We start from the raw sequence: 113,393 nt of genomic DNA, 5'->3' as shown, positions 1-113,393 counted from the left end.
CGCGGCTGCCCCTCGGGCCCCTTGGCGAGGATCCCGCCGCCGAACGGGGCCGCGTTGATCACCCCGACCCCGGCCTCCCGCGCGGCGTCCAGCAGCGGACCGGCCGAACGGTCGATCAGCGTCCACCGGTTGTGGGTGAGGACCACCTCGAAGGCACCGGTGGCCACATAGCGCTCCAGCAGCCCCACCGGGCCGCCGGCCACCCCGATGTGCTCGGCGAGCCCCTCCTCCCGGATCCGCGTCAGCTCCTCGACCGGGCCGCCGGCGGCCATCCCGGCCTCGAAGGAGATGTGTTCGGGATCGTGCAGATAGAGCAGCGGGAGCCGGTCCAGGCCCAGCCGCTCCAGGCTGCCCTCCAGCGAACGGCGCACCTGGGCCGCCGAGTAGTCGCCCGTCTCCTCGTCCCTGTCCACCTTGGTGGCGAGTACGAAGCCCGGCGGCGGGCCGCCGATCTCGGCGAGCGCGGCGCCGATGATCCGCTCGCTGCGGCCCCCGCCGTAGCCGGCGGCGGTGTCCAGAAAGCCCACCGGGCCGCGCAGCACCGCGCGCACCGTCTCCAACGCGCGCTCCTCCGGCACGTCGTAGCCGAAGATGGACGGCATGCTCGCCAACACGGCGCCGCCGAAGCAGATCTCCGGCACCCGCAGACCGGTGCGGCCCAACTGACGCGTGGGCAGCGGCTCGACGGCGCTCATCGGCCCACCTGCCGCAGCGCCACGCCGTGCGGGTCCACGGACCCGTCGAGCTCGGCGGCCAGACCGATGGCCCGCAGCCCCAGCCGGTCCTCCGTCGGCTCGGGGGCCGGCCTGGTGGTCGCCCCGGTGAAGGTGAAGACCTCCAACACCGCGTCGCCCGCCCGCAGATAGTCGATGACGAAGCCGCGCGGGTCCTGGTCGTGGACCAGCCGGCCGATCACCGGATACCCCAGCCGGTCGCGGTAGTAGGAGAGCGTGCCGTCCAGATCGGCCGAGGTGACCGCGACATGGTCGAACACCGGATCCGCGTCCGGCGCCCGCTCCTCGGCCAGCCGCCGCTCCTCGTCGGCCAGCTCGGGGGTGCCCACCTCGTGATAGGTGAGATGCCCGTCGATGATCTCCAACAGGGCGCCGTCCGGATCGGTGAAGAAGGCCAGGTTGACGCCGCCGACGGCGGCCAGCGGCTCGACCGTGAACGAGACGCCGGCCGAGCGCAGCCGCTCGGCCTGGGCGTACACATCGCCGACCTTCAGGCCGAAGTGCCGCATGCCGCGCTGGAGATCGCCGCCGATCCACCCGCCCAGGGTGCTGCCCGCCGGCTGCTCCACCAGCTTGACCAGCGCACCCCCGCCGGACAGCCAGTGCACCCCGGCGGTGGCCGGCTCGGGCGCCGAGTCGGCGGGACGCAGGCCGAGCAGCCCACGGTAGAAGTCGAGGGACCGTTCGGCGTCGCTGACGCCGATCTCCACATAGGCCATACCTGATGTCTGGGACATGGGCCGTGCTTCCTTTCTGGGAGTCGCACCTCGACGCGCGGGCATGCCCACGGGCCGAGCGGGGCGGCTTCGCGGCAGCGATCACCGCGATATCCACCGCCTCCATGATGGTCGGCGCCGCCGGAGCCGCCGCGTCCGGCATCCCGTAGCGGCTCGCACGGCACCGCGCGACACCATCCTGGGCGTCCGCGCCCCCTTCCCAATCCGCGATGCGTAACTACTGTTTGGGAGCGTGCCGCCCGGCATCGGGCGACGGAGGGAGACAGCTCATGCGCGCGGTGCGATGGCACGGGCGGCACGACGTCCGCCACGAGACGGTGCCCGACGCCCCGCCGCCGGGCCCGAGGCAGGTGCGGCTGGCCGTCGAGTGGTGCGGACTGTGCGGCACTGATCTGCTGGAGTACCGCGCCGGACCGATCGAGATTCCCACCAGCGAACACCCCGTCACCGGCCATGCCGCCCCGGTGATCCTGGGACACGAGGTGTCGGGGCGAATCACCGACGTGGGCGACGGCGTGGGCGAGGGCGTGAACGGCGGGCTCCGCGCCGGCGACCTGGTCGCCCTCAACGCGCTGATCCCGTGCGGCGACTGCGCGATCTGCCGGTCGGGGGCCTACCACCGCTGCCCGGACTTCGGGCATATCGGCATGTCGGCGGACGGCGGGCTGGCCGAACTCCTCACCGTCCCCGTCCAGATGGTCGTCCGGGCGCCGGCCGGCCTTGACCCGGCTCTCGCCGCACTCGCCGAGCCGTTCGCCGTCGCCTGGCATCTGGTGCGCCGCGTCGAACCGCCGCCGGGACGGCGGGTGTCGATCGTCGGCGCCGGCTCCATCGGCCTCGCCTGCGCGCTGATCCTGCGCGCCGAGGGGCACGAGGTGACCGTCGTCGACGTCGGCGACGAGCGGCTCGCCGTCCCCCGCGCCCTCGAACTCCCCACCCGCCGAGCCGATCAGGACCCGCCAACCGGCGTCGCCGACCTCGCCGTGGACGCCACGGGCACCGGGCCCGGCTTCGCCCTGGCCTGCGCGGTGACGCGCCCAGGCGGCACCGTCGGCCTGGCCGGGCTGCCGGGCGAACCGGTGCCGTTCGACGTCGCCGACGCCGCCAAGCGCGAGCTGACCCTGGTCGGCTCGATGTCCCACCGGACCACGGCCGATCTGCGTCCCGCGCTGGACTTCCTGGCCCGACACACCGACCAGGCCGCCGCGTTGATCACCAAACGGGTGCGGCTCGCGGACACGGTCCCCCAGGGCCTCGACATCCTCGCAGGGGCCGAACGCGGCCGGCACATCAAGATCCTCGTCACACCGGGAGGCACCCTATGACCGGGCAACCCAACGGCGCGCGGCGCAGCGCCGCGTGGTTCGGCGCCGAGGGGCGCAACGGCTTCATCCACCGCTCCTGGATGCGGAACCAGGGCTTCGGGCCCGAGGTCTTCGACGGCCGCCCCGTCATCGGCATCGCCAGCAGCTGGTCCGAGCTGACGCCCTGCAACTCCCATCTGCGCGAGGTCGCCGAGTCCGTGAAACGCGGCGTCTGGGAGGCCGGCGGCCTGCCGCTGGAGTTCCCCGTGATGTCGCTCGGCGAGACGCTGATGCGGCCGACCACCATGCTCTTCCGCAACCTGATGGCGATGGAGGTCGAGGAGACCGTCCGGGCCAACCCGCTGGACGGCGTGGTGCTGCTCTCCGGCTGCGACAAGACGACGCCGGCGATGCTGATGGGCGCCGCCAGCGTCGATTTGCCGGCGCTGATGGTCACCGGCGGGCCCATGCTCAACGGCAAGTTCCAGGGCCGGGACATCGGTTCGGGCACCGCCGTCTGGCAGCTCAGCGAGGAGGTGCGGGCCGGCCGTCTCGACCCGGCCGCCCTCACCGAGGCCGAGGGGTGCATGTCCCGCAGCCGGGGCCACTGCATGACGATGGGGACCGCGTCCACCATGGCCTGCCTCGCCGAGGCGCTGGGCATGCAGCTGTCGGGCTCGGCCGCCATCCCGGCCGTGGACGCCCGCCGCTACGCCCTCGCCCAGGAGGCGGGACGGCGCGCGGTCGCCCTGGTCGAGGAGGATCTGCGCCCCTCGGCCGTGCTCACCAGGGACGCGTTCGAGAACGCCATCCGCGCCAACGCGGCGCTCGGCGGCTCGACCAACGCCGTGGTCCATCTGCTGGCCCTGGCCGGCCGGGTGGGCGTGCCGCTGACGCTCGACGACTTCGACGCGCTGACCACCGAGGTACCGGTGCTGGTCGATCTGATGCCGTCCGGGCGCTTCCTGATGGAGGACTTCTACTACGCCGGCGGGCTGCCCGTGGTGCTGCGCGAACTCGACGGCTTGGGGCTGCTGCACCGCGAGACGATCACCGTCAGCGGGCGGGACACCGGCACCGAGACGGCCGGCGCGCGCTGCTGGAACACCGAGGTGATCCACCCCGGAGCGGCGCCGTTCCGGCCGGCGGGCGAGGGCACCGTCGTGCTCAGGGGCAGCCTCGCCCCCGACGGCGCGGTGCTCAAGGTGTCGGCGGCCTCGCCCGAACTCCTCACCCACCGGGGGCGGGCGCTGGTCTGGGACCGGGTCGAGGACTACGTGGTCGCGGCCGACGACCCGGACCTGCCGGTCACCGCCGACTCGGTGATCGTGGTCAGAAACGCCGGACCACGCGGCTACCCGGGCTTCCCCGAGGTGGGCAACGTTCCCGTGCCCAAGGTGCTGCTGGCGGCCGGCGTCACCGATGTGCTGCGGATCAGCGACGGCCGGATGAGCGGCACGGGGTACGGCAGCTGTGTGCTCCATGTCGCCCCGGAGGCGGCGGTCGGCGGCCCGCTGGCGCTGGTCCGCACCGGCGACTGGATCGAGATCGACGTGGCGGCGCGCCGCCTCGACCTGGACGTGGCCCCGGACGAACTCGCCGCCCGCGCCCGCGAGCCACGGGCCGAACCGGTGGACGAACCGCCGCGCAGGGGCTGGGCGAAGCTCTATGTGGACCATGTGACCCAGGCCGACGAGGGCGCCGACCTCGACTTCCTCACCGGCGGCAGCGGCGACGCGGTCCCCCGTCACTCACACTGAGCGCGCGGTGCCCGTGGTGCCCGTGGTGTCCGTGGTGTCCGAGCGGCCGGGCGGGTCAGTGGGGCGTGCGGTAGTTCTCCGCCTTGTCGAGGATGGCCGTGAAACGTTCCCACTGCGCGGCGCCCTCGGCGGTGGGGCCCACGGTGAAGTCCTCGGGGTCGAGGAAATCGAGCCTCTCCCGCGTGGCCGGGTCCAGATCCCGCCACGCGGCCTCATCCTGCGGTGACCGCGCCACAGTCTTCGCACACCCAGTTGCCGTTGTTGAGCCTGCGGCCCTCGCCCGAGCCACAAGAAGGACAGTCCACCGGCGCCCCCTCACGCTTCGCCAGCCGTCACGGGCTCCGACTGTAGCGTGCGGCACGCCTGGTCGGCAGCCCCGAGCCGCCGACCGGACGCGCCGTTGCGCACCCTGTCAACCCACCGCGCCCACCTGCCCGTTCGGGGCGGTGGGCGCGGGCGGGACGCGGCCGGGGGAGGCCGCGCCGCGCGGGGTCAACCGATGCGCGTGAGCCGCGTGCCGAAGCCGGGCTCCGCCAGGTCGTCGGCCAACGCGACCGGCACCTCGACGGCGCCAGCTCCCCCACCGACGGAGAGCGTGCCCACCACCGTTCCGGCCTCGGCCGAACCCGGCACCCCGTCACCCGCCGCGGTCAGGGCCAGCCGGACCTCAAGGCCGGGCCAACCCACCACCGGAACGTCCTCCGTCACCACCACGGGCACGCTGCCGCCGAGCCCGTCGTCGACCTCACCGACCGTGTCGCCTGCGGCGAAGAGCGGCTCGTCCGTCAACTGCCCCTGGGTGAACCGGATCAGCTCGTCACTCGCCGTCAAGGCCCCGGTCAGGATCGAGTTGTCGGACGGGTGCGGAGGTTGAGCCAACACCGCGCCCACGATCAACTGGGTGGTCCCACCGACCTCCTGCTCGGCGGCGAACATCAGATTGCCGCCGGCCGAGGTGGTGGTGCCGGTCTTGATGCCGATCACCCCGTTCACCGACACCAGATGGTTCCAGTTGTAGTGCAGCCGCCCCTCGCTGTCCTCATAGCTGGGCATCCGCGCCACCTCGCGGAAGACCGGGTCCTCCATCACCGCCTTCGCGAGTCTCACCTGGTCGGCGGCGGTGCTGACCGTCTCCGAGCGCAGCCCGCTGGGGTCGGTGTAGGTGGTGTTCTCCATGCCCAACTCGGCCGCGGCCTCGTTCATCTTCGCGACGAACGCCTCCTCGGAACCGGCGTCCCAACGGGCGAGCAAACGGGCCACGTTGTTCGCCGAGGCGATCATGACGGCCTGTAGCGCCTCCCGCTGACTCAGCTCCGTACCGGCCGTCACCTCCACGATGGATTCGTTTTCCTCGCTCAACGCCGCGTCGTCCTCGGCCTGTTGGTCGACCGGGATCATCTCTCCCAGCTCCTCCTCCGCCTCCATCGGGTGGTCGCGGAGGATCACATAGGCGGTCATCACCTTCGCGACCGAGGCGATCGGCACCGGCTCCTCATCGCCGGAGGAACCCAGCGTGCCGAGGCCGACCACGTCCACCCGCGCCTGCCCGGTCGCCGGCCACGGCACCGAGTCCAGCTCACCCGCGAGGGTGTGCGCCTGGGCGCCGGTCAGACGCAGCTCCGGATCCGGCAGCGGGCGCAGCGACTGGGCCACCACGAAGACGACCAGCAGCAACACCACCAGCGGCGTCCAGATCTTCACCCGTCGCAGCGCGGTGCGCAGCGGAGTGGGCGAGGGCGGCGGGCGGTTGGTCAGTGCGGCGAGCAACTCCAACGGGTCGCGCTGTGAATCCGCCGGCGGCGGCGCCTCGGTCGGCGGCGGCGGAACGTCGGGCGCGGCGGCCGGCTTCGCGGGCTCCCTGGGCTCCCTGGGCTCCTTGGGGGGCGTGGGGGGCGCGGGCGGTTTGGGGGGAACGTCGCCGGGGGCGGGCAGCACGGCGGTGACATCCGGCCTCCCGGACGCCTCGCCGGCCTCCGACTCCTCGGATCCCGTGGCGCCGTCGGCCTCCCTGGGCTCGTTTACCTCCTCGGCCTCCTCGGCTTTTCCGGCCTCGCCGGCCTCTCCGGGGGCCTTCGTTTTCCCGGACCCCTCGGTGTCGTCGGCCGACTCGGGGCGCGGTTCGTCTGGTTCGTCCGGCTCACCCGGTTCATCCTTCGCCGAAGCGGGGAGCCGCAACATCGCCGTGGCATCCGCGTCACCGCCCCGGTCACCCTCGCCGCCCCGGTCACCCTCGCCGCCCTCGTCCGACGCGCCGGCGTCGCCATCGCCGTCCGGCTCGGCGCCCGGCGCGGCGGTGACCAAGGTCTCCGCCTCGGCGCCCTCGGCGCCCTCGCGCCGGTCGCCCTCCCCCGCCTTCCCGTCAGGCTTCTCGCCGGGCTTCCCTTCGCCCTCCGGCGGCTCGGCGGGAACCCGCAGCATCGTCGTCGCGTGGTCGCCGCCGTCGGCGGACGTGTCGTCCCCCTCGACTTCCCCGGCTTCCCCGGCGGCCTCCTCCGCCTCGCGGACCTCGGCGGGCGGAACCCGCAGCTCCGTCGTCAGGCGGTCATCGCGGTCCCCAGCGGCCCCGTCCTCATCCTCCGGCGACTCCGGCACCCGGAGCACCGTCGTCGCCTCGCCCGGCGCCTGAGAGGCGCTCTGGGCGTCTTCCGTCTCGTCCTCGGCATCGCCGGGGGAAGCCTCGGCTATCCCCTCGGCCCCGGCATCGGCCGCCCCCTCGCGCCCATCCCCCTCGGCCGGCTTCCCGGCCTTCTCGTTCTCGTCCTCGGGAACCTTCTCGTCCTGCGGAACCCTTCCGGGGTCCTCAGACGTCTTCTCCGATGACACTCGCTCCCGATCCGACTTGTCCGGGGACTCGCCCGACACCCATGCCTCCTCGCAACGCCCTGCACTGAACTGGCTGCTGGTCCCTACCAGTTTGCCGCGTCCTGTGCACCTCGGTACGCCACACCAGTCGTGGCGGTTTCTCTCCGCCTCCCCCTTAGGACGTTAACGACATATCTACGGGTTCCCTGCCAAAGCGACCACGCACTCTCGACAGAACAATGTGAGAGGCGTCACCCTGTCTTTCATCCACGCGGGGAGGCATGGATGGGCAGGAGTCGTCGAACCATTCCAGAGGAGCTGCTGCTTCTCGCTTTGGACCCGACCACGGGTACCACGGCGCAGCCGCAGTCTCTCGACCTCGGCCTGGCCGGGGCCCAGCTCGTCGAGCTGGCCTTGGCGGGCCGGATAGCCCCTGATGGGGACCGAATAGCCGTGGTGTTGCCACGGCCGACCGGAGATCCCACGCTGGACTCCGCTCTGGAGCTGCTGCGCAGGCGTGGCTCTCCGGTGCGCGCTGTCCACTGGATCGGCGGGCCCAGGCTTGGGCTCCGCCAGACGTATCTCTCGCATCTGGAACGCTGCGGCATGGTGCACGCGGTGGAGAACCACATGTGCGGAGTGCTGCCGACGACCAGGTATCAGGCAACCGATACCGCCGTCAGCAGGCAGATCCGGGCTCGGCTGGACACCGCGATCCGCACCGGAACACCACCGGACGCCAGAACGGCCGCCCTCGCGGCCCTGGCGCACTCGGTAGGACTCGGCAAACACCTGTATCCCGGCAACGAGGGGCGGTCGTCGCGCTCCCGGCTCCGGGATCTGATCCGGCACGATCCCATGGGTGGGCTGGTCGCTCACGCTGTCATGGACGTGCAGAACGGGGTGGCGGGGCAGGCCGCCGCCGCACGGCGCTCGCAGCCCGCGAGTCCCGGCGCACGCGCCCCCGTGCGCGCGCCGGCGACTGCGGCAATGAGCGTGGTCGGTCAGTCACCACAGGTTTCCGAGCAGAGCAGGCGGAGAGGAGTGACGCGAGCCGCGGTACGTCCTTCGCTGTCGCACTAGCTCTTCCCATGTGACCGCACCGGGAGCCGCATAGCGAGCACGGGGTGTGGCGGCGGGAGCGCGAAGCTCCTGTCGGCCACACCCCGTGCTCGCGAATGAGCACCCTCTGTCGCGAAACCCCAGCGGACGTACCGCGCTCGGTGGCAATCTGCTTGGCAGCGGCGATCACGGTGATCGCCCCCATCGACGGAGGGACTTCAGTGGCGGGCAACGTCAATCCCACTGTTCGGCGACGCAGGCTGGGTCAGGAGCTGAGAAGGCTCCGCGAGGACCGGGGCATGACGGCCGAGGAGGTCGCCGACCGGCTGCTGGTCTCGCAGTCCAAGATCAGCAGGTTGGAGAACGGGCGGCGCAGCATCAGTCCGCGCGATGTGCGCGACCTCTGCGGGGTCTATGACGTCGAGGACGCGAAGCTGGTCGAGTCGCTGATGCAGATGGCGAAGGAGTCGCGCCAGCAGGGCTGGTGGCACGCGTTCGCCGAGTTGTCGCCGAGCTACAGCGTCTACATCGGTCTGGAGACCGACGCGTCCTCGCTGCGCGTCTACGAACCGCAGGTGGTGCCCGGCCTGTTGCAGACCGCGCCCTACGCCGCCGCCGTCATATCCGGGGCACTGCCCGAGGTCGGGGAGGACGAGGTGCGCAGCCGGGTGCAGGTGCGGATGCGCCGACAGGAACGCATCTGGGAGGACCGCACGCCGTTACGCCTGTGGGCGGTGGTGGACGAGTCGGTGCTGCGCCGGGCGATCGGCGGTGCGGCGACCATGGCGGAGCAGCTGCGGAAGCTGGAGGAGAGTTCCCGGCTCCCCCACGTCACGCTCCAGGTCATGCCCTTCTCCGCCGGCGCGCACCCCGGCGTGAACGGGCAGTACACCATCCTGGAGTTCTCCGAGGCCGCCGATTCCACGGTGGTCTATCTGGAGGGCGGCACCAGCGATCTCTATCTGGAGAAACCGCATGATGTGCAGCACTACAGCATCATGTACGAACATCTCCGCGCCCAGGCGTACAGCCCGGAACAGACCCGGCGCTTCATCCTCCAGCTCGCCCAGGACTTCGACGAGCAGCAGAGGTGACCGCCGACGTGGCGGGGCCAGCCCCATGCCCCGCCCTCTGCCGCCTCCGCCCGGAAAAGCAGACCAGCCTACACCTCAACTGGACTATTCCTGGGGCAAGTTGAGAACAAGTCACTCGGTTGGATGAAACCAGGGGGGTACCCGGCCGGGTGGCCAGTACGGTCACGGCGTTCCCTATCGAACGTCGAGAACCGGAGCGGACATGGCAGCGGACATGGCAGCAGGCATGACGATGGATGACGACAGGACCCGTACCTGGATCAGGTCCTCGCACTCGGCCGGGGAGGGCGCCTGCGTCGAGGTGCGCTGCCGGGACAGAGGACTGCTCGCGGTGCGGGATTCCAAGGTTCCCGCCGGGCCCCGCCTCGGCTTCCCGGTGGCGACCTGGTCGGCCTTTGTGGACGGGGTGCATCGGCCGGGGCCCCGCCTGGACTGACCCGCTCGCCATCACGGGCCGCGGCTCGGGAGAGCGTGGCCTTGGCGTTGGCGTTGGCGGGACTCTGGAGCTGTGGGGCTGCGAGACGTCGTGGGGCCGGTGGGGACGGGGGGCCGTGGGGACGGGGGGCCGTGGGGACGGGGGGCCGTGGGGACGGGGGGACGCCCGCACGCGCGGCGGCTGGCACCGCCGGCGGGTGTCCCGGGCGCCGGGGGAGGCGCCGAGTCCGTGGGACGGCGCGATGGCGGGGCAGCCGGGATGCGCCTACCCTGGCGGGCAGGGAGGTGTTATGCCCCAGTCATCCGAATCACCCGAATCAAGCGAGTCAGGCGGATCGGAGGAGCGACGCCACACGGAGCTCCCCACGCCCGACCGCAAGCTGCACACTGGTGCCGAGGGGCCCGTGGACCCGGAGGACCTGGTGCGACTCAGCGGGCGGGAACCCACGCCCGAGCTGCTCGAAGAGGCCAGGCAGCTGCTGGCGGAAGAGGGCCCCTCCGCCATCGAACGCTATCTGCCCTAGCCCTTCGGCCCTCTGGGCCCCGCCGCCGTCCGCGCGCCGCGGGCGCGGCGCGCGGACGGCGGAATGAACCGTCGCGCGTCCTGGTTGGCGCCTTGGGGAGCGGCGTCTGCCCTCCCCTGTGACCGCCGAGACCGGGAGGCGAACAGCGTGGCCGTGGGCAAGGATTCCGTGGACCAGGGCTCCGTGGACAGGGCCGAGATCAGAGGCGTACGGCGCGGACGGGCGCCCGTCCCCCTGTCCGTGCTCGACCTGGCCACGGTCGGCAGCGGCCACACCGCGACGGAGGCGCTGCGCGCCGGCATCGAGCTGGCGCGGGCGGCCGAGCGGCGCGGCTTCCACCGCTTCTGGGTGGCCGAACACCACTCGATGCCAGGGGTGGCCAGCTCGTCGCCCGCGGTGATCCTGGCACACCTCGCCGCGCACACGGAGCGCATCCGTCTCGGCTCGGGCGGCGTGATGCTGCCCAACCACGCGCCCCTGGTGATCGCCGAACAGTTCGGCACCCTGGAGGCGTTGGCGCCGGGGCGGATCGACCTCGGCCTCGGGCGCGCGCCAGGAAGTGACGGCGCGACGGCTGCGGCGCTGCGCCGGGGGCGCGTGGACGGCGCGGACGAGTTCCCCAGCCAGCTGGCCGAGTTGATCCGTTTCCTGGACGACGACTTCCCCGACGGGCACCCCTACAGTCGGGTGCACGCGGTGCCGGGGCCGGTGCAGAGCCGTGGCCCAGGAGGCGTGCAGTCGGCCGCCAGGCCGCCGGTGTGGCTGTTGGGCTCCTCGGGGTTCAGCGCCGAACTGGCCGGCCGGATGGGGCTGCCGTTCGCCTTCGCCCACCACTTCTCGGCCGCGCACACCATCCCGGCGCTGGAGCTCTACCGCGCTTCGTTCCGGCCGTCCGACGTGCTCGACGAGCCGTACGCGCTGATCGGGGTGTCAGCGCTGGCCGCCGACGACGCGGCCAGCGCCCAGGCGCAGGTCCTCACCAGCGCGCTGTCCATGATCCGGCTGCGCACCGGCCAGGCAGGGCTGGTACCCACCCCGGAGGAGGCCGCGGCCCACACGTTCAGCCCGGTCGAGCGGGACTTCGTCGACGGCTGGCTCGCCAACATCGTCTATGGCACCCCGGAGATGGTGACCAAGGGGTTGGACGAGTTGGCGGAACGCACCGGGGCGCAGGAGCTGATGATCACGGGGAACGCGCACACGGCGGAGGTCAGGGCGCGCAGTTACGAACTGATCGCCGACGCCTACGAGTTGCCCACCTCCTGACCTCCTCCTGACCTCCTGACCGGCGGTCTCGCGGTGCGCGTGCCCCCGGGCTCGGCCGGCGATCGCGCGCGGATCGATGCCCTTACCTGTGGCATATGCCGGGCGGACGGTCTCCGCCGTCGAACGGAGGCGGAGACCGTCCGCCCCGGGGGTCGCCCGCGTTGGCCGCACCGGTCCTGGGTCGGCCCCCCGGGGGCGGGGGCCACCGCCTCGCGGCGCGGAGGGCGCCCCGGTACCGGTGTCATCCCGGTCGGAAGTCGCCAGAAGAGTCGGCCGGCCGGCAGCGACTTCGACCGCTCCGACCAGCGACGACCACCGGCGGGGGTGCGCCGGCGCACGTTCTCCGTCCTGTGCGCACGCAACCGCGCCCCGAGCGCGCGCTCGGGCGGGACGCGGCGGAGACGGAGCGGGCACAAAGCGGGAGAAGGACGGGAACGGGGTGGGAAACGCGCCCGGAAGATGGCGGAGCCGGTGCGGGGCATATGCCGCTGTGTTGAAAGTGTGAGACGCAATTGCATCTGGCATCTCGCTGATTGGATGGTGTTCGTACCAGGGGATTCCCCGCGCTCAACTCCCACCCTCAGGAGAAGCCATGAGCACCAGCAGTACCGAACCCGCGGCGGCACCACAGGAGTCGCCCCCCGCCTCCGAGCCGCCGGACGCCCGACCGTCGCTGAGCGAACGACTGGAAGAGGTGAACCGCCTGTCCGATCTCGACCGGCGGATGAAGGGGTTGGGCCAGCAGCGCTGACGGCCCCGCCGCTCCCGTCGTCAACGCCCCGAGCCCGCCGGGGACCGCAAGCCCTCCAACAACCGCGCCAGGGCGGCCCGCGCGTCCGCGAGGTCCTCGGAGCGCTCCGATGAGGCCAGCCACAGAGCCGTCTCGTTCATGGCCCCGGAGAGCAGACTTGCCAGGGGCGCCACCGGCTGTCGGGGGATCTCCCCCGCTTCGATCGCCTCCGCGAGGGCCTCGGAGAGATGCCGTGCGGATGTCGCCTCGTCCAGCGCGCGCCATTCGTTCCACCCCAGGACCGCCGGGCCGTCCACCAGCATGACGCGCTGCACCTCGGGGTCGGCGCTCGCGTCGAGGAACGCGGCGCAGCCGGCGGTGAGTTGGCCCCAGGCGCCGGACCGCTCCTCAGCGCGCTGGGCCACGCGCTCCGCCACCTCCTGCTGCACCTGTTCCAGCACGGCGCGGAACAGCGCGGCCTTGCCGTCGAAGTGGTGGTAGAGCGCCCCCTTGGTCACCCCGGCCGCGCGCACCACCTCGGAGAGGCCCACCGCGCCATATCCCCGCGCGGCGAAGAGTGCTCGGGCCTCGCGGAGCAGGGCCGTCCTCGTCTCGGCGCGCCGACGCGCGCGCACCCCTTCGCGCGCCCCCGCGTTCGCGCCCTCGTTCGCCACGCTCACCTCCAGTTGGCATACCGGCGGTATGCCAGTAGGCTCATTTCACATACCAACGGTACGTGAAAACCAAGTCGAGGAGCGCTCATGACCACCCCCGAGTCCGCGACCATCCCGCTGACCAGCTTCTATCCAGTGATCTGCACCGAGGATCTGGCCGCTTCCCGTCACTTCTACACCGAACTCCTGGGCTTCGAGGTCACGTTCGCCGCCGACTGGTACGTCAGCCTGCGCCATCCGGGGGCGCGGCCCTGGGAACTGGCCCTGCTCGACCACCAGCACCCCACGCTGCCGGCCGCGTACCGCACGCCGGCGCGCGGGCTGCTTCTCAACCTGGAGGTGCCCGACGTCGACGCGGAGTGGCGGCGACTGGTGCTCGACGGTGGGCTCACCCCCGAACTCACGTTGCGCGACGAGGACTTCGGGCAGCGCCACTTCATCGTGGCCGATCCGGGCGGGGTGCTGATCGACGTGATCACCCCGATTCCGGCCAGCGACGCCTACGCCGAGCAGTACGTCACGGCCCCCTGATCCCAAACGGCCCGCGGCGCCCCCCGCCGCCTACTGCTCGAAGACCACCGTCACGGGGGCGTGATCGCTCCACCGCTCGGGATGGCTGGGGGCACGCTCGACAAGCGCCTTGACGGCCCGCCCGGCCAGCCCCGGCGTCGCCATCTGGTAGTCGATCCGCCAGCCGGTGTCGTTGTCGAAGGCGCGCCCCCGGTAGGACCACCAGCTGTAGGGGCCCTCCTGGTCCGGGTGGAGGGCGCGGACCACGTCGGTGTATCCGCCTTCCTCGCCCAGCACCCGGGAAAGCCATGCCCGCTCCTCGGGCAGGAAGCCGGAGCTCTTCCGGTTGCCCCGCCAGTTCCTGAGGTCCGCCTCCTGGTGCGCGATGTTCCAGTCCCCGCAGACCAGCGCCTCACGGCCACCGGCGGCTGACGTCGAGCGCAGTGCCACCAGGTAGTCGAGAAAGGCCGCCATGAAGCGCTCCTTCTCCTCCTGCCGAGGCGTGTCCACCTCGCCGGACGGCAGATAAAGACTGGCCACCGTCACCCCGGGCAGGTCCACCTCCAGATAGCGGCCGGCGTCGGCGAACTCCGGGGCGCCGAAGCCGACCCGCACCGCCTCCGGCTCGCGGCGGGTCAGCACCGCGACCCCCGCGCGGCCCCGGGCGGCGGCCGGCGCGTAGAAGGCGTACCACCCGGCGGGACGGCAGACCTCCTCCGCCAGCTGGGCCTCCTCCGCCCGCACCTCCTGGAGACAGACCACGTCGGCGGAGCAGCCGGCCAGCCACTCCAGATAGCCCTTCTTGGCTGCGGCCCGCAGTCCGTTGACATTGACGGTCGTCACGGTGAGCACGGATCTCTCGCTTTCTGTGCCCGAGTTCCTCTCCCGGACAACGCCCAGGACGAGGCACCGTAACAAACCTCACCCCCGCTGGCGAAGGACGATCTTCGCTGGTCGAGGCCACAGCCGACGGCGCCGTGCGAGGGCGGCCAGCTCAGGCGCAGGTGTCGAGCAACTGGCCGAGCACCTCCCGCTCGGGAGCCGTGACGGTGAGCTCGTAGTGATGCTTGACCTGGGTCCAGGCCCGGCCGTACACGCAGTGGAACTCCTCGGCGTCCGGCAACCAGGTGTCCGGGCCCTGGTCTCCCTTCGCGCGGTTGCTGCGGGCGGTGACCGCGAGCAACTGCGGGCCGGTGAGATCGTTGGCGAACACCTCGCGTTCCTCGTCGGTCCAGACGTCCGCGCCGGAACGCCAGGCATTGGCCAGCGGGACCATATGGTCGATATCCACCTCACCCGCCTCGCCGACCGTGACATCGTCGTAAGGGCTCAGCCAACTGCCGGCCGTCGGCTGGCAGTCGTCGTCGACCTCGACCCCCTGGCCGTCGCGACGGAGCACCTGCTGGCGGACCGTGCAACCGTCCGTGCTCGTCCAGTGCCGGAAGCGGTCGCGGGAGTATCCGTCCATCGCCGCCGGCTCCGCCTCGACGAGCTCCGCCAGCTGATCCCGTGCCGCCGCCTCGTCCGGCAGGCCGGGCAACTCCAGGGTCGCCTCGGGGGAAGGCGCCGGCTCGTCGTCCAGCGACTCCGGGTCCGAAGCGGTCTCGCAGCCCGCTATGAGGACCAGGGGGCCCAGCGCCGCAACCGCCACCGTGGTCAACCAACTTCGCCGTCCCATGCCCCAAGCCTCCCAGCCGTCGCCCACGCGGAGCTTTCCCCGTTTGGCGCACCGTATCGCCTGTGGGGGAACACACCCGCGGGCAACTGGTGTTCAAACCGGCTCGTGATCGGACGCGGGGGCGCGCCCGCGCCGGGTGAGCGCCCTTCGCGCCGGCGGCAGCCCCCCTCCGGGAGCGCGGGGCCGTGCCCCCTCCCCGCCGAAGAGCCGTAGATAGCCGAGCGCGGCACCGGCCACCAGCAGCGGCCAGAGCAGGTAGTACCCCGTCATCAACAGCAGCGCCACCACGGCCACCAGGGACACCAGGGCCGACCACCAGCCGGCGCCACGGGACGGCAACAGCCGGAGCGCGGCGGCGACCCCCACGGCGTAGACCGTCACGAACATGCCGGTGGTCATCAACACCAGAGGCTTGGGCCCCACATCGGCCCACAGGACCCCGCCCAGGCACAGCAGGGTCAGCGCGGCGACCAGGGTGAGGCTGCGCCGTGGCACCTCGCCGGCTGCCGCGCCCCGGCCCAGGGGCACCGGCAGCGCGCCGTCCCTGGCCAGGGCCGCGCCAAGGTTGGCCGAGCTGGCGAAGTAGGTGTTGATGACGCCGAAGGTGAGCAGCATGGCCACCAACGCGGCCAGGGTCATGGCGGAGCCACCGAGGCCGTGCTCCATCAAGTCCCCCAACGGGGCCCGCGAGGTGGCCGCTTCGGAGCCGAGCACGGTGATCACCGCGAAGGCCAGGGAGAGATAGAGCAGACCGATCAGCACCACCGCGGCGGCGGTCGCGCGGGGGAGGTCCCGCTCCGGTCGCCGGAACTCGCCGGCCAGATGCGTGATCGCCTCCCAGCCGGCGAAGCTCCACACGAGCAGGGTGGCGGCCGAGCCGATGGCCGCCCAGCCGTTCGGCGCGAAGGGGGTGAGATTCTCCAGCCGAGCCTCGGGCAGCGAGAGCAGCACCGAGCCGAGCAACAGGGCGGCGAGCAGAGCCGCGAGCACCAGCTGGATCCGCCCGGTGAGCCGCAGCCCGACCGCGTTGGCCGCGATCACAGCCACCATCAGGCCCATCGCCGCGCCCGCCGTGGCCGCGCGCCCGCCGCCAAGGGCCGCCGAGACATAGTCCCCGAAGAACAGCGCCGCAGCCGTCGCCCCCGGGGGCACCGCGAAGTAGAAGCACCAACCGACGACGGCAGCCGCGCGGTCGCCGAAGGCCACCCTGGCGTAGGTGGAAACGCCGCCCGCGTCCGGATAGCGGGCCCCCAGCGCGGCGAAGGCACCGGCCAGCGGCGCGGAGAGCAGCACCAGCGCCAGCCAGGCCAGCAGCGAGGCGGGACCGGCCGCTTCGGCTGCGAGCGCGGGCAGCGCGATCACCCCCGTGCCCAGCACGGCACCCACACACATCCCCGTGCCCTGGGTCATGCTCAGTCGGCCCGCAGGAGCCCGGACTTCGCTCTGTTCCGCAGTCATGGGGACAGCCTTCTGCCGCACCTCCGGCGCGACCAGTGGCAGAAACGGCGACCAGCGCTAAATTCCTGCCATGGCCGAGTTCTCCGAATTCCAGGGATCCCCCGGACCCCCCGGATCCTCCCCGCTCACGCCCTCCCACCGCGCCCCGGGCCGCCGGCGCCGTCCCCAGCGGCATGTCGTGGCGCTGGCCGTCACGGACGGCACTCCGGACTTCGAACTGGCCGTTCCCTGCGAGGTGTTCGGGCTGGATCGCAGCGATCTGGCGGACCCGTGGTACGAGCTGCGGCTCTGTGCCGGAGAGCCCGGCGAACTGCGCACCGCCAACGGGCTGATCGTGCCCACCTCGCATGGTCTGGAGAGCCTCACCGAGGCCGACACCGTGGTGGTCTCCGCATGCTCCAGAAGCCGTCAGCTCGAACCGCCCGGGGAGCTGGTGGCGGCCGTGCGCGAGGCGCACCGCCTCGGCCGCCGCGTGGTCTCTCTCTGCGCCGGCGCCTACGTGCTGGCCGCCGCCGGCCTGTTGGACGGCCGCAGGGCCACCACGCACTGGATGAACGCCACGGACTTCGCCCACCGCTACCCCGCCGTGGACTTCGACCCGGCGCCGCTCTACATCGACGAGGGCGACATCCTGACCTCGGCGGGCACCGGCTCCGTCATCGACCTCTGTCTGCACCTCGTACGCGGCGACCTGGGCTCGGCGGTGGCCAACGAGGTGGCCCGCCGGATGGTGGTCCCGCCGCACCGGGAGGGCGGGCAGATCCAGTACGCCACGCCCCGGGTGCGCGTCAGGGCCGGCAGCGGTGGGCTCGCCCCGGTCCTGGACTGGGCGAGACAGCGCCTCGACCAGCCGCTCACGGTGTCCCGGCTGGCCCGGGTCGCCGGCCTGAGCGAGCGCACCTTCGCGCGCCGCTTCCGCGACACGCTGGGCACCACCCCGCTGCGCTGGCTGTCTCAGGAACGCGTGCGCCTGGCACAGGAGTTGCTGGAGACGACGGACGCGTCGGTGGAGACGATCGCGCACCGGGCCGGTTTCGGCACCGCGCCCAATCTCAGGCACCACTTCCGGCGCACCACCACCGTCTCCCCCGCCACCTACCGGCATGTCTTCCGGCACCGCGCGGCCCAGCCGCGCCCCCCGGGGCCGCACTGACCACGCCCAGCGGAAGAACCGGCGAACAGCCGACGAACGGGGATCCGACCCTCGGCACCAGCGGAACCGACCTCCCATGACTGACTCCTCTCAGTAGGCCACCCTTAACGCTGCGTAGTCAACCAGCACCCACTGACAATCGCCGCGCCCCGGGCGGACCAGCGGCTCAACTGAACGGGCCACCCGGCTGGCGGCGCCCGGCACCTGCGGGGACGCTGAGGCTCGGGAGGAGGTGTGCCGTGGCGCGCAGCGCGGACCAGCTCGCGGTGGTGGCACTGGACACCGTCCCCGCCAGGGACCCGAAGGTGGTCGGCGGAAAGGCGGCGCACCTGTCCCGAGCGCACGCGTCGGGCCTGCCGGTGCTACCCGGGTTCGTGCTGGTCACCCCCGAGTTGGCGCCCGCCAGCGCGCCAAGGGGCGTGGAACAGATCAAGCGCGCCTGCGCGGAGTTGGGCGCGCCGGCGCTCGTGGTGCGTTCGTCGGCCGTGGGCGAGGACTCCGAAGGCTCCTCCATGGCCGGCCGATTCACCTCCGTGCTGAACGTGCGCGGCTGGCCGGCGTTGCGGGACGCGGTCCACCGCGTGCTCGGCTCGGGCGGCGAGAACTCAGCCGTCGAGAACGCGGCCGGCGGGAACCCGGCAGGCGCGAACCCGGCAGGGAGGGAGGGCGCCATGGCCGTCCTGGTGCAGCCCATGCTGAAGGCCACGGTCGGCGGGGTGGTGTTCGGCGCCGACCCGGTGGCCGGGCGCAGGGACCGCATCGTGGTCAGCGCCGTGGCCGGAGGGCCCGAGAAGCTCGTCGACGGCTCGCGTCAGGACATGCGCTACCAGCTCACCCGACGCGGGAGGCTGGTCGGACGGGAGCCGGCGAAGGCGCCCGACGCCCGGCTGCTCGATCGACGTCGACTCCGTCGTCTGGCCCGCCTCGCCCGTCGCGCCGAGCGGGTGGGGAAGGCGCCCCAGGATCTGGAGTTCGGCTTCGACTCGACCGATCGGCTGTGGCTCTTCCAGACGCGCCCGATCACCGCGATGGCCACAGCACCGGCCCGGGGCGCGCGGTTGCTGGGCCCAGGGCCCGTGGCCGAGACCTTTCCCGCGGTGCTCCAGCCCCTGGAGGAGGACCTCTGGGTGGAGCCGATGGCCCATGGTCTGGCTCGGGCACTGGACATCGCGGGCACCGTGCCGCGCCGGGTGCTGCGCGACTGTCCCGCCGTGCTCACCGTCGACGGGCGCGCCGCCGCGGATCTGCGACTTCTGGGCACGGTGGGGCCGCCCCACCCGGGGCTCCAGTTCCTGAACCCGGCGCCCGGCGCCCGCCGGGCCGCCGCCGCCTGGCGCACCGGACGACTCCGCACGGCGCTGCCCCTGCTCGCCTTGGACCTGATGGCGGACGTCGACCGCGAGTTGGCCGGGCTCCCCGCGCCCTCGGAGCTGCTCACCGGCCAATTGATCAACGCGTTGTGCTGGGGGCGCAGCGCGCTGGTCGCGCTGCACGCCCTGGAATCCCTCGCCGGCGCGTTGCTCAGCGAGGGGCGGGGCTCCACCGCCACCGGTGAGGCGTTGGCGCTCCTCTCGGAACGCCGGGCGCGCGACGCGCCCCGACCGTCCGACGACGTTCGTCTGATCGCCGAGAACCCGGTGCTCCTGGCACTGCTGCCCCCCTCCCTGACGCCCGGGGCCGGACTGCCCGAAGTCGCACGGCTGACGGCGGCTCCCCGAGGAGTCGGCGCGTTACCGCCCAGGGAGGGCCTGCGGTTGCGCTCCCGGTGGGTGCAGGAGATGCAGGCGCGCGTGGTGCGGGAGTGCGCGGCGCGTTGGGGGGCGGCCGGCTATGAGAACGCGCTGGTGCGCGCCTCCTCCCTGCGCTGGCCCGAGCTGCTCGCCGCGCTCGACGGCGGCGGGCCGCCCGGCGGCGACCCCAGGAAGCCTCGCCCCTGGGCTCCTGAACTCCCGGCGGCCTTCCGGCTGTCCCCACGAGGCGAGCCCGTGCCGGAACGGCTTGGCGACGCCGATGGCGGCGAGCCGCCTGGGGAGGGTGCGAGTGGCGGCTTCGGCAAGGGAGTGGCCTGGGACGGTACGGGAGAGCCGCCGCCGAGAGCGGTGCTGGTGGTGCGCAGCCTCGACCCGGCGCTCGCGCCACGCCTGCCCGGCCTTGCCGGCCTGGTGGCGGAGAGCGGCAGCGCGCTCTCCCATCTGGCGGTGCTGGCCAGGGAGTACCGGGTGCCGGCCGCCGTGGGCGTTCCGCACGCCGTGGAGCGGTTTCCGCCGGGGACCGAACTGTCCGTCGATGGCACCACGGGAACGGTGACTCGATGAAAGCCCTGCATTACGCCGTCTATCTGCTCGCCGGTGTGGCCGCCGCCGGAGCGGCGCTCTATCTGGTGGTCTATCTCTATCGCTGGGAATGGCAACGTGCTCTGTTGTGCGGGGTGTTGCTGTTGGTCATCGAGTTGCTTCTGGTGGGAACCGTGGTATTGGCCCGGCTGGGGCGGCTCGATCGACGGATCACCGCCTCGCACGCGCGCGGCGAAGAAGTGCTGCGGCGGCTTGAGCAGTCACGCGCCGAGGGACCGACCCGTTTCCGCTGGCTGAACGAGGGCGACCGGGGAGTGATGGTCTTCGTCCCGGTGTTGATGGCGACGGGCGCCGCGCTCTCCGGACTGGCGCTGCTGGTGCAGAAGGTCGCCTCCGCGAGTGTGCGCCCCGGCGCCGAACGTCGGCTCGCCGGACGGTTGGCCAGCCTGGCGGCGCCGCCGGGCGGGATCTGTGGCAACGGCCCCTGGCCGGCCGAGGAGCCGCCCGTTCCACCGGCCCGCCCCCGCCGCGGAGCGCTGGCCGTAGCCGGCGTCGTGGTGGTGGCACTGGCGGGAACACTGCTGGTCAAGGCGATCTCCGACGCCACCCAGACGCGCGGCGCCGATGTCCCGGACGCTGCGGCGACCACCGTGGTCTTCCAGATCGAGGTGGGCGGCACCGAAGACACCACGGCCTACCCACAGGCTGCGGACGCGCTCTGGGAGACCTGCCGCCGGGCCATCTCCGCGCCGCGCCAACACGGGGTGCTCGGCCGGCTGGAGGACGACGTCTTCGTGGGCGTGCTGCGGCCCCCGCTGGCGGCGCACGACATGCGACGCCTGCACGGCTGTCTCAGCGATGCCACCAGCGATCGCACGGTGGCCCACGTTCTCGGTCGGGGGCAGGCCACTTCCGAGGAGCATTAGCCGCTCGATCTCCACAGCCCCACTCGATCTCCACGGCCCCGCTCGATCTCCGCGGCCCCAAACGGAATTCGCCAACGCCTCGCCGGCACCTCGAAAGGCGAGGCCGAAAGAATCCGGCTGGCCACACGGAGGATCGACGGAAACGATCGACGGAAAGATCGAATACCGCTGTTCGGGAAGCGGATCAAGCGCTGACCTCGCTCGCTGGACAGGCGGCGGGATTCCATGGTGGGGTGCCGGACAAACGGCTTCGGATATGTGACCACGCCCCATGGGTGTCTTCTCATTCCGTCATGGACGCCTCTTTCCACTTCCTGAATTGCCCAGCCCTTTCGCTGTCTCTCGACCTATCCGGTGGTGATCTCGTGTCGGCTCCTCCCGAGGTGTTGCCCGCCCCCGCCCAGCCGGGCGGGCCCGCCAAGCGCCCCTGGCCTCGTCGTGCCCTGCGGGTGCTGGGTCTGATCGCGATCGGCTATCTCGGCCTCTGGTTGACCTCGGTGCTGGGGATGCTCGGCGCGCACGCCTGGGCCGGACAGCATCAGCCCAGGGGGGAGCGCATCACCGGTATCGACAACTTCCTGGCCGTGGACGACGACCTCTGGCGCGGGTCGGCGCCGAGCGAGGACGGCTACGAGCAACTGGCCGGGCGGGGCGCGCACACCGTGGTCGACCTGCGGGCCGAGAACCTCTCCCCGGAGGAGTTGGCCCGTCCCGAGGCCGCCGGGCTCAACGTCGAACGCATGCCGATCCGGGACGGGCAGACCCCCACGAACGAGCAGGTGGACCGCTTTCTGCGCATCGTGGACGCGGCACCCGGCCCGGTCTATGTGCACTGCGGAGCAGGCGTGGGCCGCACCGGCTCGCTGACCTCGGCCTATCTGGTGCACACCGGGCAGGCGTCGTCCCGGGAGGCCGCCGTGCGCACTCTCGCCGTGGGGCCGCCCTCGATCGAGCAGGTGTACTACATCCTGACCTCGGGCGATCTGCGAGCCGACCAGCCGCCCGCGGCCGTGGAAGCGGTCAGCCGCCTGCTGGACGCCCCACGCCGGATCAACTCCTCGCTCTCCCTCTTCTGAGTCCTTCTCGGACGTCTCCTCTGACCCGCCCTCCGAGGCCGGCACTGTCTCGACCCTCAACTCAAGCCCCCTTCGTGACCCTCAGTGATGAGAATGTCAGACCCCTCTGACACACTGCTACGCATGGTGACCGAGAGAAGCCCGCTACGGGCCTATATCGACGGCTGGCGACACCACGATGTGGCGGCGGTGCTTGGAGAGTTGACGGATGACTGCGTGGTGGTGGAGTGCTATGGCCCGGTGTATCGGGGCCTTCCTCGGGTGGAGCAGTGGATGCGCACCTGGCTTGCCGCCGGTGGCACGGTGGACGGCTGGGAGGTCACCTCGGAGGGCGTGGCCGGTGAGCTGCTGGTCGCCGAATGGCGTTTCTCCTGCACCTGGCAGGGCTCGGCGGCCACCTTCGAGGGGGCCACCGTCGCCGAGCTGCGAGGCCGACGGATCAGCCGTCTCCGGGAGTACGAGACCTCCGCGCCGCTCTACGACTGGGAGGGCAGTTGGCGCGAATGAGACGTCCCCGGGGGGTGCGGCGCGAGCCTGTCGGGGTGAGAGGGCCGCTCCGGGTCAGCGGGCGTCGGGTCGCTCGCGACTTCCCCGGAGCAGGCCGGGGTCCGGATCCGCGATGACGCGGCTGGGATCGACGCCCGCGTAGCGGGCGAGTGCCGGCACATCATGCCCCTGGAGCAACGGAAGGGCGTCGGCGAGGCGTTCGTCGGGCCATTCCCACCAGGCGATCCGCCAGAGCAGTTTGCGCGTGTGGGAGTCGAACCGGTGGCGCACCACCCGGTTGTCGCCGACCACCACGGCATAGGGCGGCACGTCCTTGGTGACCACGGCCCTGGCGCCGATGACCGCGCCGGTGCCTATCCGTACTCCGGGCATCACCACCGCCTCGTAGCCCATCCACACCTCGTGGCCGATCACGGTGTCCCCGGCGGGCGCCCAGGCGTCCGCGGCGCCGGAGAAGAAGTTGAAGGGGTAGGGCGTCACCGCGGTCATGTCGTGCCCGTGATTGCCCCCGAGCAGAAAGGAGACCCCGGAGGCGAACTGACAGAAGTTGCCCACGACCAGCTTGTCGAGTCGCTGCCCCCGGTGCACGTCCCGGTCGGCCGAGGCGTAGCGGACCCGGCGGGCGAAGCTCTCCCCGTGGTGGAACCCGCTGTACCAGGAGTGCCGGCCGTCGGCCAGTGCGATCAGCGCGTGCTCGGCCACTTCCGCGTCCGTGTCGAGACGCTGAACCTCGTTGTAGTCCGCGAAGTTGATGGAATTGGTGATCATCCGTGTGACGTTAACAAGCCAACGCCCGCCGTGCTGAGGGTTGGTACGGTGCCGGTTCCGAACGACGGCCCGCCGGTTGGGAGGGGCCGGGGGTGGTCGAGTCGGCGGGGCCGGCGCGAGCCTTTGGCGGAGGAGCGATTCGTCAGGGCGCCCGCCGGTCGTCCAGCCCGGTTTCCTTTGCCGTGGCGAGGGCCACCCGGTTCCACGCGTTGATGGACACGACCAGGGCGAGAAGCTGGCTCAGTTCGTCCTCGTCGAAGTGTCGGGCCGTCTCGGCGTAGACCGTGTCGGACACCCCGTCGTCCAGGCGGGTCACGGACTCGGTGAAGGCCAGTGCCGCCCGCTCCCGCTCGGTGAAGAAACGGCCCGCCTCGCGCCAGGCCGCGACCAGGGCGAGCCGCTCCGGGGACTCCCCCGCCCTGCTGGCGTCGGCGGTGTGCAGATAGAGGCAGTAGGCACAGCCGTTGATCTGGGAGGCACGTATCTGAACCAACTCGATCAGGGTGGCGTCCAGGCTCGTGCGAGCCGCCATCCCCAACTGGACAAGTGCCCGGCGGGCCTTGGGCAGGCTCCGGGCGAAGTCGATGCGTCCCCGCGCGGTGTCGCCGGTGCCGGCGCCGCCGGTGGTGGCGGTGCTGTCGGTCATGTCGGTGGTGCCCGTGTGCGTCATGCCTTCCACGCTAGGAGGCGATGCGGCCCAACGCCTGGTCCACTTCGACCCGGGAATCATGGGCCAGTTGACCGCATCCCACCGACGTCCCCCTGCTCCGACACCGGTCCGTCCGCCGCGCGCGCAACGAAGCACCGAACGCCCTGCCCTCTCCCGCCCCGGGCGAAGGACCGATGCCTACCCCGCCCACGAGCCCTCGACCAACGAGGGAGAACGTTGACATCGGACCGCCGCGCTCCTAACGTGGCCGCGTTTTCGCACCGCCCCGACGCCACGAACACCACACGGCGCCGACCGACCCGTAGCACTCGCCAGGGGACACGATGGACGCGACCGACCGCCTGCTCACCGCTCTGGCCGCCCAGCGGCTGCTGCCCGTGCTGCGCTCCACCGACGCGGCGGCGGCGGTCGACCGGACCAGGCGCCTGCTGGACGCGGGGTGCGAGGCGGTGGAGTTGACCACGTCCACCCCCGACTGGGCCGAGGCGCTGGCCACGCTGCGGGCGGAGGGCCGAGGCCAGTTGGGCGTCGGGACCATCAGCACCGCCGAGCAGGCCGAGTCCGCCGTGCGCGCCGGGGCCGACTTCCTGGTGACCCCCTTCCCCGCACCCGCCGTGCGCCCGGTGGCCGCCGAGGCCGGCGTGGTGCTGATCGAGGGCGGCTTCACCCCCGGCGAGATCGCGGACGCGGCCGGCCGGGGCCCCGCCAAGGTGTTCCCCGCCCATGTCGGCGGCCCCCGGTTCCTCTCCTCGCTGCGGGCAGTGCTGCCCGACGCCGTGCTGATCCCGACCGGCGGGATCTCCCTGGCCGAGGCACCGTCCTATCTGAAGGCCGGGGCCCTCGCCGTGGGCATCGGCTCGGGGCTCCCCGAGGAGCCCGACGAGTTGACCGCCGTCTTCCGCGACAGCTGATCCGGCTGCCGCTGCCCGGTGAGCCGCCGGCCGCCCCGTTCGTCGGGAGCCGGCTCAGCTGTCGGCGAGCCGTTCGTCACACGGTCTGTCCCACGCCCCGTCCCGCGACGGGTCCTTCGCCACGCCGCCCCCCGCGTCCGGCGGCGCGTCCACCCGGCGCAGCCGGCGGATCGCCGGCACGCTCAGCAGCGCACCGCACACCGCGAGGGAGACGACTCCCCCGGCCAACAGCACCTGTTGGGCACCGAACAGGCCGGCCGCAGGCCCAGCGAGGGCCTGTCCGACCGGCAGCATCACAAGCGAGCCGGCCACCTCGTAGGCATGGATGCGGTTGAGCACCGCGCCCGGCACCTGCGTCTGCACACTGGTGGCCCACATCACGCCCCAGAACGCCAACGCCGCCCCCGCCACCACCGAGGCCCCGGTGATCATCGCCACCGGCAACGAGGCACCGATGGCCGCCGGTTGCAGGGCGAAGCCGAAGAGCGCGACGGCGCCGGCGCGCAGGGGGCGGACCGGTCTGATGCGCAACGCCAGCAGGCCGCCCATCACCATGCCGACGCCGAGGCCCGAGTTGATCAGGCCATAGACACGCTCGCCGTGTTCGGTGATGATCTCGGTCGCCGCCAGCGGCACCGAAGGCCCCCAGGCCGCGCCCATGAAGACCATCCAGATCACGATCACCCCCCACATCCAGGGTCGCGCGACGAACTCCCGCCAGCCCTCGGCGAGATCGGCCCGGAACGCCGTCCGTTCGCCGCCCGGCACCGCCGGCGGCCGGGGCCCCGGCGGCAGCCGCAGCGCGACCAGGCAGAGCGCGCTGACCAGGTAGGTGCCGGCGTGCACGGCGAAGACCCCGCCCGCCGAGGTGAGCCCGACCAACACGCCTGCGGTGGCCGGCCCCAGCACCGCCATGCCCGACTCCGCCGTGCGCACGGCGGCGTTGGCGGCCTGCACATCACGTGCGATCAGGGGCACGGTGCTGGCGACGCCCGGTTGGAACATCGCTGCGCACACCCCGTTGATCACACCGATCAGGCAGATGCCCCAGAGAGCGACATGGCCGGTTATGAACAGCAAGGCGGTGATCGTCTGGGTGACAACTCGCACCAGATCCGAGCCGATCATCAGCCTCCTGGTGTCGAACCGGTCGGCGAAGACCCCGCCGAAGATCACCAGTCCGGCGAAGCTGGCGGTGAACGACGCCATCGCCGCCCCCACCGCGCCAGCCCCGCCGCCCTCCCGCACGAGCCCGGCGGCCAGCGCCACCGGCAGCATCAGATCGCCGAGCTTGGCGACCGTTCGGGCGGCGAAGAACAGCGAGAAGTTGCGGCTCCAGAGCCCGGCCCCGAGCCCCGCTCCACCCGCTGATGTCACGTCGCCGCCCGAGGCGGAGGCCGAGGGGCGGGGTCTGTGCCGTTCGGGTGATGGCGTGCTCATGACGTCACTATCTCCTCTCCCCCGAACGTGTCCTGGCCAGGACCGACCGATCCGGTCATCCCCGCCCGGCCACGCCGACCGCGTTCAGCCGCCAGGTCCGCCGCCGCCCGACCCGTCCGGTCCGCGTTCCTCGGGTCCCGGCTCCAGCGGGGGCGCCGTGACATGGCCGTGCCGGGTGCACTGCGGCTTGGGCGCCTCCTTGCGCGGCAGCCCCCGAGGCACGGTGAACCAGGCCACGAGCGCGCCCAGCACCATCAGCCCGGCACAGACCAGCACGGCGCGGCCGAAGGACACGTTCAGCGCTTCGGCGTCCCGGTAGTCATGGGTGGAGAGGCCGACCAGCAGCGGCAACGCCGCCACGGCGAGCAGTTGGGCCACCCGGGCCGCCGCGTTGTTGACCCCGCTGGCGATGCCCGCACGGCGGTCGTCAACGGAGGCGAGCACGGTGGCGGTCAGCGGCGCGACAAAGAGGCTGATGCCGAGTCCCTGAACGACGAGGGCCGGAAACACGTCAGGCCAGTAGGAACTCCCCGGACTCACCCGGCGCAGCAGCACCAGGCCGACCGCGGCGACCAGGGGGCCCAGCGTCAACGGCAGCCTGGGCCCGATCCGCTGCGCCAACTCTCCCGCGGGCCCCGACAACGCGATCAGCAGCAGGGTGGTGGGCAGCGAGGCCACTCCGGCGGTCAGCGCGTCATAGCCGAGTCCGTTCTGAAGCTGCGTGGGCAACAGGAAGAAGATGCCTCCCAACGCGGCATAGAGGCAGAGCGTCACCAGGTTGGTGGCGCTGAAGAGCCGGGACCGGAACACGGTCAGGGGCAGCATCGGATGGGACGCGCGGCGCTCCCGGCCCACGAAGGCGACGGCCAGTGGGACCCCGACGAGGAGCGGCCAGGGGACGCCGTCGATCAGCGCATAGGTGAGGCCGCCCAGGGCCAGGGCGCCCAGCGCCGCGCCCAGCACGTCGAAGCGGCCACTGGCCTCCCAGTCCCGGCTCTCCGGCACCCGACGCGCCAACACCGCGATCACCAGGGCGAACGGGGCGTTGATCAGGAAGATCCAACGCCATCCGGGACCGTCCACCAGCCATCCGCCGAGAAACGGGCCGCCCGCGGTGGCCACCCCGCCGAGGCCGGACCACAGGCCCACGGCCTTGGCGCGCTCGCGCTGCCGGAAGGAGGACTGGATCAGGGCCAGCGAGCCGGGGGTCAGCAGCGCCCCGCCCACTCCCTGCAGGGCACGGGCGGCGATCAGCGACGGCCCGTTGGGCGCGATCCCGCAGAGCAGCGAGGCCAGCGCGAACCAGCCGACCCCCCAGAGGAAGACCCGGCGCCGCCCGAAGCGGTCTCCCAGCCCGCCACCGAGCAGGATCAGCGCGGACAGCGTGAGCATGTAGGCGTTGAGCGTCCACTGCAGGGACGACAGCGGGACGTCGAGGTCGGCGCCGATGTGCGGAAGCGCGACCGTGACGATGGTGCCGTCGAGCATGGCCAGCCCCGAGCCCAGCACCGCGCAGATCAGGACCCAGCGGCCGGCCGCGCTGGCCACCACGAGATCGCCGGCAGGGGGCGCGTGCGCCATGGTCAGTCCCTTCCGCGTCGCCACCGCGCCGACCGGGTCGGCGAGCTGTCCCGCCCATGGCACCACCGGCGCTCTCCCGGCGCGCGCCGAGATCGTGCGCCCCCGCGCGCGCCGCGCGACGGCCGGACGCCCCGGTCAGCGGGGTGCCGGCTTGCCTCCCGCACATGCGACGGGGCAATCCCCCGGTTTGCCCGCGCTTTTCGACGGCCCCGTCTACGCTGTCGCCTCCAGAGAACACCAAGTGCCCACACACCATGGGGAGTACGTGGACCCGGCAGTCATCGGGGTTCGCCTCACGTCGAATCTTGTCGCACCACTTATTCGCAATCTCTTTCGAACCGAAGGGGTGGGCGCCGATCTGGTGCAGCGCCCCGTTCGGATCAGCTCGTTGGTCTCCTTCAAAGGGGAGAAACGCACCCTGACGGACGCGGATTTCACCCGCATCGCCGAAAAGCTCGTCGACCGGGCCGCCACCGCCACCGGACTGTACGAGCAGCTCCCCTCCTACGAGCTCAACGCCCTGGGCAACGCGGTGGCCAACTCCCTCCGCGCGCTGGGCGACCTGACCATGGACGATGTGCAGGCGGTCCAGCTCGGCCACCACGCGCTGGCCCGGGCCCTGCTCCGCGAGTCCCCCAGCGCCACCATCGGCCTGTCCACGGACGCCGTGCTCCTCCACGAACGTCTGCTCGAAACGGCCTGCCTGCATATCCTGCATTTCTTCACGCAGCGGTCCAGCTTTGTGCCCAGAACCCTGGTCGAGCACAGCCGCCAGATCGCGGAGCTCGCCGAAAGGATCGACCGCCTGATCTCACGCACCCCGGCGCCGGCGGACACCCCCTTCGAGAGCCGCTATCTGTCCTATATGGCGGACAAGCACAGCGAATTGAATGTGTTCGGGCTCGACCTGGTGCATTCCCCGCACAGTTGGCCGCTGGACAGCGCCTATCTGAGCCTGGAGGCGAGTACCCGTTCGCCGGGGTCCGCGCCAGGGCTGATGCCGGCCGAGCAGGTGCTCTCCGGACGCGACCGGGTGCTGCTGCGCGGCGTCGCCGGCTCGGGCAAGACCACGCTGATCCAGTGGCTCGCGGTGAGCACCGCCGGGCGCAAGACCGGCGAGCAACTGCTGCACCTCTACGGCCTGGTGCCCTTCGTGCTGCCCCTGCGCACACTGACCCGCGCGTCGGGGGCCACGCTGCCGGGGCCCGACCAGTTTCTCAACGTGGTGGGATGCACGATCGCCGGTGAGCAGCCCACCGGCTGGGCCAACCGCGTGCTGAGTGAGGGACGCGCCCTGTTGCTGGTCGACGGCATCGACGAGATCCCGGAGCACGAAAGACTCCAGGTCCGGGCCTGGCTCCGCGATCTGATGCGCGGCTACCCCAGGAACCGCTGGCTGGTGACCTCACGCCCCTCGGCGGTGCGGGACGACTGGCTGGCCGGCGAGGAGTTCACCGAGCTGGACCTGGCGCCGATGAGCCCGGACAACGTGGAGGCCTTCGTGCGCCGCTGGCATGTCGCCGCCGGCGCGGGGGACGCCCTGGCCCGCTCGCTGCTCCAGGCCGCGCGCAGAAAGCAGGACCTCGGCCGGTTGGCGACCAACCCGCTGATGTGCGCGTTGATCTGCGCGCTCCACCAGGAGCGGCGCGGCTATCTCCCCAACGGGCGCATGGAGTTGTACAGCGCCGCGCTCTCCATGCTGCTGGCGCGCCGGGACAGGGAACGCGGCATCGTCGCTCCCGAACGGCTGGTGGTCAGCGAGGCGCACCAGATCCAGCTGCTACAGCGCCTCGCCTACTGGATGATCCGGAACGAGCGCTCGGAGATGGACCACACGGACGCCGTGACCCTCCTCGACCGCGCCCTCCCGGCCCTGCCGGTCCTGGCCGAACGGTCCGACAGCGAGACGGTCTTCCGTCATCTCCTCAACCGCAGCGGTCTGTTGCGGGCGCCCAGCGTCAGCACGGTGGACTTCATCCACCGCACCTTCCAGGACTATCTCGGCGCCAAGGCGGCCGTGGAGGAGCTGGACTTCGACGTGCTGGTCGGCAACGCGCACCTGGACCAGTGGGAGGACGTCATCCGCATGTCCATCGCCCACGCCCGGCCGGCGGAGCGCGCCAAGCTGCTGACCTCGCTGCTGAACCGGGGCGACGAAGGGCCCGACCCCGGCCACCGCCTCCATCTGCTGGCGGCGACCTGCCTCGAACACGCCACCGAACTGGACCCCACCGTGCATCGCGAGGTGCAGCAGCGTGCTGCCGCGCTGATTCCACCGCGCTCACAGGACCAGGCCAGAGCCATGATCGAGGTCGGCCCCGTGGCCCTCGAACTCCTTCCGGGGCCAGAGGGGTTGACCGTCGAGGAGTCCTACCACACCGTGCTGACGGCCACCGGCATCGCCACGGACGCGGCCATCCCCGTCCTCGCCCAGTACTGCCTCACCTTCGACCCCCGCATCCGGGACCTGCTGGTGCGGTCCTGGAGCCGTTTCGACACGGTGCGGTACGCGGCGGAGGTGATCTCCCAGGTCGACGAGGGCGATCTCTACTTTCCCGTCTCCCACCCGGCGCAGGTCCGCGAGCTGGCCGCCCACGGGGGCCGCCACCGGATCGCGGTCACCGGCGGATTCCCGCTGGAGGAGTGCGCGCCGCTGTGTTCCGCCCGCCGGGTCACCCACCTGCGGCTGGCCGCCGAGACGGACCTCGACGCGCGCGCCCTGTCCTGCTTCCGGGACGTCCACCAGATCACCATCGGACCGGCGATCGCCCTTGTCGACCTGGGGGAGTTCGCCGAGTTGCCCTCGTTGCGCTCCCTCCATGTCTCGCCGGACACCGCGCTGCTCGGCGAGGACACCCTGCCCCGCCACATCCGCGTCGAGATAACGGAGTCACCGTCCCCCGCCGAGCGGGACACCGGCCAGGAACTGGTCGCCTCACCGACCCGCGCCTAGGGTCCGGTCGGCTCAGGAGGACCAGCGGCCGGCCCAGCCGGGGAACGACGCCGGCGTCGCCGTGATCGGCTGGCCGTCGGGGCCGGTCTCCCCGGCCATGGCCGCGCGCAGATCGTCCGCCAGCCGGCAGAGCGACGGACCATAGGTCGGATCGGTCAGCGCCGCCGCGAACTGCGCCTTCAGATACGCCTCCGGAGTGCCGGTGTCGAACCAGGTGCCGTCGATGACCTGCCCGTACACCGGGTGTTCGGCGGCATAGGCGTTGAGCGCGTCGGTGAGATAGATCTCCCCGTCCGGACGGTCGTACCAGCGGCGGGTCTGCTCCTCCAACTCGGCGATCACGCCCGGGGTGATCACATAACCGCCGATGGCCGCGAAAGGCGACGGCGCGTTACGCGGCTCCGGCTTTTCCACCAGACCGCCGATGGCCATACAGCCATTGCCCAGGTCCTCCTTGACAATGGGCACCCCGTAACGCACGGACTCGGCCGGATCCATGGGCATCAGGGCCAGCACCGGGGCATCGGTGGTCTCATAGGCGGCGATCAACTGCTGGGCGCGCGGCACCTCGGAGACGAACACATCGTCGGGCCACAGCACGAGAATCGGCTCATCACCCAGAATGCGATAGGCATTCAATACCGGAGTGCCATTACCATAGGGGCCGTTCTGGTACATGTAGGTGATGTGCGCGAGCTCCGAGACCTCCTGCACGCTCTCGGCGTGATCGTGCTTTCCCGCCTCCCGAAGTTGCGCCACCAGCCCCGGGTTCGGGCGGAAGTGCTCCTGGATCAGGTCCTTGCTCCCGCTGGTGACGATGATGATCTCCTCGATGTCCGAGGCGACCAACTCCCTTACCGTGTGCTCGATCACCGGTTTGTCGCCGATCGGCAACATCTCCTTGGGCAGGGCACGGGTCAGCGGCAGCAGTCGCGTGCCGAGGCCGGCGGCTGGAATGACGGCCTTGCGAATTCTGGTCATGGTGAGGGAACCCTTCGGAGCCAATGTCGGGCACCGCGCGACGGCGGGCAACACCGACGCTACCAAGGCCCACCGGAACGGCATCTTGAGAAGCCTCCCGGGAAACCTCGTGTTCACCTTGCGCCGCTCGGAATGCGCGGACTGTCCGGCTCTGTCAGCATGAAAAGGTGAACGCCATGCGCCGTGAGGATCACCGCGCCGACAACGGGCGCGGCAAAGGGCCACGCGCCGCGAGGGGCGGGCCCGGTCACCCGAGTGGCCCAGCCGCCCCGGCGTCGTCCGGATCACTCGGCACCTATCGCGAACGACGCGACTTCTCCCGCACCGCCGAACCGGAAGCCGAATCGCCCTCCGGGGGCGCCGCCGCGCGTTTCGTGGTGCAGATTCACGATGCCAGCAGCATGCATTTCGATTTCCGCCTGGAGGCGGACGGGGTGCTGAAATCCTGGGCCGTCCCCAAGGGCCCTTCGACCGATCCCCAGGACAAACGGCTGGCGATGCCGACCGAGGATCATCCGCTCGCCTACCGGAACTTCGAGGGCACCATCGCCGAGGGCGAGTACGGAGCCGGCACGGTGATCATCTGGGACGAGGGCACCTGGCGGCAGGAGCGCGGCCGGTCGGTGCGCGAGGCGCTGGAGCGGGGGCACCTCTCCTTCCGGCTCGACGGCCGCAAGCTGCGTGGTGGCTTCGCCCTCACCCGCTTCCGCGGCGACGCCTGGCTGTTGGTCAAGCGCGACGACGGGAGCGCCGGTCGCCGGGGCACTCCCGACCCGACGCGCGCGCGATCGGCCCGCACCGGCAGAACGCTGCGGCAGACGGCGGCCGGCGCGCGTTAGGTTCCGCGCGCCCCCCGGCAGCGCGGTGCCCCGTGGCGCCGTCCCGCCCGCGGCTCAGCCGAAGTTGACGGCCGCTCCGGTGCCGAGGTGTTCGGTGACCGCCAGATCGGCCTCCACGGCGCCGAGTTTGGCGCGGATCGCCGAGAAGGCGTCGTCGCCCAGCGCCAACCGCAGGGGCGGGTCCGGCAGCCGCAGCACCGCCAACAGGGCCTCCGCGGCCTTCCGGGGATCGCCGGGCTGTTGTCCGTTCTCGGTCCCGAGCAGGCTCTCGCGCAGCGGACCGACCGTAGCCTCGTAGTCGGGCAGCGGCGTCGTCGACGAGATGGCACCGTTGAACGCGGTGCGGAAGGCCCCCGGTTCGACGATCAGCACCCGAACGCCCAGGGGCCGCACCTCGTCGCTCAGCGCCTCACTCGCCAACTCCAGTGCCCCCTTGGCCGCGCAGTAGGCGCCGACACCGGCGAACGACAGCAGCCCGCCCATGCTGCTGACCTGCACGATGGTGCCGGATCGCCGGCGGCGCATGGTCGGCAGCGCCAGCCGGGTCAGACGCAGCGGCCCGTGGAACATCACCTCCATGACGTGCCGCAGTTCCTCGTCTCCGGTCTCCTCGACGGCGCCCACGGTGCCGAAGCCGGCGTTGTTCACCAGCACGTCGATCGGTCCGCCCACCGCCTCCGCCTCCCGCAGTGCGGCGGCGCAACGGTCCGCCTCGGTCACCTCCAGGGGCACCACGGCCAGTCGCTCGGGGTGGGCCGCGCTCTTCGCCGCCATGGTCTCGGGGCGGCGCACCGCCCCCGTCACCCGGTCGCCGGCGGCGAGCGCGGCGTCGACGAAGGCGGCGCCGAGGCCGCTGTTGGCTCCGGTGATGAACCAGTGGCGGCCGGCGGGTGGCGCCGATGGTTCGTGCGCGGAGGCGGATTGTTCACGCCTCGATGGTTCGTGCATGGGCGAAGTCACAGGAGCCGAAGATGCCGAAGACGCCGAAGAAGTCATGGCACGACCATTTCCCGGCGGGAGGTGGCCGCGACATGGGCCAAAGGTGGAACGTTCCGCCTTGTCCGAACGCGAGCGCCGCCCTATAACGGGACCGTGGAGCCATACCCCCCGCCGCGTGCCGCCGCTCTGGCCGTGGCCTCCCGGAGTTCGGGACCCCGCCAACTGCCCGCCGGCGAACCGCTGCCCCCGGAGGACTACCGCCGACTCTTCGGCGTGGTCGAGGCGGTGGACCGGGCGCCCGATCTGCCCGCGTTCCGGGAGGCGTTGCTGCGCGCCCTGGAGGAGTGGTTCGGCTACCCGAGTGTGGTGGTGTTGCACGGTCCGACCATCGTCGCGGCGCTACGCGAAGGCCATGGGATCAAAAGTGGCTACACGCGAGCGTTCCTGGACGAGTACGCCACCCGCTGGATCGCCGATGACCCCTTTCTTTCCTCGCATGCTTCCCAGTTGCTGACCGAACGCGGCGTGGTGACGCTGCGCGAGCTGGAGCCCGAGCGGGATCCGCGCCAGGCCGCCTTCGTCCACGAGTTCCTGCGCCCGCACGGGGTGCGGGACAAGGTCGGGATGATGATCGACGCCGGCGAGGAGGGCGCGTTCTACGTCGGCGCCCTGGTGCGTGGCGCCCGGTGGATTCCGGCGCGCGACATCGCGGTGATGCGGTCGCTGAGCCGCCACCTGGCCCCGCTGGCCCGTCAACTTCTCGCTCATGACCGGGTACTGGCAGAGGCGAGGCGCCACCTCGCGCTGACACCGAGGGAACGTGAGGTCGCCGACCTGGCCGCCCGCGGGCTCACCAACCAGCAGATCGCCGCCCGGCTGTTCGTCGGGGTGACCACGGTGAAGAAACACCTGGGGCGTGTCCTGGCCAAGACGGGCGCCACCAGCCGCACCCAACTGGCGGTGCGCTGGAGCGAGTTTCACACCGGGACCGCCAGCCGCCCCATCCCGGCCAGAGAGCGATCCCCTGCGATTGACACTGGTCATGAAGAGCGCTCTAAGTGACAGACTCCGCTCATGGATACGCGGAAACTAGGACGTAGCGGTATCGAGGTCAGCGCGCTGGGCTTCGGCTGTTGGGCGATCGGCGGCGAGTGGCAGAACGAGAGCGGCGAGCCGCTGGGCTGGGGCCCGGTCGATGACGATGTCTCGGTGCGCGCCATCCACAAGGCACTGGATCTTGGCATTACGTTCTTCGACACAGCCAATGTGTATGGTGCCGGGCACAGCGAGAAGGTGCTTGGACGAGCGGTCGCCGGGCGTCGGGACGCCGTGGTGCTCGCTTCCAAATGGGGCAGCGTCTTCGACACCACCACCAAGACCACCACCGACGGGCCCGACCTGCGCCCCGAGCATGCGCGGGAAGCCCTCACCGCGACACTGCGCCGGCTGGGCACCGACTATCTCGACCTGTTCCAACTCCATGTGAACTACGCGCCCATGGAAGCGGCTGCCGCGCTGAGGGACGTCTGCGAGGAGTTGGTCGCCGAGGGCCTGATCCGCGCCTATGGCTGGTCGACGGACGACCCGCAACGCGCTCGGCTGTTCGCCAAGGGGCCGCACTGCGCGACCGTGCAGGTCAACTGCAATGTGTTGCAGGATGCCCCGGAGATGCTCGCCGTCTGTGCGGAACTCAACCTGGCGGCCATCAACCGGGGCCCGCTGGCCATGGGTGTGCTCACCGGAAAGTACGGTTCCGGTGCGGGCCTCCGGCCCGGCGATATCCGTGCCACCCCGCCGGAGTGGCTCACCCTCTTCCGGGACGGCCGGGTGGCGCCCGAGTGGCAGAAGCGGTTCGAGGCGGTCCGCGCCGTCCTCACCAGCGAGGGACGGACCCCCGCCCAGGGCGCGCTCGCCTGGCTCTGGGCCCGCAGCCCACACACGGTGCCGATCCCCGGGATCCGCACCGTGGAACAGGCGGAGCAGAACGCGGGCGCGCTGCGCTTCGGCCCGCTGACGGCTGCTCAACTGACCGAGATCGACGGCCTCCTGGGCCGCTGACCAGCGCCTCGGGCGCCGGACCGGCCCGCCCAGGGCGCCCGCCTGGACTCCTGGGCCCATGAGAGACTGCTCCGGAAGCTGACTCGACTGTGGAAAAGAGTTGGGCCCACCATGGCGGACCAGATCAACGAAGGCCCCGGGCAGGACGGCGCGACGCCGACCGGGATATCGGGAGAGACTCCGGCCTCCGGGGCCGCCTCGTCATCGGACTGGAGCTGGACCGCCGCCCGGCCCAGCCAGGAACCGGTCGCGATCGACACCAGCAAGCCGAGCATCGCCCGGGTCTACGACGCGGCGATCGGCGGCAAGGACCACTACGCCGTGGACGCGGCGGTGATCGCGGAGGGGCGGCGCGTCTCGGCCGCCGGGGTGAACAGCGCCCGCGTCAACCGCGACCTGTTGATCCGGGGCGTTCGCTACCTGGCCGAGCAGGGCATCGACCAGTTCCTCGACCTCGGCTCCGGACTGCCCTCGGCCCAGAACACCCACGAGGTCGCCCAGGCGATCATTCCGCAGGCGCGTGTGGTCTACGTCGATAACGATCCGATCGTGCTCTCGCACGGGCGAGCGCTGTTGGCCAAGAACAACTGCACCAAGGTACTGACGGCCAACGTCCTGGACGTCGAGGAGATCCTCGCCCACCCGGAGGTGGACGGCTTCCTGGACTTCTCCCGGCCCATCGGCCTGCTGATGGTCGCCGTGCTCCACCACCTCCTGGACGAGGAGGACCCGGCGGGGATGGTCGAGACGTACAAGGCCCGCCTCGCCCCGGGCAGCCACCTCTTCATCACCCACTTCTGCAACTCGTTCCCGGAGGCGAGGACGTTGCAGAACGTCCTCGTCCAGTCGCTGGGCCGGGGGCAGCTGCGCAGCCGGGAGGAGATCACCCGGTACTTCGACGGCATGGAGCTCCTGGAGCCGGGCCTGGTTCCCCTCCCGCTCTGGCGCCCGAACGGTCCGGTCTCCGAACCCCTGGACCACAGCGGGCTGTTGATGATCGGCGGCATGGCGATCAAGCGCTGACGCGCGGTGGTCCCGTCCTCGCGTCCCCCGGAGGACGCGGGGTCGCGGGGACGGGACCGTCCGGCACGAGGGGCTCAGCTGTCGCCGGCGTGCACGGCGACCGCCGACTTCGCGGGCAGCTCCACCGTTGCCTGACCACCGGAGACGGTCACCTCGGTGGCACAGTCACTGAGCATGTCGCAGTACGTACCGTCGGGCAGCTGGGTGCCGAGCTGGACGCTCACCTGCTCGTCGGAGTTGTTGATGGCGACCAGCCCCGCGCCCCGGTCGAAGCCGATCACGTTGTACTGCGGGGACTGGATCTCCCCGACCTCGGCGCCCGCGACCGCGTTGCGCCAGCCGACCGCGCCGGTGATCCGGGGGTCACGGTCCAGGCAGTACCAGCCGTTGTCGCAGTCGGTTCCGGTGACGAACCCACTGCCGTCGGCGGGCGGCGAGTCGTCGCGGCCCTCGTACTCGAAGCCCGAGTAGACCGTGGGGGGCGCGTCCGACCAGGCCAGCTGGAAGACGTTGGCGAGGACGGCCGTGTCTCCGTCCCGATAGGTCAGATGCCGGCCGTCGCGCTCGGTATCGTGGTTGGTGACGAAGGCGACGGAGTCGTCGGCCGGCAGCAGGCCGCCGCCGAAGTCGGTCAGTTGGGCGATGTCGCCCTCGAACGCCCCCTTCAGCTGGTCGCCCATGGCGAAGTCCAGCACCCGGCCGCTGCCGAAGTAGTCCTCAGCCGGCGGAGTCGGCCCGGGGAACACCTCGTGGAAGACGAACGGCCGCTCGCCGTCGGCCGTCGAGTCCAGCGCGCCGATGATCGCTTCCAGATCCTCGGCCGGCATGTGCTTGGACGCGTCCACCCGGAAGCCCGAGACGCCCAGCGCTATCTGGGAGTTGAGGTAGCCGACCAACTGCTCGCGCACATAGGAGCTGTCGCTCTTGAGGTCGGGCAGCCCCAGCAGCTCGCAGTTCTGCACCTCCCAGATGTCGTTGTAGTCGCTGATCTCCCGGTCGCAGATGTCGACGTTGTAGTCGGCCCGCGAGTACATCGGCGGATCGTACTTGTCGCTGATCTGGGTGCCCGCGTAGCCGGTGCCGCCGATGGCGGCGGTGTGGTTGATCACCGCGTCGGTGTAGACCCGGATGCCCGCGTCGTCGCAGGTCCGCACCATGGCGGCGAAGTCGCTCTCGGATCCGAGACGGCCGCTCAACTGATAGCTGAACGGCTGGTAGATGTCCCACCAGGCGCCTTCCGGGTGCGCCAGCGACTCGTGCGGCGGTGCGACCCACACCGCGCCATAGCCCGCGGGGGCGAGCACGTCGGTGCACTCGGCGGCCACGGAACTCCAGTTCCAGGCCCAGAGGTTGGCGATCACATCGTTCTCGGCGGCCTGGGGGGACACGGCCTGCCCGGCGTTGGCCTCGGCGGCCGGCTCGGAGGCGGCCATGCCGCTGCCGGGGATCAGGGCGGTGATCAGCCCGGCGACGGGCAGTCCGAGCAACGCGATCCGCCACCCGGTCGTGCGGGACGGGGTGGGGTGTGGGGGTTTCCTGCGCACAACGGCTCCTTCGACTTGCTCCGGAAGGCCACACGCGCCAGCGGCCGTTCTGCAAGAAGATGCAGAAACTTGCGGCATCGTATGAGCGTCGGCTCACGCTGTAAACAGTCCGCGCAGACGTTCGTCTCCGGGTGTCCTGCCGCTGCGCCCCGAACCACCGCCGCTCCGCTTGCAACTTCTTTCAGTCAGCGCACACCGTCCGCCGCCTCAGGGCAGCTTGCCCAGAAGGTGCGGGACGGCGTCCGGCAGGGATTCCTCGCAGGTGGACATGCCCGGTCCGCCCAACCGGATCTGCACGCTCACCGAGCGCGCGTCGGCTATCTCGTAGAGCACCGAGCAGGTCACCTCGTACGGGGAGTTCGAGATCTCCTCCGCCTCGTGGACATCGGCCCCCTCGGACCGCGCGGTGAACCCGAACTCCTCGGCCAGCTCGGCGGCTTCGCGATCCCAGACATGCACCACCACCGAGCTCGCATGGACTCCCCCCATGGAGGAGACGATCCTGGTCCCGAAGCGGCAGGCGTCGACTATCCGCTCGTCCACCGGCTGCGGCAGCCGATACCCCTCGTCGAGGCGCAGCTCTTCCAGCTCCGATTCGGAGAAGTAGCGACAGGCACGGGGATCGTCCGCCTCGAATCCCGGGATCGGCTCCCGCTGGGCATGCCCCCAGGCGGCGGCCCCCAGCGTTGTCGCGAGAACGACAGCCACGGCACCGACCGGCCACCACCAGGCGCGGAAGCTACTGGCCCGGCCCCGATCGCCCCCTCCCACCGCCTCGGCGACCGCGTCGGCGAGCCGCCGGGCCTCCTCGGTATAGCCGGTGATCAGCATGGAGCCGCCGTCCCTGGCATCTATGCGGCAGTGCACGTCGGAGCCGAGCAACTCGGGCCCACGCGCCCGCTGATCACGCACCCGCGCGACGTCCTCCCAGAACACCGCCGTGCGCTCCTCCGCATGGTGGTGAACGAGGCCGTGCTCACGCAGCGCGAAGGATTCGCCGGGCCGGCTGACCGCCTGCCAGACCCGCACGCCGCCGACGACCAGCCCGGCCAACCCCACGCCCAGCAGCAGCCCGGGGATCAACGTCGGGCCGAAGCCCTCCCGCGCCTCGTCGGCCTGCCCCAGCAGCAGCGGCACCCCGACGGCGACCGCCACGGCCCCCAGCGCCAGGGCGGACCAGCCCACCACGGCCCGCTTGCCGCTGTCCGTCCGGAACTCCTCCCGAACCGCTCCCAGACGACGATCAGCCATCGGATTCCCTCCCCCAACGCCACTGCCAACGTTGGCCCGACGATAGCGCGCACCACTGACAGTCGCCGCTCGTTCACAGGAGGGCGGTCCGGCCCCAGCCCCCTCTGTACGGCGCGGAGTCGAGGATCCGTCCCGCGAGCTGCGAACACGAGGCACCGGCGTGGGCACGGGGCATGCGACACAAGCCGGTGGCGTCGTCATGCAGTTGCACGACTGCTCGGAAGTGACTCCTCCCCCCGATCCCGGGCATATTCCAGGGGCATGTTTCCTGGCAGGAGGGCGTTGGCGCACACGAGGGACCTATCGCCAGGATTCGGTCATCTATCCGATTGGGCAGAGGCTGTCCCCTCGGGTGCTGCACGATGTTGAGATGCGGTCAGCGGGACCGCCCCGCTTGTCAGTACGCCCGAGGAGAGACTCAGTGGGAGCCCAACCGGCCCGACGACAGTCGAGAGAACTCCATGGTGCCGTGCCCACGGCCCAGCACATGGTGGTCGGTCGTGAGTTGCGGCGGCTGCGCGACGCGGCCCTGCTCAGCCAGAAGAACGCTGCGAGTCTCCTCGGCATCAGCACCTACATACTCAGCCGCAACGAGACCGGTGAAACCCCGTGCAAACGAGAGACCCTGCTCAAGGCCTGCGGAATCTACAACGCGACGCCCGAGGAACAGGCCCTGCTCTCCCACATGCTGAGCGAGGCCAGTAGGCGGCGCTGGTGGCAGGGCTCCGAATGGCGAGGCGTCGCGCAGAAGAAGCTTCTCACCCTGATCAGCCTGGAAGAACAGGCGGAGTACATCCGGGTCTACGACCGCGATCGCATTCCGGGCATGCTACAGACGGAGGAGTACGCGCACTGGGCGATCAGCGTGGGAATGGGCGGTGGATCGGAGAGGGACATCCGACGGCGCGTGAATCTCCGGATGGAACGTCAAGGGCATTACGCGCAGTCGAAGGGAAAGCACTACACGAGCGTGTTGGACGAGGCGACCCTCATCCGGGGCTACGGCAACCCCACGGTCATGCGACGGCAGTTGGAGAAGCTCCTCGAACTGGCCGAAGACCGTCGTTACGGGCTGCATATCGCGGAGTTACGGAAATACAACATGCCAACCGGAATCGGGCAGACGATCCTCTTCGACTTCGGCCAACAGATCCTCCCCACGATCCTCTACGAGGAGCGCCACGAGAGCGCATTCGTCTGCCAGGAGCCCGAAGAGGTGGACGAACGATGCAAGAGCTTCGATCGGTTACTTCACGCCAGCATGTCCACGATCCACACGAGACGGCGCATCCGCGATCATCTCGATCGGCTGACCAGGAAAACCCACCGGTGATCCCGACCGTTCAGAGCTTCCGCGCGACGCCGGCATAGAGCGACGCGTGAGCGTCGGCCACCAGCTCGGGTCCGCCGACCAGCCCTGGTCCGCCGACCGGCTCCGGGCGCCACCGGTGCGCCACGACAAGCCCGGGATCGACGAGTTCGAGGCCGTCGAAGAAACGCAGCACCGCCGCGCGCGAGCGAACCTGCGTGGGCGTGCCCCACCCCCGGTAGAGGTCCATGACCTCCCGCCAGGGCTCGGCGGCGAAATCGCCGGTGCAGTGCGACACGCTCAGATAGGAGCCCGGCGCGAGTCGGGCGAGCAGTCCGTCGACCACCGCGTAGGGATCCTGGGCGTCCGTCACGAAGTGGAGCACCGCGTGCAGGCTCAGCCCGACGGGCCGCGCCAGATCGAGACAGCCGTCCTTCTCCAACGCCGCGAACACCGCGGCCGGCTCGGTGAGATCGGCCGCGAGGCAGGCGGTCCTGCCCTCCCGTGAGCTGGTCAACAGGGAGTCCGCATAGGCCAGGACGATGGGGTCGGTGTCGACATAGGCCACCCGGCTGCTCGGCTCCTGGGCCTGGGCGATCTCGTGCAGGTTGGGCGCCGCCGGGACCCCGGACCCGACATCGAGGAACTGGGTGATCCGGCATTCGGCGACGAGAAAGCGAACAGCGCGACGCATAAACGCGCGGTTGACCCGGGCGAGCATGGGCATGGCGGGGAAACGTCGGATAACCGCCTGAGCAGCCTCCCGGTCAACCCGATAGTTGGTCTTTCCACCCAGGTAGTAGTCATACATTCGCGCGCTGTGGGGCCGGTCCTGCCCCAGGTCCACGGGCACGCCGACGTTCTCGGACGGCTCCGGCGTCTCGTCCACAGCGCTCACCCTCTGGTCCGCCTCCCTCGCCCCGTGCCCGGCTGCGGCAGCTGCGCACTCACGTGCGGAGCAGCGCAGTTGCCTCAGCCCTCATCAGTACGCGCCGGCCCACCGCCTGTCCAGGAACGCTGCCACCCCCACGTGATCATGGCCGAAAGACCCCCTCGGCCCACCACTCCAAGACCGTGCCAACAAGTCAGCCGGCCAGAAACCCATCACCACCGCGAAGACGTCCCACAAAGACGCGCATCGAGCCCTTGCCCCAGCGGATCACCGGACCCTCGCGGTCCTTGGAGTCCCGCAGCAGAACCGCTGCGCGGAGCGTCGCCAGTTCGACGCAGTCACCGTTGTGATTGCTGTGGGAACTCTTCCGCCAGACGAGCGCGACCTCGCCTGTCTCACTTCCGGACGTGTTCGGCTGTGCCATGACGCCGCCTCCCGTGGTCGACACACTTCCCCCTCCGACACTTGCAATTGCAGGCCTCGGCTGCTGTAAGTATGGCCGCCCAACCCTGTCCTCAAGCGGACGACTTCGTGGAAATCCTCGGCAACTGGTGGTGCGCCGGCGCGCAAGTGCATACCGCGGGAGAAATTTCTGCGAACCGTCGCATCCGGACCGATCGCCCCGCCGAATAGAGCGAAGAACAGAGGCACGTGCGGCGGTCATATGTTCGCTAACTATTCCCAAGTCACTTGACCTGGGACGATATAGCCACCCACCCGCCTCGGCCCCCCAGGGCGGCATTCCGCGTCATCACCGTCCATCCGTGAACATGACGCGGGAGCCACGATCCCTTTGCACCGACACGACGGCGCGGAGAGCGAACGGCGAAACGTGGCAGGTGGGCCCCGCCGAGCGCATTACCGTCTATGCCAGCCGATTCGGAGATCGAATACGGTGCCCATGCTTTCCCACCGTCTGAAGGAGATATTCCCCATGGCACAACACTCCGATCGCCCAGGTGATGCGCATTGCGGACACACCTACGCGGAAGAGACCGACACCCGCAAACCACGGACGGTATGCCGCTCCCGGCTTTCACACCTTCTGCGATTCGCCGCGAGAGTCATCGCCACCATGCTCACGGCCACAGACCTGCCGGGCTCGTCCTTAGCCGCCTCCCTCCTGCTCCTCATCCGGCACCACACCCACGGCGACGAATAGAGCGGACCCCTCACAGCCACAACGACGACGCCGCACCGGACTCACCGGCGCGGCGTCGTCTCCTCAGCACGGTGCCCCCGGCAGGATTCGAACCTGCGACACCCGCTTTAGGAGTGGGATCGAACCCCTGCCGGGGACGGCGCTGCTGTCCCCCTGATTAGAGCCGCGCGGCGAGCCAAACGATCCGCCTCCTGCCGCCCTGTATCGGGCAGTTCGCTCACGCGCCGCCGTGGGCTGATCAGCATGTGGTCAGATCCGGGTGAGGTCGAATTCCACCGGGAAGGGAGCTGCGGCCTTGAGGACGCCGGTGAAAACGTCTCCGTCCCGATAAGCGTTCGTCGCGGGGTCGAAAACGTAGGTGTACACGAGAGGAACGCCTGTCGCGGCTTGCTCGATCCGCCAGTAAAAGCCAATGCCAGCCTTGGCGTATTTGGTCGACCTTCACGATCCGGTCGGTGCTCTCGGAGCCCGGCGGCACCACCTCCGCGACCAGCAGCACATGCTCAGAGCGCGTGGGGGCGATATCAATCGTGTCCGCACGGTATACAACGACGTCCGGGCGGCGATTGGTCAGCGGAACATCCTGAAGCCGGACGTCGAAGTCCGTGTCGGCATTCCACTCCGGGCCCGCAGCCGCGTCCAAGGCGTTCGCGAAAATCCTGGCCACTCGATTGTGTCGTTTGGACGCACCCGGACTCACGACGACCATCCCATCCACGATCTCGATGCCGGCGCACTGTTCCTCGGACCAGGACTCGTACTCCTCCGCCGTGATCTGCTCATGCATCCACGCTGGGGCGACCGTCTCGGCCGTCATGAAGCACCTCCCAGACACTGTGTCGCGGGCCCGATCCCGTGCGTTCAGGGTACTGTCTGCGATCCGTCCGGCACGCTGATCTCGCTCATACACTGCCCGCCGGCGGGCCTCCAATCGGTGAGCCAGCGGTGATCAGGAATCGGCACGGTGGACTGGCCACCAGGGGATCGGAACAGACGAGCGGCGTCGATGACCTGGTGGCCGCACGGCGGGTGCCGTCCCACCGGCGACGCGAGCCGTCCCCCCATAGGCCGCATGACACGTCCCATGCCGAGGTCCGGCGATTCCGCGAGCGTCTATGCGGCCGCTGGCCGAAGCGACGAAGATTTCGCGGCACCGCTCCGGAGGCTCCTGTGCCGACGCAATAGGTACGGCTGGAAACCGCTCGTACGGCATTGCGGAAGCCTCCGGCTACCTGGAAGGAGCAGGGATCAGAGCACGACCCCGAAAGGGCGAAACGGCCACAAGGCCACATAGCGTCCTCCCAGAAACGCTGGCCGCACGCAACGCCAGAGCACCAGAGACCACCCACCTGCACTTCTTGTCAGAGCGACAGGAACCGAAGTACGGTTCGCCTCATGCAAGCTGACGCATGGGTCCCCACACCGGTGCTACTGACGGTCGATCTGGTGATCCTGACGCTGCGCGAAAGGGAGCTGTGTGTACTCCTTGTGGAGCGGAACGAAGATCCTTTTCAGGGCATGCTGGCCCTGCCCGGCGGATTCCTCAATCACACCGGTGAGGAGATCCAGGACGCCGCCTACCGCGAGTTGCGCGAGGAAACCTCCCTCGCCGCCGGGGAGGTGCATCTTGAGCAACTCACCACCTATGGCGACGCGGGCCGCGACCCAAGGGGCCGCGTTGTTTCCGTGGCCCATTTGGCGATCGCACCGGAGCTGCCCGAACCGGTGGCGGGAACGGACGCCAGGGACGCCGCGTGGGCACCTGCGGAATCCGTCCTATCCGGCGCGAGGGAACTGGCCTTCGATCATCACCAAATCGTGAAGGACGGAGTCGAACGCGCGCGCACCAAGCTCGAATTCTCGGCACTGGCCACGGCCTTCTGCACCGACGTTTTCACCATAGCCGAGTTGCAGCAGGTCTACGAAGCAGTCTGGGGAACCGAACTCGACACCCGCAATTTCTACCGCAAGATCCAGGCCATCAAAGGATTCATCGTCCCCGCCGGATCGGAACGCAGGGCCACGGGAGGGCGGCCCGCACGGCTGTACCGCGCCGGGCCAACGACGACGTTGTTCCCGCCATTGATACGACCCGCGCCGCCCGGAACGGAAAAGGACATGAGAGAGAAAGGGAAATAGATGCCGAAAAACCCGGTGGTGATTCTCACTGCTCTCAATCTCGAATACCAGGCCATGCGCCAGAAACTATCCCGTCCACAGGTCCACCGCCATAAGCGTGGTACCCGGTTCGAGGTGGGAACCGTGCAGGGCACTTCGTGTCGCATCGTGCTCGGTCTGACGAACAAGGGGAATCAGTCTGCCGCAGTGATCGCCGAGCGGGCGATACAGGAGTTCTCGCCGGTGGCCTTGTTGTTCGTCGGAGTCGCCGGCGCGCTGTGGGGCACCGCCAGGCTGGGCGACGTGGTGATGGCCAGCCATGTGTACGCCTACCACGGCGGGACCAGCGAGGACGACGGCCTCAAGGCCCGTCCCCGGGTATGGGAGACGGCGCACGGTATCAGTCAACTCGGCTCGCATCTGGCTCGCGTGGACGACTGGGCCGACGACATGCCTGGCCGTGAGCACGTGCCGCAGGTGCGCTTCGGCGCCATCGCCGCGGGCGAGGTCGTACAGAACTCGAGGATCTCGGCCGAAGCTCGGTGGATTCGGCAGCACTACAACGACGCGCTCGCGATCGAGATGGAGGCCGCCGGCATAGCACAGGCCGGTCATCTCAACGGAGCACCCGTGGCCATCATCCGGGGAATCAGCGACCGAGCGGACGGCACGAAGAGCAGCGCGAACGACCGTAACTGGCAACCACAGGCTGCGGCGAACGCGGCGGCATTCGCCACTCGGCTGGCGGTGGAACTGGTGGCAGAACAGGAGCAGATCGCAATGTCCGAGGCGGAACAGCCCCAGACGGGCGGCGGAACCCAGGAGCACGTCAGCAACACCGCCCATAACAGCACGATTGGGATCATGGCCGGTTCGGTCAAGGAGAGCAGCGTCTTCATGAATGCGGCCCCGAAGGCCACCGGTCCAACTGACCTGATCGCAGACCTGGATAGTTTCCGTGAGCACATGGCACGTCACCACCTTGACGGATCGCTTGACGGCGACACCTACCAGGAGGCACTGGTCGAGCTTCGCTCCGCCCGGCAGGCGGCAAGCGAGAACACCGCCGAGGCATCCAAGACGACGACCATGGCGCTCAAGAGGTTACGCGGCCTGATCGCGGATTCTCCCGAGCTGACGGCCAGGCTGGCACCCATGGTAGTTGCGGCAGGCAACTTGTCATGAATGACGGCAGCGGTGTCCCGCACATTTCGGCCGCTTACGACTCCACCGTCGGAATCCAGGCCGAGACCGTACACAACTCCAACGTCTACTTCGTCCATCCAGACGCGTCGCCCCAGGAAAAATACAAGGTCGGCGTGCGGTTTCTGGAGGATGGCGTCTCCAGCCGTGCTCGCGACATGATCAGCGACGCGATCGCACACGGATACGACAACGCCGAGGTGCGTTTCCACTGGGTGCTCGCCATGCTCAGCGCTCGTGCCTACCACGACCTCAGCACCGAGGAGGTCCAGCGTCTGCACCATGCCTCCGGGCTCGTACGGACCTACGCCGAAGGAGGGTGGAAAGACGCTCTGCAGGTGGCTTTCGAACTGCTGGCGATGCTCGGCACCGCGGTCGGCGAAACGGGGCGCGTATCGGAGCGGTTGCAGGCCCTGTCGCCTCGCCGACGTGACGCGATCGTCCACCACCTCGACCTCGTCCTCACCGGAGGGCTGAAGGACAGCCTGTGGGCCGAGAACCGCGAACGGGCCGAGGCAGCTCGCTTCGAGAATGACCGAGTCAACCGGGTCTGGGCGTATTTCGAACCCGAGCCCATCGGGCCGCGGGCCATGCCGCCTCGCCCGGGCACCGCTACTGCCGACCAAGCATCCCTTCCCCTTCGGGCCAGCGCGTTCGTCATCGCCACCGCGTTCCTCTGGGCCTTGGCGCTGGCCGCGGATCCGTCCGCGGCGTTCATCGAGTTATTGGTGGGCATCGCCGCAGGGCTAACCGCTGCTCAATTCGGCCCCCAGTGGTGGCATCAGGAACAACAACGGAAGGCCAGGCTCCGGGAGCCCCACACCCCACAAATGCAAGATGCTGCCTCCACCGGTGGCGGGTTCACCCATAGGGTCCGCCATTCGTTCGACCACTACTTCAGCGTTCACACGCCGCACGGATTTACGGCTCAAGAATGGCGTGATCACACCATCCACATGCGCAACGACCTCGCCACTGAGATCGCTCTTCTCTACCGTGAGAGCCGGATCAGCGTGGACCGGGTCAACTGGCTGATCCGCTATCTCGCCGAGGATGCTCGCGACCGCCACAACAAGGGCACTTTGTTCGACGACCACTATCAGAACCAGACCCCGTTGGTGGCGAAGGCGCTGTGCGTGGTCGCCCTCGTCACTCTCGGCGGCGCGACTCTGGCGCTTCTCGGAACAGCGGCCTCGGGTGCCGGCTCGTCGCAAATGCCGCTGGCCTTCCTGGCCTTGGTCGGAGCGGTCCTGTCCGGACGTGCGGCCGTTGCCTCGTGGCTGCTGGCCCAGGGCGAAGAACACCGGATGGCCAGGGAAACCCAGGAGTATAAGGAGCAGCTGACCGCGCGGCAAATCGCCTATCAGAAGTGGAGGTCGTTCCTGGACGCCATGCGGCCCAGTGAGCTGCAAATGGAGACCTGGCTCACCTGCGACAAGACGCTATTCGTCGACGAAGCGCTCCGCCACTACCAGCTCACGTGGCACGATCTGATCACCCACACCATCCTGATGACACCCGCGCGCCCCTACAAACGAGGGCGGGTAAAGGGCGGTCCCTGGCGATACTCGCGCTACAGCTTCCGCCTTTTCTTGGTCACGCAGGACGGTGTTCGGGAGATCAGCACGGAGTTGAATTTCACCGACGCGAAGCGCGGGAACGAGCAACAGCGAAGCAACTACCGTTTCGACGCACTGTCCTCAGTGCAGGTCACAGAGAGTTCCCGTGTCGGCTACGACCTGGAACTCATCCTGACTAACGGGCCGGCCAGGAGCATCCGCGTCAAAGACGCCGACACCCATCAACTGGCGCCGGACGAAAGCGCCCAGGAACTCGCCGACATCAGCCTCAACGCGAGTGGTTTCATCCACGCCTTCCGCCTCCTGGAAGGAATCGCTGCTGACGGAAAGGGTTGGATCGAGAGAAACAACCCCAAGAACCTGCCATCCTTCCGCACTGCCGACTGAGCCCCCGGGGTGGGCAAGGGACCGGAGCACCCGCCCCTTGCCCACCCGCTCACCAGTCCCGCCGGAGTCGAGCTGAGGAGCCGTCCATGGCCGCCGCGGAAGACGTCACTGAGAGCAGACTGTTGCTGGCCGAGTACGACCGCATCAAGGAGGAACAGAAGACCCGGATCGGGTTCCGCGACAATCTGCTCTACTTCACACTCGCCGCGTCCACCGCGGTCCTGGCGATCGCCGTCCAGACCAAGCAGGTACAACTGCTGCTCGTCATCCCGGTGATCTGCCTGGTACTCGGCTGGACCTACTTGGTCAACGACGAGAAGATCTCCGCGGTCGGGTGCTACATCCGCGATCAGCTGGGACCACGGTTGGCCGAGCTGAGCGGTGCCAGCGGCGCGGTGTTCGGCTGGGAGACCTACCACCGCGGCGATGAAAGGCGCACCCTGCGCAAGCGGCTACAGGCTGCGGTGGACCTGTTCACCTACTTGGCCTTACCCATGACCTGTGTGACCACATTCTGGTGCTCCCCCGCTACCCCGCCCCTACTCCTGATCGCCTCCCTCGCCCAGACCCTTGCCCTGGCCGTACTGGGCTGGCAGTTCCTGCGCTACGCGGAGTGGTAGTACTCGCCACGAAAGAATCAAGGTTACCGCGATCTGCCCATGAGATCAGCCGACGGCGCGGATCATCACCGTGAGCAGCGGCGAGGCCAGTTACGGTTGGCTCTGGCCGATGTCCTCGTAGCCCCGCGACCGACAGAGCTGGTGGACCTTCCCGTCGCCAACTGCCCGGTTGACCATGAGCCTGACGAACGGCTCGTGGTGGGTGGTGAGGAGGGTGTCGTGGACGCGATGGGCGGTGCCGGTCTTGCGCCAGGACGGGCTGACGCCGATCTCCTTCAGGGCCACGACCGGGTGTTCGGTGTACTTCGCCGGCGGCGTTGGGCGGTGCGCTGCCAGTAGCGGTCAAGGTGTTCGCTGGTGCTGCCGTAGGCGTAGCCGACTGGTTGGCCGTCCGCGTAGGCGAGGACGACCGTGAAGCCGGGCTCGATGCCGTGCCGGTCGAGGCGTTCGCCGAACGACGTGACCGCTTAGTTCGGCAGCTGGAGCAGGGGGGCGTGCACCTCGGCGTACACGTCGAGGAGGTCCCCGCAGACGAGGTCGAGAGTGGTGAAGGTGCGCAGTTCGATGGCGGGTGCCGTGGTCATGCGGCCACTCTCCAGGTGGCGGCCTGCTCGGTCCAGGTTTGGGTGGTGGTGCTGCCGGGCGCCGTGGCCCGGAGCTGAACTCCTTGAGCGTCCGCGACACTCGGGCGTGTCGGGTGGCTGCGTCGCAGGAAACATTCATTGCGGTCGCCGTGGCGGCGTCGGAGTCGCCCTGGGCGAGTTGGGCATTGGCGAGCCAGATTGTGGCGATGGCCCGGGAGCGGACCATGTGCGGCCGGATGGCCGACAGGCAGCAGTGTGCGTGTTACTCGGCGACCGGGTAGTCGCCGAACGCCAGGTGCGCGCGGAGGGCCAGGGAGTCCAACTCCGCTTGGTCGTAGAAGGCGAGCAACCACACCGGCCGATACGCACACGAGTCTGCTCCCCGAAGCGGACCTGGCGATCGCCGAGGCAGCGGCCCAGCCCGTACCGCGCGCCCGCGCCACGGGAGAAGAGGAGCCCGACCCCGACAACGCGGGGGAGCCCGTACCAGGTGATGCTGATCCGTCGGGCGATATTCGGCAGATCAACTCCCCGTCCGCTCACGCACCGCGCACGCAAACGGCCCCGGACGGGGAGTCCGAGGCCGAATAGAGTGCTTCGCTGGGCGAAAACCCCCAGGTCAGCGACCTGACGAGCGGTGCCCCCGGCAGGATTCGAACCTGCGACACCCGCTTTAGGAGTTCGCGCGGACGCCCCGCCCAACGGGCGGACGCCGTGCCTGTCCGTACGCCACGGTCCCCGCCGATCCGCCCTCGTCCGGGCCCGTTGATGTCAGCGATGGATGTCAGGGAACGGCGCCCTCTCGGGTCACTTCTTACGGCTCTTGCCGGTCTTCTTCGCCTCACGCTTCTTGCGTTGAGTGACGGCGTACGACGTCAACGAGCCCTGATGCACCTCGCATCGGGATGTGCCCGTCATGCACGCCTTCCGGCACGCCGTTCCCCTCTTGGTCCTGTGGCCACACTTGAACAACTGCTTGGGCACCAGCTTCCTCCTGGAAGATTCCTGACTGGGCCGGAGACCACCGGCCTCCTTCGCCACCCTGGCCCCGCCCGGATGCGGCAGACAGGGCGCACAACCGGTCGATGCGGGGCTCTGAGGGCGCGTTCGATACCGACGCGAACGCGCCCCCTTACCGCCTGGAGCGGCGGTGAGCGGTGGTCAGATCGCGCCATGATGCGACGGTGGACCTGTCTGCGGGCAGGTGACCGGGGGTAGCGTCGAAGGATCACCAGTCCTGGAGGTGCGCTGGATGGCGTCGGAGTTCACGGAGGACGTGGCACGTGACGTTCTCACGCAGGCATGTGCCGCCACAGGGCTGGATGCGGGCGGAGCCGAACTGCTGCGGCTCGGCTCGAACGCGGTGTTCCGGCTGGCCTCCGCCCCCGTCATTGTCCGAATCGCCCAGGACCCGAGTGCTGCCGAGGAGATGAAACGGGGCGTCGCCGTCGCCCGGTGGCTGGAGTCGGAGGACTACCCGGCTACCCGCCTCGTACCCGGTGTGGCCCAACCAACTGTCGTCGGGGGTCGGGTGGTGACGTACTGGGAGAGCGCCCGGGATCGTGTGGAGTACGCGCGGTTGGACGAGTTGGGCGACCTGCTGAAGCGGCTGCACTGGCTGGAGGAGCCGGAGTCGCTGGGCCTGCCGTACTACGACCCGTTCTCCCGTGTCGCCGAGGGAATGCGGGCACTGACCAATGTCTCTGAGCACGACCGGGAGTTGCTGGAACAGCGGGCTGCCCGGCTTCAGAAGGACCTGAGCCGGGTGGACTTCGTGCTTCCCTTCGGGGCGATCCACGGTGACGCGAACGTGGGCAATGCGCTCCGTCATCGGCAGGGCCACCCGATCCTGATCGACCTGGACAGCTTCGCCCTGGGCCACCGCGAATGGGATCTGGTGCTGACGTCGCTCTACTACGAGCGGTTCGGCTGGCACACCAAAGCCGAGTACGAGTCGTTCGTCTATCACTACGGCTTCGAGCTGATGAACTGGCCCGGCTACGAGGTGCTGGCCGACATCCGCGAGCTGATGATGATGCTATGGCTGGGCACCCGAACGTCCGGCGACCCCAAGTCGGCCGAGGAATTCCGGCGTCGCCTCCACACGTTGCGCACCGACGGCAGCCGGCGCGACTGGCAGCCGTTCTAACGTGCGGGCTACCGGCCGGTGGCAAGCCAGAGGCGGTGTCCGGCGGCCTGCCCGTAGAAGTCACGGGTCGCCGAGGTATCGCCCACCCGGGCCAGATGCTCGCGGAACTCCGCGAGGTAGCTGACACAGCGGGCCGACTTGAGCTGCTCCCCCAGGTCAAGCGCGTCCAACGCCACGCGACATGCCTCCTCGACGTCCCCGGCGCGGAGATGGGCGTCGGCCAAGACCATGGTGGCGAAGAAGTCGCTGCGGACATGAGACCCGCTCATGGCGTTCTGCGCGTGGGCGACAGCTTGCCGGGCGCTGTTGACGTCGCGAAAGCAGTGGGCGGCTTCGGCGGCCAGCTCCGCCTCGTCGAAGTAGGTGATCCACTCGGGCTCGTCGGTGCTGTTCCGACTCTCCAGCGCCCTGGTCGCCTCGGCAAGGGCCATCTCGCAGGCGCGTGCGTCCCCCGTGCGAGCCAGCGCGCGGGCCTCCATCGCGTGGAACTGGGCCATGAGCGTCGGCGTCGCGACACGGGCAATGCCCATGCGGGCGGCGCGGGCGAGCGTCGCGGCCTCGGTGTAGCGGCCGAGGAACGTCGCCTGGTGACTCATCGCCGACAGGATGCTTCCGGCGAGCCGGCGATCGGCCCCGTCCTGGGCGAGCCGGAGTGCCTGGAGGAAATACCGCTGGGCGAGGCCGTGATGACAGGCGTCATAGGACATCCAGCCGGCGAGCAACGTGGATTCGGCGGCGGTGGAGAACAGTGCCCGCCCCACGGCCTCCTTGTACTGCCCGGAGAGGAGCGGACTCACGTCCCGGCTGAGGTAGTGGATCACTGAGTGCCGCGCGTGGTCCCCGCCGAAACGGTCGTCCAGCTGCGAGAACAGATCCGTTGTCGTCTTGATCGCCGCGACATCGGGCAGGCCGACCCGCACCCCGGAGCCGCGCTCCGCCGACAGCGGCGCGGGCTCGGGAGCGACCAGCCACGTCACCGATGCCTCATGCCAGGTCGGTTCGGAGGGCTGTGAGGTGAGCAGCGGTTCGTAGCCGTTGAGATCGGCGCGCCAGAGTTGGGTGACGGAAATGATGGCGCTCTCGACCGTCGCCGGGTATCCGGTGTCGAGCAACCGCGCGTCATGGCCCCCAAGGTGATTCAGCCCCAGCTCAGCAGCGCTCATGCCCAGGGCCTTGGAGAGGATCGGCCCGTAAAACTCGTCGGGGACGCTGTGGCTGTTCTCCCAACTCGCGATCCGACGCTTCACGCTGGCGTCGGCCGGCAGCGACATACCCTGCTGGGCTGCGGCCGTGCGCATCCCCCGGACCAGCCGAAGCTGACCCCACCCGCGCCTCTTCCTCGCCTGCCGCAGGAGGTTTCCGGAAGACACCGGATCGTCCGTCATGCTCCCCCGCCCCCTTCGGACGCCGCCGACTTCTGACTGTACGGAGCCACGGCCTCACTGTGAAGCAACTCCCCTCGGCAGTCGCCCGCTTGGCCGGTGACGGGGGATGACGTCAGGCCGGGTGACACGTCATCCCCCGTCACCTGCCGTCGTCTCCCGGACGCGCGCCGGGGAACCGAGGCTGGTCACACGGCGGTCGTCGGGCCGCTGAACCGGCTTGGAGTGAGGTGAAGGTGGCGTGCAGATGATGACGCGGCGAGGACTCGGGTGGCTGTCCGAGGCGGCGGACCTGCCGGAGCGGTGCCGTGAGGTGTGGGCGGACGATCCCCGCCGACCGTACGCGCTGCCGACGGGCCGACTCTTCGATGTGGTGGTGCTGGAGCAGCGGATCGGCGTGGAGACGTTCGATCAACTGGAGCGGCACCAGATGCCCGTGGGACCGGTGATGGCGGACTGGGCGACGCGCCAGATCGGCTTCTTCCTCTTCCCGGGCTCGCGTGCACCGTTCGATCGGACGCTCGCCTCCGAAAGCTCCGAGCCGCCCACCTACCGCTACCTGGGGTCGAACAGTCTGGCTGTTGTCCCCGGCCCCATGCCGCTGTCGGGCGACCGCTACACGTGGCTCCGGGCCCCGGCGAAGCGGCTCGACAACACCCCGACCCACGCCGTCACCCTGGCCGCGATGCTCGTCGCCGCCCACGAACTCGTCCTCCGCGCCGATCGCTACGGCGAAGCGCTGTCACGGCGCACCGCTGGCGACAGCGGGAAAGGAACGGACCGTGACCAGTAGGGACGACGATCTTCCGATGGACGCGGCCACCTGGTCCCCGATCCACAGCCGCGAGTGGTACGCGGCCCGCGATGCCGTCGCCGGACTCCGTGACGTCCTGATCGCGGCCGGCCTCGACAGCGAGTTCCCCTATCTGCGGGCCGACCTGAACGCGTTCGGCATGGGGCTGATCGAACTGGGCCGCATCTCCCCGCACACGGCCGAACGCCTCGCGGAACTAATCCGGACGGGCCTCAACTGCGCCCAAGAGCACGAGAACAGCAGCGGTCCGGGAGGAAGGACACCATGACCGACCCACGCGGCGTCTGCGCACGCAGCGCCACCGACCTGAACGCCGACGCCCCGTACGTCCGTGGCTGGGCGGAGGCAAAACGGGCGACGGACCACCTTGCCGCGCAACTCCACACCCTCGACCTCGCCGCTCTCTTCCCCCAACTCAAGGCCGACGTCAACGTCTTCGGCGAAGGCGTCGTCCGCCTCGGCACCATCCGCCCGGCAACCGCCGAAGCCCTGGCCACCCTCATCATGGCGGGCCTCACCAACGAACTCCTCCACAAGGCCAGCGCGAAGGACGAACCGCCAACGGCCACCGGCTGACGACCGAACTCCCGTACGTGCTGGGCCGCATGTCGGTCCCACCCGCTCGGACCTCGGCCCCGCGCAGCACCGCCTCAATCCCCTGAGCGGTGCCACGCGGGGCCCGGACGCTTCCATGGCTACCGGCCAAGACACCCGCCGCTGCGATAACCCTCTCGTTGCAAACTGCAAGCTGGGAGGCTGACTGCCTCCGGATAGCGCAACAGGGCGCCATTCCAGCGCTGCGGTCGCACGGGGTGTGAACTCAGCCGGGGCGGACTGGCCCACTCGGCTGGTCCGTGTGCACCCTGAGATTGGAAGCTGCGATCATTCGGGGTCGTTTCGGGTACTGTCCTGGACGAACAGTCAGGGTCGTCGCCTCGCAGAGTGCGCTTGATTCTCCCCGCCGGTGCCCACTCCCCCTTGCGCCCATGTGACACCAGGTTACGACACCCTCTCGGCAAAGATTAGTGATGCTCCTCGGAGCTTCTCACTCCCAGTGCGTTTCCAGAATTCGATGATTTCGACATTCCTGCGTTTACGCTCGCCAGTATACTGGGAAATGTCCAGCATGTAAGCTTCGTAGATCCGGCCTGGGCGATGACGAACCGTCACTCGCGAGTTGATCGAATGAATGAGGCGCAAATCGACTAGCTCTTTTACGCGTTCATGGATGTCTGTGGTCAGATCTTTTTCGACGAGAAAGCAATTCTTTTTCCGGGTTGCCAAGCAGAACGTCTTGATGCGTTCAAGTTCCTCTTCCAGCTCTCGCTGCCCATCAAGGACATCGCGGTGGAACTCATCTCGCTTCGAGCTTTCATGCTCACCGGCAGCCTGATTCACAGATGCCACCCCTACGTTTCTGGCGCCTTGATCAGCGGCCACGGCCACTGATTTCCGCAGAATCGACAGGAAGTCTCGCGCAACGCCGCCGCTAGCCAGAACCAGGCGATCACGCGCGCCCTCGTTGATTAGGTCGTGAACATCGACATCGCTTTGTGATGCAACGTTCTCAGTGACTTGGATCAAGAACCGCTTAGCAGTCTTGTATTTCTCTAGGGTTAGGTCGAGGTCGATCTCCTCGACATCATCGCCTAGTTTAATCCCGAGGGGCGGGTCGCCGTTCTTGTACCAAGAGGAGCGATGACGGATCGTACCGACCTTGAGCCATAACCCAGTCCCCTTAAACAATCGATGAAAGTAGTCAAGCACCTCGGGCTGGCTAGTTCGCTTGAGGTAGTACATGTCATCGAGAAGGATGAACCCATTTCCTCCCGACAACTCTACAACGCCGCGCAACGTCTTCTGATAGGCGATGACGCGCCTGTGAAGCGCATCGATTTTTGATCGTCGAGCTGTCTCGTGTGCCTCTTCCAGAGAGAGGGCGCGCGCCGAACGTGACCGTGAGGTCCCAAGATTGACGGACTTCCCGAGCAGACCCAGGTCTAGATTTGACGCGCTGTCCTGTTGATTCTCTTCTTTTTTCAGGCTCTGAATTTCTGCGTCATCATAGGCATGCAGCAGGTTGTTTAGTTCCTTGATGTAGCTTTCGATATCCGTTGATAGGTTTGCGGCTACTGACCTCTTCAGCGGGCCTCGCCGGGGTTTGATGCGCTGCCAGAATGAGGTTTTATTGGCTGGAGCGATTGCCCCACCAGTCAGCCAGCTCTCGATATTTTCGAAAGTTTCGATGAGTACACTAATTAAGACATCGGGGTATGCGTGACCCTTAAATTTCTCCATGTCGATGTAGGCGTTTGGGCACCTATTCATCATCATTTCACTTCGCGCCTTTTGCAGCAAGCTGGTCTTCCCAGATCCTCGGCGGCCGAAGATTAGATGATTTCGATTCGAGAGAGCGCGGGCGAGCGTACCTGCGGCTGGTTCGATGAATTTATTCGCCGCTGGTCCGGTCGATCTAGCGGCCTCTTCAAGAGCCACCGTGAAACGATCGATTTCAGGCCCTGTAACCCTGACCTCGCTGCTTGTCATGCCCCGCCCTTCCGCAAGAAGCTAGTCAAGCAGTTTACACCCGGCGCGGCGATCATGTCCGCCAAAGTCGCTCTCAAGGGAGGCAGTTGCTGATCAAGGCTGGTGGAGTGGCTGTGGCGTCGAGACGCTTTGTCGCGAGTGATCATGGTCCCGTAAGCTTCCGACGCGTCAGGCAGTCTGTGGACCTGCCCGGTAAAGCACAACGTTAGGGCCATGATCTTCGAGGCCTGCGCCAAAGTGGCTGCGTAAGGCCGTGGAGACGACGATGCCCCAAGAGCAACCCTTCGAGAACTGCACGCTAGTGCACGGCCGGCCGGCGGGCCTGGGCCGTGGCGGGGCGGAGACAGGAGCGGCGGCCCGGGGGCCGCCGCTGCCGTGCGCGCCGCGCGTGCGCGGCGCCTTGATGGAGTAAAGGAAGTTTGAGCCAACGGCGGTTTCAGGGACGGTACATCAGCTCGGTGTCGTCGCCGGGGAGGTGGAACTCCTCCAGGGTTAGAGGCTTGGAGCCGTCGCCACGGGCCACGCGGAGGATGTGCAGCAGGGGGACGCCTTCGGGGAGGCGGAGGGAGAGCGCCTGGTCCGGCAGGGGCATTCGGGTGCGGACGTATTCGGTGAAGTCGAGTTCGTAGCCCAGTTCGCTCAGGGCCTCGTAGAGCTGCGGCGCCGGCGGCGGTGCCTGCTCCTCGTACTTCGTACCGACGAGCACGGAGAACGGTACGTAGGTGGTGTGGAGTTGACGCACTCGACCCCGGTCGGCCGTCTGAAGTGCTTGGTAGGTGAACAGGGGTTCGCCGGGCGGGACACGCAGTAGGTCGGCCAGCGCGAGCGGGGCGTCGGTGCGGGTGGCGGTTGGTTCCTCGGCGTTTTCCCAGCGGAGGCCGTCGGCCTCGGTGAAGCGGCCGTCGGCACCATGGCGCACCCCCCGGGGCCGTGTCAGAGCGGGACGCCCGTGTGGGGAGCGGACGAACATGCCTCGGCCCATGAGGACTTCGACCAGGCCATTGGCTCGTAGTTCCGCGACAGCCTGACGAACTGTGGGGCGCGTCACACCGAACTGCTTCGCGAGTGATTCCTCCGAGGGGAGCGGCTGCCCGGTCGGGTAGTCGCCGTTCAGGATGCCTTCTCGCAGGTGATCGGCGATTTGCCGATACTTCGGCGTGGTGTTCCTCGCGGGCATCCAGGGCCTCCATGAGCGTTCCAGTGACCTGCCGCGCCTGCCGTGCGCAAGTGGCATCGGGGCACTTGGACAGCTTCCCGCACTCCTTCTCACTTGACAACCCGTACTACGGGCTCCCACTCTGGACTCAGCCCGTACTACGGGTGGAAGCCAGCTCAGGACGGCGGTCGTCCCGGGCTCAAGGAGAAGGGAGTTGAGACTGTGGTTGCCCTACCGATCGATACCGCGAGGTTCACGGGGATCTTCTGCGCGGTTCCCCCCGCCCCGCGAGTCGCCAACCGGGAGACCGGTCAGCTGCGCGTGGACCGGGAGACCGGCAAGACCGTCTATCAGGTGGGCCTGTGCCTCATGGCGGGCACCTCGGCGGACGTCGTCAACGTGAGCGTGCCGGGTGAGCCCAACGGGGTTCAGGTCGGCGTGCCCGTCCAGGTGCGAGACCTGGTCGCCACGCCGTGGGAGAACGACGGCCGGCACGGCGTCGCCTTCCGCGCGACCGAGATCAAGCCCCTGTCCGCCCCGTCGTCCGGGAAGGGGGCGTGACGGTGACCGTCACGGAAACCCTGCTGGCCTGGGTGCTGGTGTTCACAGCGGCGTTGGGGATGGTGCTGCTGGTCGCAGGGCCGGCCTGGCGCCGACGGCACCCGGCGGCCTGGTGGTTGTGCGTCGGGTTCCCCGCTGCGGCCCTGCGGGTGGTCCGTACGTGGCGTCCGTTGATGGCCGCGTGCGGGCTGGCGCAGAGTCGCAAGGCCGCGTTGGCGGTCGTCTCCGGCCTGGTCACCAGCGGCGGACCGCCGCCGAATCCTCGCGTGCCGGGGCGTGGGCGGACGCATCCGAAGGCCGGTGGCTTCTGGTTCCTGGTCCGACTTCTGCCGGGTCAAGTCCCGGAGGATTTCGTCAAAGCGGCGCCGGCCATGGCACACGACTGGGAGATGCACGCCGTGCGCGTCACGACGGAGCGCCCCGGCGTCGTGCGGGTCTCCGCGACGTTCGCCGACCCGCTGCGCCACCCCTCCGTTCCTCGTCAGCGCGACCCCGGTCGCCTGCTGCGGGTTGTCGTTGGCGTGTTGGAGTCGGGAGGCGCTTGGGCCATCGACCTACGCCAAGTGCCGCACTGGCTCGTTGTCGGCGCGACCCGTTCGGGGAAGTCCACGCTGATCAACGCTCTTGTCTCGGGGCTCGCACCACAGCGAGTCGCCCTGGTCGGCATCGACTGCAAGGGCGGCATGGAACTGAGCCTGTTCGGCCAACGGTTGTCGGCTCTGGCCACTGACCGGGCCGAGGCCATCCGGTTGTTGAACGCACTGGTGAGGATGGCACGGGAGCGGATGGAGCACTGCCGCTCGGCGGGGGTTCGCACGCTGTGGGGACTGCCGGAGGAGGAGCGCCCCGTTCCGGTCGTGGTGATCGTGGACGAGATCGCCGAGCTGTTCCTTGTCGCCAACCGCATGGAGAAGGACGACGCTCAGTCGGTGGCGACCGCGCTGGTCCGGCTGGCCCAACTTGGCGCCGCGCTTGGGATCTTCCTCATCGTCGCCGGGCAGCGCGTCGGCTCTGATCTCGGCCCCGGCGTGACCGCGCTCCGCTCCCAACTCGGTGGCCGGGTCTGCCACCGGGTGACCGACTCGGGCACGGCGGAGATGGCCCTCGGCGACCTCCATCGCGACGCCCTGCACGCCGCTCAGTCCATCGCACCCGACGTACCCGGAACGGCTGTCCTCGCCTGTGGGGGCGGCTGGGAACGGGCCCGGTCGCACCTTGTCTCCGAGCGGGAAGCACAGGCGATCGCGAACGAGTACAGGCACCTGACCCCGGACCTGCCCCAACTCCACGACGACACGCCCTGAAGGGAGATGTCCCGTGCTTCTGTCGGCCTCCGCCGTGTTACTGCTCGGCCTGCTGATCTGGTTCCTCGTCCGCATCCGCTACCTGCGCACGTTCGAGGCGGTGCTCTGCACGACCTTCGGCTTCCTGCTCGCTCAGACGGCAGCCGCCCCGATGCTTCAGACGGCGCTCAACGGAGTCAGCGCGCTCCTGGCGCGCCTTCAGTTCTGACCGCTGACCAAGGAGAGGAAACACTGCGGGTGCGTCAACAAGATCATCCCACCGCCCGAGAGCCGGGCGACATGACCCCAGAGAAAACGGGCTCCCGACCGGGCGCGAAGTCGCCAAACCCGACCCGGTCAGGTGCCCACTCCCACCCCCGCGTGAGCAGAGAAAGGAGCATCCACACTGTGACCAGCGAGAAGCGCTCGCGCAAGTCGCGCCCTCCCGTGTGCGTCATGCGCGAGGAGGAACGCCCCACCTGTGCGGGCACCGAACAGGCCGTGCTCGTCGGTGCGGACGGCGAGGAACGGCGCCTGTGTCCGGCCCACGGCGCGGCCCTGTGGCTGACCGACCCGACGTTCCGGTTCTCCGCCAAGACCCGGCCGGCCGGCATCGCCGACGTCATGCGGCACGCCTTCGGGGAGCCGCGATGAACGACTCCCTCAACTCCCTCGACTCACTGAACGCGCTGCTCGAACGCGCCACCCGCCCCGGTTTCGAGGACTGGCGACGCGGCATCGTCCGGCTCGGCGGCTGCGTCAGCCCGGTCAATCTGGCCGGTCACGGAGTCAGCGTGGACGCGGCCACGGGCGAAGTGCTCCGCTCGCTGAGCGGGGGACTGATCATCCCGTGCGGCAACCGACGTGCCGTCGTCTGCCTGCCCTGTGCCCGGACCTACCGGGGAGACACCTTCCATCTGATCCGCGCGGGGCTGACCGGTGGCAAGGAGGTGACGGAACGGGTCGGTGGGCACCCTCGGGTGTTCGCCACGCTCACCGCCCCCGGCTTCGGCGCGGTCCACACCCGTCGGGAGCGGAGCGGCGAACCGTTGCCGTGCCGTCCTCGACCGGCTGACCAACGCTGCCCGCACGGGCGACCGATCGGCTGCCGCATCCGGCACACCGTGGGCGATCCCCGGTTGGGCGAGCCGCTGTGCCCGCGCTGCTACGACTACGCGGGGGCGGTCCTGTGGCAGGCGCACGCGGGAACGCTGTGGCACCGGTTCACGCTGGAGCTGCGCCGCGAACTGGCCCGGCAGGCGGGGCTTACCCGCTCCGCGTTCGCCGAACGAGTGCGCCTGTCGTACGCCAAGGTCGCCGAGTACCAACGTCGCGGCCTGGTCCACTTCCACGCGGTCGTCCGCCTCGACGGGCCCGACGGGCCCTCGACCGTCCCGCCCCGCTGGGCGACTACCGAACTGCTCGCCGACGCGGTGCGCACGGCGGCTACTCGGGTCCGCCTCCGCGCGGTCGGAGCGGACGTGATCGGTGCTCGCGTACTCCGCTTCGGCCCTCAGGTTGATGTGCGTCCCATCGCCGCGTTCGGCGACGGGCAACGGCTGACCTCCTCGGCCGTGGCGGGCTACATCGCCAAGTACGCGACAAAGGGCGCGGAGACTGCCGGCGCCACCGCCAGTCGTATCCGCGACGCTTCCGAACTGGTCGCCCTGCCCCTGCGCTACCACGTGCTCCGCATGGCGGAAACGTGTTGGTGGCTCGGTGGGCTGCCGCCCTTCGCTGAACTCGGCCTGCGTCGTTGGGCCCACATGCTCGGCTACCGGGGCCACTTCACCACCAAGTCCCGCCGCTACTCCACCACGCTGACCGCCCTTCGCACCGCTCGCGCCACGCACCGCGCCGGTGGGAAGGCGACGGTCACCGTGGGCCGGTGGCACTACGCCGGACGCGGCTATGAACCCGCCGGGGAACTCATCGCCGCGTCCGTGCGCGAGGAAGGTGAGCCTTATGGCACGCACTGAACCGGTCGGCCCCGCCGCGCTGTTGACCGTTCCGGAGGTCATGGCCCGGCTCAAGCTCGGGCGCACGGCGGTCTATGAGCTGATCCGGTCCGGGCGGCTGTCCTCTCTCACCATCGGGCGCGCGCGTCGGGTGCCGATGTCGGCGCTGCGCGACTTCATCGCCAACGAGACCGGGGAGGCCGCCTGATGGCGCGGCAACGGAAGCGAAACCCGAACGGCGCGGGCACGATCACCAAACGGTCGGACGGTCGCTATCAGGCGGCGGTCTATGTGCTCCAGCCGGACGGAACCCGCGCCCGAAAGTACGCCTACGGCAAGACGTGGACGGAGTGCGACACCAAGCGGCGCGCGCTGCTGGCCAAGGCGGAGAGCGGCGTGCCCGTGCCCACCCGGTCGGCGAAGCTCGCCGAGTGGCTGCCCTACTGGCTGGACAACGTGGTCCGGCCGCGCCGGAAGCTGAGCACCTACGACAAGTACGAGGCGCACGTCAGGCTGTATCTGGTGCCGCTGCTCGGGACCAAGCGGCTGGAGTCTTTGGGCGTGGCGGACGTGCGGCGCTTTCTCACCCGGTTGGAGAAACGGACTACTGCGGCGACGGCCAAGGAGGCACACCGGGTACTGCGGAGCGCGCTCACGGCGGCCTGCCGGGAGGAGCTGATCAGTCGGAATGTGGCGTCGCTGGTGGAGCCTCCGCGTCCCACGTCGCGGGAGCTGACGCCGTGGACGTTGGACGAGACGCTCACGTTCCTCGCGGCGGCCCGGAAGGACCCGCTCTACGCGGCGTTCGTGCTGGCCATCACCATGGGTCTGCGACGCGGAGAGATCGTCGGCCTTCGCTGGTCGGATATGGACCTGGACAACCGGGTTCTCCATATCCGGCAGCAGACGCAGCGTCGGCGTGGGCGGCTCTATGACGACGATCCCAAGGGCCGGCGTCGTCGGGCGGTTCCCCTCCCGGCCATGTGCGTGGCGCCGTTGCGGTGGCAGCGGTTGCGGCAGGCAGCCGTCAGGAAGCAGGCGGGCGAGAAGTGGGCGGGTGGCGACTACGTGTTCACCACGCGCACCGGGCGGCCGGTCGAGCCGCGCAACGTGTACCGGTCGTTCACCCGGGTCGCCGGGAACGCGGGGCTGCGGGTGATCCGGCTGCACGACGCCCGGCACGGCTGCGCCACGATCCTGACCGCCGCCGGGGTTGCTCCCCGGGTGGTGATGGAGATCCTCGGACACAGCCAGATCAGCATCACCATGGACGTGTACACGCACGTCGTGCGGGACACCCAGCGGGAGGCGATCAGCCACACGGATCGGCTGCTCAGGAGGCGCCCCGGTCGTGACTGACCGCCGCCGTTGATGTCAGCAGTGGATGTCAAACGCCCCGGAGTGTGATCGCTCCGGGGCGTTTGCGCTGGTGCCCCCGGCAGGATTCGAACCTGCGACACCCGCTTTAGGAGTGGGATCGAATCCTTGCCGGGGGGTGTCTGGCGCTGCTGCGGGGTGCTGTTTCCCCTGGTCAGGCACTTATTGCCTTCTCTGAAGTGACAGCGGGATGCACCCCGTGCTGACCCGTCCGCTCACGCATCGCTCACGCGTCACCAGCCCGGGCGTCAGCGCTTCGCCGGTCCTCGTGAGGCACGAGAAGGGTGCTGCCTCCCGCCCACTTCATTCCACACACGTGGCAGATCACGTACCAGTCGTCGCCCGGCGCGCTCTCGTCCATGCGGCCATGTTGCCCGGTCCCAGGGCACTCGTTGGTGATTTCTTCATGACGCATTGCTTCTCCCCTGTTGTTGGTTGATCAGGCCGCGCCTTCGGCCGCAACAGCGGTCGAGCGGATCGAGTGGATGACGGACACCATCGCGTCCACTTCGGGATCGGGAAAGATCGCCTCGGGGCCAGTCGGCGCAAGGGCGGTGAACGGCGATTCATACAGCGCCTCGACGTCAATGGTGCCGTTACGCGCCAGATAGTCGATCAGCTCGTTGAGGAAGCGCAGTTGGTTGGCTGTCAACGTCTTGCCCTGCTGGAAGGCGTCAAAGGCCAACGCTGCTGCCTCCCGTTCCAAACCCGTCAGCGACCTTAGAAAAAGGCCGAGGCCGCCCTTGGCGTCCTTGATGTAGTTAATGTCCGCTGTGGTGCCGAGACCGGCCTCGACGAAGATTTGCTCCAGCTGCGACAGGTCCGTCGCGGTGATCTGCTTGTTGCGACGGATCTTCTGGACGGCAAGCTGGTCATGGTGCGTATTGAGATAGATACGGATCTTCTGCTCGAAGCGCGTGAGATCGGTGCCGATCTCCATGCCGCTGAGCGTGGCAGCAGTCAGCTCGCCCAGCTCGTCTTCAAAATCAGTGTAGACAATGCTGCGTTTGGCCTTCTCAAGGAGCCGGACGAGCCCGCGTAGGCGGCGGCGCATCGTCTCCAGCAGGGGAAGTGTCACGTCCTGCCACCACTCGTCGCCGGCCACTTCGTCGAGCAGGAACTGCTGGGCCTTGATCGCAGGGATAGTCAGCTGGTCGAGCAGTGTGGACGCAATCTCCTGGACTTGGTCCCGCAGCCGAGTAAAGCTCGGGTCGCCGTTTAGAACGGCGAGTTGGAGGCGGAGCGAAAGCAGGTCGAATCGCTTGGCCTCCTCCCCTGTGTCGCCCTTGTCGCGGAAGGCCGTCGGAAGTCCTGATAGGTGATCGACGACTTGGCTGTGCGCGTCAGGCGTGAATGCGAGCCATGCATCGAAGTCCGCGAACGTTTCAATCTGCTCGCGGTGCGGACGGACAAGGAAGTTGTCCGGGTTCATCGCCGTCACCTCGTCGTGCAGGCGTGTGGCGAGGTCCCAGCGCAGGCCCTCATCACTGACCGTGCCATCGGACTCTGGACGTACGGCAGACTCGGCCGCATCTTGGCCAGGGTCTTCTGCCTCATCGAGGGCGAGGAGCAGGTCGGCGCGGCGTTCGAAGATCCGCTGGCTCAGAGAGGGAGCGACCTTGCCTTCAGCGCGCATCAGGTTCTGGTTGAAGAACTCGATGTTCTGGCACAGGTCAAAAACCAGGAATCCGTCCTTGCTCCGGTTCGGGCCGAACAGGTCGGGTGCGAGGCGAGTGCCGCGGCCGACCATCTGCCAGAACTTGGTCTTGGACCGCACCAGCTTGAAGAAGACGAGGTTGACGACCTCGGGCACATCGATGCCGGTGTCCAGCATGTCCACGGAGATGGCAATCTGGGGAAGCTCCGCAGCGTCGGAGAACTTGTCGATGAGGCTCTGGGCGTACTCGGTGCGGTACGTGATGACCTGGGCGAAGGCGCCTTTGAGGTGCGGGTAGTTCTTGTCGAACCGCCCTGCGATGAACTCCGCGTGGCGGTTATTCGCGGCGAAGATGATGGTTTTGCCGAGCTTGTCACCACCGTCGACCTTCAGGCCGTGTGTCATGAGGGTCTGCAAGACCTTGTCGACGGTGTCGGCGTTGAAGAGGTACTTGTTCAGTTCCTCTGTGGTGATCTCGTCAGGGATTTGCCCATCCTCGCTCCACTCTGTCTCGTCCCATTTCTCCTTGTCCTCATCGGAGAGGTCGTCGTACTTGATACCGCCCCGCTGGAACTTCAGCGGGACATCGACTGCGCGTGGCGCCACCAGGTAGCCCTCCGCCACCGCCTCATCCAGGCTGTAGACATCAGTGGGCACGCCGTCCTCAAGCTCGAAGCGACGATAGGTGTTCCGGTCGACTTCGTCCTTAGGCGTCGCTGTCAGGCCAACAAGGAGTGCATCGAAGTAGTCGAAGATCGCGCCGTATCGCTGGTAGATCGAGCGATGTGCCTCATCGATGACGATCAGGTCGAAGAAGCCTGGGCCGAAGGGACGGCGACCCGCAGCATCGGTCTGATCGATCAGATTCATCATCGTCGGATAGGTGGACACGAATACCCGCGCGTTGGGATCCTTCTCCTCCAGCAGGTTTACGACGGGAGCTCCAGGTAGATGCTTCTTGAACTCGTTGGTGGCTTGCTTGACCAAAGCGGTGCGGTCGGCGAGGAAGAGGATGCGCTTGGCCCAGTTTGCGCGCATCATCAAGTCGCTCAGCGCAATTACGGTGCGGGTTTTGCCGGACCCAGTTGCCATCACGAGCAGAACGTGGCGCAGTGAGTCCTTTTCAAAGGAGTCAGCGATCCGTCTTATTGCGCGGGACTGATAGTGGCGGCCGGCGATCTGCTCGTTGATCGGCATCCTGGCGAGGCTGCGGCGACTGGCTCGCCGTTGGACCAGGAGACGAAGTTCATCCTTGGTATAAAAGCCTTGCACCTCACGGGGAGGGTACCTGAGGTCATCGAACAAGTAGGTGCGGTAGCCGTTGGTGTAGAAGATCACCGGCCGCTGTTTGAACTGATCTTCCAGAGCCTTGGCGTAGACGGTTGCTTGGTACTTGCCCTGCTGCGGGTCGCGGGTGGTTCGCTTGGCCTCGACGACGGCCAGAGGCTTGCCGTCGTCGTCCCACAAGACGTAATCAACCTTGCCTTTGCCAGAGGGCGCGGCCGAAGTCGGCAACCCAGTGACCGGGTACTCGCGTTCCCTTGGCTGGTCCAGGACCCAGCCAGCCTCCTTGAGGAGGAGGTCAATAATCAGGGTGCGGGTCTGAGCTTCGTTGTAGTCGTGTGTGTCCGGCTGTGCCTCGTTCGCGACCTTGGCTGCCTTGATCTGCGCACGCAACTCGTCGATCTCCGCATCGAGATCTTCGTTCTTCTTCCGCTCCGCGATCAGTGCGGCATCCTGCTCGGCGTGCCTCTCGGCCTGGGCCTTCAGCTCGGCCGGCTTGGCGATGCGCACCTCTGCGGGGACCGGTCGAGGTATCAGCGTCGTATCGAAGGCGAGCGTGGACGAGGGGAGTTGCGTCTGATCGCGGGTGTAGGTGCGGGCCATCCAGTACAGAACGTGGAATAGCTCGGTGAGTGTGCGCACCGCGTCCTGGGGCGTGATGGGTGTCTTGCGGTGCACAGCGATATTGCCTTGCCGGCGAATCACATCCATCTTCGCCCGAACAGCAGGGCCAGCAACCCGCACTAGCGTCGGTTCGGCAATCTGGGCTGCTAGATCACGTCGATAAGGCAGCCTAAGCGTGTCGTCGGCTTCGAACAACCACGCCACCGTGAGTTCCAGCACCCGGCGCGCGTAGAACGCGGATGCCCTCGGGTCCGCGTATGTCAGCCGCTCTGCATGCGCCACCTCACGGTACAGGTCAGGCCACTCCGCCTGGAGGAACCCAAAGTTGCTCACGGTAATAACCTTTCGTTGATGCGAACGAAAGAGGTCGGGCGATTCGGCATGTGAGCCATCACAGTGATTAACCAACCATGGAGGAGATAGTTTCCCTCCACTCACCATAGAAGGCGCGATGCTGCAGAGAGGAAAATAGCGCATCAAGTTCAACAAGATGCTTGGTAAGCAACGATTTCCACGACTCGAGCCTGCCCATGCGAGCCGAGAATTCCTGCTGCACTTCGATGGGCGGAGTGAGTAGCGGGAAATTCTTCAACTGCGTCGCATTAATGGAGGCGATCCCTGTTGTCTGCTTTGCGGAACGCAAAAAATAACGACGTCCACGGGCTGATGCAATCAGCCAATTCAGGAATACCGGATCAACTCCTGATCCGTCGCGGACCCGAACGCGGAAAATGTGATTCTGATGGATGCATTCTGGCAATTCATTGCGCCATAGCGTTCCTCGCCCCAGTTTGTCTGGGTCCCCGCCCTCTGTGAGTAGTAGGTCGTTCCCCAAGAGGCGGTAGCGATTGATCTCATCCTCTGTGGCATCGATCTCCTTGATTACAGAAAGATCAAGGTGTCGCTCTTGGACATTGACAACCGCCATGTATGGAATTTTCCGTAGCGGAAGGTTGGGTACCTTGCGACCTTTCGTGATTCCAGATCCGACGAATGCCACCTCGCCCAAGCTTCGGGCGCTGTTCCAATGGCGATCGTTCGTTGCTACGTTGCCAAATGTGTCGGCGAAGATAGATTCAGCGAGATCGTCGAGAAGGGAAAGGGTATTTTGTCGTTTGATGCGCAACGCGTCCACGTGATCGAGCACAGAGACAATCTCGTGCTGTTCTGTGATTGGCGGTACTGGAAGGTCCATACGGAGCAAGGAATCGCGACTCACCGTGGCCTGATTCACCCACTGGCGGCACATCGACTTGAATACCCCGCGCTGAAACTGGGCTTGGAGCAAATGAGCCAGGTATGCTGGAGTGACCTGCTCTTCGTCCGTGCGCAGTCGCAGAAAGTGGTTACTGAAAACCGTGGGCTCATCGAGCCCAGAAAAAAGAAGGGTCTTCCCTACGAGGTCTGGGCTGTTTGTTGCATTGAAGAGGATGTCGCCTGGGCCAAGTAGGGTTTTTTCGACCTGCTTTTGGCTGGCTGGCACGTAGCGCTTTTTGGTAAGGTCCAGCTTCCCGGACCTGGCAATGTTGTTCATGCGGACTTGGAAGATGCCGTTGGGATCCTCCTCTCCGCAAGCGAAACCAGATTTCACATCTGTGACCACATTGGCAAGCACTCGTCGAGTGAGTGCGCTCATCTCAGCATCCCCTTCAGCTCGCTCATGCCTTGTTGGATATCCGCCTCGATCCGTTCGAGTTCATCCATAATCTCGCTTGGTTCTCGATGTGCGATCTCCTCGTGGGTGATTTCCTTGTACCGATTCAGGCTCAGGTCATAGTTCTGTGCAGAGATTTCCTCCTTGGAGACAGAGAAGCTCTGCTCAGTCCGGGGCCGCTCCTGCTCGCTGCCATTGCGGCGCCGCCAACGGGACAGCACGTCGGGAAGGTTGTTTTTGTTGTGTTCTTCATCGCTCAGCGTAGCATCGCCGATGAGCGGCCCGATCTTGTCTTCCGGGAGTAGCGGATTTCGCCTATCGTCGAGACTCCAACCGTCTGCCGTGACTTCGTAGAACCAGACGTTATCTGTTCCTCCGCTATTGGTCTTGGTGAAAAATAGAATCGCTGTAGAGACTCCCGCATAAGGTTTGAAGACGCCACTGGGAAGCTTTACTACGGCGTCCAGCTTATGGTCATCGACAAGGATCTTCCGCAGTTCTTTGTGTGCCTTGCTGGATCCAAACAGTACTCCGTCCGGGACAATGACTGCGGCCCGGCCACCCGGCTTGAGTAGGCGCAGAAAGAGAGCGAGGAAGAGCAGCTCGGTCTTCTTGGTCTTCACGACCTTCTGCAGATCGGACGCCGTCGCGTCATAGTCGAGGCTCCCTGCGAAGGGGGGGTTGGCGAGGATGAGGGAGTACCGGTCAACCTCACCCGCCGCGCTCTGGGCGAGCGAGTCGCGGTAGCGGATGTCGGGGTTCTCGACCGAGTGCAACAGCATATTCATGCTGCCGATACGGAGCATGGTGCTGTCGAAGTCGAAGCCGTGGAACATGCTTTCGTTGAAGTGCTGGCGCTGGGCTGGCTCGTACAACGCCTCGCGGTGCGTGCGCTCCACATACTCTGCGGAAGCCACGAGGAAGCCTGCGGTGCCGCACGCCGGGTCGCAGATCTCGTCACCCGGTTGTGGGGCCATCATCTCCACCATCAGTTGGATGATGTGTCGGGGCGTGCGGAACTGGCCGTTCTGCCCCGCCGTGGCGATCTTGCCGAGCATGTACTCGTACAGATCGCCCTTGGTGTCCCTGTCGCCCATGTCGATGCCGTTGATCATGTCGACGGCCTTGGTGAGCAGGTTTGAGGTCGTGATGGTGAACCGCGCGTCCTTCATGTGGTGCGCGTAGGTGGACCCCTCGCCACCCAGGGTGCTCAGCCAGGGGAAGACACCGTCACGTACCCGGGTGAGCATGTTCTCGGGGGACTCGTTGATGAACGCTGACCAGCGCAGGACTTGAGTGTCATCCGCGTAGATCGGGTTCTCGACCGGCCGCCCAGTGCGGTTGGCCTTGTTCTCCTTGGCCTGTTCCAGGATGTCGAGGCGCCGGATGAACATCAGGTAGGTGATCTGTTCGATGACCTCCAGCGGATTCGAGATACCCCCTGACCAGAAGGCGTCCCACAATCGATCGATCTTGCTCTTCAGCTCACCTGTAATCACGGATGCAGGCTAGCGCAGCCCACGGGCACAAGCGGTGCCTCCGCAAGATCGTCGGCAGTGGAGCTGCGCCACGGGGTTGATCGGGAGACCGCCCCTTGGGACCAACAACTGATTGCTGAGATCGCAAGGTCGTCAGGGGACGTTGCGGACCATCACCAACAGGACCGGCGAGGCCGGTGACGGCTGGCTCTGGCCGATGTCCTCGTAGCCCCACGACCGGTAGTGCTGGTGGACCTTTCCTTCCCCCGCCGCCGGGTTGACCATGAGCGTGACGTACGGCTCGTCGCGGATGGCGAGAAGAGTGTCGTGGATGCCGCGGGCGGTGCCGGTTTTGCGCCAGGAGGGGCTGACGCCGATCTCCTTCAGGGCCACGGCTGGGTGTTCGGTGTACTTCGCCGGCGGCGTCGGGTTGGTGCGCTGCCAGTAGCGGTCGCCGTGTTCGATGGTGTTGGCGTAGGCGTAGCCGACCGGTTGGCCGTCCGCGTAGGCGAGGACGGCCGTGAAGCCCGGCTCGATGCCGTGCCGGTCGAGGCGTTCACCGAACGCCGTGACCGCGTAGTTCGGCAGGTGGAGCAGAGGCGCGCGCACCTCGGCGTACACGTTGAGAAGGTCCCCGCGGACGGGGTCGAGCGTGGTGAAGGTGCGCAGTTCGATGGCGGGTGCCGTGGTCATGCGGCCATCCTCCAGGTGGCGGCGTGCTCGGTCCAGGTCCGCGCGGTGGTACTGCCGGGCGCCGTGGCCCGGAGCGCGGCCCCGAACTCCTGGAGCATCCGCGACACTCGGGCGTGCCGGGTAGCGGCATCGGAGGGAACGTTCATCGCGGTCTCCGTGGCGGCGTCCGCGTCGCCCTGGGCGAGTTGGGCATGGGCGAGCCGGGTGGTGGCGATGGCCCGGGAGCGGACCATGTGCGGCCGGAGGGCCGACAGGCAGCGGTGCGCGTGGTACTCGGCGACCGGGTAGTCGCCGAGCGCCAGATGCGCGCAGAGGGCCAGGGAGTCCAACTCCGCCTGGTCGTAGAAGGCGAGCAACCACACCGGCCGGTGGTCGGCTGGATCGGCGCGCAGCATGGCTTCCTGGGCCTGCCCGAAAGCCCGGCGGGCGCCGGTGCGGTCCTGCGCCGTGCCGTGGATGGCGCCCTGGCGGGCCAGGCCGAGGGAGGCGAACAGGGGATCGCGACGGGTGAGGTGGAGGTTGCGGGCCACGTCATTGGCGGCGATGGCGTCGGCTGGGCGGCCCATGTGCCGGTACATGGTGCCCGCGTGGCTCCAGATGCGGAACTTGATCGCCTGGTCGCCGGACATCTCGGCGAGGGCTTGGGCCTCGCGCATGTGTCCCTTGGCGATGTCGTAGCGCCGGCCGTCGATGGCGGCCCACATCGCCGAGGAACGGAAGGCCGCCGCAGAGGCGTAGATGCTGCTGCGCACGCGTTGGGTGGCGCTCCCCGCGTTCTGGAGGTTGAGCGCCTCGTCGGCGAGCGCGGCGGCCCGCTGCTCGATGCCGAGTTGTCCACCGTGCCGGTGGTCGCTGGCGATGATCTCGGCGAAGCGCTGGTTCAGGCGGTTGACGTCGCTCATGCCGATGCGGCGCGACGCGGTCCCGGGCGCGGCTGCCGCGGCGGCGGCAGCCGCGATGCCACCGACAAGGCTGCGGCGCTTCATGTCGAGGTCCTCCTGCTGCGATGCGGCCGGGGCGGTCGGAGGCCGGCTCCGTGGCACGAACCCTAAGGCGACGGCGGGCAGGCCGCTGACATCCTCAAGTGCCTTGCGGGTGACCGACTTCGGCCAGGTGACCCGGCCGGCCTTCCAGGCGCGGACCGATGAGCCGTCGAGACCACCGGGTCGCCCGGTCAGTCTCTCCATGGCGCTGTTCACCGCGTCGGCAAGGCTGTTGGAGCTGTACCCGTGTTCGGCCATCCACGCCTCAAGGACCGTGTTGCGCGTGGTGTCCATGCCCGCACGGTAGCTCTCCCACGCCCTCAAGAGCGAGGTAAAGGGAAGGTCAAATCACCCTAGGCCGTGCCGCTCGGTAAGGAGTCGATCGCCCTAATCACTTGCCGATGAGGGGGAGTTGTCTTGGTGTCGGCCGCTCGCAGCGGCTGTTGACGGCTCGGCCCGGCCCTGAAGTTCCGCATCGGGGTGGGCCGAGCGCCGAGACCACACGAAGGCTCCATCCCCATGACGAGTCTGAGAACGCCAACTGAGGCCGTCTCCGTCGGCCACCCCACGTACAGCCAGACCCTCCCCTGCGAACCGTCCACCGCCGAGATCGGCCGCGAGCTCGTCCGAGGCGTACTCGGGGTGTGGCACCTGGACGACCTCGCTGACCAAGCAGCGCTGGTCGTCACGGAGCTGATCGCGAACGCCGCCCGGCACACCTCGTGCGTCGAGATACATGTGGTCCTCGGACGACCGAGCGCGACGCGGGTGCGTGTCGGAGTCGTGGACGAGGAGCCGTCGCGTCTACCGGAGCTCGGCTGCGCAGGCGAGAGCGACGAGTCGGGGCGAGGGCTGTTCCTCATCGAAGCCGTCGCCGACGGCTGGGGCTGCGAGATCAGGGGCACGGAGAGGTGCCCGTGGGGCAAAGAGGTCTGGGCGGAACTGCGCACCGAGGGGGCCGAGTGAGCGCCCCGGCCACGGCACCGCCAGCAGCTGGCGCCAGATCTTCCCGGCGCGGGGCGGAGAGCCGCGAGGACTTCCTGTGCGGCGCCCCCGCGTCGGGCGGCCAGGAGTCGTCCACGGAGCAAGGGCCCCGGGCGGCACCTGGTGGGCGTGACCGCCCAACAACAACGGCACAACAACGAGGAGTTTGGCATGTCTCTCATCACCGCAGTTCCCAGCAGCAGCGAGGTGCGCCCGCAGGACCCGGCGGTGTCGGACGGTTTCGACCTGGACGTTTCTCTCGTCGAGATTTCCGACCCGGCTGGCCTCGTCAACCTGACCGACGACAACTGCGGGTCCACCTGCGGCGCCTGCACCACCAACGTCGCCTGACCGGTACCGCGTTCCTGCGGGTCTGGTGCCGCCGCGTCCGAACGCGGCGGCACCGGCTGCCCGTCCCGTCACCTACGGAGGTCATTGATGGCTGCTCCGCCCGCACCGTTCCGAGCCGGCGCCACCGCCCTCGTGCGCGCTGTGGCCCGGCCTTCGCAACCGGTGCCGCCATGCCCCGACCTCGACGAACGTTCACCCGGCGCGGTGTCCGCTCAAGCGACGTGGCTGCGCGCGGTCTGGGCGGACCGGGACTTGGCGGAGGCGCTGCGGCACTCCAGCCCGGTGCTGGCAGACCGGGTCCACACCCTGTGTATGACCGAGCGTCCTCCCCAGCGGGATGTCCGGCGTGCGGCCCTGTCCGTGGCCCGCTACCTGTTGCGGGCCCAGCATCGGCCAACGCCCTTCGGCCTGTTCGCCGGCGTGGCGACCGCGAAGTTCGGTCCGCGGGCGCGTGCGGACTGGGGCGAGGAGCACGTGGTCGTCGCCCGTGCGGGGGCCGAGTGGTTGGCTGCCGTGGTCGAGCGGCTGGAGTCGTGTCCGGAGCTTCTGGAACGCCTGCCCGTTGTCGTCAACAGCGCCGTGACCAGCCGTGACGACCGGCTCATCGTCCCCTTCCAGTCCGATGCCCAGGACGACCGGCCTCGTGCTGTCGAGGCGTCGCTGGCCCTGACCCAACCGGTGCGTGCGGTCCTCGCCGCTGCTCACGCACCGATCCGGTTTGGTGCGCTGCGGGACGCACTCCGGGCGGAGTTCCCCGAGGCCGGGCCGGAGAGGGCGAGGGGGCTGCTACGAGAGCTGATTCGAAGGCGGGTGTTGATCACCAGCCTGCACGCGCCGAGCACCGAGACCGATGCGCTCGGATATCTGCTCGGGCAACTCGACGCGGTGAGCGCGGGAGACGTGGTCCAGGTCGCCGAACTGCACGGTGTCCGGGAGGCCCTGGACACGTGCGGCTCGCCCGGCGGTCGGGAACGGGCAGCGGAGCGGATGCGGGACCTCGTTCCCGGTCTGCGCCGTCATCCCTTGGCACTGGACCTGCGGGTGGACGCGCGGATCGTCGTGCCGGACGAGGTGGCCAGGGAGATCGAGCGCGCCGCCCTTGTCCTGACCCGAGTGAGCGCTCGGCCTTACGGGACCGCCGCGTGGAACGAGTACCACCAGCGGTTCTACGAGCGGTACGGGATCGGCACGCTGGTGCCGCTCGCCGAAGTCGTGGCGGACAGCGGTACCGGCTATCCCGACGGCTACCCGGGGACTCCGGCCGGCGCGCGGCGCCCCCGGATCTCCGCGCGGGATGACGTCCTCGTGCGCTTGGCGCAGGCCGCCGCCCTCGACGGACGGGACGAGGTGGTCCTCACCGACGAGGTGATCGCGGCCCTGGACGTCGGCCCCGACGAGCCTCGGCTGCCGCCCCACTTGGAGGTCGGGGTCCGGGTGCACGCGGCCAGCCTGGACGCCTTGCGGCAGGGGCGGTTTCGGTTGGAGGTGGTGAGTGTTTCTCGCGGTGTTGGCGTGTCCACGGGCCGGTTCCTCGGCATGCTGGCTCCGGACGACCGAGAGGCGTTGGCTGCGGAGCTGTCGGACCTCCCGGTCGCGGATGGTGGCACCGTGCCCGCGCAGCTGTCCTTCCCCCCACTGAACGCCGAGACCGCACATGTCACCCGCGCCCCGCAGGTCCTGCCAACCGTGATCAGCCTCCAGGAGCACCGCGCCCCGGAAGACGCGGTCCTCACTCCGGATGACTTGGCGGTGGGGTGCGACGGCCGCCGCATGTACCTGGCCGCCCCGGAGCGAGGCCACCGCGTCGAAGCCATCGGGATGAACGCGCTGAACCCGCACACGCACACCCCACCGTTGGCGCGCTTCCTCAGCGAGCTGTCTCGGGCTCAGTGCGCGCAGGTCACCGTGTTCGACTGGGGCGCCGCCGCGGCGATGCCCTACCTTCCGCGCCTGCGGCATGGGCGGACGGTGCTGTCTCCGGCGCGCTGGCGGCTGGAGGCAGCCGAGTTGCCGGACCGTGACTGCCTGCGGTCGGAGTGGGAAGCGGCGCTCAGCGACGTGCAGGCTCGGCGGCGGCTGCCCCGCCGCGTCCACCTCGTCGAGGGCGACCGGCGTCTGTTCCTCGACCTGGACGAGGCGGGCCACCGGACGCTGCTGCGCCAGCACCTCAACCGTTCGGGACTCGCCGTGCTCGTCGAAGCTCCGGAGCCGGAGGCTTACGGTTGGTGCGGCGGGCGAGCCCACGAGGTCGTGGTGCCGCTCAGGGCGACACGCCCGCCGGCATGGCCGCGGCTGCCTGCCCCCACCTCGGCGCGGAACCTCTCCGCAGCTCAGGTGCAGACTCCCGCCGGCTCCTCGGTACTTCTGGCCGCCCTCTACGGCGATCCTCGGCGGCAGGACGCGCTGCTCGCCCGGCACGTTCCCCGTCTTCTCGAACAACTCGGTGACCCGCCATGGTGGTTCATCCGCTTCCGAGACCCGGCTCAGCATCTCCGCGTTCGCATCAGTCTCCGCGAGCCGGGAGCCTTCGCCGACACGGCCCGAACGGTGAGCGCCTGGGCCGACGGGCTACGTGGCGCCGGCCTGCTGGCCGATCTGCGCTACCTCACCTCCTATCGCGAGATGGGCCGTTGGGGTTCCGGCGACGCCTGGGAGGCGGCCGAGGAGGTGTTCCGGGCGGACTCGCGCGCTGTCCTGGCCCAGCTCGCCGAGCCGCGACGTCTCGGCCAGCGCGCGCTGGTGGCTGCCCATACCGTCGCCATCGCCTCCGCGTTCCTCGGTGGTGTCGAGGCCGGAACGCGATGGCTGATCGACCACATCCCGCCGGCGGCTCCCGTGCGCGTTGCGCGGGCGGAGTTCGCCGAAGCCGTACGGCTCGCCAACCCGTCGGACGACTGGGCGGCGCTCCGCGATGTGCCGGGCGGAAGCGTCGTCGTGTCGGGGTGGGCCGGGCGGGACGTGGCGCTCGCCGCATACCGGACACACCTTCCCGGCCCGGACACCGAGGGCATCGCGCTCGATGATGTCCTCACCTCCCTGCTGCACGTCCACTTCGTCCGCCACGTCGCGGTGAACTTCCCCGAGGAAGAGGTGTGCCGCTACCTCGCGCGTGCCGCCGCGCTGGCCTGGACCGCACGCACCACCGGGAGGCCGACGTGACCGCCCATCCCGCGTTCGCCTTGGTCGACGCCGTTGCTCACCAGCTCGCCGGCCCCAGTACGGTTCCGGCCCGCCGGGAACACCGGCAGCACCTCGCCTACGGCCCGCCCGGCATCGCACTCCTGCACATCGAACGAGCCGTGCGCGGTGTGGCGCCGTGGCAGCGCGCCCACGACTGGCTCGCTGCGGCCTCCGACCAACCGCTCACCAGCGGCCCGCACAGCCATCCCTTCTACGGGATGCCCGCCTTCGCCCATGCCCTGGTCTGCGCCGCCGATCACCTTCCCGGCTCCTACCGACGCGCCCTGGACACGATGGACCGGCAGATCGTCGTGGACGTCAGGCACCATCTCGACATCGCGCACCGTCGCATCGACGCCGGACGCCTGCCACAACTCGCCGAGTTCGACGCCATCCGGGGACTGACCGGATACGGCGCCCACCTTCTGCGCCGGGACCCCGGTGGTCCGACCGCACGTGCCGTTCTCGACTACTGCGTGCGCCTCACCGAGCCGATCACTCACGACGGGGAACGCCTGCCGGGCTGGTGGACGCGGACGGGTCCTTCCGGCAGGCCGGACGACCGTTTTCCCGGCGGGCACGCCAACACCGGCATGGCGCACGGCATCGGCGGCGTGCTGGCGCTCCTCGCACTCGCTGCCCGGAACGGAACCCTCGTCGACGGCCACCATGCGGCGCTGCGCACCATCCTGGCCTGGCTGGACCGCTGGCGGGGAAACTCAGGCGGCGCACCGGCCTGGCCGTACTGGGTCACCCGGGAAGAACTGCGCAACGGTCGCCTTCTCCCGTACCAGCCTCGGCGGCCTTCCTGGTGCTACGGCACCGCCGGCCTCGCCCGCGCCCAACAACTCGCGGCTCTCGCCCTCGGCGAAACGAACCGCCAGATCGACGCGGAGAACGCGCTCGTGGCCGCCCTCGCCGATCCCGACCAACTGAGGGCCATGACCGACAGCGGCCTGTGTCACGGTTTCGCCGGCCTCGCCCATGTCGCCGCTCGGGTCGCTGAAGACGCACACTCCACGACGGTTGGCCGGCTCCGCGCCGCGTTGCGAGTCCCCTTGGCTGCGGCCACCCCACCGGGCACGGACCCCGAGCTCATGGCCGGCGTGCTCGTTCAAGACAAGAAGCAGGACCCCGGGTTCCTCGGCGGCGCGGCCGGCATAGCCCTGGCGCTGCTCGCGCCCGCCACCGCCACACCACCCGGGTCGGCCTGGGACGCCTGCCTGCTCATCGCCTGATCCACCACCAACCGAAGGACGCCCATGCCTCCCGATCGCTGGCAGCAGCACAACATCACCTTTCGCGACCGCGAGACCGCCCGGCGCGCCGTCGTCGGACGGATCGGTCCCTCCCTGATAGACGCCGAGGCGGAGGGGCAGCTCACCGGGTGGTGGTTCATGAACAAGCAGCCCTGGCCGCTGCGTTACCGCGCCGGCAAGCCCTCGCCCATGATCGAAGTGCTGCTGGGTGATCTCGTCCGCGACGGCTCGGCCGTGTCCTGCCGGCCTCAGGTCTACGAGCCCGAGGTCGCGGCGTTCGGCGGCCCGGACGGCATGGACGTGGCCCACGCGCTGTTCCACCACGACTCCCGCCATCTGCTCACCTATCAGCCAGGGCCGGAACGCCTGGGCCGACGGGAGACCGTCGTCCTGCTGGCGAGCGCCATGATGCGCGGCGCCGGGCTCGACTGGTTCGAGCAGGGCGACGTGTGGGCCAAGGCTGCCGCCCTTCGGCCGGCCACCCATCCCCTACCGCCCGAGCGCCGGGCCGAACTGGTCCCGGCCGTGCGGAAGCTCATGTCCGCCGACGCCTGCAGCCTCTGCCGACCGGATGGTCCGCTCCATGGCCACGCCGAATGGGTGACCGCCTTCGAAAGCACCGGGGCCACGCTCGCCGACCTCGCCAGTGGAGGCGTGCTCACCCGGGGCCTGCGCGCCGTCCTCGCCCACCATCTGATCTTCCACGCCAACCGCGCTGGTCTCCTCCGGGACGACCAGAGCACCCTGTTCAACACCGCACGAGAGGTAGTCATGGGAACGAGTGAGCCCACCGCGTCGCGCACCGAGGCGACATCCAGCGCCGCTAGCGTCGGCCCGGTGAACACCGACACGATCGCCACACCCACGGCGGACGCCGAGCGCCTCCGCAACGCCCTGGTCGACCAGCTCCGGGCGGACGGACACGCCCGCACTCCCGCCGTCGAGGACGCGTTGCGGAGCGTGCCCCGCCACCTCTTCGTGCCTGACGCCTCGCTCGAAGACGCGTACGCCAACGCGCCGGTGCACATCAAGTACGACACCGACGGCACCTCCATCTCCTGCGCCTCCCAGCCGGGCGTCGTCGCCCTCATGCTGGACCAGCTCGACGCACAGCCCGGCAAGCACATCCTCGAACTCGGCGCCGGCACCGGCTACAACGCCGGTCTGCTCGCCCATCTGGTCGGCGCGGGCGGGCGGGTGACCACCCTCGACGTCGACGATGACCTGGTGGAAGGCGCCCGAGAACACCTCGCCGCCGCCGGGATCACCAACGTCACGGCCGTGACCCGCGACGGCGCCCTCGGCTACGCCGAAGGGGCGCCATACGACCGGATCATCGCCACGGTGGGCGCCCACGGCGTGCCGCACGCCTGGTTGGAACAACTCGCGCCCGGCGGCCGGCTGCTCGTTCCCCAGCGACTCAAGGGCACGGTGTGCCGCTCCATCGCCTACGAGCCGCGCGACGGCCGCTGGCTCTCCCTCGGCAGCGAGATGAACACCTTTATGCCACTCCGGCGCGGCATCGCCGACGACGACCGCCGCGTTGTCCCGCTCAGCGACGACGGCACCGTCCGGCTCCATGCTCCCGCCGGGCTCAGCCTGGACGCTGACGCTCTTGCCGGAGTCCTGGACCAGCCGCGCGTTGAGGAGTGGACCGGGATGACGGTCCGCGCCATGGAGTCGCCGGAGTGGATGGAGCTGTTCGTCACCTGTTCCCTTCCTTCCGGTCTGATCCGGATGCTGTTCCCGCCGACCGCCAAGGGTGGCCTGCTCACCGAAGACCCCTATCCCTCCTCGACCGCCGCCGTCGACAAGGGCGCCCTGACCTACCTGGCCAGGCGTCCGTCGGAGAGGAGGACGCCCGAGGGCGACAAGCTATGGGAGTTCGGCGTCATCGGTCACGGCCCCGGCAGCGACGCGTTGGCCGCGAGGGTGGCCGACGCCATCCGCACCTGGGACCGGGAGTTCCGCAGCCGAGAGGCCGCATTCGAGATCCAGGCCCTGGACGCCCCGGCGATCGAACAACGCCCCGGCCTCTTCGCCCTCGACACCCCTCTGAACCGGATCGTCGTCGACTGGCAGTGACTCCCCCTCAGCTGCGGCGGCGGGCACCGTCGCCGCAGCAAGCCCGCACTCGCACCCCGGGGGAATCCATGGCCCCGCACGGCCGCATAGCTCGGCGCTTCCCGCTCGTCGCCCGCTTCCGCCCCGCGTGCCTGCCCTTGCGGGAACGTGTGCGGAGCCTTGTCGAACTCGCCGACAGCGCGGCACGGCAGGGCGACCAGGGGCTTGCCTCGGCCGTCTACAACCAGGCGGCGCTCGTCGCCTCCGACCTCGGCCTTCCTGACGTGGCGCGCGAGATGTGCCACCAGCACGCTGCCGCCTACCTACACGCCTGCCCCCTGCCGGGCATGAGCGCGATCCGTGGTCTCGAACCTGTCGTCAACCTCGCCCGCCTTCAGATCCGAGCTGGCCGCGCGGATGAGGGCCATCGACGCCTGCTTGCCCTCTATGCGGCGGTCGAAGCGGGCAGAGCTGCCAGCTTCGAAGGCATCGCGGTCCCGGCGGATCTCGCCGCGACCGACGAGGAACGCCAGGAGGTCCGGGCGTGGTTGTGGCGCGTGCTCCTTGCCGACGGCACCCGCAGCCTCACCACCGAGGGCCGATGGAACGAGGCCCTGGCGCACATCGAGGCTCACCACGGAGTGGGGCAACGGATGCTCGACGGACGTCAGGTCGCCGTACTTGCGGCACTCGTCGCGGGCGAAACGGAAGCGGCGGCTGCTCTCCTCGCCGACACGCTGCCCGGCGACCAATGGGAGCAGGACCTCACAGCCTGCCTGACGGTCCTGTGCCGCCGCGCCGCCGGGCAGGTGGTCGACCGGGAACTGGACGAGCTGGTAGCCGCCTTTCTTGAGCGGCAGGCCGAACCCGGGATCACCGTCTTCACCATCCGACTCGGCCTCACGGTCCTCGACCTGATCGACTCCGCCGCCTCGCCCGTCGCACGCCGCGTTGTCGCGGACCTGCACCGCAGGACGGTGGAGGCCCAGGACGGTTACGCGGCACGCGAGACTCTGGCGCACCCACTGTTCACCGCGCTCGCCGCAGAAGTGCAGGCAGCGGACTGCCGTGCGCTGGTTCGTGCCTGCTCCCTCGGCTCAGGGGTCCTCTCGGATGAGCTGCGAGGGGACCTGACGGCGGCCCTGAACGCCAGCGATCTTGTGATCCGGGGGAGCCTGGCACGTTCTTCCGACGCCTGATGGCCCCCAGGGGACAGTGGTCAGCGCCGACGAGCGTTCGATGGTTGTGCGGCAGGAAAGGCCGCCGGACCGTTCTGCATCCGCGCTGCGCTGAGCCTCCGTACACGCCAGATCAGCACACGTGCCGGGTGGCGGGCGTCATCCAGGGCGCGCTGATCAACGGCCCGGTGGAGAAGTTGGTCCACGTTGTGGCCCACGGCCTCGGCTTCGGCGAGGGCGGCGGTAAGCGCGTCGAAGGCCGGGTCCCGGAGCACCTGTTCCATGTGCGCGGGCAAGGCTTGACGTAGATGGCGCGTGGTCCTGTCCACGGTCAGCGGGGACGGCCGGCGCTGCGCAAGGGCCGCCAGGGGTGAGGCCGCGGCTTGGTCGTAGGCCGCCTGGAGGTGGACCAGGGTCCGGTGGGCGGCGGCGACTTGCTGGTCGTGGCGGCGGAGCTGGTGCCAGCGGGCTGCGGCGACGACGAGGAGGATCGCGACGTCGAGGAGCATCGCCAGCCCGGCTCCGTCCCCGGAGGCCGGCTCGCGGAGCATCGTCCGTACGGCTGCGCGGAGGGCGCGGCCGTGGTGGTGCCGTGCGTGGACGCGGGAGCGGGTGGCTCGCTCGAAGGCGATCGCCGCTTCGCGGAGTTGGGGCTGGAGGGCCTTGGGAGCAAGGAGGGGAAGCAGGTCGAGCGTCTCACCGAAGGCGGCGATGTGGCCCTGAGCGGCTTCGTCATCGGCCTGGTGGAGGTGGTGCGGGATGCGTTCCATCGTGGCGGCGGCCCGGTGCCACGGGTCGGTCTCGTGCTGGCCCGGCTGGGCGGTGGGCTTCGGGGCGATGTTCTCCAGGCGCGCCCGGATCTTGGGGAAGGACAGGTCTGGGGCGAGTGCGGAGCCGGAGAACCACACCGGTTGTTCGTCGGCGGTGGTGGAGTCCTGGCTGGCCACCTTGTAGCCCCGTACGTCGCCGGAGGGGAAGTACACGACGTCCACGAGCACATCGTCGAGGTGGCTCAGCAGGTGGACGAACTCCTCGATGCTGGAGGCCGCCGCTACCACGGTACGGACGGTGGTTCGCAGGTGTTCGCGAGCGGTCGTCTTCTGTCCGGCACGGTGGGCCTTTTCCTGCTCGGCACGGGTAGGCCGCTTCGCGGCGGTGCGGTCCCCGCGCACGACGCGGCGCAGGTCGTGTTCCTCCTCGATGGCGGCGAGTTCGCGGTCGGCGTTGAGGTAGTCGTTCCAGTGTCGGGCGGTGCGGAGATCTCGCCGGACCTTGGTGGCGGCGATATGGATGTGATCGGGAGCGTGGCGTACGGCGACCCACCGGCAGCCGTCCCGGTCGCCGTCAGGCGCGATTCCGGTAGCGGCGACGACGCGGCGGGCGATGTCCGCCCACTCTTCGTCGCTGAGGATTCGGTCCTGAGGAGACGCACGGATCGAGCAGTGCCAGACGTGCTTCTCAGGGGCGGAGCCGAGCCGCCGAGCCTGCTTCACGTACAGGTCGAGGTCGGCCATGAGCAGCTTGCGTGTGGTGTCGGCATCGTCCGTGCGGCCGGGATCGGGAGCGTAGCCGTCCCAGGAGGCGACGAGGTGCGGGTCGGTGTGGTCCTTGGCCTTCTTCGTGTCGAACAGGTAGCGGATCAGTCCGCCCGTGTCCTTGCCACCGCTGATCTTCGCGATCACCGGGGCGGCCTCTTGGCGACGGCCTGGTTGGTGGCGGCGGCGATGTGGCTGACTGTGGCGCCAACCATGGTCAGGGTGTTCTCGACCTGGGCCAGGAGTTCGGAGTCCCCGTGGTGCGGTTGACCACCTGCGTTGAGCTTCCTGGCGATCTGGTTGATGTTGTGGCCGATCCTCGTGACTTCGCCACGGAGGGCAGTCAGCTCGTCGATGTAGTCGTCGATCTCGGTGCGTTGGCCTGGCAAGGTGAGGTCACCGTGGACGTGGGCCATGACGACGGCTCCGACGTAGTGGGCTCCGGCGATGTTGAGCGCTCGGGCCTTACGGAGGATGTCGGCCTTCTCGTCAACGCTGTAGCGGGCATCGACGCGTTGCTTGCGCTGGCCGTTCGGGTCGCGACGGCGACGTCGGGCGACCCGGTGCAGTGCGGCGACCTCGGCGGCGCGGACGAGCGGCTCCTGCTCGGGCACCCCCTGGTGCCCGGGTCCCTCCGCCACCCCTGGGGCGGAGGGTTCCCTGTCGCTGCCGTCCTTGGACGGTCCAGCGGGATACCTTGCTGGCTCGGTGGGCGCGGGTGTCTCCTCCTGGGCAGCGGGAAGTTCGTGGTGGGCATCAGGCATGGGGCGGTTCTCCGGTGGCGCGTTCGTGATGCGGGGTGACCTCGGTCTGACGGCCGGCGGGGCTGGCCTGGCCGGAGCGGGCCGACGGTCGGAGGGCGTTCGCGTCCAGTTCGGCTTGCAGGATGTCCTTGAGCGTTTCCGCGTCGGCCCTGCTGATGGGGAGTTCCTTGGCTCGGATGGCCGCCTCGATGTGGCGGCGCGAGGCACGGCCTCCGCGCCCCAATGGAGCGGTACGGGCGAGGGCGAGGAGTTCGTCGGAGACCGTGCGGGGCTTCTGGGATGCCGACTGCGCAGAGGGCTGCCTCTGCTTCGGCAGGTGGCCGCCGGCTCGTGCCACGTGACGCACGGGCAACTCCGACTGCCCCTGATCGTCTCCGTCGAGGGCTGCGGGCTGAGCGCCATCCGTGTCGTTGTGGCGGTGGCCGACGCAGTTGTGGCAGTCGGTGGCCGAGGTGGGTTCGGCGACGAGTTGGTGGATCTGCCGCATCAGAACCCCGAAGGCAAGCAGCGCGGCGGTCGGGGGGACCGCGGCGACCACGTAGTCGAGCAGCGGCACCGCGTCGGCGTTGCCCGTGCTGCTGACTCCTGCCACGTTGAGCGCGATGGAGCCGATCGAGCCGGTGGCCGTGAGGGCGATGGCCCATCCGTCGGTCACCCGCCGCAGGCCGGCGCGGAGCATGAGCAGCTCGCCGGCGACGATGAACGCGTCCAGGGTCGCCGGCCAGGCCCACTGGCGGACCGGGGAGTGTTCGAGGCCGTGTTGTCCGGCCACCTCGGCGAGATGCGCGTACGAGAGCCAGAACGCGCCGGCGGTGAGCGCCACGATGACGGTTGCCGCAGCGACGAGCGTGTAGCGCTCAGCGGTCTGCTCCGTCATCGGCCGCCACTCCTGGCAGCGTTGGTCCTGGAGGCGACAGCGGCGGAGAGGCTAGCGAAGGTGGTCAAGTGGGGTACTCCTACCTGGTGCGTGGTCCGTCTCTGCCGTCCCAGCCGTTGCAGGCGCAGGTCAGGACGGGGACGGCAACAGGGACGGTCCAAATAATCGGTGCGGCGGCCGGGGACGGATCGGGGCCGTCTTCCGTCCCCCGCCGTAGGGCTGCGACCTGCGGCGATACGGCGGGGACGCCAGGGACGGCATAAGACGGATACGGGCGGCGTCCCAGCGAGCCACCATGGTGGTCGTGGTCGTGCTGCCGTCCCGGGCACGGTTGGCGTCCTGCCTACCTGTCGTCTGACCTGCGGCGTTACGGCAGGGACGGTAGGGACGGCAGCCAAGGTGGGCGAGGTGTGCGAGGGCTCAGCTCTCACTCCCGGTGGGCTCGGCATCGACCGGGTGGACGGTCGGGCAGTAGCGGCGCCAGGCGTCCAGGAACTTGTTACGCGTGTAGCCCTTGCGCTGAGTGCCGTCGGCAAGGCGGACGTTGCCGGACCTGACGCCGAAGGTGCGGAGCATCGCGGCCAGGCTGCGGGGGCTCAGCCCGCTTCGTCCCCACTCCGGCTTTCCGGGTCCTGGCGCAGGTGGTGGAGGATCTCGTCCGTGGAGAGGCTGTCGACCTCGCGCTGGGCGACGAAGACCCGCCGGATGTCGGCCAGTATCCGCGCTTCGCTGGGGTGCTCCTCCTCGGCCTGGGTCTCGTCGGTGACCATCCGCGCGCAGGACGCTCGTGCGAGGCGGGGCCAGGCTCCGGCGGCGAGATCGGCGACGATGACCAGCGGCTCCCAGGTGTCGGCGGCACGGTCCTCGACCGGCATCTCCGGCTCCAGGCCGGCTGCTTCATCGAGAAGCGGCCTGGCCCAGGCCGCGAGGCGGTCACGCAGGTCGTGGAGAGCTGGCGTGTCACGGCGGGACCGGAAGGGCTTGACGTGCTCGCCCTCAGCCCGGCGGCGCATCCGGATGACCACGGACCGGTCCATGATCGTGTCGGGCAGGTCCCCGATGCCCGCGAGGGCCGCCATGGCGAAGGTGGCGAACCGGTGCGGCGTGTGCTCGTTTCCGACGACGCGGGTGACATAACGGTTGCGCTGGTGACCGGCGTTAAGCAGGCCGCGCATCTCCTCGTTCTTTTCCGCCTGCTTCGGGGTGCCGAAGATCGTGTCCGCCTCGTCCACCAACAGGGTCGGCGGCTCCTCGGTGATGGAGCGGAAGACCGCTGCCGGCGTGGTGTTGATGGTGAGCATCGGCTCGTGGACGGTCTCGGTCAGCACGTCCAGCAGCCGCGACTTGCCGCACCGCTTCGCCGGCCCGACGACCGCGAGACGCGGCGCGTGCTGCCACGCGGGTTGAAGATGCGTGGCGGCCACCCACAGCGTGACGGCGTCCAGCGCTTCCTCTGAGGGCGGGATCACGAACTCGGCTATGCGCGTGCGCAGTTCGTCCAGCAGAGCCGAGCCGCAGGTCGGGTCCGGGTCCGGTGCGATGGGCTCCTGACGGTCGGGGCTGTCCGGCTCCGTGACCGGTGGCGGGGCGGTAGTGTCGGGCGCGGGATCGAGCTTGGGGGTCTCGGGGTGCACTGGCGGCTCCTCTTGCTGCGCTGGTTGTTCGCCGGGAGGGGGCGGAATGGGCCCCGGGGCCTCTGGGCTGGCAGGCACCGGAGGCGCGCCGCTATGGCCGGGGAGCAGGGACAGTACGTCCACCTCCGCCAACAGTCCAACGTTTCTGCGTCAACACGACACAGGCGGCCGACCGCCGGCAACCGTTCACGCCACCAACCCGAGCAGATCCAACAGGTCAGCCGTCACGACCCGGTAGGCGTTGCCGAGCCGCAGCACCTTGCACGGGCACTCGCCGCGCTTCGCCAGCTCGTATCCCTTGCTCCGCCCAAGCCCCAGGGCGCGGTTGCCTGTTTCCAGGTCGACCGAGACGGGAAGCGCCAGAAGCTCCTCCCGGCTCATCCCCTTTGGACGAACACCCATCGCGCCTTCACTCATGCCGCGCACCCTCTCCATGCAGCCCTCGGCGAACGTGACCACCACATCCGGCTCCAGGCGTCCAACACCCAGAATGGCGAAGCTAATGTGTCTGCATGACACAACACGGTGTGCATCCTGATGAGGAGGACGTCCCGGAGTGGGCGGATCGGATCAAGGCCAATGTGGCCGGCGAAGTCCGGCGGCGGAGAAAGGAGTTGGGGTGGAGCGCACAGGACCTGGCGGACCGGTGCGAGCAGTTGGGGCATCCCATCCCGCGCAACGTGATCGCCAACCTGGAGTCCGGACGCCGGGCCAACCTCCCGCTCGTGGACGTCATGGTGCTGGCCGCAGCCCTGGAGACGTACCCGGTCTGCCTGATCTTCCCTGTCGGCTTTGTCGAACAGACCCAGGAACTCCCGTTCCAGGAGCTCGTGCCGACCTGGGATGCCCTACGGCGCTTCACGGGCGACGAGGAGGTGGGCCTGTACGACGCGGGCCTCATCCCCGACTTCGCACTCCACGCCAGCCTCGTCCGCACCGCCCTGGCCGCTCTCGAAGAAGAGGAACAGGCCCGGTTCGCGGCCAAGGCCGCCACCGGCCGCGTCCAGCAGGACGAGGCCGAGCGCAGGCGGGCCGCATACGCCGATCAGGCCACCTCTGCCAGGGATTCGCTCCGCGTCCTGCGTCGTGAACTCCGCGAGGAGGGTGCCACCCCGCCCAGTCTGCCTCCCGCGCTCGACGACATCGACTCCCCCGCATCCGACACAGCCTCGGAGGAACGCCATTGAAGGGATCAACCCACCGCCGCTGCTACTGCCGCGACCCCGAGAGCGGCAAACCGCTCGGCAAGAAGTGCCCCAAGCTCGCCGGCCGCAAGCACGGCTCCTACTCCATACGTCAGGAGTTGCCACCTCACGAGGACGGCACCCGCCGATCCTTCAGTCGCGCGGGCTACGAGTCCCTGAAGGCAGCCCAGGCCGACCTCGACCACGTCCGCGCGCTCCTCGGCCTCGCCGAAGCGGATGACACCGACGGCTTGGCCCAGATAGCCGAGTTGCTGGAGACGGTGGCCGACGAGAAGTCGCCGTTGCCGGAGATCGAGGCCACCCGCAGGCGTCTCAGCCACGGCCTGGACCTGACCAGCCGACTCGCGGTCGGTGAGTGGCTGGACATGTGGCTGGCGGGCAAGAAGGGCCGACAGACCGCCATCAGCCGCGACGAGAGCAACATCCGGGTGCACCTCAAGCCGCGCATCGGGCACCTACGGCTGGACCGGCTCCGCGTTGCCCATCTGTCGGAGATGTTCGGCGCCATAGCCGAGGCCAACGTCGAGATCGCGGAGGGCAACGCGGCCCGCCGCAGTGCGTTCGAAGACCTTGCCCAGATCCCGTGGAAGGGGCGCGAGCACCGCGCCCGCCGCAAGGCACTGAAGGCGGCGATCGCCGAGATGGAGCCCTACCGCCGCATCGTCGGCCCGGCCACACGTCAGCGCGTCCGCTCCACCCTCCGAGCCGCGTTGAACGCCGCGATCGCCCAGCAGTTGATCACCTTCAATCCGGCGGCCCACGTCGAGTTGGAGGCGGGTAAGCGGCCCAAGGCTCTGGTGTGGACGGACGAGCGCATCCTGCACTGGAAACGCACCGGCGAGAAGCCCTCGCCGGTGATGGTCTGGACGCCGGAACAGATCGGCCTCTTCCTCGACCACATCGCGGAGGACCGGCTGTACGCGCTGTTCCACCTGATCGCGTTCCGTGGGCTGCGGCGGGGCGAGGCGTGCGGGCAGAAGTGGACCGACACCAACCTGGACGCCGGTCTCATCACCGTCGCCAAGCAACTCGTCGTGGACGGCTGGGAGGTGTACGAGGACGACCCCAAAACGGATGCCGGAGCGCGGACCATCGCCTTGGACTCCGACACGGTCCGAGTCCTGGGGCGGCATCGAGCCCAGCAGGACAAGGACCGTAAGGAGTGGGAGAGCGCCTGGGTGGAGACCGGCCGCGTCTTCACCCGGGAGAACGGCGCGTTGCTCCACCCCGCCAACGTCACCCGGCGGTTCGTCGAGCTGTACGAGGAGATCAGCCTCCCGCCGGTCCGGCTCCACGATCTGCGCCACGGCGCCGCGACGCTGGCCCATGCCGCCGGAGCCGACCTGAAGGACATCCAGGAGATGCTCGGCCACTCCTCGATCACCATCACGGCCGATACGTACACGAGCCTGCTCCCCGAAGCGGACCTGGCGATCGCCGAGGCAGCGGCCCGGCTCGTACCGCGCGCCCACGCCCCGACGGAAGAAGAGCCCGAACCCGACAACGCGGGGGAGCCCGTGCCGGGTGATGCCGATCCGTCGGGAGATATTCGGAAGATCAACTCCCCGTCCGCTCACGCACCGCGCACGCAAACGGCCCCGGACGGGGAGTCCGAGGCCGAATAGAGCGCTTCGCTGGGAGGAAACCCCAGGTCAGCGACCTGACGAGCGGTGCCCCCGGCAGGATTCGAACCTGCGACACCCGCTTTAGGAGAGCGGTGCTCTATCCCCTGAGCTACGGAGGCTGAGGTAGCGCGGGCCAGTCTAGCGGGTTCGTTCGGTGGGGCGGGCCAGGAGGACGGTGAAGCGGTTCTGGGGGTCGGTCCACCAGTGGGTCGGGGTGAGGGCGGATCGGCCGAGGTCGGCCGCGAGGCGGGGGCGGCGGAACTTGGTGGAGAGTTCGGTGCGCAGGAGTTCGCCCTGGCTGAAGCCCACTTCGAGGTCGAGCGCCGGGATCTTGACCGTGTGCCCGTGGCGGGCTTTGAGGGACATCTCGATCCGTTCGGCGCGCTCGTCCCACCTCGCCACATGGTCGAAGGCGCTGGCGTCGAAGTCGGCGTCCAGTTCGCGGTTGAGGACGCGCAGCAGGTTCTTGTTGAACTCCGCGGTGACACCCTGCGCGTCGTCGTAGGCGCGGGTCAGGGTGGTGGGCGACTTGACCAGGTCGGCGCCGATCAGGATCGCGTCGTTGGGAGTGAGCGCGGCGCTGAGGCGGCTGAGGAAGGTGGCTCGCTCCGCCGTGTCGAAGTTTCCGATCGTGGAGCCGAGAAAGGCGACCAGACGTGGTCCTGGGCCGTCGGGTATGGGCAGTTCCTGATCGAAGTCGGCAACGGTGGCGTCGACTTCCAAACCCGGGTAGGCGGCCAGGATCGATTCGGCCGCCTCGGTCAGGGCGGTGCGCGAGACGTCGATGGGGGCGTAGGCGCGCAGGGTGCCGCCGGCCGTGAGGGCGTCGAGCAGCACGCGGGTCTTCTCGGACGAGCCCGAGCCGAGTTCGACCAGGGTCCGCGCTCTGGTGTGCGTCGCTATGTCCGGGGCGTGGGCGCGGAGGATCTGCCGTTCGGCGCGGGTGAGGTAGTACTCGGGCAGCCGGGTGATGCGGGTGAAGAGTTCGCTGCCCCTGGCGTCGTAGAACCACTTGGGCGGCAGGGATTTGGGGGTGGCGGTGAGGCCGGCGCGCACATCGGCGTGCAGGCGCTCGGCGAAGTGGTCCTCCGGCAGGGTGTCGTGCACGGTGACGCTGCTGGTCATGGGGTTCCTTTCGCGGTTCCGGGCCGGCCGTCTCGCGGAACCCGGCCGGCGGGGGCGCGGGGGCCGCGGCGGCTGTCAGTGGCGGGGCCTAGAGTCGGGGCAGGGCTTGGAGATCGACGGAGGTGCGGCTGGCGCGGAGCAGGGAGTGTTCGGGCACCTCGCGCCAGCCCGGCTGTTCCGGCACCGGCTCCGAGGCGACGATCAGCCGCTCGTCCTCGCTCCGGTACCAGAGGCTGTCGCCGTGGCGGGTGGCGACGACGGTGCTGCCGTCCGTGAGGAGCAGGTTGAGGCGGGCGTCGGGGCGGGCGGCGAGGACGCCGGCCACGAGTTCGGCCAGCGCCTCGGGGGCCGGCTGGCCGGCCACCAGCCGTCGGGCCGCCATCAGCCAGAGCAACGCCGCGTCGACGTGCGCCTCGATGCTGAGCAGTTCGGCGAGGGTCAACGGCTCGCCGAGGTCGGTGGGGAGTTGCTCCCAGCGGTCGACGCGTCCGTTGAGGCTGAACAGCCAGCGTCCCAGGGCGAAGGGGGCCACGGCCGTCTCGTGGTTGCTGCCGCCCGGTGTGGTGGAGCGCACCGAGGCCAGCACCGCGCCGCTGTGCAGCAGTGCGGCGAGCCCGGGAAGGTTCTCGTCGGCCCAGATGGGGACGGCGCGGCGGTAGCGCACGGGGCCCGCCCCGTCGTCCGGTGGGTACCAACCGACGCCGAAGCCATCGGCGTTGACCGTGCCTCCCACCTGGCACTTCGGTGCCCAGGACTGTTCGTAGAGGCTGTGCGGAGGGGTGGTGAGCAGTTCGGCCAGGGAGAGGGGTGGCCCGAGGTAGGCGAGGTGGCGGCACATCAGCCGACGCCCGTGCCCGCGTCGCGGCAGGTCCGGAAGCCGGCGAAGATCTGGCGGCGGATGGGGAGGTCCCAGTTGCGGAAGGTGCCTCGGCAGGCGATCGGGTCGGTGCCGAACGAGCCGCCGCGCAGCACCTGGTAGCCGGCGCCGAAGAACGCCTCGCTGTACTCCCGGTACGGATGGGCGGCGAAGTCGGGGTAGCCGGTGAACTCGGTGGCGGTCCACTCCCAGACGTCACCGAGGAGTTGGCGTGCCCCGCAGGGCGCGGCCCCGTCCGGGTAGGCGCCGACGGGCGCGGGGCGGAGGTGGCGCTGGCCGAGGTTGGCATGCCGTGCCTCGGGGGCCGCCGCGCCCCAGGGGTAGCGGCGGGAGCGGCCGGTGGCGGGGTGGTGTCTGGCGGCCTTCTCCCACTCGGCCTCGGTGGGCAGCCGCCGCCCTGCCCAGCGGGCGTAGGCGTCGGCCTCGTACCAGCTGACGTGCAGCACCGGCTCGTCGGGCGGCACGGGTTCGGTGCGCCCGAACCGGTGGCGCAGCCACTCCCCGTCGAGGTCGCGGTGCCAGAACGCGGGCCCCGTCAGGTTGGCCTGCCTTCGGTGGAGCCAGCCCTCGGGGTGCCACCAACGAGGCTGGTGGTAGCCGCCGTCGGCGATGAACTCCTGGTAGGCGGCGTTGCTGACGGGCGTGGTGTCCAGCCAGAAGGCGGGGACGAAGACGCGGTGCGCCGGACCCTCGTTGTCCAGCGCCCAGGGGTCGTCGGCCGGGTCGACGCCCATGGTGAACGGGCCTGCGGGCACCAGGACTTCGGCCGGAAGTCGATGCTCGGGGCGGGGGCGCGCGGGTGGCGGCGCATAGAGCGCCGCGCGCCCTCGGCGCAGCTGGTGGGTGGCCAGCATGGTCTCGTCGTGCTGCTGCTCGTGTTGGGCGATCATGGCGAAGAGGAAGGCCCCCTCGGTGTCGCCGGTCAGCCCGCCCAGTACCTCCAGCGCCTGGGCGCGGACCTCGGCCGCGTACCGGCGGGCGTCGGCCGGTGACAGCAGGGGCAGGTTCGGGCGGTCGGCCCTGGGGTGTCGGAAGGCGTCGTAGAGATCGTCGAGGTCGGCGCGGAGCGGCGCCCGTCCGCCGGCCCGGCGGAGCAGCCAGAGCTCCTCCTGGTTGGCGATATGCGCCAGGTCCCAGACGAACGGGGACATCAGGGGCGAGTGCCGGACGGTGAGTTCCTCCGCGGGCAGGCAGTCGGTGAGTTCGTGGGTGCGCCGGCGGGCGGTCTCCAGCGCGGCGGCCAACTCGCTCGGGTCCAGGGGGCCGCGCCCGTCAGGGGCGGACGCGATGTCGAGCGCGTCGAGTGCGCTGGGGGCGGTGACCCGGCGCTTGGGGGGCGTGGGCGCGACGGGGGTCTCGGTCATTCGGGTGTCTCCTTGGCTGCCGCGCGAGGGGGGTGGGCCGGCCGTTGTGTCCGGTCTCGTCGATCGGGTCCGGTCGCCGGGTCGGGGGGTGCCGGTGGCGGGCGGCCGGGCCTCCTGGCCCGCCGAGGCGGAGGGCCGAGGGGTGTTCCCAGCGCGTCCAGCTGATCGTCCGCCGGGCAACGGCCGTGCTCCACGTAGCGGTTGGCGAACGCGGCGACGGCGTCCCGGAGTTCGCCGGCGTCGGGCAGGCGGGCCAGCGCGGCGTCGGCGGCGGCGAAGCAGGCGCGGACGGCCGGGCCAAGCTCCGGGTCGGCCGGCCCGTGCCGGGCGGCGCGCAGCCAGAGGTCGAAGGAGGGCATCGCATGGGCCCCATGGCCCCGGGTGAGCGGCTCGGTCGCGCGCCGAGCGGCGTCGGCGGCGAGCGGATCGTCCAGCAGCACGCTGGTCACCGCCAACGGCACGACCCAGTCATCCCCGGGTTGGGCGTCGATCATCCGCAGTTCCCACCAGCCACGGGGGCGCACTGGTGGGAAGAGGGTGCTCAGGTGGTAGTCGAGATCGGCCAGGGTGGGCGCGCGCCGGTCTGCGGTCGGCCCGCGCAGCCAGGAGCGGAAGGAGTGATTGGGGGGCGCGTACCATCCTGCGGGCGCCCCCCGGCGCACGCACAGCAGCGACGCGTCCAGGGCGTAACGGGCCCAGGCGGCGCGGGGATCCTCACCGTCGGGGGCGGCCTCGGGGGCGGTGGTGGCCTGGGCGTCGGGGGTGAACGGCCGGGTGCGGCCGGGATCCAGGCGGCTCCACAGGGCCTGCCGGGTGGAGCGCCAGCCGGTGGGGCGGCCCCGCCAGACGGGGGAGTTGGCGAAGGCGGCGATCAGCACCGGGCCGAGGCGATGGGTCAGCGCCCAGCGGGCGCGATAGCCGGTCGGGCCCCGGGAGTCGTCACCGGCGTCCACGCTGATCTGCACCGAGGCGGTGGCCCGCATGATCAGCCGACCGCCCGGGGTCTGCCGGTCGAAGAAGCTCTCCATCGCCTGGTAGCGCGGGTGGTGCAGCACCCGGGGCGGATCGCGGTAGGGGTCAAGGCCGAGGCCGACGGCCTCCAGGCCGGCAGCGGCCAGCGCGTCGCGCAGCCGCGCCAGATCGGTCCGGGTCGCCCGGACGCACGCGACCAGCGAGTCCCCCGGGGCGCTGCTGATCTCGACCTGCCCGCCAGGTTCGCGGGTGAGCCGTCCGCCGCCGGGCAGCACGGCGTCGCACGGCGGGTCGTCGCCTCGCGGAGCGGTGTCGTGGAGCGGGGCGAGCGCGGCCCGCACCGCCTCGGCGGGCACCGCGGCGGCTGGATCGTCGACCCGGCGCACCAGCCACTCCAACTCCACCCCGGTCCGGGTGGGGGCACCGGTGGAGACACAGGTGCGGGCGACGTGTTCCTCGGCGTCCCGCTCGCTCAGGGGCGGCGCGTCGGAGGGCGCGTCGGGGTGGCGCGCGCCCGCGTGCGCGCGCGGGGTGGCCGCCCCGGGGCGCGATGAGCCCGTCGGGCCCCAAGGACCCGACGGGGCCGTTGCTGGGCGAGACACTTCCGACGCCATCCCGGCCGCCCTCCTCTATCCCATCCGCCCCCTTTGTCCGGGCAGTGGAATCACGGTAGGACGGCCGGGCACGACCCGCCGGGCGCTATACGGCCAGTCGGCGCACCGCCAGCTCCGCGTAGAGGGCGGCGCCGTCGGCCAGCACCGACTCGTCGAAGGCGGCCAGCGGCGAGTGGTTGGCCGGCGCGGCCTCGGGGTCGACGCCCTCGGGCGTGGCACCGAGGAAGACCATCGCGCCCGGCACCTCGTCGATCACCCGGGAGAAGTCCTCCGCGCCGGTCAGCGGGTTCTCCATGGGCGCGAACCGCTCCTCGCCGAGCGCCTCGCGGACGGCGTCGGCGGCGAACGCGGTCTCCGCCACGTCGTTGACCGTCACCGGGTACTGCTCGACGAAGCGGGCATCCACCTCCAGCCCGTGGGCGGCGGCGACGCCCTCGCAGACGGCCACCACGCCCTCGCCGATCCTGGACCTGGCTTCGCGGGAGAAGGTGCGCACCGTCGCGGCGAAGGTCGCCGTGTCGGGAATGATGTTGGTGGCCGTTCCCGAGTGGAAACTGCCGACCGTGAGCACCACCGGGTCGAAGACGTCGAAACTACGGCTGATCCACGTCTGGAGTGCGGTGACCATCTCGCAGGCGGCGGGGATCGGATCCTTGGCGCGGTAGGGCGCCGAGCCATGGCCGCCGGCACCGCGCACCGTCACGTCGAGGACGCTGGAGGCCGCCATGGCGGGACCGCCCCTGGCGGTGAAGACGCCAGCCGGCCAGGTGTGCGAGAGCACATGGAGCGCGTAGGCGGCGACCGGGCGCTCGCCCGTGGCGTCGAGCACGCCCTCGTCGAGCATCTGACCGGCGCCGTTGTATCCCTCCTCGCCCGGCTGAAACATCAACAGCACGTTTCCAGCCAGTTGATCCCTGTGGGCGGCCAGCAGCCGGGCGGCGCCGGCCAGCATGGTGGTGTGCAGGTCGTGGCCGCACGCGTGCATCCGCTCGGCCTCGGCGGCGAACGGCAACCCGGTGCGCTCGGCGACCGGAAGGGCGTCCATGTCGCCGCGCAGCAGCACGGTGGGCCCGGGGCGGGCGCCGCGCAGCACCCCGGTGACCGAGGTCAGGCCCCGCCCGGTGTCGACCTCGATGGGCAGCCCGTCCAGCGCGGCCAACACGGCCTCCTGGGTGCGGGGCAGCTGGAGCCCGATCTCGGGGATCGCGTGCAACCGCCGGCGGAGTTGGACGAGTTCGTCGTTCAGGGCTCTGGCGTCGTCGAGAAGGTTCATCGTGCATAGCTGCCCCACATTGGCCGATTTCAGCCCTGAAAACGGGAGTTGTGACGGGGAAACCCGTTCCCAGGGGCGCCTTTCGGTCGAGCTGAGCGCCCCCGTGCGCGCGCTACAGCGGATCGGGGCGCGCCACGATGGCGGGGGTGAGGATGGTGGCGTTGCCCGCCGGTTCGGTGGCCGCCCGCCCGGCCCGGTCGCTGACCCGGATCAACAGGGCCACCAGCAGCCAGTTGGCCACCGTCGACGATCCGCCCTGGGCCAGGAACGGCAGTGCCTTGCCGGTCAGCGGGATCAGCCCGATCACGCCGCCCACCACCACGAAGACCTGGAGCGCTATCACCGATGCCAGCCCGGCCGCCAGCAGCTTCCCGAACGGATCGGGGGTCGCGAGGCCGGCGCTGAAACCGCGTTGGATCAGCAGTGCGTAGAGCAGCAGCACCAGGGTCACGCCCAGCAGCCCGAGTTCCTCGCCCACGGCGGTCAGGATGAAGTCGCTGCGCCCCGCGAAGCCGACCAGATAGGTGTGTCCCTGTCCGAGACCCGTGCCGGTGAGCTCGCCGGCACCGAAACTGAACAACGCCTGGGCGGCCTGGTCGGACACGAAGCCAGCGGGCTGCTCCTCCTTGGGCAGAAACGCGACCATCGGGTCCAGCCAGATGCGGATGCGCCCCTTGACATGCTCCTGGGTGGCCGAGACCACCGCCGTCCCCAACGCGGCCAACAACCCGCCGAACACCAGCCATCCGGTGCGCCCGGTCGCGATGTAGAGCATCACCACGAAGACCCCGAAGAAGATCAACGACGTGCCGAGGTCGCGTTCGTAGAAGAGCACCACCAGGCTGACGGCCCACACCAGCAGCACCGGCCCGGCGTTGCGTCCGCGCGGCAGATCCAGGCCGAGCACCCGGCGTCCGGCCAGCGCCAGCGCGTCCCGGTTCGCCATCAGATAGCTCGCGAAGAAGACAACGATCATGACCTTGACGAACTCGCCCGGCTGGACGGAGAGCGACCCCACGATGATCCACCGCTTGGCACCGTAGATGTCGGCGCCGAAGAGGGCGGGCGCCATCAGGAGCGCCATGGCCACGGTCATGCCGAGATAGGTGTACCGCTGCAACGCGCGGTGGTGGCGCAGCACCACCAGCGTGCCGGTCAGCAGGCCGACGCCCACCACCGTCCAGGCCACCTGGTCCGGCGCGACCGGGACGGACTGGTAGTCGGTCTCCGGGAGGTGCGCGGCGTAGGCGTGGTCCAGCCGGTCGATCAGCACCAGGCCGAGCCCGGTGAGCAGCACGGTGATGGGCAGGATCAGCGGGTCGGCGAAGCGCGCGAACCTGCGCACCACCAGATGCGCGGCCAACGCCAGCGCGCCCAGGCCCACGGTGTGGGCGAGGAGCCCGGACGGCGGGCGGCCCAGCACCGTCAGGCCGACGATGGTGTGGCCGGCCGCGATGATCGCGATCGCGAAGATCACCAGGGTGAGTTCGAGGTTGCGACGGCGCGCCGTCCAGGCGCGCACGCCGGGCGACTCGGCCGGATGCCCCCACCCCCTCCGGCGGGAGCGCGGGGCCCCCGCGCTGTCTCTGCCCATCCCGTCCCCATCCCCCGTGTCGTCCGCACCCGCCGCTGTGGCCTTCCACACACGCCGCGACGGCCGGTGGGAGACCGGCCGTCGCGGCGGAAGCGGCGCGTGCCGTCCGCAACCTACCCATGCGGGGAGAACGCCGCACCCGCGCACCCCTTACGGCCGAACGGGTGAGTCGGCAGAGAGGACGCCGAACGGGGAAGGGGGGAGCGCGCGCGTTCGTTGAGGGGAGGGAGACCTCGTGGGACGAACCTCGGGGCCCCGAGGCAAGGGGCATGGCGCCGCACAGCCCGGGGTACCCGAACGCAACTATCGCTTGCTTCTGTTCGTCTTCAGGGGTGTGGAGGGGATGACGCACACGGTCCGATCCGGCACCGCCGGCATCTGTGGCCGGGCAGGGTACTCCATCGCAGAGAAAAAGATGCACCGGTTGGGAATTCTGTCCGGATTCCCGTCGTTAGATCGTTACGGGCTCGGGAGGCAAGGGGGCGTCCCGGTCCGGTCCGAGGAGGACCTCGTGTGATCGCCCAGATCACCATTGATCAATTCGCAAGGGAGCACGTATGGCAACCCGTGCCGTCGCCCGGCGTCAGGACACCGATGACAGTGTCGCGACGGGCAGTGTCCGGTCGAGCGCGAGCAGCGATGCCACGGAGCGCGACCTGGTCGGAATGTATCTCGACGAGATAGCCCGCACTCCGCTGCTCGACGCGGCTCAGGAGGTCGAGCTGTCCCTCGCCATCGAGGCGGGGCTCTACGCGGAGCGCCTGCTCAACGAGCAGGAGGAGCCGGCGGCCGAAGGGCCCTCCGGCTCGGCCTCGCGGGACGAGCTGGCAGCGCTGGCCGCCGAGGGCGACCGCGCCAAGGACAGCTTCATCCGTTCCAACCTGCGTCTGGTGGTCGCCGTGGCGCGCCGGTACCCGCGCAGTGGGCTGCCGTTGCTCGACCTCATCCAGGAGGGCAACGCCGGTCTTGTGCGGGCCGTGGAGAAGTTCGACTACACCAAGGGCTTCAAGTTCTCCACCTACGCCACCTGGTGGATCAGGCAGGCCATCACCCGATCGATAGCCGACCAGTCGCGCACCATCCGGCTGCCGGTGCATCTGGTCGAGGAGTTGGGCCGGATCCGCCGTGTGCAGCGGGAGTTCAACCGCGAGCACGGTCGCGAGCCGGAGCCGGCCGAGGTATCGGCCGAGCTGGGCTCCACGCCGGAGCGCGTGCAGGACGTACTGGACTGGGCGCGTGACCCGGTCAGCCTGAACATGGCGGTGGACGACGAGGGCGAGACCCAGTTCGGGGATCTGCTGGAGGACACCTCGGCAGCCTCGCCCGAGCAGTCGGTGCTGGTGATGATGCGCCGCGAGGGCCTTGAGGACCTCATCGGGCGGCTCGACCAGCGCACCGCGGCCATCATCAGGGCGCGCTACGGCATCGAGGACGGGCGCGAGCGCACGCTCACGGAGGTGGGCAGGCAGCACGGCCTGACCAGGGAGCGCATCCGGCAGATCGAGAAGCACGCGCTGCTCGAACTGAAGAAGATGGCGAGCGACTCCGGCTTCGACGCGGCGGCCTGAGCCGCCCTGTCGTCCCGGCCGTCGCCGGCGACGGAACACAGCCAGTCCTGACATCACCACTCAACGGCCCCGGCGCCCCAGGTGCCGGGGCCGAGTTCTGCCCGCGCGTCCGGGTGCGGCGCCGGATGTGACGGTGCCCACACTTCATACCGAAATAAGCGGGGAGTCCCTGCCCGTTTAAGCCTGAGTCCGATCAAGCGGGGAGTCTTTCCCCGGTTGTTGAGTTCTCACGCTGCGAGGGATCCCTCATGAGCCAGCCCACGACGCCCGCGCGGTGCGGAGCGCGCACTCCGCTGCGTGCCGACGCCGCGCGCAACCGGGAGCGCATCCTGGGCGCGGCGCGCGAGGCCGTGGTGGAACACGGGCCCGAGGTCGCCCTCGACGAAATCGCTCGACGGGCCGGAGTAGGAAATGCCACGCTGTACCGGCACTTTCCCGACCGGCAGTCTCTGCTGCTCCAGATGCTGATCTATGTCAGCGACCGGATCACCGAGCGCGCCAGACAGGCACTGGAGGCCGAGCGCGACCCTTTCGAGGCGCTGAGCCGCCTCATCCTCGACTCGGCCGAGGAACGCGTCGGCGGCCTCTGCCACCTGCTCGGCGTCGGCGCCGAGGGAGAGAACTCGGAGCTGGCCGCCAGCCGGAACCGGGCCCTCCACATCACCGAGCAACTGCTGGCCGCCGCGCACGCTTCGGGCCAGCTGCGTTCCGACGTGGGCGCGGGAGACCTTCTGATCGCCATCAGCCGGCTCACGCTGTCCGTGCCGGGCAGCCCATGCTCCAACGACGTCGACCTGTCCAGACGGCACCTCCAGATCTTCCTGGACGGCCTGCGGACTCCTCCACGCAGCGAACTCGCGGGAGGCGCCCTGCGATTGGCGGATCTCAAAGACGAGATCCGCTGAACTCCCCCGGGCCGGCGACTCAGCGCTGAGTTTCCGCGCCACGCCGGGTCCATCAGATCAGCGCCTCCGCTGAGCGCCGATCGGGCCGCATGCCCGACCGGGGGCTCACCCTCCCCCATCGTCGCCCCTTATCTCCCTTATGAGGTAGAACGCCCATGCCACCCGACACCACCGTGAGCCCGACGCCGGTCGGCGCCAACCCCAGGCGCTGGCAGGCTCTGTTCTTCATCGCGTTGGCTCAACTGATGGTCGTGCTCGACGGCACGATCGTGAACATCGCCCTTCCCACCGCCCAGGAGGACCTCGGCATCTCGGCGGGTGACCGCCAGTGGGTGATCACCGCCTATGCCCTGGCCTTTGGTGGTCTGCTGCTCTTCGGCGGACGCATCTCCGACATCTGGGGCCGGCAGCGCACCTTCATCCTGGGCCTGGTCGGCTTCGCCTTCGCCTCAGCGCTCGGAGGAGCGGCGCAGAACCAGCTGATGATGTTCGGCGCGCGGGCCCTCCAGGGCGTCTTCGGCGCCCTGCTCGCTCCCGCGGCGCTCGCCCTGCTCACCGTGATGTTCACCGACGTCAAGGAACGCGCCAAGGCGTTCGGCGTCTTCGGTGCCATCGCGGGCGCCGGCGCCGCCGTGGGCCTGCTGCTCGGCGGCGTGCTCACCGAGTACCTGGACTGGCGCTGGACCTTCTATGTGAACGTGCCCTTCGCCGTGGTCGCCGTGATCGGCGCCGTCCTCGTGATCCGCGAACCGGACGAGGCGCGCAACCGCTCCCCGCTGGACGTGCCCGGTGTGCTGTTGGCGACACTCGGCCTGGTCGCGCTGGTCTACGGGTTCAGCCGGGCCGAGCACCAGGGTTGGAGCGAGACCTGGGTGATCGCGAGCTTCGTGGCCTCCGCGGTGCTGTTGATCGCCTTCGTGGTGGTGGAGAGCCGGGTCGAACACCCCCTGCTGCCGCTGCGCGTGCTCACCGACCGCAACCGGGGCGGCACCTATCTGGCGTTCGCCCTCGCCGTGATCGCGATGTTCGGGCTCTTCCTGTTCCTGACCCTGTACCTCCAGATCATTCGCGAGTACTCGCCCGTCCAGACCGGCGTCGCGTTCCTGCCGATGGTCGTCGGCATGATCATCGGATCCACGCAGATAGCTCCCCGGCTGACCCCCCTGGTGGCGCCGCGCTATCTGATGGGGCCCGGCCTGCTCGTGGCCTCGCTGGGCATGCTCTGGCTGACCCAGCTGGAGCTGGACTCCTCCTACGCCACGGTGATCATGCCGGGGCAGGTGCTGCTCGGCCTCGGCATGGGCACGGCCTTCATGGCGGGGATGAGCCTGGCCACCTCCGGGGTGCGGCCCACCGACGCGGGAGTCGCCTCGGCGATGGTCAACACCGCGCAGCAGATCGGTGGGGCCGTCGGCACCGCGCTGCTGAACACCATCGCCGCGAGCGCCACCAGCGGCTATCTGGCCGCGCGCCTGCAGGACGCCACCACGGACGACGCCCAGCTGCAACTGCGTCTCGCGTCCGAGGTGCACGGCTACAGCGTGGCCATCTGGTGGGGCTTCGGCATCATCGCGACGGGGGCGGTGATCGCGTTCCTGCTGATCAACGCGGAGCGCGGCGGCGGGCGCAGCGGCGCCGAGGGCGAGGAGGCCGGGGAGCAGCCGGCTCCGGTGCTCGTGCACTGACACACAGCCCGCCCGGCACCCGCCGGGGCGCCGGCCCCACGACCGACCAGCGGCCGTGGGGCCGCGCCATGAGGCGGGCCACGTAGCCGGCCGGGGGGCCGGAACCAGGCGATGAGAGGGCTCGTGGCCCCGGACGGGCGCCGACGTTCCGGGGCCGTCGGTGGTCATCGACCATCCCGCGAAGCGCAGTGCGGCAGGCCGCCACCCCGTACAGAGGACGTTTATCGAACGTCTACCGACACCGGTGAGGCTGGGCACATGTCGGGAGATCAACATGGTGGGGGGCGCTGGTCCGGTCCGGCCGACGTGCTCACCCACGGCCAGCTGCTGCGTATGGGAGACCAGGCCAGCGCCGCCCTGCTGAGCCACGGGGTCCGTGCCCAGGATCCGGTGGCCGTGCAACTGCCCATGTGCCTGGAGTCGGTGGTGATCACCCTGGCCTGTCTGAAGATCGGCGCTCAGCGGCTCACCCTGCCCCTCGGGGACAACCGGGACTTCGTTCGGGGCCGCCTCAACAGCAGCGGGGCCCGTGTGGTGATCTGCGCTGACGCCTGTGACCTCGACGGCCGGGTGCACAGCGTCAAGGCGAACCTGGACCGCACCCTCGCCCGCTGCCCGCTGGTGGAAACCGTGCTGGTGGTCAGGCAGCTGGCGCGGCCTGTGCCCTGGGAGCCCGGGCGGGACCGCTGGTGGCACGAGGACCTGGCGCCTCGGACGCTGCCGCCCCGGCCGTATCCTGACCGTATGAGCGCGGACATCCCACCGGCGAGTGGCACCTCGGGCACCGAAAGGCTGGTCTTCGAGGACCCGCTGTCGAGCCGTTCCTCGGACGACGGCGACCACGGCTGGGGCGAGGACCCCACGCAGGAAGCCTCCGAGGGCAACCTGCTGCGCCTGATCAACGAGCGGCCACCGCACCACATCTGAGCCGCCTGCCGTGGCCGACGGCCTCAGCTCTGGCGATCCCCGCCCGTCGCGGTGGGATCCGCCCCGCCGCCGGGGGCGTCCTCCGGCGCCGGACGCTGGGCGCCGACCGTGGCGGTGCCGCCGGCGCCACCCGAGCCATCGGCGGCGGGGGCGCTGGCGGCCCGCAGCGCCACCAGCTCGTCCCTGATCTCGGCCAGCAGATCCAGATCGGTCTTCGCCACCGGCTCCACCGGCTGCTTGGCCTTGCGCCGCGCCAGATAGCGGGTCATCGGCAGGATCATCAGGAAGTAGACCACCGCCGCCGTGATCACGAAGGTGAGCGAGGCGCTGATCACCGAGCCCCAGCGGATCGGGATGCCCTGCATCACGCCGTTGGCGTCCTCCTCGCAGAGCCCGCGCAGGCAGGACTGGTACTCGTTGAGATCCTGGGTGCCGAAGGCACCCACCATGGGGTTGATCACCCCCTCGACCACCGAGTTCACGATGTTGGTGAACGCGGCCCCGATGACCACGGCCACCGCCAGATCCACCACGTTCCCACGCATCAGGAACTCGCGGAAGCCGGCCAGCACCCCCCTCGCCTCCGTGAGGGCCCGCTTGCCGCCCCGCTCTTCCTCGCTCACCGTTTCGCCTCTCTTCCGCCCCACTCGGCCACCGCGCACCGCGCGCGCCCCGGGGCCCCGGGATTCCGTGCGGGTCACCGTGCAACATGCCGCGGGAGGCTGTCCAATCCGGACATCGCCCCCGGCGGGCGCTCACCATCGCGCGACCGCCAGCGTCGAACCGGCCGCCGCGCCCGCCAGCTCGGCCGCCGTGTCGGGGGCGACGGAGAGCACCAGCCGTGCCCCGAGGCCATCCGGCTCGACGCCCGAGGAGAGCGCCGTGCCGCGCTCCTCCGCCGCCCCGCCGGGGGGCTCCGGCACCTCGGCCACCCTGGCGCCGCTGGCGACCAGCCTGGCCTCGGGGACACCGGACGAGCCCCCCTCCGCTCCCCCGCCCGAAGGCGCGGTGGCGAACACGTCGACTCGATCCCCGGGCGTGAGCGAGCGAACCGAGGCCGGATCCGCGATCGGCAGCGTCAACGAGAGTTGCCTCGGCTCCGCGGCGGCAGCCTGAGGCTCATCGTCCGCCTCCTGGGCGGCCGGCGAACCGCCGCTGACCAGCGGGTCCGGTGGGCTCGCCGGCTCGGCCCCGGCATGGGGCAGCAGCAGCGACACCAGCGCCGCCAGCAGCGCGAGCACCCCGGCCACCGGCCGCCGGCGGCGCAGCAGCCACCACAGCGGGCGGCGGGAGCCACGCGGGCGAATGGGGGCGAAGGACGGCACCACGCCGCACTGCGGCGCGCGGGCGCCCGCAGCGGAAGGCGCCGCCGGCCCACCCCGGGAGCCGTGGCCCACCGCCGCCCAGGCGGCGGACGCGCGTTGGTCGGGGGCGCGGCCCCGACGGGCGCGACGGATGGGATCGGGCGGCTCGGCGGGAAGGCCGGGCGTTCTGAGGGCCGCCTCGGCGGCGTCCGGATAGGGGCTCATGGCGCCACTCTGCCCGCCGCGTGAGAATCCCGCCGAAGCCTGTGGACAACCTCTGACCTGTGGAAAAGCCCATCACCCGAACGAGTGACACGTCGCCCGTGCACGGACTGAACAGCCGCCACTCCGCAGGGAATTCACCCACGCCGGTTCCGTCCTCGGCGAGGTGCGCCAGAGGGCGCCCACGCGCGGGACGGCGGCCCAGCACAATGGCCCGGGCTCCCGACCCGCTGTGCCGCCCGGCCCCCCTAGGGCAGCGTGATGCCCGGGTCCTGGCCCGACAGCCCCGTGGCGCAGAGGCAGTCGCGCTCCTTCGGCAGTCCGCTCACCACGTCGAAGAGCACGTCCCGCAGACGCCCGACGTTGCGGCCGAAGACTTCGAGCACCTCCGCGTGCGAGACGCCCTCGCCGGCCTCCGCACCCGCGTCGAGGTCGGTGACCAGGGCCAACGAGGTGTAGCACAGCTCAAGTTCGCGAGCGAGGATCGCCTCGGGGTGGCCCGTCATCCCGACCACCGACCAGCCCTGGGCCGCGTGCCAGCGGGACTCGGCCCGGGTGGAGAAGCGCGGCCCCTCGATCACGCACATGGTGCCGCCGTCCACCGCGTCCCAGTCCCGTCCCCGCGCGGCCCCCAGGGCCACCCGGCGGCCGGCCGGGCAGTAGGGATCGGCCAGCGAGACATGGACCACGTTGGACCGCTGCCCGTCCGAGCGCGTCTCGCCGTCGTAGAACGTGCCCACCCGGGTCTTGGTGCGGTCCACGAGCTGGTCGGGCACCAGCAGTGTGCCGGGGCCGTACTCGGGCCGCAGGCCGCCCACCGCGCACGGACCGAGCACCTGGCGCGCGCCCACGGATCTGAGGGCCCAGAGGTTGGCCCGGTAGTTGATGCGGGCCGGGGGCAGGTGGTGGCCCCGGCCGTGACGCGGCAGGAACGCCACCCGGCGGCCGGCGACCTCGCCCAGGAAGAGGGAGTCGCTGGGCGCGCCATAGGGCGTATCGACTGTGATCTCGGTCACGTCGTCCAGGAACGAGTAGAAACCGGACCCGCCGATGACGCCGATCTCGGCGGCCTCGACGGACTCAGCGCCGGCGGAGCCGGTCGCGCCCGTGCCGGCAGGGCTCATGCGGCGGACGCCGCGGTGCCCGTGCTCTTGCTCTTGCTCGACGAGCCGCCGGTGAGCCCGGCGCCGCCCGTCGTGGCCGACCCGGCCGAGGACGAGGAGTCCGAGCCGGACTTCGAGGACTCGCCGGACGAGGCCGCGGCCTTCTCGCCGCCCTTGGCCCCGCCCGAGGCCGGGCTGCTGCTGGACGAGGTGCTCCGGCTGTCATTACGGTAGAAGCCGGAGCCCTTGAAGACGATGCCGACCGCCGAGTAGACCTTCTTGAGGCGCCCCTGACAACTGGGGCACTCGGTCAGGGCGTCATCGGTGAACTTCTGCACCACCTCAAGACCCTCGTCGCACGCGGTGCACTGGTACTGATAGGTCGGCACGTCTTCCTCCTGGCACTCTGCACTGTGGAGTGCTAACGACGACCCATCGTGCAACATTCCACCGCCGGAAGTCCACCGCCGCCCCCTCCGGGGTCGCCCACACCGCCCGGACGGAGCGCGCCCGGCACGCCGCCCTCCGCGCGCCGGGGCGCACGCCGGAAGCGGCGCGGGGCGCCCCTGGCCGCGCCCGGCACGCCGGGCCCCGCGCGGGTGGCGGAGGCTCCGACAGAGCCCCATGGCACGGCGGTTGGGACGCTTTCGCCGCACTTCGCCCGGCATGGGAGCGCGGCGTCCCGGGCCTCCCACTCCCCGTAGGCTCACCCCAGTGGCCGTATGTCTATGGTTGCTCCCACCCGCCTCAGCTGCCCTGTGAAGGACAGAGATGCCCGCCAAGAAGCCCAGGCGACGCGGTCGTCTGATCGTGATCGCGCTCGTCGTGCTGCTCATGGCCGGTCTCGGCTACGGCGCCTACTGGAGTGTCTCCACCGTACGCGCGTCCTTCCCCCAGGTCTCGGGAGAGATCGCCATCGACGGCCTTTCCGCGCCCGTCTCCGTGGAGCGTGATGCCAACGGTATTCCGCAGCTGTACGGAGAGACGTCGGAGGACCTGTTCCGCGCCCAGGGGTATGTGCACGCCCAGGACCGTTTCTGGGAGATGGATGTACGTCGCCATATGACCGCGGGGCGACTTTCGGAGATGTTCGGCGAGGACCAGGTTGAGACCGATGCGTTTCTACGAACGCTTGGTTGGCACCGGGTCGCGCAGGAGGAATTCGACAACGAACTTTCGGATGAGACCAAGGACTTCCTGGTCGCCTACTCGGAGGGTGTCAACGCCTATCTGGCGGAGCACAGCGTGGAGGAGATCTCCGTCGAGTACGCCGCCCTCGACCTGGTCAACGACTACCGCCCGGAGGAATGGCAGCCGGTCGACTCGGTGGCCTGGCTCAAGGCGATGGCCTGGGACCTCCGCGGCAACATGGAAGACGAGATCGACCGAGCGTTTCTGACCGAGCGGCTCACTCCCGAGCAGGTCGAGGAGCTGTATCCGGACTATCCGTACGACCGGAACCGACCGATCGTGACCGAGAACGGCGGGGAGAACGGGGACATCTACCCCGTCGACGCCCTGCCCGACGACGCGGCCGGGGCAGCCGACGGGGTGTCGACGCAGCTCTCCTCGCTCGCCGAGACGCTGGATGAGATGCCGGCGCTGCTGGGCCCGAGCGGCAGTGGTATCGGCTCCAACTCCTGGGTGGTGCACGGCGACTACACCACCACCGGGGCGCCGCTGCTGGCCAACGACCCGCATCTGGCGCCGTCGCTGCCCGGCGTCTGGTACCAGATGGGTCTGCACTGCGTCGAGGTCTCGGCCGAGTGCCCCTACGACGTCTCCGGCTTCACCTTCTCGGGAATGCCCGGCGTGATAATCGGCCATAACCAGGACATCGCCTGGGGCCTGACCAATCTCGGCGCGGATGTGACCGATCTCCGGCTGGAGAAGCTCGACCACGGCAACTATCTGCGCGACGGTGAGCAGGTCGCCTATGACACCCGGAAGGAGGAGATTCGGGTGGCCGGCGGGGAGACCCGGGAGATCACCGTTCGTTCGACGGTCAACGGCCCCATCGTCTCCGACCGGCACGAGGAGTTGGAGGCCCTCGGCGGCAGCGCTCCCGTGGACGCCGGCGCGCCCGACCGGGGCAGCGGCTACGCGATCTCGCTCAACTGGACGGCGTTGGAGCCGACCAACACCATGGACGCGGTCTTCGGCCTGAACACCGCGACGGACTGGGACGACTTCAGGGCCGCCGCGCAGGACTTCGCGGTGCCGTCGCAGAACCTCGTCTACGCCGACACCGAGGGCAACATCGGCTACCAGGCCCCCGGGCTGATCCCGATCAGGGGCGCCGGCGACGGCCGCTACCCTTCCCCCGGCTGGGACTCCTCCTACGACTGGGTCGACTACATCGCCCCCGAGGAACTCCCCTGGGAGTTCAACCCGGAGCGGGGCTACATCGTCACCGCCAACCAGTCCGTGATCGCCCCGGCGGAGTACCGCTACCACCTCACCGACGACTGGAGCTACGGCACCCGCAGCCAGCGGATCGAGGATCTGATCCAGGCCACCATCGAGGACGGCGGCAAGATCTCGATGGGCGACATGCAGGCGATCCAGCTGGACAACAGCAACGAGATGGCCAAGGTCCTGGTGCCGTACCTGCTGGAGATCGAGATCTCCGACCCGTATGTGCGCGACGCCCAGGAGCTGCTCGTGGGCTGGGACTTCAGCCAGGACGCGGACTCCCCGGGCGCCGCCTACTACAACGCGGTCTGGCGGAACCTGCTACAGCTGTCCATCGGCAACAAGCTGCCCAAGGAGCTGCGCGTCGAGGACCAGTGCCTGTGGGTCTCACCGGCCGACGACTCCGAACCCCTCGAAGACCTGGACGGCGGCGAGCGGCTGATCGAGGAGTGCGGCGAGCGGTCCCCGGAGAACGCCCAACCGGACGGGGGCGACCGCTGGTTCGAGGTGGTGCGGAACCTGCTGGAGGACCCGGAGAGCGACTGGTGGAGCACGCCGGCGACCAGCCAGGCCGCCGGCGCGGAGAACCGCGACGAGCTGCTCGCCCGGGCCATGCGCGACGCGCGCTACGAGCTGACCGCCAAGCTGGGCAAGGACATCGACACCTGGAACTGGGGCCGTCTGCACCGGCTGATGCTCAACAACCAGACGCTCGGCACCGAGGGCCCCGGCCCCGTGCAGTGGCTGCTGAACCGCGGCCCGTGGAACCTCGCTGGCGGCGCCGACGCGGTGGACGCCAGCGGGTGGAACGCGGCCGGCGGCTATGACATCACCTGGGTACCCTCCATGCGGATGATCATCAGCCTGGACGCGTTCGACGACTCGCTGTGGATCAACCTCACCGGCGCCTCCGGCCACGCCTACCACGACAACTACACCGACCAGACCGACCTCTGGTCCCGTGGCGAGTATCTGAACTGGCCCAGCAGTCCGGAAGCGGTCATGGAACGGTCGACCAACACGCTCACTCTGACGCCGTCCGGAACAAGCAGCGGCGAATAGCGGGCACGAGAGCGACGATCACGATCAGAACCGGTGCACGCCCTCCGGGGTGAGCGCGGCGTGCACCGGTCGGTCATGCGGTTCGCTCGGCAGCGCGTCGACCATCTCGTGCCCGTACACCAGGGCGACCAGCGCGGGATCCGCCTCCGATCCCTCGACCCGGGCCAGCACGCGGTCGTAGCTGCCGCCGCCCCGGCCCATCCGCACGCCGTGCGCGTCGACCGCGAGACCGGGCAGCAGGATCGTGTCCGCCCAGGTCACAGCCGCGCGACCGAGACGGCGGCCGGCCGGCTCGAAGAGCCGCACCCGCCCCGCGTGCTCCGCCTCGACCAATCGCCCGGGGCCGTCGAACTCCGCCCAGTCCAGATCGTTGTCGGGCAACAGCACCGGTAGCAGCACCCGGACGCCGCGCTCGCGCAGCGCGTTCAACAGCGGTCGGGTGCCCGGCTCGCGCCCCACCGAGACATAGGCGGCCACCGTGCCGGCGTCGGCCAGCTCGGTCAGCCCGAGCGCCCCGGCCGCCAGCGCCTCCGCGGCCTGTGCCACCTCGTCGTCGGCGAGCGCGGCACGCACGGCCAGCAGGTCACGTCGCACCGCGCGCTTCAGCCGCGTCGCCTCCGTCAACGCCATCGGCCCGCCCCCACCGCGCTGCCCCGCTCGCGATCCACCGCGTGAATATCGCGCATCTTTTCTTTCACAACCATCCCTTCCGTCGCCCCAAGCAGTAGCCAGCCGGTAACCCGCGCGCAACCCATGAGTCAGAACCGTTCACAACACGGCGCCGCAGCGGCTTGTGGCAGTAACGCACGGACCGGGTGGATAAAGTGATCGGCATGACGTCAGCGCGCCCTCGGATCAGTAAGGCTGTCATTCCCGCCGCTGGTCTCGGCACACGGTTTCTGCCCGCGACCAAGGCCACACCCAAGGAAATGCTGCCGGTCGTCGATCAGCCGGCGATCCAGTATGTGGTGGAGGAGGCGACAGCGGCCGGACTGACCGACGTCCTGATGGTCACCGGACGCAACAAACGAGCGCTGGAAGACCACTTCGACCGCAACTACGAGCTGGAGGACGCGCTCCGCCGCAAGGGGGACACCGAACGCCTCTCCCGGGTCCAGCAGTCCACCGCGCTCGCCACCATGCACTACGTCCGCCAGGGCGATCCGAGGGGCCTCGGCCACGCCATCCTCTGCGCCGAACCCCACGTCGGCGACCAGCCGTTCGCGGTGCTGCTCGGCGACGACCTGATCGATCCGCGCGATCCGCTGCTGACCCGGATGATCGAGGTCCGCGAGCGGCACGGCGGCAGTGTGGTGGCGCTGATGGAGGTCGAGCCCGAGCAGATCCACCTCTACGGATGCGCCGCCGTCGAGCCGGCGGCCGACGGGGTGCTGCGCGTGACCGGCCTGGTCGAGAAGCCCAGCCGGGCGGAGGCCCCGAGCAGTTACGCCGTCATCGGCCGCTATGTCCTGGACCCCGCGGTGTTCGACGTGCTGACCAAGACGGAGCCAGGGCGCGGCGGCGAGATCCAGGTCACCGACGCCCTCCAGGCCATGGCGGCCGATCCGACCCTCGGCGGCCCCGTGCACGGCGTGGCGTTCAAGGGGCGCCGCTACGACACGGGCGACCGCGCCGACTATCTGCGGGCCATCGTCCGACTGGCCTGTGAACGCCCCGACCTGGGCCCGGAGTTCCGCTCCTGGCTGCGTTCCTACGTCGACGAGGAGATGCCCCGCCTTGACTGACACCTGGTCCGTCGACGAGCACCTGGACGACGTGCTGCGCGCCGTCCGCCCCCTGGACCCCATCGAGCTTCAGCTGCTGGACGCCCAGGGCTGCGTGCTCACCGAGGACGTCACCGTGGGGGCCGCCCTGCCGCCGTTCGCCAACAGCTCGATGGACGGCTACGCGGTGCGCGTCGCCGATGTCGAGGGCGCGACGGAGGCGTTCCCCGCCTCGCTCGCCCTGGTCGGCGAGGTCGCCGCCGGGGCGGAGGAGTTGCCGGCCGTGCGCCCGGGCGAGGCGGTACGGATCATGACCGGGGCCCAGCTGCCGCCGGGCGCGCAGGCGGTCGTCCCGGTGGAGTGGACGGATGGCGGCAGCGGCGGCGGTCCCGCCGTCGACATGACGGGTCCTTCGGGCGACCAGGTGCGGGTGCACCGCCCCGCCGCGCTCGGCCAGTTCGTGCGGGAGGCGGGCAGCGACGCGGCGGCCGGCGCGATCGCGCTCACCGCGGGCACAGTGCTCGGCGCGTCCCAGCTCGGGCTGCTCGCCGCGATCGGCCGGGCCACCGTGCCGGTGCGCCCGCGCCCGCGCGTGGTGGTGCTCTCCACCGGCAGCGAACTGGTGCCGCCCGGGGTTTCGTTGGGCCCCGGACAGATCCACGACTCCAACGGCTTCATGCTCGCCGCCGCCGCCCACGAGGCGGGCGCGGTCGCCTACCGGGTCGCGGCCGTCGCGGACGACCCCGGGACGCTGCGCGCCACCCTCGACGACCAGCTGGCCAGCGCCGATCTGGTGGTCACCAGCGGCGGGGTGAGCGTCGGCGCCTATGACGTGGTCAAGGAGGCGCTGTCCGAGCTGCCCCCCGAGCAGGGCTCGGTGGAGTTCCGCCGGCTCGCCATGCAGCCGGGCAAGCCCCAGGGGTTCGGCCTGGTCGGCCGAGCCCGTTCGCCGCTGTTCGCCCTGCCCGGCAACCCGGTGAGCGCCTTCGTCTCCTTCGAACTCTTCGTGCGCCCCGCGCTGCGCGCGATGGCCGGACACCCGGCCGACGCGCTGCACCGCCCGCGCGTCCCGGCCGAGCTGGTCGCCGACGGGGCCCTGAAGTCCCCCGACGGCCGGCGGCAGTTCCTCCGCGGCCACTACACGCCCCCCGCCCCCGGCGCCGCGACCGGCACGATCCGGCCGGTGGGCGCCTCGGGATCCCACCTGATCGCCGCGCTGTCACGCGCCAACGCCCTCATCGAGATCCCGGAGGGCGTTACCGAGGCCACGCCCGGAGGCGAGTTCTCGGTGGTGCTCCTGGGGTAGTGGGAGCGGTACGGTAAGCCGTCATGAACAGCCCTCGTCTCAGCCACCTCGACGACACCGGGGCGGCTCGGATGGTCGATGTCAGCGAGAAGGACACGACCATCCGCACCGCCAGGGCCACCGGCCGCGTGCTGGTCGCCCCGCAGGTCGTCACGCTGCTGCGTGGCGCCGGGATGCCCAAGGGCGATGCCCTGGCGACCGCCAGGATCGCCGGCATCATGGGCGCGAAGCGCACCCCCGAGCTGATTCCGCTCTGCCATCCGCTGGCGGTCTCGGGCGTGACGGTCGATCTGACGGTCGCCGACGACGCCGTCGAGATCGCCGCCCAGGTGCGCACCACGGACCGCACCGGGGTGGAGATGGAGGCGCTTACGGCGGTGAGCGTCGCCGCGCTGACGCTGGTGGACATGGTCAAGGCCGTGGACAAGGCGGCCACCATCACCGACGTCAGGGTCGAGGAGAAGACCGGGGGCGCGTCGGGGAACTGGAGCCGGGAGCGATGAGTGACGGCTATCGGGCGTTGGCCATCACCGCGTCCAACCGCGCCGCCGCCGGGGTCTACGCGGACGCCGGCGGCCCGCTGCTGGTCGAGGCGCTGACCGAGCTCGGCTTCGCCACCGAAGGGCCACAGGTGGTCCCGGACGGCGAACCGGTCGAGCGGGCGCTGCGCGAAGCGGTGGACGCGGGCTATGACGTGGTGCTCACCACCGGCGGCACCGGCCTCTCCCCCACCGACGCCACCCCGGAGTCGACGCGCCGGCTCCTGGACTACGAGGTGCCGGGCATCGCGGAGGCGATCCGCGCGGCCGGCCGGGAGAAGGTCCCGACGGCGGCCCTCTCCCGTGGTCTGGCCGGGGTCGCCGGGCACACGTTGATCGTCAACCTGCCGGGCTCGACCGGCGGTGTCAGGGACGGTCTCGCGGTGCTGGGGCCGCTGCTGCGGCACGCGGTCGACCAGCTCCGGGGCGGCGACCACCGACGGTGAGCGCCTCCTGGAGCGTTGAGCTGGTCGCGGGCGACACCGGGCTGCGACCCATCAGACAGCGGGACCACCGCGCCTGGCGCGAGGTCAACCAACGCAACCGCGACTGGTTGCGGCCCTGGGAGGCCACCATCCCGCCCCCGCCGCACGGGCATCTGGTGCCGCGCCGGCCGACGTTCCGGCAGATGGTGCGGCATCTGCGTGGCGAGGCCCAGTCCGGGCGCATGCTGCCGTTCGTCGTCACCTACCAGGGGCGGCTCGCCGGGCAGTTGACCGTGGCCGGCATCACCTGGGGCTCGATGTGCTCGGCACACATCGGTTACTGGGTCGACCGGTCGGTCGCCGGCCGGGGCGTGATGCCGACGGCGGTGGCGCTCGCGGTCGACCACTGTTTCCTCTCCATGGGTCTCCATCGAGTGGAGATCTGCATTCGCCCGGAGAACGGACCGAGCCGACGCGTGGTGGAGAAACTGGGATTTCGTGAAGAAGGCGTGCGACCACGCTATCTGCATATCGACGGGGCGTGGCGCGACCATCTGATCTACGCATTGACGGTGGAGGACGTTCCGCACGGCCTGCTGTCCCGGTGGCAGCGCGCCGACGGGCAGCGGAGCGACCGGAATGAGGGGCGCGAGGGCCCTCACGAGGGCATCCACGAGGATCCCAGCCAGGGCACACCCCAAAAATAGGAAAGCGTGTTCGAATTCTTTGTCTGCCCAAGGCCCCGACCTGGGCTCATCCACACCCCCTCGGATAGCCGAACGCGAGGCCGACTTCATAACAATCCGAAGAAAGCCCTGGGATGACCGCCTGATCGTGCGACACACCGCTCTATTTGGCAGATGGACGCCCGCCATCCCCTCTACGGTGTGACCGTGAGCAGCAGTGGCCTCATCTTCGCAATGATCGTCGGGGCCTGGGCCGCGTACCTCGTGCCGATGTGGCTCCGCCGGCAGGACGAGTTGAACGACTCCCGTCCGACGGAGCGCTTCAGCACCGCTATCCGGCTGCTGACGCGCGGTAAGCGCGCGCCCGCACCGGCCGAGCAGGGGGACATGCCGGAGACCGGCTCGGCCGAGCCCGACGAGACCGCCGCCCCGGAGGGGTCAGCCGACCTCCGGGCCTTCGCCGAGCCCGTCACCATGGCGCGCCCCGCCGCCACGCCCAAGGCGGCGCCCCAGGCGCCGGGCGACCCGCGCGCGAGAGTTCTCGCGCGCCGTCGTCGCACCACGATGGTGCTCTTTCTGGCCTTCACGCTGACCGGCATCTTCGCCGTCTCCAGCAGCGCCGGCTACCTCTGGCTGCCCGCGATCCCCGCGCTCCTCCTCGTCGCCTACGTGGTCCATCTGCGCAAGCAGGAGCGGCGCCGCTACGCGGTCGCGGTGGACCGGCGCCGCGCGGAGGAGGCGGCGCGCCGGCTGCGGGAACGCACCCAGGCCAGCGCCGCCGTCATCCCCGAGAAGCCGGCGCGGGCGGTGGTCGAGCAGACGGACCACGCGGAGTGGGTCGACCAGCAGCGCCGCCGCAGCCCGGCGCCCGAGGACGAGCCCCAGAGCTGGGACCCGGCGCCCGTGCCGCTGCCCACCTACGTCAAGGCCCCGGTCGCCCCGCGCACCTCGCGCGGCGTGGACCTGGAGTCCCCCGACACCTGGAGCGCCGCCCGGTCCGCCACGGCCGGCACCCCGCAGCCGCCGCCGGCCCCCCGCTCGGAGTCCCGCGGCCCGCAGCGCACCCCCCTCTTCGACCAGTTCGCCGACGACGACCACCCCCGCGCGGCGGGCGAGTAGCGGCCCGACGCCAGGATTTCGGAGCACCCGCCCCGAAGTGCTAGAGTTTCGGCGTCAACACGGGCCTGTAGCGCAGCCTGGTAGCGCATCTCGTTCGCAACGAGGGGGTCAGGGGTTCAAATCCCCTCAGGTCCACAGACAAGCGCCGTTCCCAGGACCAGGTGGAACGGACAGTCAAAGCCCCCGCCGACTTCGTGTCGGCGGGGGCTTTGGCGTGGGCGGTGGGTTCGGTGAGGGGTGCTCAGGGGGTGGGGTGGCTGGTGGGGGTGTCCAGCACCCAGGTGATGCCGAAGCGGTCGGTGAGCTGGCCGTAGAGCGTGGCCCACGGTGCGGGGCCGATGGGTTGCTTGATGTCCGCTCCGACGGCGAGCCTGTCCCAGTAGTCCTGGAGTTCGGCGGGATCGGTGCCTCGGACGGAGACGAAGAACGGGTCCCGTCCCTGGTCCCAGGGCAGGTGGGGGTAGACGTCGTAGGCCATGACGCGGAAGCCGTTGGCGGCGGTGAGCTGCCCGAAGGTGACGTGGTCGGCGGTGGCGGGGTCGGGGTTGCCCAGGTCGGCATAGCTGGCGATGGTCAGCTCGCCGCCGAACACGGTGCGGTAGAACTCCAGCGCCGCGCGGGCGTTGCCACGGAAGTTCAGGTGGGGTGTGACGTCGACGGTCATGTCGATGGCTCCTGGTGCTGTTGACTGAGGTTGACCGAGCCGGTGCGGTTTCCCGGCTGCGGTGTCAGCCTCACAGCGGTACCGGTCAGATAATGTCCGCTTCTTGGCGCAGAATGAGCGCCATGGT

98 protein-coding genes, 3 tRNA genes and 4 pseudogenes (2 of these 105 only partly in view) are annotated in these 113,393 nt (G+C 69.7%); 57 read left to right on the top strand and 48 right to left on the bottom strand.

Annotated features, from left to right (window positions below):
* A protein-coding gene (locus tag K4G22_RS18425; protein WP_228081383.1) for an aldo/keto reductase crosses the window boundary here: on the bottom strand, nt 1-695 show its 5' portion. The gene continues 262 nt to the left of window position 1, outside the view; only the first 695 of its 957 coding nucleotides appear in the window; the start codon lies at nt 693-695; its stop codon lies beyond the left edge, outside the window.
* Complete coding sequence (locus tag K4G22_RS18420) at nt 692-1,471, bottom strand: VOC family protein (protein WP_228081382.1); 780 nt, start codon at nt 1,469-1,471, stop codon at nt 692-694. Before K4G22_RS18420 ends, K4G22_RS18425 begins: the two co-directional genes overlap by 4 nt.
* 269 nt (nt 1,472-1,740) lie before the next feature.
* On the opposite strand from K4G22_RS18420, the gene K4G22_RS18415 reads away from it, so the two are divergent.
* Entirely contained in the window at nt 1,741-2,796 is a 1,056-nt protein-coding gene (locus K4G22_RS18415) for an alcohol dehydrogenase catalytic domain-containing protein (RefSeq protein WP_228081381.1), read from the top strand.
* Nucleotides 2,793-4,535 carry an IlvD/Edd family dehydratase gene (locus tag K4G22_RS18410; protein ID WP_228081380.1) on the top strand — a complete coding sequence of 581 codons (1,743 nt, stop codon included), beginning with the start codon at nt 2,793-2,795 and terminating at the stop codon, nt 4,533-4,535. Before K4G22_RS18415 ends, K4G22_RS18410 begins: the two co-directional genes overlap by 4 nt.
* 55 nt (nt 4,536-4,590) lie before the next feature.
* On the opposite strand, the gene K4G22_RS18405 is transcribed toward K4G22_RS18410, so the two are convergent.
* Nucleotides 4,591-4,770 carry a hypothetical protein gene (locus tag K4G22_RS18405; protein ID WP_228081379.1) on the bottom strand — a complete coding sequence of 60 codons (180 nt, stop codon included), beginning with the start codon at nt 4,768-4,770 and terminating at the stop codon, nt 4,591-4,593.
* 257 nt (nt 4,771-5,027) lie between these two features.
* The gene (locus tag K4G22_RS31840) at nt 5,028-7,397 is read right to left on the bottom strand and encodes a D-alanyl-D-alanine carboxypeptidase family protein (protein ID WP_322785107.1); all 2,370 of its coding nucleotides are present in this window, start codon (nt 7,395-7,397) and stop codon (nt 5,028-5,030) included.
* A 225-nt stretch (nt 7,398-7,622) separates the two neighbouring features.
* Here K4G22_RS31840 and K4G22_RS18390 point away from each other — a divergent pair, with 225 nt between their 5' ends.
* From K4G22_RS18390 to K4G22_RS18365, 6 genes are all read left to right on the top strand, one after another.
* Nucleotides 7,623-8,420, top strand: a complete 798-nt coding sequence (locus tag K4G22_RS18390; protein WP_228081378.1) for a GOLPH3/VPS74 family protein — start codon at nt 7,623-7,625, stop codon at nt 8,418-8,420.
* Between the two features lie 200 nt (nt 8,421-8,620).
* Nucleotides 8,621-9,493: a helix-turn-helix domain-containing protein gene (locus K4G22_RS18385; RefSeq protein ID WP_228081377.1), complete on the top strand. Its 873-nt coding sequence runs from the start codon at nt 8,621-8,623 to the stop codon at nt 9,491-9,493.
* 202 nt (nt 9,494-9,695) lie between these two features.
* Nucleotides 9,696-9,929, top strand: a complete 234-nt coding sequence (locus tag K4G22_RS18380) for a DUF397 domain-containing protein (protein WP_228081376.1) — start codon at nt 9,696-9,698, stop codon at nt 9,927-9,929.
* A gap of 289 nt (nt 9,930-10,218) precedes the next feature.
* Nucleotides 10,219-10,452 carry a hypothetical protein gene (locus K4G22_RS18375; protein WP_228081375.1) on the top strand — a complete coding sequence of 78 codons (234 nt, stop codon included), beginning with the start codon at nt 10,219-10,221 and terminating at the stop codon, nt 10,450-10,452.
* A 147-nt stretch (nt 10,453-10,599) separates the two neighbouring features.
* Nucleotides 10,600-11,718 carry an LLM class flavin-dependent oxidoreductase gene (locus K4G22_RS18370; RefSeq protein ID WP_425336717.1) on the top strand — a complete coding sequence of 373 codons (1,119 nt, stop codon included), beginning with the start codon at nt 10,600-10,602 and terminating at the stop codon, nt 11,716-11,718.
* Between the two features lie 592 nt (nt 11,719-12,310).
* Nucleotides 12,311-12,469 (top strand): hypothetical protein, encoded by a 159-nt coding sequence (locus tag K4G22_RS18365; RefSeq protein ID WP_228081374.1) that lies wholly within the window; start codon nt 12,311-12,313, stop codon nt 12,467-12,469.
* 20 nt (nt 12,470-12,489) lie between these two features.
* On the opposite strand, the gene K4G22_RS18360 is transcribed toward K4G22_RS18365, so the two are convergent.
* Nucleotides 12,490-13,122 (bottom strand): TetR/AcrR family transcriptional regulator, encoded by a 633-nt coding sequence (locus K4G22_RS18360; protein WP_228081373.1) that lies wholly within the window; start codon nt 13,120-13,122, stop codon nt 12,490-12,492.
* Between the two features lie 87 nt (nt 13,123-13,209).
* On the opposite strand from K4G22_RS18360, the gene K4G22_RS18355 reads away from it, so the two are divergent.
* A complete protein-coding gene (locus K4G22_RS18355; RefSeq protein WP_228081372.1) occupies nt 13,210-13,653 on the top strand; it encodes a VOC family protein in 444 nt (147 codons plus the stop codon).
* Between the two features lie 30 nt (nt 13,654-13,683).
* On the opposite strand, the gene K4G22_RS18350 is transcribed toward K4G22_RS18355, so the two are convergent.
* The 3 genes from K4G22_RS18350 to K4G22_RS18340 form a co-directional block, all read right to left on the bottom strand.
* On the bottom strand, nt 13,684-14,484 hold the full coding sequence (locus tag K4G22_RS18350) for an exodeoxyribonuclease III (RefSeq protein ID WP_228081371.1): 801 nt from the start codon (nt 14,482-14,484) through the stop codon (nt 13,684-13,686).
* 142 nt (nt 14,485-14,626) lie between these two features.
* Nucleotides 14,627-15,310, bottom strand: coding sequence for an HNH endonuclease family protein (locus tag K4G22_RS18345; RefSeq protein WP_228081370.1), 684 nt, complete (start codon nt 15,308-15,310; stop codon nt 14,627-14,629).
* Nucleotides 15,311-15,403: 93 nt separating this feature from the next.
* Complete coding sequence (locus K4G22_RS18340) at nt 15,404-16,768, bottom strand: APC family permease (RefSeq protein ID WP_228081369.1); 1,365 nt, start codon at nt 16,766-16,768, stop codon at nt 15,404-15,406.
* 70 nt (nt 16,769-16,838) lie between these two features.
* Between K4G22_RS18340 and K4G22_RS18335 the strand changes: the two genes are divergently transcribed.
* The 5 genes from K4G22_RS18335 (at nt 16,839) to K4G22_RS18315 (ending at nt 22,724) form a co-directional block, all read left to right on the top strand.
* Nucleotides 16,839-17,921 carry a helix-turn-helix domain-containing protein gene (locus tag K4G22_RS18335; RefSeq protein ID WP_228081368.1) on the top strand — a complete coding sequence of 361 codons (1,083 nt, stop codon included), beginning with the start codon at nt 16,839-16,841 and terminating at the stop codon, nt 17,919-17,921.
* A 239-nt stretch (nt 17,922-18,160) separates the two neighbouring features.
* On the top strand, nt 18,161-20,236 hold the full coding sequence (locus K4G22_RS18330; protein WP_228081367.1) for a PEP/pyruvate-binding domain-containing protein: 2,076 nt from the start codon (nt 18,161-18,163) through the stop codon (nt 20,234-20,236).
* Nucleotides 20,233-21,141, top strand: coding sequence for a hypothetical protein (locus K4G22_RS18325; RefSeq protein WP_228081366.1), 909 nt, complete (start codon nt 20,233-20,235; stop codon nt 21,139-21,141). Before K4G22_RS18330 ends, K4G22_RS18325 begins: the two co-directional genes overlap by 4 nt.
* A gap of 365 nt (nt 21,142-21,506) precedes the next feature.
* Nucleotides 21,507-22,217, top strand: a complete 711-nt coding sequence (locus K4G22_RS18320) for a fused DSP-PTPase phosphatase/NAD kinase-like protein (protein ID WP_228081365.1) — start codon at nt 21,507-21,509, stop codon at nt 22,215-22,217.
* A 123-nt stretch (nt 22,218-22,340) separates the two neighbouring features.
* A complete protein-coding gene (locus tag K4G22_RS18315; protein ID WP_228081364.1) occupies nt 22,341-22,724 on the top strand; it encodes a nuclear transport factor 2 family protein in 384 nt (127 codons plus the stop codon).
* Between the two features lie 54 nt (nt 22,725-22,778).
* On the opposite strand, the gene K4G22_RS18310 is transcribed toward K4G22_RS18315, so the two are convergent.
* Complete coding sequence (locus K4G22_RS18310; protein WP_228081363.1) at nt 22,779-23,492, bottom strand: CatB-related O-acetyltransferase; 714 nt, start codon at nt 23,490-23,492, stop codon at nt 22,779-22,781.
* 142 nt (nt 23,493-23,634) lie between these two features.
* Nucleotides 23,635-24,162, bottom strand: a complete 528-nt coding sequence (locus tag K4G22_RS18305; RefSeq protein WP_228081362.1) for a carboxymuconolactone decarboxylase family protein — start codon at nt 24,160-24,162, stop codon at nt 23,635-23,637.
* 323 nt (nt 24,163-24,485) lie between these two features.
* On the opposite strand from K4G22_RS18305, the gene K4G22_RS18300 reads away from it, so the two are divergent.
* Nucleotides 24,486-25,073: a bifunctional 4-hydroxy-2-oxoglutarate aldolase/2-dehydro-3-deoxy-phosphogluconate aldolase gene (locus K4G22_RS18300; RefSeq protein ID WP_228081361.1), complete on the top strand. Its 588-nt coding sequence runs from the start codon at nt 24,486-24,488 to the stop codon at nt 25,071-25,073.
* A 54-nt stretch (nt 25,074-25,127) separates the two neighbouring features.
* Here K4G22_RS18300 and K4G22_RS18295 read toward each other — a convergent pair whose 3' ends face one another.
* Nucleotides 25,128-26,513, bottom strand: coding sequence for an MFS transporter (locus K4G22_RS18295; RefSeq protein ID WP_228081360.1), 1,386 nt, complete (start codon nt 26,511-26,513; stop codon nt 25,128-25,130).
* Between the two features lie 84 nt (nt 26,514-26,597).
* Nucleotides 26,598-28,094 (bottom strand): MFS transporter, encoded by a 1,497-nt coding sequence (locus K4G22_RS18290; protein ID WP_228084139.1) that lies wholly within the window; start codon nt 28,092-28,094, stop codon nt 26,598-26,600.
* A 241-nt stretch (nt 28,095-28,335) separates the two neighbouring features.
* Between K4G22_RS18290 and K4G22_RS18285 the strand changes: the two genes are divergently transcribed.
* Nucleotides 28,336-31,047: an NACHT domain-containing protein gene (locus K4G22_RS18285; RefSeq protein ID WP_425336716.1), complete on the top strand. Its 2,712-nt coding sequence runs from the start codon at nt 28,336-28,338 to the stop codon at nt 31,045-31,047.
* A 12-nt stretch (nt 31,048-31,059) separates the two neighbouring features.
* Here the strand turns inward: K4G22_RS18285 and K4G22_RS18280 are convergent, their stop codons facing one another.
* Complete coding sequence (locus K4G22_RS18280; protein ID WP_228084138.1) at nt 31,060-32,028, bottom strand: UTP--glucose-1-phosphate uridylyltransferase; 969 nt, start codon at nt 32,026-32,028, stop codon at nt 31,060-31,062.
* Between the two features lie 176 nt (nt 32,029-32,204).
* On the opposite strand from K4G22_RS18280, the gene K4G22_RS18275 reads away from it, so the two are divergent.
* Entirely contained in the window at nt 32,205-32,867 is a 663-nt protein-coding gene (locus tag K4G22_RS18275) for a DNA polymerase ligase N-terminal domain-containing protein (protein WP_425336800.1), read from the top strand.
* A 54-nt stretch (nt 32,868-32,921) separates the two neighbouring features.
* Here K4G22_RS18275 and K4G22_RS18270 read toward each other — a convergent pair whose 3' ends face one another.
* Nucleotides 32,922-33,815 carry an SDR family NAD(P)-dependent oxidoreductase gene (locus K4G22_RS18270; RefSeq protein WP_228081358.1) on the bottom strand — a complete coding sequence of 298 codons (894 nt, stop codon included), beginning with the start codon at nt 33,813-33,815 and terminating at the stop codon, nt 32,922-32,924.
* A 144-nt stretch (nt 33,816-33,959) separates the two neighbouring features.
* Between K4G22_RS18270 and K4G22_RS18265 the strand changes: the two genes are divergently transcribed.
* From K4G22_RS18265 to K4G22_RS18255, 3 genes are all read left to right on the top strand, one after another.
* Complete coding sequence (locus K4G22_RS18265; protein WP_228081357.1) at nt 33,960-34,868, top strand: helix-turn-helix transcriptional regulator; 909 nt, start codon at nt 33,960-33,962, stop codon at nt 34,866-34,868.
* A 12-nt stretch (nt 34,869-34,880) separates the two neighbouring features.
* The gene (locus tag K4G22_RS18260; RefSeq protein ID WP_228081356.1) at nt 34,881-35,864 is read left to right on the top strand and encodes an aldo/keto reductase; all 984 of its coding nucleotides are present in this window, start codon (nt 34,881-34,883) and stop codon (nt 35,862-35,864) included.
* 111 nt (nt 35,865-35,975) lie between these two features.
* Nucleotides 35,976-36,887: an SAM-dependent methyltransferase gene (locus tag K4G22_RS18255; RefSeq protein ID WP_228081355.1), complete on the top strand. Its 912-nt coding sequence runs from the start codon at nt 35,976-35,978 to the stop codon at nt 36,885-36,887.
* Between the two features lie 74 nt (nt 36,888-36,961).
* On the opposite strand, the gene K4G22_RS18250 is transcribed toward K4G22_RS18255, so the two are convergent.
* Both K4G22_RS18250 and K4G22_RS18245 read right to left on the bottom strand, forming a co-directional pair.
* Entirely contained in the window at nt 36,962-38,431 is a 1,470-nt protein-coding gene (locus K4G22_RS18250; RefSeq protein WP_228081354.1) for an alpha-amylase, read from the bottom strand.
* Between the two features lie 207 nt (nt 38,432-38,638).
* Nucleotides 38,639-39,682, bottom strand: a complete 1,044-nt coding sequence (locus K4G22_RS18245) for a hypothetical protein (RefSeq protein WP_228081353.1) — start codon at nt 39,680-39,682, stop codon at nt 38,639-38,641.
* Between the two features lie 469 nt (nt 39,683-40,151).
* Between K4G22_RS18245 and K4G22_RS18240 the strand changes: the two genes are divergently transcribed.
* The gene (locus K4G22_RS18240; protein WP_228081352.1) at nt 40,152-41,015 is read left to right on the top strand and encodes a helix-turn-helix domain-containing protein; all 864 of its coding nucleotides are present in this window, start codon (nt 40,152-40,154) and stop codon (nt 41,013-41,015) included.
* Between the two features lie 10 nt (nt 41,016-41,025).
* On the opposite strand, the gene K4G22_RS18235 is transcribed toward K4G22_RS18240, so the two are convergent.
* From K4G22_RS18235 to K4G22_RS18220, 4 genes and pseudogenes are all read right to left on the bottom strand, one after another.
* Entirely contained in the window at nt 41,026-41,880 is an 855-nt protein-coding gene (locus K4G22_RS18235) for an SAM-dependent methyltransferase (protein WP_265590268.1), read from the bottom strand.
* Nucleotides 41,881-42,076: 196 nt separating this feature from the next.
* Nucleotides 42,077-42,307, bottom strand: coding sequence for a DUF397 domain-containing protein (locus K4G22_RS18230; protein WP_228081350.1), 231 nt, complete (start codon nt 42,305-42,307; stop codon nt 42,077-42,079).
* A gap of 810 nt (nt 42,308-43,117) precedes the next feature.
* Nucleotides 43,118-43,183 (bottom strand) — tRNA-Phe (locus tag K4G22_RS18225).
* A 111-nt stretch (nt 43,184-43,294) separates the two neighbouring features.
* Nucleotides 43,295-43,862: pseudogene (locus K4G22_RS18220) on the bottom strand (Uma2 family endonuclease).
* A gap of 578 nt (nt 43,863-44,440) precedes the next feature.
* Between K4G22_RS18220 and K4G22_RS18215 the strand changes: the two are divergent.
* The 4 genes from K4G22_RS18215 (at nt 44,441) to K4G22_RS18200 (ending at nt 48,953) form a co-directional block, all read left to right on the top strand.
* A complete protein-coding gene (locus tag K4G22_RS18215) occupies nt 44,441-45,184 on the top strand; it encodes an NUDIX hydrolase (RefSeq protein WP_228081349.1) in 744 nt (247 codons plus the stop codon).
* The gene (locus tag K4G22_RS18210; protein WP_228081348.1) at nt 45,185-46,348 is read left to right on the top strand and encodes a 5'-methylthioadenosine/S-adenosylhomocysteine nucleosidase family protein; all 1,164 of its coding nucleotides are present in this window, start codon (nt 45,185-45,187) and stop codon (nt 46,346-46,348) included.
* Nucleotides 46,345-48,333, top strand: coding sequence for a hypothetical protein (locus K4G22_RS18205; protein WP_228081347.1), 1,989 nt, complete (start codon nt 46,345-46,347; stop codon nt 48,331-48,333). The genes K4G22_RS18210 and K4G22_RS18205 overlap by 4 nt, the downstream gene beginning before the upstream one ends.
* A gap of 86 nt (nt 48,334-48,419) precedes the next feature.
* Nucleotides 48,420-48,953 (top strand): hypothetical protein, encoded by a 534-nt coding sequence (locus tag K4G22_RS18200; protein WP_228081346.1) that lies wholly within the window; start codon nt 48,420-48,422, stop codon nt 48,951-48,953.
* 90 nt (nt 48,954-49,043) lie between these two features.
* On the opposite strand, the pseudogene K4G22_RS18195 reads toward K4G22_RS18200, so the two are convergent.
* Nucleotides 49,044-49,537, bottom strand: a pseudogene (locus K4G22_RS18195) (GNAT family N-acetyltransferase).
* A 1,252-nt stretch (nt 49,538-50,789) separates the two neighbouring features.
* On the opposite strand from K4G22_RS18195, the gene K4G22_RS18185 reads away from it, so the two are divergent.
* Nucleotides 50,790-51,686 (top strand): aminoglycoside phosphotransferase family protein, encoded by an 897-nt coding sequence (locus tag K4G22_RS18185; protein WP_228081345.1) that lies wholly within the window; start codon nt 50,790-50,792, stop codon nt 51,684-51,686.
* An 8-nt stretch (nt 51,687-51,694) separates the two neighbouring features.
* Here the strand turns inward: K4G22_RS18185 and K4G22_RS18180 are convergent, their stop codons facing one another.
* On the bottom strand, nt 51,695-53,071 hold the full coding sequence (locus tag K4G22_RS18180; RefSeq protein ID WP_483414800.1) for an NsdA family TPR-like regulatory protein: 1,377 nt from the start codon (nt 53,069-53,071) through the stop codon (nt 51,695-51,697).
* Between the two features lie 244 nt (nt 53,072-53,315).
* Here K4G22_RS18180 and K4G22_RS18175 point away from each other — a divergent pair, with 244 nt between their 5' ends.
* The 3 genes from K4G22_RS18175 to K4G22_RS18165 are packed head-to-tail and all read left to right on the top strand — an operon-like array spanning nt 53,316 to nt 54,458.
* Nucleotides 53,316-53,861, top strand: coding sequence for a bifunctional DNA primase/polymerase (locus K4G22_RS18175; RefSeq protein ID WP_228084137.1), 546 nt, complete (start codon nt 53,316-53,318; stop codon nt 53,859-53,861).
* Between the two features lie 16 nt (nt 53,862-53,877).
* A complete protein-coding gene (locus K4G22_RS18170; protein WP_228084136.1) occupies nt 53,878-54,150 on the top strand; it encodes a hypothetical protein in 273 nt (90 codons plus the stop codon).
* On the top strand, nt 54,147-54,458 hold the full coding sequence (locus K4G22_RS18165; protein WP_228081343.1) for a hypothetical protein: 312 nt from the start codon (nt 54,147-54,149) through the stop codon (nt 54,456-54,458). The genes K4G22_RS18170 and K4G22_RS18165 overlap by 4 nt, the downstream gene beginning before the upstream one ends.
* A 423-nt stretch (nt 54,459-54,881) precedes the next feature.
* Here K4G22_RS18165 and K4G22_RS18160 read toward each other — a convergent pair whose 3' ends face one another.
* The 3 genes and pseudogenes from K4G22_RS18160 to K4G22_RS18150 all read right to left on the bottom strand — a co-directional run.
* The gene (locus tag K4G22_RS18160) at nt 54,882-56,429 is read right to left on the bottom strand and encodes a P-loop NTPase family protein (protein WP_228081342.1); all 1,548 of its coding nucleotides are present in this window, start codon (nt 56,427-56,429) and stop codon (nt 54,882-54,884) included.
* A gap of 436 nt (nt 56,430-56,865) precedes the next feature.
* Nucleotides 56,866-57,348 (bottom strand): UTRA domain-containing protein, encoded by a 483-nt coding sequence (locus K4G22_RS18155; RefSeq protein WP_228084135.1) that lies wholly within the window; start codon nt 57,346-57,348, stop codon nt 56,866-56,868.
* 54 nt (nt 57,349-57,402) lie between these two features.
* Nucleotides 57,403-57,606: pseudogene (locus K4G22_RS18150) on the bottom strand (GntR family transcriptional regulator); the annotation flags it as partial.
* A gap of 201 nt (nt 57,607-57,807) precedes the next feature.
* Between K4G22_RS18150 and K4G22_RS18145 the strand changes: the two are divergent.
* The 7 genes from K4G22_RS18145 (at nt 57,808) to K4G22_RS18115 (ending at nt 62,746) form a co-directional block, all read left to right on the top strand.
* Entirely contained in the window at nt 57,808-58,146 is a 339-nt protein-coding gene (locus K4G22_RS18145; RefSeq protein ID WP_228081341.1) for an SCO3933 family regulatory protein, read from the top strand.
* A gap of 59 nt (nt 58,147-58,205) precedes the next feature.
* A complete protein-coding gene (locus tag K4G22_RS18140) occupies nt 58,206-59,450 on the top strand; it encodes an FtsK/SpoIIIE domain-containing protein (protein ID WP_228084134.1) in 1,245 nt (414 codons plus the stop codon).
* Between the two features lie 13 nt (nt 59,451-59,463).
* A complete protein-coding gene (locus K4G22_RS18135; protein ID WP_062216860.1) occupies nt 59,464-59,658 on the top strand; it encodes a hypothetical protein in 195 nt (64 codons plus the stop codon).
* A gap of 179 nt (nt 59,659-59,837) precedes the next feature.
* The gene (locus tag K4G22_RS18130) at nt 59,838-60,083 is read left to right on the top strand and encodes a hypothetical protein (protein WP_228081340.1); all 246 of its coding nucleotides are present in this window, start codon (nt 59,838-59,840) and stop codon (nt 60,081-60,083) included.
* A complete protein-coding gene (locus K4G22_RS18125; protein ID WP_228081339.1) occupies nt 60,080-61,408 on the top strand; it encodes a replication initiator in 1,329 nt (442 codons plus the stop codon). The genes K4G22_RS18130 and K4G22_RS18125 overlap by 4 nt, the downstream gene beginning before the upstream one ends.
* Entirely contained in the window at nt 61,395-61,595 is a 201-nt protein-coding gene (locus tag K4G22_RS18120) for a helix-turn-helix domain-containing protein (protein ID WP_228081338.1), read from the top strand. Before K4G22_RS18125 ends, K4G22_RS18120 begins: the two co-directional genes overlap by 14 nt.
* Nucleotides 61,595-62,746, top strand: a complete 1,152-nt coding sequence (locus K4G22_RS18115; RefSeq protein ID WP_228081337.1) for a tyrosine-type recombinase/integrase — start codon at nt 61,595-61,597, stop codon at nt 62,744-62,746. The genes K4G22_RS18120 and K4G22_RS18115 overlap by 1 nt, the downstream gene beginning before the upstream one ends.
* 457 nt (nt 62,747-63,203) lie before the next feature.
* Here K4G22_RS18115 and K4G22_RS18110 read toward each other — a convergent pair whose 3' ends face one another.
* The 5 genes from K4G22_RS18110 to K4G22_RS18090 all read right to left on the bottom strand — a co-directional run bounded on the left by K4G22_RS18110 (nt 63,204) and on the right by K4G22_RS18090 (nt 71,431).
* Nucleotides 63,204-66,662, bottom strand: a complete 3,459-nt coding sequence (locus K4G22_RS18110) for a DEAD/DEAH box helicase family protein (protein WP_228081336.1) — start codon at nt 66,660-66,662, stop codon at nt 63,204-63,206.
* A gap of 67 nt (nt 66,663-66,729) precedes the next feature.
* Nucleotides 66,730-67,965, bottom strand: a complete 1,236-nt coding sequence (locus tag K4G22_RS18105) for a restriction endonuclease subunit S (protein WP_228081335.1) — start codon at nt 67,963-67,965, stop codon at nt 66,730-66,732.
* Entirely contained in the window at nt 67,962-69,482 is a 1,521-nt protein-coding gene (locus tag K4G22_RS18100) for a type I restriction-modification system subunit M (protein ID WP_228081334.1), read from the bottom strand. The genes K4G22_RS18105 and K4G22_RS18100 overlap by 4 nt, the downstream gene beginning before the upstream one ends.
* Nucleotides 69,483-69,614: 132 nt before the next feature.
* Complete coding sequence (locus K4G22_RS18095; RefSeq protein WP_228081333.1) at nt 69,615-70,154, bottom strand: GNAT family N-acetyltransferase; 540 nt, start codon at nt 70,152-70,154, stop codon at nt 69,615-69,617.
* A complete protein-coding gene (locus tag K4G22_RS18090; protein WP_228081332.1) occupies nt 70,151-71,431 on the bottom strand; it encodes an NsdA family TPR-like regulatory protein in 1,281 nt (426 codons plus the stop codon). Before K4G22_RS18090 ends, K4G22_RS18095 begins: the two co-directional genes overlap by 4 nt.
* A 225-nt stretch (nt 71,432-71,656) precedes the next feature.
* On the opposite strand from K4G22_RS18090, the gene K4G22_RS18085 reads away from it, so the two are divergent.
* The 6 genes from K4G22_RS18085 to K4G22_RS18060 all read left to right on the top strand — a co-directional run bounded on the left by K4G22_RS18085 (nt 71,657) and on the right by K4G22_RS18060 (nt 80,174).
* Nucleotides 71,657-72,103 (top strand): ATP-binding protein, encoded by a 447-nt coding sequence (locus K4G22_RS18085; RefSeq protein ID WP_228081331.1) that lies wholly within the window; start codon nt 71,657-71,659, stop codon nt 72,101-72,103.
* Nucleotides 72,104-72,292: 189 nt separating this feature from the next.
* Nucleotides 72,293-72,472: an FxLD family lanthipeptide gene (locus K4G22_RS18080; protein WP_228081330.1), complete on the top strand. Its 180-nt coding sequence runs from the start codon at nt 72,293-72,295 to the stop codon at nt 72,470-72,472.
* Nucleotides 72,473-72,559: 87 nt separating this feature from the next.
* Nucleotides 72,560-75,631, top strand: coding sequence for a lantibiotic dehydratase (locus K4G22_RS18075; RefSeq protein WP_228081329.1), 3,072 nt, complete (start codon nt 72,560-72,562; stop codon nt 75,629-75,631).
* Nucleotides 75,628-76,890, top strand: a complete 1,263-nt coding sequence (locus K4G22_RS18070) for a lanthionine synthetase C family protein (protein ID WP_228081328.1) — start codon at nt 75,628-75,630, stop codon at nt 76,888-76,890. Before K4G22_RS18075 ends, K4G22_RS18070 begins: the two co-directional genes overlap by 4 nt.
* A gap of 24 nt (nt 76,891-76,914) precedes the next feature.
* Nucleotides 76,915-78,996, top strand: a complete 2,082-nt coding sequence (gene fxlM / locus K4G22_RS18065; RefSeq protein ID WP_228081327.1) for a methyltransferase, FxLD system — start codon at nt 76,915-76,917, stop codon at nt 78,994-78,996.
* A 68-nt stretch (nt 78,997-79,064) separates the two neighbouring features.
* The gene (locus tag K4G22_RS18060) at nt 79,065-80,174 is read left to right on the top strand and encodes a hypothetical protein (RefSeq protein WP_228081326.1); all 1,110 of its coding nucleotides are present in this window, start codon (nt 79,065-79,067) and stop codon (nt 80,172-80,174) included.
* A 20-nt stretch (nt 80,175-80,194) separates the two neighbouring features.
* Here the strand turns inward: K4G22_RS18060 and K4G22_RS18055 are convergent, their stop codons facing one another.
* From K4G22_RS18055 to K4G22_RS18035, 5 genes and pseudogenes are all read right to left on the bottom strand, one after another.
* Nucleotides 80,195-81,835, bottom strand: a complete 1,641-nt coding sequence (locus tag K4G22_RS18055) for a relaxase/mobilization nuclease domain-containing protein (protein WP_228081325.1) — start codon at nt 81,833-81,835, stop codon at nt 80,195-80,197.
* Nucleotides 81,832-82,452, bottom strand: coding sequence for a plasmid mobilization relaxosome protein MobC (gene mobC, locus K4G22_RS18050; protein ID WP_228081324.1), 621 nt, complete (start codon nt 82,450-82,452; stop codon nt 81,832-81,834). Before mobC ends, K4G22_RS18055 begins: the two co-directional genes overlap by 4 nt.
* Nucleotides 82,445-83,329: a DUF2637 domain-containing protein gene (locus tag K4G22_RS18045; RefSeq protein WP_228081323.1), complete on the bottom strand. Its 885-nt coding sequence runs from the start codon at nt 83,327-83,329 to the stop codon at nt 82,445-82,447. The genes mobC and K4G22_RS18045 overlap by 8 nt, the downstream gene beginning before the upstream one ends.
* Nucleotides 83,330-83,749: 420 nt before the next feature.
* Nucleotides 83,750-84,963: pseudogene (locus tag K4G22_RS18040) on the bottom strand (DUF3631 domain-containing protein).
* Between the two features lie 186 nt (nt 84,964-85,149).
* On the bottom strand, nt 85,150-85,380 hold the full coding sequence (locus tag K4G22_RS18035) for a hypothetical protein (protein WP_228084133.1): 231 nt from the start codon (nt 85,378-85,380) through the stop codon (nt 85,150-85,152).
* Nucleotides 85,381-85,475: 95 nt separating this feature from the next.
* Here K4G22_RS18035 and K4G22_RS18030 point away from each other — a divergent pair, with 95 nt between their 5' ends.
* Nucleotides 85,476-86,150: a helix-turn-helix transcriptional regulator gene (locus K4G22_RS18030; RefSeq protein WP_228081322.1), complete on the top strand. Its 675-nt coding sequence runs from the start codon at nt 85,476-85,478 to the stop codon at nt 86,148-86,150.
* Complete coding sequence (locus K4G22_RS18025) at nt 86,147-87,793, top strand: site-specific integrase (RefSeq protein ID WP_228081321.1); 1,647 nt, start codon at nt 86,147-86,149, stop codon at nt 87,791-87,793. Before K4G22_RS18030 ends, K4G22_RS18025 begins: the two co-directional genes overlap by 4 nt.
* Before the next feature lie 46 nt (nt 87,794-87,839).
* On the opposite strand, the gene K4G22_RS18020 is transcribed toward K4G22_RS18025, so the two are convergent.
* The 7 genes from K4G22_RS18020 to K4G22_RS17990 form a co-directional block, all read right to left on the bottom strand.
* Nucleotides 87,840-87,912 (bottom strand) — tRNA-Arg (locus K4G22_RS18020).
* A gap of 19 nt (nt 87,913-87,931) precedes the next feature.
* A complete protein-coding gene (egtD, locus tag K4G22_RS18015; protein ID WP_228081320.1) occupies nt 87,932-88,918 on the bottom strand; it encodes an L-histidine N(alpha)-methyltransferase in 987 nt (328 codons plus the stop codon).
* Nucleotides 88,919-89,006: 88 nt separating this feature from the next.
* Nucleotides 89,007-89,756: an ergothioneine biosynthesis protein EgtC gene (gene egtC, locus K4G22_RS18010; RefSeq protein WP_228081319.1), complete on the bottom strand. Its 750-nt coding sequence runs from the start codon at nt 89,754-89,756 to the stop codon at nt 89,007-89,009.
* Entirely contained in the window at nt 89,756-91,159 is a 1,404-nt protein-coding gene (gene egtB, locus K4G22_RS18005; RefSeq protein WP_228081318.1) for an ergothioneine biosynthesis protein EgtB, read from the bottom strand. The genes egtC and egtB overlap by 1 nt, the downstream gene beginning before the upstream one ends.
* On the bottom strand, nt 91,156-92,733 hold the full coding sequence (egtA, locus tag K4G22_RS18000; RefSeq protein WP_228081317.1) for an ergothioneine biosynthesis glutamate--cysteine ligase EgtA: 1,578 nt from the start codon (nt 92,731-92,733) through the stop codon (nt 91,156-91,158). The genes egtB and egtA overlap by 4 nt, the downstream gene beginning before the upstream one ends.
* A 97-nt stretch (nt 92,734-92,830) precedes the next feature.
* Nucleotides 92,831-94,018, bottom strand: a complete 1,188-nt coding sequence (locus K4G22_RS17995) for a M20 metallopeptidase family protein (RefSeq protein WP_228081316.1) — start codon at nt 94,016-94,018, stop codon at nt 92,831-92,833.
* A 112-nt stretch (nt 94,019-94,130) separates the two neighbouring features.
* Nucleotides 94,131-95,612, bottom strand: a complete 1,482-nt coding sequence (locus K4G22_RS17990; protein ID WP_228081315.1) for an FtsW/RodA/SpoVE family cell cycle protein — start codon at nt 95,610-95,612, stop codon at nt 94,131-94,133.
* A 557-nt stretch (nt 95,613-96,169) separates the two neighbouring features.
* Between K4G22_RS17990 and K4G22_RS17985 the strand changes: the two genes are divergently transcribed.
* From K4G22_RS17985 to K4G22_RS17970, 4 genes are all read left to right on the top strand, one after another.
* Nucleotides 96,170-97,180, top strand: a complete 1,011-nt coding sequence (locus tag K4G22_RS17985; protein WP_228081314.1) for a sigma-70 family RNA polymerase sigma factor — start codon at nt 96,170-96,172, stop codon at nt 97,178-97,180.
* A 248-nt stretch (nt 97,181-97,428) separates the two neighbouring features.
* Complete coding sequence (locus K4G22_RS17980; protein WP_228081313.1) at nt 97,429-98,085, top strand: TetR/AcrR family transcriptional regulator; 657 nt, start codon at nt 97,429-97,431, stop codon at nt 98,083-98,085.
* A 155-nt stretch (nt 98,086-98,240) separates the two neighbouring features.
* Nucleotides 98,241-99,770: an MFS transporter gene (locus tag K4G22_RS17975; protein WP_228081312.1), complete on the top strand. Its 1,530-nt coding sequence runs from the start codon at nt 98,241-98,243 to the stop codon at nt 99,768-99,770.
* Between the two features lie 258 nt (nt 99,771-100,028).
* Entirely contained in the window at nt 100,029-100,697 is a 669-nt protein-coding gene (locus K4G22_RS17970; RefSeq protein ID WP_228081311.1) for an AMP-binding protein, read from the top strand.
* A 23-nt stretch (nt 100,698-100,720) separates the two neighbouring features.
* On the opposite strand, the gene mscL is transcribed toward K4G22_RS17970, so the two are convergent.
* The 4 genes from mscL to K4G22_RS17950 all read right to left on the bottom strand — a co-directional run bounded on the left by mscL (nt 100,721) and on the right by K4G22_RS17950 (nt 103,715).
* Nucleotides 100,721-101,320, bottom strand: a complete 600-nt coding sequence (gene mscL / locus K4G22_RS17965) for a large conductance mechanosensitive channel protein MscL (protein ID WP_228081310.1) — start codon at nt 101,318-101,320, stop codon at nt 100,721-100,723.
* A 132-nt stretch (nt 101,321-101,452) separates the two neighbouring features.
* Nucleotides 101,453-102,226, bottom strand: a complete 774-nt coding sequence (locus K4G22_RS17960) for an RcpC/CpaB family pilus assembly protein (RefSeq protein ID WP_228081309.1) — start codon at nt 102,224-102,226, stop codon at nt 101,453-101,455.
* Between the two features lie 245 nt (nt 102,227-102,471).
* Nucleotides 102,472-103,347, bottom strand: a complete 876-nt coding sequence (locus K4G22_RS17955; RefSeq protein ID WP_228081308.1) for an S-methyl-5'-thioadenosine phosphorylase — start codon at nt 103,345-103,347, stop codon at nt 102,472-102,474.
* Entirely contained in the window at nt 103,344-103,715 is a 372-nt protein-coding gene (locus K4G22_RS17950) for an FmdB family zinc ribbon protein (RefSeq protein WP_228081307.1), read from the bottom strand. The genes K4G22_RS17955 and K4G22_RS17950 overlap by 4 nt, the downstream gene beginning before the upstream one ends.
* 382 nt (nt 103,716-104,097) lie before the next feature.
* Between K4G22_RS17950 and K4G22_RS17945 the strand changes: the two genes are divergently transcribed.
* On the top strand, nt 104,098-106,803 hold the full coding sequence (locus K4G22_RS17945) for a penicillin acylase family protein (RefSeq protein ID WP_228081306.1): 2,706 nt from the start codon (nt 104,098-104,100) through the stop codon (nt 106,801-106,803).
* 24 nt (nt 106,804-106,827) lie between these two features.
* Here K4G22_RS17945 and K4G22_RS17940 read toward each other — a convergent pair whose 3' ends face one another.
* Nucleotides 106,828-107,433 carry a 5-formyltetrahydrofolate cyclo-ligase gene (locus K4G22_RS17940; RefSeq protein ID WP_228081305.1) on the bottom strand — a complete coding sequence of 202 codons (606 nt, stop codon included), beginning with the start codon at nt 107,431-107,433 and terminating at the stop codon, nt 106,828-106,830.
* Nucleotides 107,434-107,636: 203 nt separating this feature from the next.
* Between K4G22_RS17940 and galU the strand changes: the two genes are divergently transcribed.
* The 7 genes from galU (at nt 107,637) to K4G22_RS17905 (ending at nt 112,737) form a co-directional block, all read left to right on the top strand.
* Nucleotides 107,637-108,548: a UTP--glucose-1-phosphate uridylyltransferase GalU gene (gene galU, locus K4G22_RS17935; RefSeq protein ID WP_228081304.1), complete on the top strand. Its 912-nt coding sequence runs from the start codon at nt 107,637-107,639 to the stop codon at nt 108,546-108,548.
* A complete protein-coding gene (gene glp, locus K4G22_RS17930; protein ID WP_228081303.1) occupies nt 108,541-109,833 on the top strand; it encodes a molybdotransferase-like divisome protein Glp in 1,293 nt (430 codons plus the stop codon). Before galU ends, glp begins: the two co-directional genes overlap by 8 nt.
* Before the next feature lie 23 nt (nt 109,834-109,856).
* On the top strand, nt 109,857-110,336 hold the full coding sequence (gene moaC, locus K4G22_RS17925; RefSeq protein ID WP_228081302.1) for a cyclic pyranopterin monophosphate synthase MoaC: 480 nt from the start codon (nt 109,857-109,859) through the stop codon (nt 110,334-110,336).
* Nucleotides 110,333-110,818, top strand: coding sequence for a MogA/MoaB family molybdenum cofactor biosynthesis protein (locus K4G22_RS17920; protein ID WP_228081301.1), 486 nt, complete (start codon nt 110,333-110,335; stop codon nt 110,816-110,818). Before moaC ends, K4G22_RS17920 begins: the two co-directional genes overlap by 4 nt.
* Complete coding sequence (locus tag K4G22_RS17915) at nt 110,815-111,504, top strand: GNAT family N-acetyltransferase (protein ID WP_228081300.1); 690 nt, start codon at nt 110,815-110,817, stop codon at nt 111,502-111,504. Before K4G22_RS17920 ends, K4G22_RS17915 begins: the two co-directional genes overlap by 4 nt.
* Nucleotides 111,505-111,690: 186 nt before the next feature.
* Nucleotides 111,691-112,602, top strand: coding sequence for a divisome protein SepX/GlpR (gene sepX, locus K4G22_RS17910; protein ID WP_228081299.1), 912 nt, complete (start codon nt 111,691-111,693; stop codon nt 112,600-112,602).
* A 61-nt stretch (nt 112,603-112,663) separates the two neighbouring features.
* Nucleotides 112,664-112,737 (top strand) — tRNA-Ala (locus K4G22_RS17905).
* A 106-nt stretch (nt 112,738-112,843) separates the two neighbouring features.
* Here K4G22_RS17905 and K4G22_RS17900 read toward each other — a convergent pair.
* On the bottom strand, nt 112,844-113,266 hold the full coding sequence (locus K4G22_RS17900) for a VOC family protein (protein WP_228081298.1): 423 nt from the start codon (nt 113,264-113,266) through the stop codon (nt 112,844-112,846).
* 122 nt (nt 113,267-113,388) lie between these two features.
* Between K4G22_RS17900 and K4G22_RS17895 the strand changes: the two genes are divergently transcribed.
* Nucleotides 113,389-113,393, top strand: partial view of a helix-turn-helix transcriptional regulator gene (locus tag K4G22_RS17895; protein ID WP_228081297.1) — the start only. The gene runs 1,012 nt beyond the window's last position; 5 of the gene's 1,017 nt are visible here — the first part of the coding sequence; it begins with the start codon at nt 113,389-113,391; its stop codon lies beyond the right edge, outside the window.

It is taken from the genome of Streptomyces profundus, from assembly GCF_020740535.1.
GTDB lineage: Bacteria > Actinomycetota > Actinomycetes > Streptomycetales > Streptomycetaceae > Streptomyces > Streptomyces profundus.
Note: the sequence above shows the minus strand (reverse complement) of the source record. Positions and strands in the feature narration are given on the sequence as shown.

What these genes read in the sequence shown, in the direction of transcription:
- K4G22_RS17990 (WP_228081315.1), bottom strand. Translation starts at nt 95,612, where the DNA reads ATGGGCAGAGACAGCGCGGGGGCCCCGCGCTCCCGCCGGAGGGGGTGG.
- K4G22_RS18380 (WP_228081376.1), top strand. Translation starts at nt 9,696, where the DNA reads ATGGCAGCGGACATGGCAGCAGGCATGACGATGGATGACGACAGGACC.
- egtB (WP_228081318.1), bottom strand. Translation starts at nt 91,159, where the DNA reads ATGACCGAGACCCCCGTCGCGCCCACGCCCCCCAAGCGCCGGGTCACC.
- K4G22_RS18375 (WP_228081375.1), top strand. Translation starts at nt 10,219, where the DNA reads ATGCCCCAGTCATCCGAATCACCCGAATCAAGCGAGTCAGGCGGATCG.
- K4G22_RS18215 (WP_228081349.1), top strand. Translation starts at nt 44,441, where the DNA reads ATGCAAGCTGACGCATGGGTCCCCACACCGGTGCTACTGACGGTCGAT.
- K4G22_RS17970 (WP_228081311.1), top strand. Translation starts at nt 100,029, where the DNA reads ATGTCGGGAGATCAACATGGTGGGGGGCGCTGGTCCGGTCCGGCCGAC.
- K4G22_RS18415 (WP_228081381.1), top strand. Translation starts at nt 1,741, where the DNA reads ATGCGCGCGGTGCGATGGCACGGGCGGCACGACGTCCGCCACGAGACG.
- K4G22_RS18185 (WP_228081345.1), top strand. Translation starts at nt 50,790, where the DNA reads ATGGCGTCGGAGTTCACGGAGGACGTGGCACGTGACGTTCTCACGCAG.
- K4G22_RS17975 (WP_228081312.1), top strand. Translation starts at nt 98,241, where the DNA reads ATGCCACCCGACACCACCGTGAGCCCGACGCCGGTCGGCGCCAACCCC.
- K4G22_RS17900 (WP_228081298.1), bottom strand. Translation starts at nt 113,266, where the DNA reads ATGACCGTCGACGTCACACCCCACCTGAACTTCCGTGGCAACGCCCGC.
- K4G22_RS18275 (WP_425336800.1), top strand. Translation starts at nt 32,205, where the DNA reads ATGCGCCGTGAGGATCACCGCGCCGACAACGGGCGCGGCAAAGGGCCA.
- K4G22_RS18335 (WP_228081368.1), top strand. Translation starts at nt 16,839, where the DNA reads ATGGCCGAGTTCTCCGAATTCCAGGGATCCCCCGGACCCCCCGGATCC.
- K4G22_RS18410 (WP_228081380.1), top strand. Translation starts at nt 2,793, where the DNA reads ATGACCGGGCAACCCAACGGCGCGCGGCGCAGCGCCGCGTGGTTCGGC.
- K4G22_RS18355 (WP_228081372.1), top strand. Translation starts at nt 13,210, where the DNA reads ATGACCACCCCCGAGTCCGCGACCATCCCGCTGACCAGCTTCTATCCA.
- K4G22_RS18245 (WP_228081353.1), bottom strand. Translation starts at nt 39,682, where the DNA reads ATGGCTGATCGTCGTCTGGGAGCGGTTCGGGAGGAGTTCCGGACGGAC.
- K4G22_RS18045 (WP_228081323.1), bottom strand. Translation starts at nt 83,329, where the DNA reads ATGACGGAGCAGACCGCTGAGCGCTACACGCTCGTCGCTGCGGCAACC.
- K4G22_RS18105 (WP_228081335.1), bottom strand. Translation starts at nt 67,965, where the DNA reads ATGAGCGCACTCACTCGACGAGTGCTTGCCAATGTGGTCACAGATGTG.
- K4G22_RS18060 (WP_228081326.1), top strand. Translation starts at nt 79,065, where the DNA reads ATGGCCCCGCACGGCCGCATAGCTCGGCGCTTCCCGCTCGTCGCCCGC.
- K4G22_RS18315 (WP_228081364.1), top strand. Translation starts at nt 22,341, where the DNA reads ATGGTGACCGAGAGAAGCCCGCTACGGGCCTATATCGACGGCTGGCGA.
- K4G22_RS18120 (WP_228081338.1), top strand. Translation starts at nt 61,395, where the DNA reads ATGGCACGCACTGAACCGGTCGGCCCCGCCGCGCTGTTGACCGTTCCG.
- mobC (WP_228081324.1), bottom strand. Translation starts at nt 82,452, where the DNA reads ATGCCTGATGCCCACCACGAACTTCCCGCTGCCCAGGAGGAGACACCC.
- K4G22_RS18270 (WP_228081358.1), bottom strand. Translation starts at nt 33,815, where the DNA reads ATGCACGAACCATCGAGGCGTGAACAATCCGCCTCCGCGCACGAACCA.
- K4G22_RS18345 (WP_228081370.1), bottom strand. Translation starts at nt 15,310, where the DNA reads ATGGGACGGCGAAGTTGGTTGACCACGGTGGCGGTTGCGGCGCTGGGC.
- K4G22_RS18140 (WP_228084134.1), top strand. Translation starts at nt 58,206, where the DNA reads ATGGTGCTGCTGGTCGCAGGGCCGGCCTGGCGCCGACGGCACCCGGCG.
- K4G22_RS18300 (WP_228081361.1), top strand. Translation starts at nt 24,486, where the DNA reads ATGGACGCGACCGACCGCCTGCTCACCGCTCTGGCCGCCCAGCGGCTG.
- galU (WP_228081304.1), top strand. Translation starts at nt 107,637, where the DNA reads ATGACGTCAGCGCGCCCTCGGATCAGTAAGGCTGTCATTCCCGCCGCT.
- K4G22_RS18290 (WP_228084139.1), bottom strand. Translation starts at nt 28,094, where the DNA reads ATGGCGCACGCGCCCCCTGCCGGCGATCTCGTGGTGGCCAGCGCGGCC.
- K4G22_RS17995 (WP_228081316.1), bottom strand. Translation starts at nt 94,018, where the DNA reads ATGAACCTTCTCGACGACGCCAGAGCCCTGAACGACGAACTCGTCCAA.
- egtD (WP_228081320.1), bottom strand. Translation starts at nt 88,918, where the DNA reads ATGACCAGCAGCGTCACCGTGCACGACACCCTGCCGGAGGACCACTTC.
- K4G22_RS18200 (WP_228081346.1), top strand. Translation starts at nt 48,420, where the DNA reads ATGGCCGCCGCGGAAGACGTCACTGAGAGCAGACTGTTGCTGGCCGAG.
- K4G22_RS17980 (WP_228081313.1), top strand. Translation starts at nt 97,429, where the DNA reads ATGAGCCAGCCCACGACGCCCGCGCGGTGCGGAGCGCGCACTCCGCTG.
- K4G22_RS18230 (WP_228081350.1), bottom strand. Translation starts at nt 42,307, where the DNA reads ATGGCACAGCCGAACACGTCCGGAAGTGAGACAGGCGAGGTCGCGCTC.
- K4G22_RS17945 (WP_228081306.1), top strand. Translation starts at nt 104,098, where the DNA reads ATGCCCGCCAAGAAGCCCAGGCGACGCGGTCGTCTGATCGTGATCGCG.
- K4G22_RS18340 (WP_228081369.1), bottom strand. Translation starts at nt 16,768, where the DNA reads ATGACTGCGGAACAGAGCGAAGTCCGGGCTCCTGCGGGCCGACTGAGC.
- egtC (WP_228081319.1), bottom strand. Translation starts at nt 89,756, where the DNA reads ATGTGCCGCCACCTCGCCTACCTCGGGCCACCCCTCTCCCTGGCCGAA.
- K4G22_RS18170 (WP_228084136.1), top strand. Translation starts at nt 53,878, where the DNA reads ATGGACGCGGCCACCTGGTCCCCGATCCACAGCCGCGAGTGGTACGCG.
- K4G22_RS18365 (WP_228081374.1), top strand. Translation starts at nt 12,311, where the DNA reads ATGAGCACCAGCAGTACCGAACCCGCGGCGGCACCACAGGAGTCGCCC.
- K4G22_RS18325 (WP_228081366.1), top strand. Translation starts at nt 20,233, where the DNA reads ATGAAAGCCCTGCATTACGCCGTCTATCTGCTCGCCGGTGTGGCCGCC.
- K4G22_RS18420 (WP_228081382.1), bottom strand. Translation starts at nt 1,471, where the DNA reads ATGTCCCAGACATCAGGTATGGCCTATGTGGAGATCGGCGTCAGCGAC.
- K4G22_RS18255 (WP_228081355.1), top strand. Translation starts at nt 35,976, where the DNA reads ATGGCGGACCAGATCAACGAAGGCCCCGGGCAGGACGGCGCGACGCCG.
- K4G22_RS17985 (WP_228081314.1), top strand. Translation starts at nt 96,170, where the DNA reads ATGGCAACCCGTGCCGTCGCCCGGCGTCAGGACACCGATGACAGTGTC.
- K4G22_RS18175 (WP_228084137.1), top strand. Translation starts at nt 53,316, where the DNA reads ATGATGACGCGGCGAGGACTCGGGTGGCTGTCCGAGGCGGCGGACCTG.
- K4G22_RS17920 (WP_228081301.1), top strand. Translation starts at nt 110,333, where the DNA reads ATGAGTGACGGCTATCGGGCGTTGGCCATCACCGCGTCCAACCGCGCC.
- K4G22_RS18390 (WP_228081378.1), top strand. Translation starts at nt 7,623, where the DNA reads ATGGGCAGGAGTCGTCGAACCATTCCAGAGGAGCTGCTGCTTCTCGCT.
- K4G22_RS18125 (WP_228081339.1), top strand. Translation starts at nt 60,080, where the DNA reads ATGAACGACTCCCTCAACTCCCTCGACTCACTGAACGCGCTGCTCGAA.
- K4G22_RS18035 (WP_228084133.1), bottom strand. Translation starts at nt 85,380, where the DNA reads ATGAGTGAAGGCGCGATGGGTGTTCGTCCAAAGGGGATGAGCCGGGAG.
- K4G22_RS18090 (WP_228081332.1), bottom strand. Translation starts at nt 71,431, where the DNA reads ATGGACACCACGCGCAACACGGTCCTTGAGGCGTGGATGGCCGAACAC.
- fxlM (WP_228081327.1), top strand. Translation starts at nt 76,915, where the DNA reads ATGCCTCCCGATCGCTGGCAGCAGCACAACATCACCTTTCGCGACCGC.
- K4G22_RS18310 (WP_228081363.1), bottom strand. Translation starts at nt 23,492, where the DNA reads ATGATCACCAATTCCATCAACTTCGCGGACTACAACGAGGTTCAGCGT.
- K4G22_RS17940 (WP_228081305.1), bottom strand. Translation starts at nt 107,433, where the DNA reads ATGGCGTTGACGGAGGCGACGCGGCTGAAGCGCGCGGTGCGACGTGAC.
- K4G22_RS18295 (WP_228081360.1), bottom strand. Translation starts at nt 26,513, where the DNA reads ATGAGCACGCCATCACCCGAACGGCACAGACCCCGCCCCTCGGCCTCC.
- K4G22_RS18305 (WP_228081362.1), bottom strand. Translation starts at nt 24,162, where the DNA reads ATGACGCACACGGGCACCACCGACATGACCGACAGCACCGCCACCACC.
- K4G22_RS18160 (WP_228081342.1), bottom strand. Translation starts at nt 56,429, where the DNA reads ATGACAAGCAGCGAGGTCAGGGTTACAGGGCCTGAAATCGATCGTTTC.
- K4G22_RS18030 (WP_228081322.1), top strand. Translation starts at nt 85,476, where the DNA reads ATGACACAACACGGTGTGCATCCTGATGAGGAGGACGTCCCGGAGTGG.
- K4G22_RS18095 (WP_228081333.1), bottom strand. Translation starts at nt 70,154, where the DNA reads ATGACCACGGCACCCGCCATCGAACTGCGCACCTTCACCACGCTCGAC.
- K4G22_RS18085 (WP_228081331.1), top strand. Translation starts at nt 71,657, where the DNA reads ATGACGAGTCTGAGAACGCCAACTGAGGCCGTCTCCGTCGGCCACCCC.
- K4G22_RS18205 (WP_228081347.1), top strand. Translation starts at nt 46,345, where the DNA reads ATGAATGACGGCAGCGGTGTCCCGCACATTTCGGCCGCTTACGACTCC.
- moaC (WP_228081302.1), top strand. Translation starts at nt 109,857, where the DNA reads ATGAACAGCCCTCGTCTCAGCCACCTCGACGACACCGGGGCGGCTCGG.
- K4G22_RS18115 (WP_228081337.1), top strand. Translation starts at nt 61,595, where the DNA reads ATGGCGCGGCAACGGAAGCGAAACCCGAACGGCGCGGGCACGATCACC.
- K4G22_RS17955 (WP_228081308.1), bottom strand. Translation starts at nt 103,347, where the DNA reads ATGAGCCCTGCCGGCACGGGCGCGACCGGCTCCGCCGGCGCTGAGTCC.
- K4G22_RS18260 (WP_228081356.1), top strand. Translation starts at nt 34,881, where the DNA reads ATGGATACGCGGAAACTAGGACGTAGCGGTATCGAGGTCAGCGCGCTG.
- K4G22_RS18165 (WP_228081343.1), top strand. Translation starts at nt 54,147, where the DNA reads ATGACCGACCCACGCGGCGTCTGCGCACGCAGCGCCACCGACCTGAAC.
- K4G22_RS18280 (WP_228084138.1), bottom strand. Translation starts at nt 32,028, where the DNA reads ATGACCAGAATTCGCAAGGCCGTCATTCCAGCCGCCGGCCTCGGCACG.
- K4G22_RS18080 (WP_228081330.1), top strand. Translation starts at nt 72,293, where the DNA reads ATGTCTCTCATCACCGCAGTTCCCAGCAGCAGCGAGGTGCGCCCGCAG.
- K4G22_RS18075 (WP_228081329.1), top strand. Translation starts at nt 72,560, where the DNA reads ATGGCTGCTCCGCCCGCACCGTTCCGAGCCGGCGCCACCGCCCTCGTG.
- K4G22_RS18180 (WP_483414800.1), bottom strand. Translation starts at nt 53,071, where the DNA reads ATGACGGACGATCCGGTGTCTTCCGGAAACCTCCTGCGGCAGGCGAGG.
- K4G22_RS18210 (WP_228081348.1), top strand. Translation starts at nt 45,185, where the DNA reads ATGCCGAAAAACCCGGTGGTGATTCTCACTGCTCTCAATCTCGAATAC.
- K4G22_RS17960 (WP_228081309.1), bottom strand. Translation starts at nt 102,226, where the DNA reads ATGAGCCCCTATCCGGACGCCGCCGAGGCGGCCCTCAGAACGCCCGGC.